At 67.2% G+C, this 115,343-nt stretch carries 77 protein-coding genes and 11 pseudogenes (2 of these 88 running past the window's edge); 60 read left to right on the forward strand and 28 right to left on the reverse strand.

What is annotated here, in order from left to right:
• The 6 genes in view from metH to hisG are tightly spaced (at most 47 nt apart) and all read left to right on the forward strand, a layout consistent with a single transcriptional unit that may run on beyond the window.
• Positions 1-2,421: the 3' portion of a methionine synthase gene (gene metH / locus GO592_RS10025; protein ID WP_007299047.1), read on the forward strand. Its footprint begins 1,149 nt before the window's first position; the window shows 2,421 of its 3,570 coding nt (coding positions 1,150-3,570); its start codon lies beyond the left edge, outside the window; the stop codon is at positions 2,419-2,421.
• The gene (locus GO592_RS10030; RefSeq protein WP_005562923.1) at positions 2,414-3,106 is read left to right on the forward strand and encodes an HAD family hydrolase; all 693 of its coding nucleotides are present in this window, start codon (positions 2,414-2,416) and stop codon (positions 3,104-3,106) included. Before metH ends, GO592_RS10030 begins: the two co-directional genes overlap by 8 nt.
• 15 nt (positions 3,107-3,121) lie before the next feature.
• On the forward strand, positions 3,122-3,979 hold the full coding sequence (gene trhO / locus GO592_RS10035; protein WP_007299048.1) for an oxygen-dependent tRNA uridine(34) hydroxylase TrhO: 858 nt from the start codon (positions 3,122-3,124) through the stop codon (positions 3,977-3,979).
• Position 3,980: 1 nt separating this feature from the next.
• The gene (locus tag GO592_RS10040; RefSeq protein ID WP_007299049.1) at positions 3,981-4,874 is read left to right on the forward strand and encodes a pseudouridine synthase; all 894 of its coding nucleotides are present in this window, start codon (positions 3,981-3,983) and stop codon (positions 4,872-4,874) included.
• Between the two features lie 25 nt (positions 4,875-4,899).
• Positions 4,900-5,181: a phosphoribosyl-ATP diphosphatase gene (locus GO592_RS10045; protein WP_009473527.1), complete on the forward strand. Its 282-nt coding sequence runs from the start codon at positions 4,900-4,902 to the stop codon at positions 5,179-5,181.
• Between the two features lie 47 nt (positions 5,182-5,228).
• Entirely contained in the window at positions 5,229-6,080 is an 852-nt protein-coding gene (hisG, locus tag GO592_RS10050) for an ATP phosphoribosyltransferase (protein WP_007299050.1), read from the forward strand.
• Between the two features lie 29 nt (positions 6,081-6,109).
• On the opposite strand, the pseudogene GO592_RS46485 reads toward hisG, so the two are convergent.
• The 3 genes and pseudogenes from GO592_RS46485 to GO592_RS10060 form a co-directional block, all read right to left on the reverse strand.
• Positions 6,110-6,277: pseudogene (locus tag GO592_RS46485) on the reverse strand (MFS transporter); the annotation flags it as partial.
• Positions 6,199-7,035: a thioesterase family protein gene (locus tag GO592_RS10055; RefSeq protein WP_007299051.1), complete on the reverse strand. Its 837-nt coding sequence runs from the start codon at positions 7,033-7,035 to the stop codon at positions 6,199-6,201. The gene GO592_RS10055 and the pseudogene GO592_RS46485, both read right to left, overlap by 79 nt.
• On the reverse strand, positions 7,032-7,937 hold the full coding sequence (locus GO592_RS10060; protein WP_007299052.1) for a RecB family exonuclease: 906 nt from the start codon (positions 7,935-7,937) through the stop codon (positions 7,032-7,034). The genes GO592_RS10055 and GO592_RS10060 overlap by 4 nt, the downstream gene beginning before the upstream one ends.
• Positions 7,938-8,031: 94 nt before the next feature.
• Here GO592_RS10060 and GO592_RS10065 point away from each other — a divergent pair, with 94 nt between their 5' ends.
• Positions 8,032-8,886, forward strand: coding sequence for a tRNA (adenine-N1)-methyltransferase (locus GO592_RS10065; protein WP_007299053.1), 855 nt, complete (start codon positions 8,032-8,034; stop codon positions 8,884-8,886).
• A gap of 49 nt (positions 8,887-8,935) precedes the next feature.
• Here GO592_RS10065 and GO592_RS10070 read toward each other — a convergent pair whose 3' ends face one another.
• Positions 8,936-9,436 carry a hypothetical protein gene (locus GO592_RS10070; RefSeq protein ID WP_039952127.1) on the reverse strand — a complete coding sequence of 167 codons (501 nt, stop codon included), beginning with the start codon at positions 9,434-9,436 and terminating at the stop codon, positions 8,936-8,938.
• 182 nt (positions 9,437-9,618) lie between these two features.
• Here GO592_RS10070 and arc point away from each other — a divergent pair, with 182 nt between their 5' ends.
• On the forward strand, positions 9,619-11,394 hold the full coding sequence (gene arc, locus GO592_RS10075) for a proteasome ATPase (protein ID WP_005256296.1): 1,776 nt from the start codon (positions 9,619-9,621) through the stop codon (positions 11,392-11,394).
• Between the two features lie 65 nt (positions 11,395-11,459).
• On the opposite strand, the gene GO592_RS10080 is transcribed toward arc, so the two are convergent.
• Positions 11,460-12,008, reverse strand: a complete 549-nt coding sequence (locus GO592_RS10080) for an NUDIX domain-containing protein (protein WP_007299055.1) — start codon at positions 12,006-12,008, stop codon at positions 11,460-11,462.
• An 82-nt stretch (positions 12,009-12,090) separates the two neighbouring features.
• On the opposite strand from GO592_RS10080, the gene GO592_RS10085 reads away from it, so the two are divergent.
• From GO592_RS10085 to prcA, 5 genes are all read left to right on the forward strand, one after another.
• Positions 12,091-12,468 carry a nitroreductase family deazaflavin-dependent oxidoreductase gene (locus GO592_RS10085; protein ID WP_039952149.1) on the forward strand — a complete coding sequence of 126 codons (378 nt, stop codon included), beginning with the start codon at positions 12,091-12,093 and terminating at the stop codon, positions 12,466-12,468.
• 74 nt (positions 12,469-12,542) lie between these two features.
• A complete protein-coding gene (gene dop, locus GO592_RS10090) occupies positions 12,543-14,042 on the forward strand; it encodes a depupylase/deamidase Dop (protein WP_007299057.1) in 1,500 nt (499 codons plus the stop codon).
• 170 nt (positions 14,043-14,212) lie between these two features.
• A complete protein-coding gene (locus GO592_RS10095; RefSeq protein WP_007299058.1) occupies positions 14,213-14,407 on the forward strand; it encodes a ubiquitin-like protein Pup in 195 nt (64 codons plus the stop codon).
• Positions 14,404-15,288 (forward strand): proteasome subunit beta, encoded by an 885-nt coding sequence (gene prcB, locus GO592_RS10100; protein ID WP_007299059.1) that lies wholly within the window; start codon positions 14,404-14,406, stop codon positions 15,286-15,288. Before GO592_RS10095 ends, prcB begins: the two co-directional genes overlap by 4 nt.
• Positions 15,285-16,064 (forward strand): proteasome subunit alpha, encoded by a 780-nt coding sequence (gene prcA, locus GO592_RS10105; RefSeq protein WP_007299060.1) that lies wholly within the window; start codon positions 15,285-15,287, stop codon positions 16,062-16,064. Before prcB ends, prcA begins: the two co-directional genes overlap by 4 nt.
• Here the strand turns inward: prcA and GO592_RS10110 are convergent.
• The gene (locus tag GO592_RS10110) at positions 16,055-17,521 is read right to left on the reverse strand and encodes a phosphatase PAP2 family protein (protein WP_007299061.1); all 1,467 of its coding nucleotides are present in this window, start codon (positions 17,519-17,521) and stop codon (positions 16,055-16,057) included. The two genes, prcA and GO592_RS10110, sit on opposite strands and share 10 nt — an antisense overlap.
• Positions 17,522-17,594: 73 nt before the next feature.
• Between GO592_RS10110 and pafA the strand changes: the two genes are divergently transcribed.
• The 8 genes from pafA to GO592_RS10150 all read left to right on the forward strand — a co-directional run bounded on the left by pafA (position 17,595) and on the right by GO592_RS10150 (position 27,031).
• On the forward strand, positions 17,595-18,953 hold the full coding sequence (gene pafA, locus GO592_RS10115; RefSeq protein WP_005256282.1) for a Pup--protein ligase: 1,359 nt from the start codon (positions 17,595-17,597) through the stop codon (positions 18,951-18,953).
• Positions 18,954-19,000: 47 nt separating this feature from the next.
• Positions 19,001-19,993, forward strand: a complete 993-nt coding sequence (locus GO592_RS10120; protein WP_085990385.1) for a helix-turn-helix transcriptional regulator — start codon at positions 19,001-19,003, stop codon at positions 19,991-19,993.
• Positions 19,990-20,970, forward strand: a complete 981-nt coding sequence (locus GO592_RS10125; protein WP_007299063.1) for a helix-turn-helix transcriptional regulator — start codon at positions 19,990-19,992, stop codon at positions 20,968-20,970. The genes GO592_RS10120 and GO592_RS10125 overlap by 4 nt, the downstream gene beginning before the upstream one ends.
• Positions 20,967-22,031 (forward strand): 2-dehydropantoate 2-reductase, encoded by a 1,065-nt coding sequence (locus GO592_RS10130; RefSeq protein WP_007299064.1) that lies wholly within the window; start codon positions 20,967-20,969, stop codon positions 22,029-22,031. The genes GO592_RS10125 and GO592_RS10130 overlap by 4 nt, the downstream gene beginning before the upstream one ends.
• A 72-nt stretch (positions 22,032-22,103) precedes the next feature.
• The gene (tatA, locus tag GO592_RS10135) at positions 22,104-22,379 is read left to right on the forward strand and encodes a Sec-independent protein translocase subunit TatA (protein ID WP_039952129.1); all 276 of its coding nucleotides are present in this window, start codon (positions 22,104-22,106) and stop codon (positions 22,377-22,379) included.
• 71 nt (positions 22,380-22,450) lie between these two features.
• Positions 22,451-23,491: a twin-arginine translocase subunit TatC gene (tatC, locus tag GO592_RS10140; protein WP_007299066.1), complete on the forward strand. Its 1,041-nt coding sequence runs from the start codon at positions 22,451-22,453 to the stop codon at positions 23,489-23,491.
• A gap of 18 nt (positions 23,492-23,509) precedes the next feature.
• A complete protein-coding gene (locus GO592_RS10145; RefSeq protein WP_039952131.1) occupies positions 23,510-26,239 on the forward strand; it encodes a DEAD/DEAH box helicase in 2,730 nt (909 codons plus the stop codon).
• Positions 26,240-26,341: 102 nt separating this feature from the next.
• Positions 26,342-27,031, forward strand: coding sequence for a DUF4333 domain-containing protein (locus tag GO592_RS10150; RefSeq protein WP_082324970.1), 690 nt, complete (start codon positions 26,342-26,344; stop codon positions 27,029-27,031).
• A 24-nt stretch (positions 27,032-27,055) separates the two neighbouring features.
• Here the strand turns inward: GO592_RS10150 and GO592_RS10155 are convergent, their stop codons facing one another.
• Complete coding sequence (locus GO592_RS10155; RefSeq protein ID WP_007299068.1) at positions 27,056-28,012, reverse strand: 5'-3' exonuclease; 957 nt, start codon at positions 28,010-28,012, stop codon at positions 27,056-27,058.
• A 36-nt stretch (positions 28,013-28,048) separates the two neighbouring features.
• On the opposite strand from GO592_RS10155, the gene GO592_RS10160 reads away from it, so the two are divergent.
• Both GO592_RS10160 and GO592_RS10165 read left to right on the forward strand, forming a co-directional pair.
• Positions 28,049-29,188, forward strand: coding sequence for a M24 family metallopeptidase (locus tag GO592_RS10160; RefSeq protein ID WP_007299069.1), 1,140 nt, complete (start codon positions 28,049-28,051; stop codon positions 29,186-29,188).
• 118 nt (positions 29,189-29,306) lie between these two features.
• Positions 29,307-30,065: a polyprenol monophosphomannose synthase gene (locus GO592_RS10165; protein WP_007299070.1), complete on the forward strand. Its 759-nt coding sequence runs from the start codon at positions 29,307-29,309 to the stop codon at positions 30,063-30,065.
• On the opposite strand, the gene GO592_RS10170 is transcribed toward GO592_RS10165, so the two are convergent.
• A complete protein-coding gene (locus GO592_RS10170; protein ID WP_005564285.1) occupies positions 30,025-30,438 on the reverse strand; it encodes a TIGR03618 family F420-dependent PPOX class oxidoreductase in 414 nt (137 codons plus the stop codon). The genes GO592_RS10165 and GO592_RS10170 overlap by 41 nt on opposite strands.
• Before the next feature lie 30 nt (positions 30,439-30,468).
• Here GO592_RS10170 and GO592_RS10175 point away from each other — a divergent pair, with 30 nt between their 5' ends.
• From GO592_RS10175 to GO592_RS10190, 4 genes are read left to right on the forward strand one after another with little or no spacing between them, the layout of a single operon-like run.
• On the forward strand, positions 30,469-31,245 hold the full coding sequence (locus GO592_RS10175; RefSeq protein WP_007299071.1) for an SDR family NAD(P)-dependent oxidoreductase: 777 nt from the start codon (positions 30,469-30,471) through the stop codon (positions 31,243-31,245).
• A complete protein-coding gene (locus tag GO592_RS10180; protein WP_007299072.1) occupies positions 31,242-32,477 on the forward strand; it encodes a bifunctional cobalt-precorrin-7 (C(5))-methyltransferase/cobalt-precorrin-6B (C(15))-methyltransferase in 1,236 nt (411 codons plus the stop codon). The genes GO592_RS10175 and GO592_RS10180 overlap by 4 nt, the downstream gene beginning before the upstream one ends.
• Positions 32,474-33,223 carry a precorrin-4 C(11)-methyltransferase gene (gene cobM / locus GO592_RS10185; RefSeq protein ID WP_007299073.1) on the forward strand — a complete coding sequence of 250 codons (750 nt, stop codon included), beginning with the start codon at positions 32,474-32,476 and terminating at the stop codon, positions 33,221-33,223. Before GO592_RS10180 ends, cobM begins: the two co-directional genes overlap by 4 nt.
• 2 nt (positions 33,224-33,225) lie before the next feature.
• Positions 33,226-33,969 carry a cobalt-precorrin-6A reductase gene (locus GO592_RS10190; protein ID WP_007299074.1) on the forward strand — a complete coding sequence of 248 codons (744 nt, stop codon included), beginning with the start codon at positions 33,226-33,228 and terminating at the stop codon, positions 33,967-33,969.
• Positions 33,970-33,990: 21 nt separating this feature from the next.
• Here the strand turns inward: GO592_RS10190 and GO592_RS10195 are convergent, their stop codons facing one another.
• Positions 33,991-34,428 carry a cupin domain-containing protein gene (locus GO592_RS10195; RefSeq protein WP_007299075.1) on the reverse strand — a complete coding sequence of 146 codons (438 nt, stop codon included), beginning with the start codon at positions 34,426-34,428 and terminating at the stop codon, positions 33,991-33,993.
• A 240-nt stretch (positions 34,429-34,668) separates the two neighbouring features.
• On the opposite strand from GO592_RS10195, the gene GO592_RS10200 reads away from it, so the two are divergent.
• Entirely contained in the window at positions 34,669-35,409 is a 741-nt protein-coding gene (locus tag GO592_RS10200; RefSeq protein WP_007299076.1) for a lipoate--protein ligase family protein, read from the forward strand.
• 493 nt (positions 35,410-35,902) lie between these two features.
• Here GO592_RS10200 and GO592_RS44150 read toward each other — a convergent pair.
• The 4 genes and pseudogenes from GO592_RS44150 to GO592_RS10220 all read right to left on the reverse strand — a co-directional run.
• Positions 35,903-36,184 (reverse strand): annotated as a pseudogene (locus GO592_RS44150) (permease); the annotation flags it as partial.
• Between the two features lie 45 nt (positions 36,185-36,229).
• A pseudogene (locus tag GO592_RS10210) lies at positions 36,230-36,337 on the reverse strand (DNA-binding response regulator); the annotation flags it as partial.
• A complete protein-coding gene (locus GO592_RS10215; protein ID WP_007299079.1) occupies positions 36,334-38,871 on the reverse strand; it encodes a sensor histidine kinase in 2,538 nt (845 codons plus the stop codon). The pseudogene GO592_RS10210 and the gene GO592_RS10215, both read right to left, overlap by 4 nt.
• Positions 38,872-39,038: 167 nt before the next feature.
• Positions 39,039-39,341 carry a winged helix-turn-helix transcriptional regulator gene (locus GO592_RS10220; RefSeq protein WP_007299080.1) on the reverse strand — a complete coding sequence of 101 codons (303 nt, stop codon included), beginning with the start codon at positions 39,339-39,341 and terminating at the stop codon, positions 39,039-39,041.
• Between the two features lie 201 nt (positions 39,342-39,542).
• On the opposite strand from GO592_RS10220, the gene GO592_RS10225 reads away from it, so the two are divergent.
• The 4 genes and pseudogenes from GO592_RS10225 (at position 39,543) to nhaA (ending at position 45,031) form a co-directional block, all read left to right on the forward strand.
• Positions 39,543-41,543 carry an APC family permease gene (locus tag GO592_RS10225; RefSeq protein ID WP_039952133.1) on the forward strand — a complete coding sequence of 667 codons (2,001 nt, stop codon included), beginning with the start codon at positions 39,543-39,545 and terminating at the stop codon, positions 41,541-41,543.
• Positions 41,473-42,477, forward strand: coding sequence for an alpha/beta fold hydrolase (locus tag GO592_RS10230; RefSeq protein WP_202715109.1), 1,005 nt, complete (start codon positions 41,473-41,475; stop codon positions 42,475-42,477). The genes GO592_RS10225 and GO592_RS10230 overlap by 71 nt, the downstream gene beginning before the upstream one ends.
• A gap of 328 nt (positions 42,478-42,805) precedes the next feature.
• A complete protein-coding gene (locus GO592_RS10235) occupies positions 42,806-43,708 on the forward strand; it encodes an alpha/beta fold hydrolase (protein WP_007299083.1) in 903 nt (300 codons plus the stop codon).
• Positions 43,705-45,031, forward strand: a pseudogene (gene nhaA, locus GO592_RS10240) (Na+/H+ antiporter NhaA). The gene GO592_RS10235 and the pseudogene nhaA overlap by 4 nt, the downstream one beginning before the upstream one ends.
• A 102-nt stretch (positions 45,032-45,133) precedes the next feature.
• Here the strand turns inward: nhaA and GO592_RS44155 are convergent.
• The 4 genes and pseudogenes from GO592_RS44155 to GO592_RS10255 form a co-directional block, all read right to left on the reverse strand.
• A complete protein-coding gene (locus GO592_RS44155) occupies positions 45,134-45,691 on the reverse strand; it encodes a hypothetical protein (RefSeq protein ID WP_007299086.1) in 558 nt (185 codons plus the stop codon).
• Positions 45,691-46,374, reverse strand: a complete 684-nt coding sequence (locus GO592_RS44160; protein ID WP_007299087.1) for a hypothetical protein — start codon at positions 46,372-46,374, stop codon at positions 45,691-45,693. Before GO592_RS44160 ends, GO592_RS44155 begins: the two co-directional genes overlap by 1 nt.
• Before the next feature lie 354 nt (positions 46,375-46,728).
• Positions 46,729-47,642, reverse strand: a pseudogene (locus tag GO592_RS10250) (ABC transporter ATP-binding protein).
• 33 nt (positions 47,643-47,675) lie between these two features.
• Positions 47,676-48,389 (reverse strand): TetR/AcrR family transcriptional regulator, encoded by a 714-nt coding sequence (locus tag GO592_RS10255; RefSeq protein ID WP_007299090.1) that lies wholly within the window; start codon positions 48,387-48,389, stop codon positions 47,676-47,678.
• Positions 48,390-48,652: 263 nt separating this feature from the next.
• On the opposite strand from GO592_RS10255, the gene GO592_RS10260 reads away from it, so the two are divergent.
• The 10 genes and pseudogenes from GO592_RS10260 (at position 48,653) to GO592_RS10305 (ending at position 62,931) form a co-directional block, all read left to right on the forward strand.
• On the forward strand, positions 48,653-49,975 hold the full coding sequence (locus tag GO592_RS10260; protein WP_371737104.1) for a TrkH family potassium uptake protein: 1,323 nt from the start codon (positions 48,653-48,655) through the stop codon (positions 49,973-49,975).
• Complete coding sequence (locus GO592_RS10265) at positions 49,968-50,633, forward strand: potassium channel family protein (protein ID WP_039952135.1); 666 nt, start codon at positions 49,968-49,970, stop codon at positions 50,631-50,633. Before GO592_RS10260 ends, GO592_RS10265 begins: the two co-directional genes overlap by 8 nt.
• A 325-nt stretch (positions 50,634-50,958) precedes the next feature.
• Positions 50,959-52,104: a potassium channel family protein gene (locus GO592_RS10270; protein WP_039952152.1), complete on the forward strand. Its 1,146-nt coding sequence runs from the start codon at positions 50,959-50,961 to the stop codon at positions 52,102-52,104.
• A gap of 815 nt (positions 52,105-52,919) precedes the next feature.
• Positions 52,920-53,009: a K(+)-transporting ATPase subunit F gene (gene kdpF, locus GO592_RS44165; protein ID WP_081315424.1), complete on the forward strand. Its 90-nt coding sequence runs from the start codon at positions 52,920-52,922 to the stop codon at positions 53,007-53,009.
• A complete protein-coding gene (gene kdpA, locus GO592_RS10280; protein WP_007299094.1) occupies positions 53,009-54,679 on the forward strand; it encodes a potassium-transporting ATPase subunit KdpA in 1,671 nt (556 codons plus the stop codon). Before kdpF ends, kdpA begins: the two co-directional genes overlap by 1 nt.
• A complete protein-coding gene (gene kdpB, locus GO592_RS10285; protein ID WP_007299095.1) occupies positions 54,679-56,826 on the forward strand; it encodes a potassium-transporting ATPase subunit KdpB in 2,148 nt (715 codons plus the stop codon). The genes kdpA and kdpB overlap by 1 nt, the downstream gene beginning before the upstream one ends.
• A 1-nt stretch (position 56,827) precedes the next feature.
• Entirely contained in the window at positions 56,828-57,763 is a 936-nt protein-coding gene (locus tag GO592_RS10290; RefSeq protein WP_039952138.1) for a potassium-transporting ATPase subunit C, read from the forward strand.
• A 35-nt stretch (positions 57,764-57,798) separates the two neighbouring features.
• Positions 57,799-60,353, forward strand: a pseudogene (locus GO592_RS10295) (DUF4118 domain-containing protein).
• Complete coding sequence (locus tag GO592_RS10300) at positions 60,350-61,018, forward strand: winged helix-turn-helix domain-containing protein (RefSeq protein WP_007299097.1); 669 nt, start codon at positions 60,350-60,352, stop codon at positions 61,016-61,018. The pseudogene GO592_RS10295 and the gene GO592_RS10300 overlap by 4 nt, the downstream one beginning before the upstream one ends.
• 510 nt (positions 61,019-61,528) lie before the next feature.
• A pseudogene (locus GO592_RS10305) lies at positions 61,529-62,931 on the forward strand (WS/DGAT/MGAT family O-acyltransferase).
• Between the two features lie 474 nt (positions 62,932-63,405).
• Here the strand turns inward: GO592_RS10305 and GO592_RS44170 are convergent.
• Together GO592_RS44170 and GO592_RS44175 are read right to left on the reverse strand one after the other, a co-directional pair.
• Positions 63,406-64,125, reverse strand: a complete 720-nt coding sequence (locus GO592_RS44170; protein WP_237720518.1) for a tyrosine-type recombinase/integrase — start codon at positions 64,123-64,125, stop codon at positions 63,406-63,408.
• A gap of 41 nt (positions 64,126-64,166) precedes the next feature.
• Positions 64,167-64,556, reverse strand: a complete 390-nt coding sequence (locus GO592_RS44175; protein ID WP_237720519.1) for a hypothetical protein — start codon at positions 64,554-64,556, stop codon at positions 64,167-64,169.
• Positions 64,557-65,183: 627 nt separating this feature from the next.
• Here GO592_RS44175 and GO592_RS10315 point away from each other — a divergent pair.
• Positions 65,184-65,681: an SRPBCC family protein gene (locus GO592_RS10315; protein WP_007299099.1), complete on the forward strand. Its 498-nt coding sequence runs from the start codon at positions 65,184-65,186 to the stop codon at positions 65,679-65,681.
• A gap of 175 nt (positions 65,682-65,856) precedes the next feature.
• Here the strand turns inward: GO592_RS10315 and GO592_RS10320 are convergent.
• Positions 65,857-66,059, reverse strand: a pseudogene (locus GO592_RS10320) (cold-shock protein).
• Between the two features lie 472 nt (positions 66,060-66,531).
• On the opposite strand from GO592_RS10320, the gene GO592_RS10325 reads away from it, so the two are divergent.
• Positions 66,532-66,972: a MerR family transcriptional regulator gene (locus tag GO592_RS10325; protein ID WP_167332382.1), complete on the forward strand. Its 441-nt coding sequence runs from the start codon at positions 66,532-66,534 to the stop codon at positions 66,970-66,972.
• Between the two features lie 370 nt (positions 66,973-67,342).
• Positions 67,343-67,679, forward strand: a pseudogene (locus tag GO592_RS10330) (TetR/AcrR family transcriptional regulator); the annotation flags it as partial.
• Between the two features lie 493 nt (positions 67,680-68,172).
• Here GO592_RS10330 and GO592_RS44180 read toward each other — a convergent pair.
• Positions 68,173-68,382 (reverse strand): hypothetical protein, encoded by a 210-nt coding sequence (locus tag GO592_RS44180; RefSeq protein ID WP_237720520.1) that lies wholly within the window; start codon positions 68,380-68,382, stop codon positions 68,173-68,175.
• Positions 68,383-68,739: 357 nt separating this feature from the next.
• Positions 68,740-69,623: pseudogene (locus GO592_RS10340) on the reverse strand (cyclopropane mycolic acid synthase family methyltransferase).
• Between the two features lie 444 nt (positions 69,624-70,067).
• On the opposite strand from GO592_RS10340, the gene GO592_RS10345 reads away from it, so the two are divergent.
• Together GO592_RS10345 and GO592_RS10350 are read left to right on the forward strand one after the other, a co-directional pair.
• Positions 70,068-71,300, forward strand: a complete 1,233-nt coding sequence (locus GO592_RS10345) for a DUF6745 domain-containing protein (RefSeq protein ID WP_007299107.1) — start codon at positions 70,068-70,070, stop codon at positions 71,298-71,300.
• Positions 71,301-71,342: 42 nt separating this feature from the next.
• The gene (locus tag GO592_RS10350) at positions 71,343-71,798 is read left to right on the forward strand and encodes a hypothetical protein (protein ID WP_007299108.1); all 456 of its coding nucleotides are present in this window, start codon (positions 71,343-71,345) and stop codon (positions 71,796-71,798) included.
• A 191-nt stretch (positions 71,799-71,989) separates the two neighbouring features.
• Here GO592_RS10350 and GO592_RS10355 read toward each other — a convergent pair whose 3' ends face one another.
• Positions 71,990-73,315 (reverse strand): hypothetical protein, encoded by a 1,326-nt coding sequence (locus GO592_RS10355; protein ID WP_007299109.1) that lies wholly within the window; start codon positions 73,313-73,315, stop codon positions 71,990-71,992.
• 297 nt (positions 73,316-73,612) lie between these two features.
• Here GO592_RS10355 and GO592_RS10360 point away from each other — a divergent pair, with 297 nt between their 5' ends.
• From GO592_RS10360 to GO592_RS10370, 3 genes are read left to right on the forward strand one after another with little or no spacing between them, the layout of a single operon-like run.
• On the forward strand, positions 73,613-74,602 hold the full coding sequence (locus tag GO592_RS10360) for an NAD(P)H-dependent flavin oxidoreductase (RefSeq protein ID WP_007299110.1): 990 nt from the start codon (positions 73,613-73,615) through the stop codon (positions 74,600-74,602).
• Between the two features lie 58 nt (positions 74,603-74,660).
• The gene (locus GO592_RS10365) at positions 74,661-76,037 is read left to right on the forward strand and encodes an MFS transporter (RefSeq protein WP_007299111.1); all 1,377 of its coding nucleotides are present in this window, start codon (positions 74,661-74,663) and stop codon (positions 76,035-76,037) included.
• Positions 76,034-76,723 (forward strand): pyridoxamine 5'-phosphate oxidase family protein, encoded by a 690-nt coding sequence (locus GO592_RS10370; RefSeq protein WP_007299112.1) that lies wholly within the window; start codon positions 76,034-76,036, stop codon positions 76,721-76,723. The genes GO592_RS10365 and GO592_RS10370 overlap by 4 nt, the downstream gene beginning before the upstream one ends.
• Here the strand turns inward: GO592_RS10370 and GO592_RS10375 are convergent.
• Positions 76,711-77,580: a LysR family transcriptional regulator gene (locus GO592_RS10375; RefSeq protein ID WP_005562231.1), complete on the reverse strand. Its 870-nt coding sequence runs from the start codon at positions 77,578-77,580 to the stop codon at positions 76,711-76,713. The genes GO592_RS10370 and GO592_RS10375 overlap by 13 nt on opposite strands.
• Positions 77,581-77,685: 105 nt before the next feature.
• Between GO592_RS10375 and GO592_RS10380 the strand changes: the two genes are divergently transcribed.
• From GO592_RS10380 to GO592_RS10390, 3 genes are read left to right on the forward strand one after another with little or no spacing between them, the layout of a single operon-like run.
• Positions 77,686-78,714, forward strand: coding sequence for a nitronate monooxygenase (locus GO592_RS10380; protein ID WP_007299113.1), 1,029 nt, complete (start codon positions 77,686-77,688; stop codon positions 78,712-78,714).
• Positions 78,715-78,719: 5 nt separating this feature from the next.
• A complete protein-coding gene (locus GO592_RS10385; protein WP_007299114.1) occupies positions 78,720-79,619 on the forward strand; it encodes a LysR substrate-binding domain-containing protein in 900 nt (299 codons plus the stop codon).
• 41 nt (positions 79,620-79,660) lie between these two features.
• Positions 79,661-80,851 carry a YbfB/YjiJ family MFS transporter gene (locus tag GO592_RS10390; protein ID WP_039952142.1) on the forward strand — a complete coding sequence of 397 codons (1,191 nt, stop codon included), beginning with the start codon at positions 79,661-79,663 and terminating at the stop codon, positions 80,849-80,851.
• 431 nt (positions 80,852-81,282) lie between these two features.
• Here GO592_RS10390 and GO592_RS44185 read toward each other — a convergent pair whose 3' ends face one another.
• The gene (locus tag GO592_RS44185; protein ID WP_007299116.1) at positions 81,283-81,579 is read right to left on the reverse strand and encodes a helix-turn-helix domain-containing protein; all 297 of its coding nucleotides are present in this window, start codon (positions 81,577-81,579) and stop codon (positions 81,283-81,285) included.
• Between the two features lie 262 nt (positions 81,580-81,841).
• Here GO592_RS44185 and GO592_RS10400 point away from each other — a divergent pair, with 262 nt between their 5' ends.
• Both GO592_RS10400 and GO592_RS10405 read left to right on the forward strand, forming a co-directional pair.
• On the forward strand, positions 81,842-83,248 hold the full coding sequence (locus GO592_RS10400; RefSeq protein ID WP_005260610.1) for a DUF2252 domain-containing protein: 1,407 nt from the start codon (positions 81,842-81,844) through the stop codon (positions 83,246-83,248).
• Between the two features lie 219 nt (positions 83,249-83,467).
• A pseudogene (locus GO592_RS10405) lies at positions 83,468-83,728 on the forward strand (transposase); the annotation flags it as partial.
• 221 nt (positions 83,729-83,949) lie between these two features.
• Here the strand turns inward: GO592_RS10405 and GO592_RS10410 are convergent.
• From GO592_RS10410 to GO592_RS10420, 3 genes are all read right to left on the reverse strand, one after another.
• Entirely contained in the window at positions 83,950-84,531 is a 582-nt protein-coding gene (locus tag GO592_RS10410; RefSeq protein WP_007299118.1) for a dihydrofolate reductase family protein, read from the reverse strand.
• A gap of 473 nt (positions 84,532-85,004) precedes the next feature.
• Positions 85,005-85,148 carry a hypothetical protein gene (locus GO592_RS44190; protein WP_237720521.1) on the reverse strand — a complete coding sequence of 48 codons (144 nt, stop codon included), beginning with the start codon at positions 85,146-85,148 and terminating at the stop codon, positions 85,005-85,007.
• A 4-nt stretch (positions 85,149-85,152) separates the two neighbouring features.
• Positions 85,153-85,821 (reverse strand): hypothetical protein, encoded by a 669-nt coding sequence (locus GO592_RS10420; protein WP_157234291.1) that lies wholly within the window; start codon positions 85,819-85,821, stop codon positions 85,153-85,155.
• A 203-nt stretch (positions 85,822-86,024) separates the two neighbouring features.
• On the opposite strand from GO592_RS10420, the gene GO592_RS10425 reads away from it, so the two are divergent.
• The 5 genes from GO592_RS10425 to GO592_RS10445 all read left to right on the forward strand — a co-directional run.
• On the forward strand, positions 86,025-88,379 hold the full coding sequence (locus tag GO592_RS10425; RefSeq protein ID WP_007299120.1) for an arylsulfatase: 2,355 nt from the start codon (positions 86,025-86,027) through the stop codon (positions 88,377-88,379).
• Positions 88,380-89,247: 868 nt separating this feature from the next.
• Complete coding sequence (locus GO592_RS10430) at positions 89,248-89,427, forward strand: hypothetical protein (protein ID WP_164709622.1); 180 nt, start codon at positions 89,248-89,250, stop codon at positions 89,425-89,427.
• A gap of 285 nt (positions 89,428-89,712) precedes the next feature.
• The gene (locus tag GO592_RS10435) at positions 89,713-89,970 is read left to right on the forward strand and encodes a hypothetical protein (protein ID WP_039952145.1); all 258 of its coding nucleotides are present in this window, start codon (positions 89,713-89,715) and stop codon (positions 89,968-89,970) included.
• A 534-nt stretch (positions 89,971-90,504) separates the two neighbouring features.
• On the forward strand, positions 90,505-103,836 hold the full coding sequence (locus GO592_RS10440) for a non-ribosomal peptide synthetase (protein ID WP_202715110.1): 13,332 nt from the start codon (positions 90,505-90,507) through the stop codon (positions 103,834-103,836).
• Positions 103,770-115,343, forward strand: partial view of an amino acid adenylation domain-containing protein gene (locus GO592_RS10445; RefSeq protein ID WP_202715111.1) — the 5' portion only. It continues 1,014 nt past the right edge of the window; only the first 11,574 of its 12,588 coding nucleotides appear in the window; its start codon is at positions 103,770-103,772; its stop codon lies beyond the right edge, outside the window. Before GO592_RS10440 ends, GO592_RS10445 begins: the two co-directional genes overlap by 67 nt.

Raw genomic sequence — 115,343 nt, forward strand, 5'->3', positions numbered from 1 at the left:
GACCTCAACGTCGACTACGTCGGACGCGACGGTGCCGTCGACATGGCCGCCCTCGCAAGCCGGTTCGCGACGTCGTCGACGCTGCCGATCATGCTCGACTCCACCGAGCCCGCGGTCCTGCAGGCCGGCCTCGAGCACCTCGGCGGCCGGTGCGCCGTGAACTCCGTCAACTACGAGGACGGCGACGGACCGGACTCGCGGTTCCAGAAGATCATGCGGCTCGTCACGGAGCACGGCGCCGCCGTCGTCGCGCTGACCATCGACGAGGAGGGCCAGGCGCGAACCGCGGAGCACAAGGTCCGCATCGCCGAGCGTCTGCTCGAAGACCTCACCGTGAACTGGGGTCTCGACGAGTCCGACATCATCATCGACGCTCTGACGTTCCCGATCTCCACCGGTCAGGAAGAGGTCCGCCGCGACGGCATCGAAACGATCGAGGCGATCCGCGAGCTGAAGAAGCGGCATCCGCGGGTCCACTTCACCCTCGGCGTGTCCAACATCTCGTTCGGTCTCAACCCGGCGGCCCGGCAGGTCCTGAACTCGGTGTTCCTGCACGAGTGCACCGAGGCCGGCCTGGACACGGCCATCGTGCACGCGTCGAAGATCCTGCCGATGGCGCGGATCCCCGACGAACAGCGGGAAACGGCCCTCGACCTGGTCTACGACCGCCGCCGTGAAGGCTACGACCCGCTGCAGAAGCTGATGGAACTGTTCGAGGGCGTCTCCGCGGCGTCGGCGCGCGAATCCCGTGCCCAGGAACTGGCGGCGCTGCCGCTGTTCGAGCGGCTGGAACGCCGCATCGTCGACGGTGAACGCAACGGCCTCGACGACGACCTCACCGCGGCGATGGAGGAGAAGCCGCCGCTCGCGATCATCAACGAGACGCTGCTGTCCGGCATGAAGACCGTCGGCGAACTCTTCGGGTCCGGGCAGATGCAGCTGCCGTTCGTGCTGCAGTCCGCCGAGGTGATGAAGGCGGCCGTGGCATACCTCGAACCGCACATGGAGGCCACCGACGAGGACGGCAAGGGCCGGATCGTCATCGCCACCGTGAAGGGCGACGTCCACGACATCGGCAAGAACCTCGTCGACATCATCCTGAGCAACAACGGGTACGACGTGGTGAACCTGGGCATCAAGCAGCCGATCGCGACGATCCTCGACGCGGCGATCGAGCAGAAGGCCGACGTCATCGGCATGTCCGGGCTGCTCGTGAAGTCGACCGTGGTGATGAAGGACAACCTGCAGGAACTCAACGCCAAGGGTGTCGCGGAGAAGTTCCCCGTCCTCCTCGGCGGTGCCGCGCTGACCCGTTCGTACGTGGAGAACGACCTGGCCGAGGTGTACGAGGGCGACGTCAGCTACGCACGCGACGCGTTCGAGGGCCTGCACCGGATGGACGAGATCATGGCCGTCAAGCGTGGCGGCGGACCCGACCCGGACAGTCCGGAAGCGATTGCGGCCCGCGAGAAGGCGGCCGAACGGAAGGCGCGGCACGAGCGGTCCAAGCGGATCGCCGAGAAGCGCAAGGCCGCCGAGACCCCGATCGAGGTGCCGGAGCGATCCGACGTGGCCACCGACATCGTGGTCCCGACCCCGCCGTTCTGGGGCAACCGGATCGTCAAGGGCGTCTCGCTGTCGGACTACTCCGGGCTGTTGGATGAGCGCGCCCTGTTCCTCGGGCAGTGGGGTCTGCGCGGGCAGCGTTCCGGCGACGGTCCCACCTACGAGGAATTGGTGGAGACCGAGGGCCGCCCCCGCCTGCGGTACTGGCTCGATCGGCTGAGCACCGAGGGAATCCTCGCGCACGCCGCCGTCGTGTACGGCTACTTCCCCGCCGTGTCCGAGGGCGACGACGTGGTCGTGCTCACCGACCCGACACCCGACGCCGAGGAACGCTTCCGGTTCACGTTCCCGCGCCAGCACCGCGACCGCTTCCTGTGCGTCGCCGACTTCGTCCGGTCCCGCACCGAGGCGAAGGAGACCGGCCAGGTCGACGTGTTCCCGATGCAGCTCGTGACCATGGGGCAGCCGATCGCGGACTTCGCGAACGAGCTGTTCGCCGCCAACGCGTACCGCGACTACCTGGAGGTGCACGGCATCGGCGTGCAGCTGACGGAATCGCTGGCCGAGTACTGGCATCAGCGGGTCCGCGAGGAACTCGTGCTGCCCGGCGGTCACAACGTGGCCGAGCAGGACCCGTCCGAGGTGTCCGGGTTCTTCGACCTCGCCTACCGCGGTGCCCGCTACTCCTTCGGGTACGGTGCCTGCCCCAACCTGGAGGACCGCGCGAAGATGGTCGCTCTGCTCGAACCCGAACGGATCGGTGTGAAGTTGTCCGAGGAATTGCAGTTGCATCCCGAGCAGTCCACGGATGCGTTCGTGCTGCACCACCCCGAAGCGAAGTACTTCAATGTCTGATGCATTCGACGGTCTCGCAGGTGTTCTGTGGGACATGGACGGAACGCTGCTCGATTCCGAGAAGATGTGGGACGTCGCGGTCCGCGAGTTGTCGCTGCACCTCGGCGGTCCGATGACCGAGGAAACGCGGCTGAAGACGATCGGTGCGTCGAGTGCTAACGCTCTCGGCGTCATCTTCGACGCCCTCGGGCTCGACCGGGATCCGGCGGCGCTCGCCGAGGCCAAGGAGTGGATGTTCACCCGCGTCGAGGAATTGTTCGGCGACGGGATCCCGTGGCGACCGGGCGCCCACGACGCACTGCGGACCGTCCGGGCGCACGGTCTGAGGTCGGCGCTGGTGACCAACACCGAGCGTCGGCTCACCGAGCGGGCACTCGAGACACTCGGCAGGCACCACTTCGACCACTCGGTGTGCGGTGACGAGGTGCCGGCGGGCAAACCGCATCCCGACCCGTACCTGCGGGGCGCGGAACTGCTGGGACTGGATCCGTCGCAGTGCCTGGCCATCGAGGACTCGCCCACCGGTGCGGCGTCCGCGCAGGCCGCGGGGTGCGTCGTCCTGATCGTTCCGTGCGAGATCGTGGTGGCCGACGGCCCGGGGCGGGTGTTCCGGGACAGTCTCGAGGGTCTCACCGGTTCCGACCTGGCCGAGGTGTGGGCGCAGCGGAGTGCCGTCCGTCTCTAGGTAGTCTGGTTTGCCGTGGCTGTCCCGAAAATCGTGCTGTTCTACGTGTTCACTCCGCTCGCCGACCCGGAGGCGATACGGCTGTGGCAGTACACACTCGCCGAGGCGAACAACCTGACCGGTCGGATTCTCGTCTCCGAGCACGGCATCAACGCGACGGTCGGTGGTGACATCCACGACGTCAAGCGGTACGTGAAGGGGACGCGCAGCTACGCCCCGTTCAAGGACGCCGACATCAAGTGGTCGAACGGGCTCGGTGACGACTTCCCGCGGCTGAGCGTCAAGGTGCGATCGGAGATCGTGACGTTCGGTGCGCCGGGCGAGCTGAAGGTGGATGCGGACGGTGTCGTCGGCGGCGGTACCCACCTGGCACCCGACGAGGTGCACCGCCTGGTCGAGGGTCGCGGTGACGACGTCGTCTTCTTCGACGGACGCAACGGTTTCGAGGCGGAGATCGGCCGATTCCGGGACGCCGTCGTGCCCGACGTGTCCACCACGCGCGAGTTCGTGCACGAACTCGACAGCGGCAAGTACGACCATCTGAAGGGCAAGGCCGTCGTCACCTACTGCACCGGGGGAGTGCGGTGCGAGGTCCTGTCCTCGCTGATGCGCTCGCGCGGGTTCGGCGAGGTCTACCAGCTGGACGGCGGCATCGTCCGCTACGGCGAGGCGTTCGGTGACACGGGCCTGTGGGAGGGGTCGCTGTACGTCTTCGACAAACGGATGAACATCGAGTTCAGCGATCAGGCCAAGACTCTGGGGCGCTGCAGCAAGTGCGGGGGTCCGACGTCCCGGTACGAGAATCTGCCGGACGACCGGGGCCGCGAACTGGTGCTCGTCTGCGCCGGCTGCACCGAGAATCGGGCGGGCTGAGGTGGCGGGGGCGCCCCTGCCGGTCCGCAACGGCCTCGGTCCCGACCGCATCCGGATGCCGGCAGGCGTCGGCGCGAAGACGGTCGCCGAATTCCTGGTCGAGACGTACCCGGACGAGCGCGCGCACTGGCTGTCGCTGATCGACGGCGGGGAAGTCGTCGACGAGCACGGCAGGGTGGTCGACCGCGGGACCCGTTATGCCCCAACCCGTTTCGTGTACTTCTACCGCGACCCCGCACCCGAGATCCCGGTTCCGTTCGAGATCGACGTCCTGCACCGCGACGACCACCTCGTGGTGATCGACAAACCCCATTTCCTCGCGACCATTCCGAGGGGCGCGCACATCACCGAGACGGCGGTCGTGCGGCTGCGGAGGGCGCTCGACCTGCCCGACCTCACACCGGCGCACCGGCTCGACCGGATGACGGCCGGCGTCCTGGTGTTCCTGATCAGGCCGGAAGACCGCAGACCGTATCAGGAACTGTTCGTCTCCCAGCAGGTCACCAAGGAATACGAGGCCGTCGCGGGGCGCGATCCGACGCTTGCGTTTCCGCGGACCATCCGCAGCCGCATCGTCAAGGAGCACGGGATCATGACGGCCACGGAGGAACCGGGAGAACCGAACAGCGAGACCGTAGTCGAGCTGATCGAGACCCGAGACGGCCGCGCGCGGTACCGGCTGCTGCCGAAGACCGGCCGGACGCACCAACTGCGGTTGCACATGTCGTCGCTGGGGCTGCCGATCGAGGGCGACAACTACTACCCGGACTTCCGCCGGTCCGAGCCCGGCGACTTCTCGACGCCGCTGCGGTTGCTGGCGCGGGCCATCGAGTTCACCGACCCCCGTTCGGGCGAGGTCCGCCGGTTCGAGAGTCGCCGCACACTCGGGTGGTGACCGGTTCGGAGAGGTCCGCGGCGGCGTGAAACAATGGGTCCTCGTGAAGACCTTCGAATCCCTGTTCGCCGAGCTGACCGAGCGTGCCGCTACCCGCCCCGAGGGGTCCGGCACCGTTGCCGCCTTGGACGCCGGCGTCCATTCGCAGGGAAAGAAGATCCTCGAAGAGGCGGGTGAGGTGTGGATCGCCGCCGAGCACGAGAGCGACGAGGCACTCGCCGAGGAGATCTCTCAGCTGCTGTACTGGACGCAGGTGCTGATGGTGGGTAAGGGCCTGAAGCTCGAGGACGTCTACCGACATCTGTGATCGGTGATCGAGACTCCTCCACCCGCTCCCGAAAGGAACCCTCAGCCATGCTGCGCGTCGCAGTCCCCAACAAGGGCTCGCTGTCCGAGTCCGCCGCCGAAATCCTCAGCGAGGCCGGCTACCGCCGTCGCACCGACTCCCGTGACCTGACCGTCCTCGACCCGTCCAATCAGGTCGAGTTCTTCTTCCTGCGCCCCAAGGACATCGCGATCTACGTCGGATCCGGTGAACTCGATCTCGGCATCACCGGCCGCGACCTCGCCCGCGACTCGGGGGCCTCCGTCTCCGAACGGCTGTCGCTCGGCTTCGGCCGTTCCACATTCCGGTACGCCGCCCCCGCGGGCAAGGACTGGTCGGTCGAGGACCTCGCCGGACTCCGGATCGCCACGTCCTACCCCAACCTGGTGCGCGACGACCTGTCCGCACGCGGCATCGACGCCTCGGTCATCCGCCTCGACGGCGCCGTGGAGATCTCGATCCAGCTCGGCGTCGCCGACGCCATCGCCGACGTCGTCGGCTCCGGCCGCACGCTGCGCCAGCACAACCTGGTCGCGTTCGGCGACACCCTGTGCGATTCCGAAGGCGTGCTCATCGAGCGCGCCGGTTCGCCCGACGACGATTCCGCGCGCAACCAGCTGGTCGAGCGGGTGCGCGGTATCGTCTTCGCGCAGCAGAACCTGATGCTCGACTACGACTGCCCCAAGTCGATCCTCGACGACGCGTTGAAGATCACCCCGGGCCTGGAGTCGCCTACACTGTCGCCGCTCGCCGACGAGAACTGGGTCGCGGTCCGGGCGATGGTGCCGATCAAGGGCCACAACGGAGTCATGGACGAACTCGCGGACCTCGGCGCCAAGGCCATCCTCGCGTCCAACATCCGGTCCTGCCGCGCACTCTGATCTCGTTCTGCCGCAACACGATCCGCGCCCGCTCCGCCCGCAACACGATCCGCGCCCGCTCCGCCCGCAACACGATCCGCGCCCGCTCCGCCCGCAACACGATCCGCGCCCGCTCCGCTCAGGGGCGGGCGCGGACCTGTACGGTCTGGGCGATTCGGCCGACGGCGCCGGTCTCGTCGTGGAGCACGCCCGCGCACATGCCCACTCCGTCGGGTCCGATGGAGGTTTCGGAGCTGACCCCCACCCAGTCGCCCTCGGGGACCCGGAAGATGTGCACGGTGAGGTCGGTGTTGAGGAACGTCCATTCCGCCGGGTCGAGTTTCGATCCCACACCGTTCGCGATGTCCGCGATGGAGAACAGCCGCTCGAGCGGCGTCATGGTCTCGCCGAGAACCAGTGCGGGCCGCGGCTTCGCCCACAGCTTGCCCGGGCCCTCGCATCCCATCTCGGCGATCCACCGCCAGTCGAGGGTCGTCAGGTAGCCCGAATTCCAGACCTCGCCGAACTTGCCGTCCCGGCCGGTGGACCGCGGTTCGAGTGGCGAGTCGACGACGTGGACGGCGTCGCTGGTGTCGACGGTCTCCATCCGCCACGCCGAGCCCCGCGCGACGGCACGGGGCCGGTCGCCGACGGTCCACAATTCGGCGACCACCAGCTCCACCCGGCGTCCCGGTCGTTGCACCCAGGACCGGACCTCGAGTTCGGCGATCGGGATGGGACCGAGGATCTCGACCACGACCCGCGTGAGACGCACGTCGTCGCGTGGGGCGCAGCGCTCGAGTGCCCGCACGAGCAGCGCGGACGGGGGAGCGCCGTGCTGCATCGTCTCGGCCCACACACTGATCGTCAGATCCGTGCTGTCGAACCGCTCGACGGTGATCTTCTGGTCCGAGCCCACCTCCGGCGCACTCAGTGCTTCCGAACCGAGTGGTACGTAATAGGACTCGGAACTCATTCGACAATCTCCTCGAAACCCGGTGCGTCTTCGGCGGGCCCCTCCGGCCATCCCGGGTAGGGAGGCGGCGTTCCGCCGAACGAGGGGCACAGGGACTTATGATCACACCAGTCGCAGAGCCGGCTCGGCTTGGGTCGGAAATCGCCGGTGACCCCGGCCGCCAGGATGGCCTTCCAGATCGCCGACAGCGTGCGCTCGAACCGCAGCAGTTCGTCCTCGTCGGGTGCGTAGGTGAGGACCGTGCCGGACGCGAGGTACAGCAGCCGCAACTGCGCGGGGACGATGCCGCGGGTGCGCAGCAGGACCAGCGCGTAGAACTTCATCTGGAACAGTGCCTTGGACTCGGACATCTCGCGTGGTGCACGGCCGGTCTTGTAGTCGACCACCCGAACCTCCCCAGTGGGGGCGACGTCGATGCGGTCGACGAATCCGCGGAGCAGCACCCCGTCGGCGAGTTCGGTCTCGACGCGCTGTTCGCACGATTCGGCCTCGAACCGGGTGGGGTCCTCGAGCTCGTAATACGCGGTGACGAGGGACCGCGCCTCGTCGAGGAACGTGTCGCGTTGGTCCTCGGGGACCAGGTCGATCAGGTCGGGGGCTTCGGCGAGAATGCGCTCCCACGAGGGGAGGACCAGATCGACCGCCTTCTGCGGAACGCGTTCGGCCGCGGGCAGCCCGAACAGGGTCTCCAGTGCGGCGTGCACGACCGTGCCCTTCACCTGCGCGCGCGACGGCGCCTCGGGGAGCCGGTCGACCGCGCGGAAACGGTAGAGGAGCGGGCACTGCTTGAAGTCGCCGGCACGGGACGGTGACAGGGCGGGGCGCCTGCGGGTGGCCGAAGTGTCGCCGGGCTGTGACTGGGAACCCTTTGTGACGGGGGCTGGCGACTCTGAGATGCTCACACCTGGCAGGGTAGGCCCCCGGTCCGACAGTCGAGTCGGGGCGCGGTGTGGGCGTCGGACGGCGCCGGACGAACAGGCTGAGGAGTCGGTGACGATGGTGGGACGCGAAACGCGACCGAGCGGACCGTTTCGGGTGGGCGATCGCGTCCAGTTGACGGACGCCAAGGGCAGGCACTACACGGTCAACCTGGAGGCCGGCAAGGAGTTCCACACCCACCGCGGCGGCATCCTGCACGACGACCTGATCGGCACCGACGAGGGCAGCGTGGTCAAGTCGACCAACGGCACCCCGTACCTCGCGCTGCGACCGCTGCTCGTCGACTACATCCTGTCGATGCCCCGTGGGGCGCAGGTCATCTACCCGAAGGACGCCGCGCAGATCGTCCACGAGGGCGACGTCTTCCCCGGCGCCCGCGTGCTCGAGGCCGGCGTCGGCTCGGGCGCGCTGACGTGCTCACTGCTGCGGGCGGTCGGACCGGAAGGCCGGGTCATCTCGTACGAGGTGCGCGACGACCACGCCGAACACGCGGTCCGGAACGTCGAGACGTTCTTCGGGGAACGCCCCGAGAACTGGGACCTGACCATCGCCGACGTCGCCGAGTTCGACGCCGAGGCGGCGGGCGGTCAGGTCGACCGGGTGGTCCTCGACATGCTCGCCCCCTGGGACGCGCTGCCCGCGGTGTCCAAGGCGCTGGTTCCCGGCGGTGTGCTCATCGTCTACGTCGCCACTGTGACGCAGCTCTCGAAGGTGGTCGAGGCGATGCGCGAGCAGGAGTGCTGGACCGAGCCGCGGTCCTGGGAATCGATCGTCCGCGGGTGGCACGTCGTCGGGCTCGCCGTGCGCCCGGAACACCGGATGCAGGGCCACACCGCGTTCCTGGTGAGTGCCCGGCGTCTGGCCGAGGGAACCGTCACCCCCAAGCCGCAGCGCCGGTCGGGCAAGGGCTGAGACACGCCTTCGGCGGCGCCCGGACAGGACGCCGCCGAAGGAGGGAAAACTAGCAGCCGGCGCGTGCCATGCCCAGCAGGGTGCACGTGCTCTCGTCCGACACCTTCCAGGTGCCGTCGACGTTCTCCCACGTCCACGCGGTCGGAGCGGCCGTGCCGTGCGGGCTGACGATCGCGACGTTCGCCGTCGCGGTATCGCCCGCTACCTGCACATCCGTGACCGTGAAGGACACCGGGTAGTTGGCCATGGCCGCCGTCATGGCCTCGAGATTCGGACGGCGTTCGTCGCCGTCGACGACCACGACGGTCTTCTCGTCGACCGGTCGGGCGGGGTCCACGAGGACCTGGAGCGTACCGAGCAGTTCGTCCGACGTGGGGGCGGCAATCGCCTCGCTCGCCGCGGACGACGTGGCCGCGGACGTCGTCGCCGCGGTGTCGGATGCGTCGTCGGACGAGCAGGCCGGCATCCCGAGCGCGAGGACCACCGCGCCCACGGCAACCACGGACCTACCGATGAAAGATGTTCCGTTCAGGGGCTTGCGGATTATCACGACGAACCCTTTCGTTACACAGAACAGAGAGAAACTGCTCGACAGGTAGGTAAGGCTAACATGAGAGGTTCGGTGGCCCAGGGTGTCACGTATGCCGATTCGCAATCGGCAGAATCCGTGTCACGGCGCAGAATTCGGGCAGTGCCGGTAGCGTTGATAGATCTCATTGGGAGGAGACGCACATGAGCTCGACAGAGAACCCCGATTCGGTTGCGGCCGCACGAGAGCTCGAGGCGTTGCGCGCGGAGGCGTCGGCACTGCGCAGGCAGCTCGCGGAGTCGCCGGAACAGCTTCGTGAGATGGAATCGCGAGTGGACTCGCTGTCCATCCGGAACACCAAGCTGATGGACACCCTCAAGGAGGCCCGTCAGCAGCTCATCGCCCTTCGAGAAGAAGTCGATCGCCTCGGCCAGCCGCCGAGCGGGTACGGCGTGCTGCTCGGAGTGCACGACGATCAGACCGTGGACGTGTTCACCTCCGGACGCAAGATGCGGTTGACCTGCTCCCCGAACGTCGACGCCGAGACCCTCAAGCTCGGCCAGACCGTGCGCCTCAACGAGGCGCTCACGATCGTGGAAGCGGGCAACTTCGAGCGTGTGGGTGAGATCAGCACGTTGCGCGAGGTCCTCGACGACGGTCAGCGCGCCCTCGTGGTCGGCCACGCCGACGAGGAACGGATCGTGTGGCTGGCCGAACCCCTCGCGACCGTCTTCGAGGAGAGCGAGAGGGAGTCGATCGCGTACGACGCGGAATCGCCCACCCGCAAACTTCGGCCGGGCGACTCCCTCCTCGTCGACACCAAGGCCGGGTACGCGTTCGAGCGGATCCCCAAGGCCGAGGTCGAGGATCTGGTCCTCGAAGAGGTTCCCGACGTGCACTACGACGACATCGGCGGCCTCGGACGGCAGATCGAGCAGATCCGTGACGCCGTCGAGTTGCCGTTCCTCCACAAGGACCTGTTCCACGAATACGAGCTGCGGCCACCGAAGGGTGTGCTCCTCTACGGTCCGCCCGGCTGCGGTAAGACGCTCATCGCCAAGGCGGTCGCCAACTCGCTCGCGAAGAAGATCGCGGAGGCCCGGGGCCAGGACAGCAAGGAAGCCAAGTCCTACTTCCTCAACATCAAGGGCCCCGAGCTGCTGAACAAGTTCGTCGGCGAGACCGAGCGGCACATTCGGCTGATCTTCCAGCGGGCCCGGGAGAAGGCGTCCGAGGGCACCCCGGTGATCGTGTTCTTCGACGAGATGGATTCGATCTTCCGTACCCGTGGGTCGGGTGTCTCCTCCGACGTCGAGACCACCGTCGTGCCTCAGCTGCTCAGTGAGATCGACGGCGTGGAGGGACTCGAGAACGTCATCGTGATCGGCGCGTCGAACCGCGAGGACATGATCGACCCCGCGATCCTGCGTCCCGGCCGCCTCGACGTGAAGATCAAGATCGAACGCCCCGACGCGGAGTCGGCGCAGGACATCTTCTCGAAGTACCTCGTCGAGACGCTGCCGGTGCACAGCGACGACATCGCGGAGTTCGGCGGCGACCGCACGGCCTGCATCCGGGTGATGATCGAACGGGTCGTCGACCGCATGTACGCCGAGAGCGAGGAGAACCGCTTCCTCGAGGTGACGTACGCCAACGGCGACAAGGAGGTCCTGTACTTCAAGGACTTCAACTCGGGCGCGATGATCCAGAACATCGTCGACCGCGCCAAGAAGTACGCGATCAAGTCGGTGCTCGACACCGGTGCCCCGGGCCTGCGGGTCCAGCACCTGTTCGACTCCATCGTCGACGAGTTCTCGGAGAACGAGGACCTGCCGAACACCACCAACCCCGACGACTGGGCCCGGATCTCGGGCAAGAAGGGTGAGCGGATCGTCTACATCCGCACGCTGGTCACCGGTAAGAACGCGAGCGCGAGCCGCGCCATCGACACCGAATCCAACACCGGCCAGTACCTGTAAGCCGTTCGGCACCACCTGCGCGGCGGGAACTCGAACACGGTTCCCGCCGCGCAGGCGGCTGTGTGTCAGCGGTCCCGTGTGACGAGGTAGTCCTCCAGGAGCGCCCGGGTGTCCGGCACGAACGGCCACTGCGGGTCGCGCAGATGCGTCACCAGTTCGTGGGGCGTCCACCACCAACCCGACGCGATCTCGCTGGCCTGGTGGACGATGGGTCCGTCCCAGTGGGTCTCGTAGGCGTACAGGTGGCACCGCAGCCGCATTCCCTGCCAGTGCCCGTCCCACGCCACCTCCGCGATGGGGGTGAGGCCCACTCCGGTGACGCCCAGTTCCTCCGCCAGTTCCCGGGCTGCGGCCTCCTCCGGGGTTTCCCCGGGATCGACCACCCCACCCGCCAGGCAGTCGTGATGTCCGGCGAACACCGTCTTGGTGTCCGAGCGTCGGTGCACGTAGAGGCGCTTCCCGTCGCCGGATCGGACGAGGACGCCGGCGCTCGCGTGCCACAACCCCTCGGCGTAGACGCGGGAACGCGCGGCGGACCCCACCGGTCGTCCCGCACTGTCGAACACCGCCACCACTTCGTCCGTGCCGTGTGGGGTGTTCGGTGCGGAATCCATGTGTCGATCCTGCCAGCCCCCCGGCGAACGTCGGTACTGTCGAGGTCGGGTGCTCGTTCCGGTGTCGAAGGGGTCAGAGGTCATGGCGTTGCCGCGTTCGATCGCCCGGTTCAACCGGGTCGTCACCAATCAGGTGAGCCGGCACGTCGCGACGATCCTGCCCGGTTTCGCCATGGTCGAGCACCGGGGCCGCAGGTCGGGCAAGACGTATCGCACACCCGTCAACGTGTTCGTCGTGGACGGCCGCTACCGGTTCGCGCTGACGTACGGTGCGCGGAGCGACTGGGTGCGAAACGTGGTGGCGGCGGGCGGATGCACCATCGTGACGCGCCGCCGGACGGTGCACCTGACGGGCCCGAGGATCGTCACCGACAGCACCCACTCCTGGGCTCCCGCCGGGGTCCGCACGGTGCTCCGGGCGATCTCGGCGGACGAGTACCTGGAGTGCTCGCCGGACTAGCCGCCGGGAGCGGACGGCTCGCGTAGCAGGAGTGTGCCACCGGGTGGCGTGGGTGATCGCATAGGCTCGGCAGCATGCAGCGGATCATCGGTGTCGAAGTCGAGTACGGAATCTCCTCACCCAGCGAGCCTTCGGCCAATCCGATCTTGACGTCCACCCAGGCGGTGCTGGCCTATGCAGCGGCAGCGGGAGTGCCGCGCGCCAAGCGCACCCGATGGGACTACGAGGTGGAATCCCCGCTCCGGGATGCCCGCGGGTTCGACCTGGGCCGGCTGAGCGGCCCGGCGCCGGTGATCGACGCCGACGAGGTCGGCGCGGCCAACATGATCCTCACCAACGGCGCCCGGCTCTACGTCGATCACGCGCACCCCGAGTACTCGGCCCCGGAGGTCACCGACCCCCTGGACGCCGTCATCTGGGACAAGGCCGGCGAACGGGTGATGGAGGCGGCCGCCCGGCACGCGTCGAGCGTCCCCGGCGCCCCGCGACTGCAGCTGTACAAGAACAACGTGGACGGCAAGGGGGCGTCGTACGGCACCCACGAGAACTACCTGATGTCCCGAGCCACGCCGTTCTCCGCGGTGATCAACGGGTTGACGCCGTTCTTCGCGTCCCGTCAGGTGATCTGCGGGTCCGGCCGGGTGGGCATCGGCCAGTCCGGTGACGAGGCCGGTTTCCAGCTGTCGCAGCGTGCCGACTACATCGAGGTGGAGGTCGGGCTCGAGACGACACTCAAGCGCGGCATCATCAACACCCGCGACGAACCCCACGCGGACGCGGACAAGTACCGGCGTCTGCACGTCATTATCGGCGACGCGAACCTCGCCGAGATGTCGACGTACCTGAAGGTCGGGACGACGGCTCTGGTCCTCGATCTCATCGAGGCCGGCGTCGACCTCACCGACCTGCAGCTGGCCCGCCCGGTGACCGCCGTGCACCACATCAGTCACGACCCGACGCTGCGCGCAACGGTCGCGCTGGCCGACGGCCGGGAACTGACCGGACTTGCATTGCAGCGGATCTACCTGGACCGAGTAGACAAGTTCATGTCCGCCGAGGGCAACGACGACCCTCGCGTGGCCGACCTGCTGGAGAAGTGGGCGATGGTGCTCGACCTCCTCGAGCGGGACCCGATGGAGTGCGCTCACCTGCTGGACTGGCCGGCCAAGCTGCGGCTGCTCGAGGGTTTCCGGAATCGGGAGGGCCTCAACTGGTCCGCACCGCGACTGCATCTCGTCGACCTGCAGTACTCGGACGTCCGCCTGGACAAGGGGCTCTACAACCGGCTGGTCGCCCGCGGGTCGATGGAACGCCTGGTCTCGGAGCAGGCGGTGCTCGACGCCGTCGACACCCCGCCCACCGATACCCGCGCCTATTTCCGCGGCGAGTGCCTGCGCAAGTTCGGCGCCGACATCGCGGCTGCGAGCTGGGATTCGGTGATCTTCGATCTCGGCGGCGACTCGTTGGTCCGTATCCCCACCCTCGAGCCGCTGCGGGGCAGCAAGGCGCACGTGGGGGAGTTGCTGGAGTCGGTGGAAACCGCGAAGGAACTCGTCGACGAGCTCACGAACTGACCCGTCGACCGGTCGCGGACGGATCTGCGCCGGAACTCGCCGTCGCGTCGGCACACGTGCGGCGGCGACGCTCGGTAGGGTGAAGGTCCGAGCGGATGATGTAGTCAGACTGCTTGGCAGGACAGGACGCTCGGAAGAAGAGCTCCCTTCACACAAGGAGGTCGGCTGCGATGGCGCAAGAGCAGACCAAACGAACTGGTGGCGGCGACGAGGACGACACCCCGGGCGCTGACGGTGCCGCGGGTCAGGAACGTCGCGAGAAGCTGGCCGAGGACACCGACGACCTGCTCGACGAGATCGACGACGTGCTCGAGGAGAACGCCGAGGACTTCGTCCGGGCCTATGTCCAGAAGGGCGGCCAGTGACGGCGGATCGACCGGCATTGCGGACAGGCGACGGTGACACGAAGCTCAGTTTCGGTTCGAATCTGAGCTCGTTCACCGAGTACCTGCGTGGTCACGCACCAGAATTGCTGCCGGAGAATCGGATCGGCCATCGATCGCACTCGACACGGGGTGGTGACGGGATGGACAGCGGTGATCTCGCACCGCACGGCACGACGATCGTGGCGCTCACCTACAAGGGTGGCGTCCTGATCGCAGGCGACCGCCGCGCGACCCAGGGCAACCTGATCGCGAGTCGGGACGTCGAGAAGGTGTACGTCACCGACGAATATTCGGCGGCCGGCATCGCCGGCACCGCGGGTATCGCCATCGAACTGGTCCGCCTGTTCGCCGTCGAACTCGAGCACTACGAGAAGATCGAGGGTGTTCAGCTGACCTTCGACGGCAAGGCCAACCGCCTGGCGTCGATGGTGCGGGGCAACCTGGGGGCGGCGATGCAGGGTCTCGCGGTGGTCCCGCTGCTCGTCGGCTACGACCTCGACGCGGACGACGAGGCCCACGCGGGCCGGATCGTCTCGTACGACGTCGTCGGCGGCCGGTACGAGGAACGCGCCGGTTACCACGCGGTCGGTTCGGGATCGTTGTTCGCGAAGTCGGCACTGAAGAAGATCTACTCGCCGGACAGCGACGAGGAGACGGCCCTGCGGGCGGCCATCGAATCGCTGTACGACGCGGCCGACGACGACTCGGCCACCGGTGGGCCTGACGTCACCCGCGGCATCTACCCGACCGCGGTCACGATCACCCAGGCCGGAGCCGTGCACGTGCCCGAGGAGACGACGTCCGAGTTGGCGCGGCGCATCGTCGCCGAGCGCACGGAAGTAGGGGGGTCTGCGCGATGACCATGCCGTATTACGCGTCCGCCGAGCAGATCATGCGGGATCGCTCGGAACTGGCGCGCAAGGGAATCGCCCGCGGACGCAGCGTCGTGGTGCTCACGTTCCGGGACGGGGTGCTGTTCGTCGCGGAGAATCCCTCCACTGCGCTGCACAAGGTCAGCGAACTGTACGACCGTCTCGGTTTCGCGGCCGTCGGCAAGTACAACGAGTTCGAGAACCTGCGGCGCGCCGGGATCGTCCACGCCGACATGCGCGGCTACTCCTACGACCGCCGTGACGTGACGGGCCGATCGCTGGCCAACGCGTACGCGCAGACCCTGGGCACGATCTTCACCGAACAGCCCAAGCCGTACGAGGTGGAGATCTGCGTCGCGGAGGTCGGACGCGTGGGCAGCCCGAAGGCTCCCCAGCTGTACCGCATCACCTACGACGGATCCATCGTCGACGAGCAACATTTCGTCGTGATGGGTGGCACGACCGAGCCGATCGCGACAGCCATGCGCGAGTCGTACCGTGCCGACCTCGACCTGGAGGCGGCGGTCGGTATCGCGGTCAATGCCCTGCGGCAGGGCGGTGCCGGGGAAGGCGAGAAGCGCAACGTCGATGTGGCCAGCCTCGAGGTGGCCGTGCTCGACCAGTCCCGGCCTCGCCGCGCGTTCCGGCGGATCACCGGACCCGCGCTCGAACAGCTGATCCCCGCAGCGCCTGCGGCCGCCTCGGAGCCCGCTCCGGAGTCGAAGCCGGACACCGAGACGAAGCCGGCCGACGCTCAGGACTGAGGCCGGTACACCGCGATCGCTTCGGGCACCGTCCGGAAGTCGAACCTCAGGGCGTCGGCGACCACTTCACCGTCGGTGGCCAGTGCAACCGGCGAGCCGTCCACGCGGACGGTGAGCCGGGGCACGAGGGATCGCACGTACACCCGGCTGCTTCCGAGCGTCCCGGTGGCGGCAGCGAACAGCAGCCGCGGCCGGGACGCTCGCCGGTCGGCCCGCACGTACCGGACGTCGAGTAGTCCGCCGGTGATGGCGGGACGCGACATCGGAACCTGATCGCCGGGGGAATACCGACCGTTCCCCACGAACAGCATCCAGACTTTCACGGGCCTGCCGTCGATGGTGACGGCGAGCGGTGTTGCGGCGGAGAGAATCCGGATCATCGCCACACATGCCGCAGGCCACTTTCCGTACCGCGGCTGCCACTTCTCCCGCAGTCGCACCGCGTCAGGATAGCCGCCGAGACTGGCGGTGTTGAGGAACGGCGCCGGCGCCTCGACATCGGTGTGGACGACGGCCTGGTCGACGAGAACCGCATGCCCGGTCTCGACGGCGTTCACCGTATCCGAGATGTCGGCGGCACCGGCATCCCGCGCGAAGTGATTGAGCGTGCCGCCCGGGAACACCGCCAGCGGCAACGCGTGACGCACTGCAGCGGACGCGACGGCCACCACGGTCCCGTCTCCACCGCACACTCCGAGGGCGCGCGGCTTCCTGTCGGTCACCCAGGCGTCGAGTTGTTCGGCGAAATCGCGGGCGGTGTCGAGTGCGCGCACGTCGGCCTTGGGGAGAGCGGTTGTGATCTCCTCACTCGGATCGACACTGTCGGGCCCGGACTCCGGGTTGACCACCACGAGCAGATCTTCACCGCCTCGAAGTGCCGGTGCGTCGACGGCGGGGCCCAGCTCTGCCGGTTCCTCCGTGCGCACCGCCCACCAGCGGCGGGTGCCCGACGCGACGGCCCCGCCGAGTAGCAGTCCGGCGGCAACGTCGGTCGGCCAGTGCACGCCGTTGTGCACACGGGAGTAGGCGACCGCGGCGGCAAGGGGGGCCACGACGGCAGCGGTCGCGGGCGATTCCAGGGCGACACCCGTGGTGAACGCCGCCGCCGACGCGGCATGTCCCGACGGGAACGACGAGGACCGGGGGATCGCCACCCCGCGCATTACGTTCGTCCATACGCGGGCGGGCGGGCGCCGCCGGGGGAACAGTGGTTTGAGGATGCCGTTGGCCAGACCGCTCGCAATCATGAGGGACAGCAGTCCGCGCACACCACCGCGGCGGGCGCGCCCGCCGACCAGTCCCAGGACCGCCGCCACGAACCACCACAGGAGCCCCTTATCGGCCGCGCGGCTGAGGAAGCGCATGGCCCGGTCGAGCTCGGAGGGGCTCAGATCGGCGCTGCGGTCGAAGACGATCTCGTCGGCCCGGTGGATTCGGCGTAGGTGTCGGTTCACCATCTCAGGGTATGCGCGGGGTGTCGCCAGAGGGTTTTTCCGCTCCGCCGGGTGATCGGCGTTGTACTGTCGAGGTGTGCAGCGACGAATCATGGGAATTGAGACAGAGTTCGGTGTGACCTGCACCTTCCATGGTCACAGGCGACTGAGCCCGGACGAGGTTGCGCGCTACCTGTTCCGGCGGGTGGTGTCGTGGGGCCGGAGCTCCAACGTGTTTCTCCGGAACGGTGCCCGCCTGTATTTGGACGTCGGCTCGCACCCCGAATACGCGACAGCCGAGTGCGACAACCTCATCCAGTTGGTCAACCACGACCGGGCGGGGGAGCGCGTTCTCGAGGAGCTGCTGATCGACGCCGAACAGCGGCTCGCCGAGGAAGGCATCGGCGGCGACATCTACCTGTTCAAGAACAACACGGACTCGGCAGGCAATTCGTACGGCTGTCACGAGAACTTCCTCGTTGCCCGGGCCGGCGAATTCTCCCGGATCTCGGACGTGCTGCTCCCGTTCCTGGTGACGCGGCAGCTGATCTGTGGCGCGGGCAAGGTCCTGCAGACGCCGAAAGCGGCCACGTTCTGCCTGTCGCAGCGCGCCGAGCACATCTGGGAGGGCGTGTCCTCGGCGACCACGCGGTCGCGGCCCATCATCAACACCCGTGACGAGCCGCACGCCGACGCGGAGAAGTACCGCCGCCTGCACGTGATCGTCGGCGACTCGAACATGTCCGAGTCCACCACCATGCTGAAGGTGGGCACGGCGGCGCTCGTGCTCGAGATGATCGAGGCCGGGGTGTCGTTCCGCGACTTCGCGCTCGACAACCCGATCCGCGCCATCCGCGAGGTCAGCCACGACGTCACCGGACGCCGCCCGGTGCGGCTCGCCGGCGGCCGGCAGGCCAGCGCCCTCGACATTCAGCGGGAGTACCACGCGCGTGCGGTGGAACACCTGCAGAACCGGGATCCCGATCCGCAGGTCACTCAGGTCGTCGACCTGTGGGGTCGCATGCTCGACGCCGTCGAGACGCAGGACTTCGCGAAGGTCGACATGGAGATCGACTGGGTGATCAAGCGCAAGCTGTTCCAGCGCTATCAGGACCGGCACGGCTTCGAGCTGGCCGACCCGAAGATCGCGCAGCTCGATCTGGCGTACCACGACATCAAACGCGGTCGCGGCGTGTTCGACGTGCTGCAGCGCAAGGGTCTGGTGAAGCGGATCACCGAGGACGAGACGATCGAGGCGGCGGTGGACACTCCACCGCAGACCACTCGGGCGAAGCTGCGCGGCGAGTTCATCACGGCGGCGCAGGAGGCCGGACGCGACTTCACGGTCGACTGGGTGCACCTCAAGCTCAACGACCAGGCCCAGCGGACCGTGCTGTGCAAGGACCCGTTCCGGTCGGTCGACGAGCGGGTGGAGCGGCTGATTGCCTCGATGTAGCGGCGCTGTGAGAGTCCGTAACGGGCTCACCCACTAGGCTTCCGGGCGTGCCGACTTCCAAGATCGAGCGGTTGATGAACCTGGTGATCTGTTTGTTGTCCACCAGACAGTTCCTCACCGCCGAGAAGATTCGCGAGAGCGTTGCCGGGTACGCCGACTCCGCGAGCGACGAGGCGTTCAGCCGCATGTTCGAACGCGACAAGAACGAGCTCCGGGATCTCGGTGTTCCGCTCGAGACCGGGCAGGCGTCGCGCTTCTCGACGGTCGAGGGCTACCGCATCAACCGCAACGCGTACGAGCTCCCCGACATCGACCTCAGCCAGGAGGAGTCCGCGGCGGTCGCGGTAGCGGTCCAGCTGTGGGAGTCCCCGGAGTTGACGTCCGCGGCTCAGGGGGCACTGCTCAAGCTGCGTGCGGCGGGTGTGCAGGTGGATCCGGATTCGGCGGCCACCCCGATCACCGCGGTGCCCGCCCGCACCCGAGGGTCCGAACCGGCGCTCGGCAAGTTGCTGGCGGCGGTCGATGCCGGCCGCGCCGTGCATTTCCCGCACCGCGGCGCCCTGAACGAGCCGTACACCCAGCGCACCGTCGAGCCCTGGGGAGTCGTCACCGCGCACGGCCGGTGGTACCTCGTCGGTCACGACGTCGACCGGCGGGCCGTCCGGACGTTCCGGCTGTCGCGGATCGGCGACGACGTGACGGAGTTCGGACCGTCCGGGGTCGTCCACAAACCGGCGGGCGTCGACCTCCGGGAGATCGTCGACCGGGTCACCGGTTCGGGTGAGGTCACGGGGACCGCCACCGTGTGGGTGGCGGAAGGCCGTGCCCACGAACTGCGCCGACTGGCGACCACGGCGGAGGAGAAGCGGGTGAACGAGCGCAGCGGCACCGTGCTCGGGATTCCGGTCCGCTCCCGGGACTGGATCGCGCGGCTGGTCGCGGGCCACGGGGCGGACGCCCTGGTTCTCGATCCGCCCGAACTACGTCACGATGTGCTGACCAAGCTGAAGGACGCCGCACGGGAAGGGGGGACGTCGTGAGCAACAGGCTCTCGTCGAGACTGTCCCGGCTCCTCAACCTGGTGCCGTACTTCATCGCGAACCCCGGGATGAGTGCGGCCGAGGCCGCCGCCGAACTGGGCGTTACCACCACACAGCTGATGTCCGACCTCAACCAGTTGTGGGTGTGCGGCCTACCCGGCTACGGTCCCGGCGACCTCATCGACCTCTCGTTCTCCGAGGAGAGCATCGAGGTGACCTTCTCGGCGGGCATCGACCGCCCGCTGCGGTTGACGTCCACCGAGGCGACAGCCCTGCTGATTGCCCTGCGTTCGCTGGTGGAGATGCCGGGCATGGTCGATCCGTCCGCGGCGCACAGCGCGATCGCGAAGATCGAGGACGCCGCGGGCACCGCGGCGGCCCGCGCGGCGGTGACGCCGACGTCGGAGCGGGAGGCGGTGGAGGACGTGGCGGAAGATCCCATAGCCGCCACGGTGCGGTCCGCGCTTCATCATCGGCGTGCCCTCCACCTGACGTACTACTCGGCGTCCCGGGACCGGGTCACCGAGCGCACCGTGGATCCGGTGCGGGTCGTGCTGGTCGACAATCAGAGTTACCTGCAGGCGTGGTGCCGGCAGGCCGAGGGGGTCCGGCTGTTCCGGCTCGACCGGATCGACGCCGCCACCGAGTTGGACGAGCCGTCCACACCGCCGGCGCAGGCCCTCGTGCGGGATTCCAACCTGGAATTGTTCAGCGGCGACGCGTCCCTTCCCCAGGCCCGGTTGCACATCGGTGCCGACTGCGTCTGGGTGCTCGACTACTACCCGATGGATGTCCGGACGGTCGCTCCCGACGGCTCGGTCGAGGCGAGCATGAGTTACGGGGCGCTCGAGTGGATGGCCCGGCTCGTGCTCGGGTTCGGTTCCGGAATCACCGTGCTCGAACCTGCGGAACTGGTCGACGAGGTGCGCCGCCGGGCCGTGGAGGCGCTGTCCGCCTACGACGCCGTCGAGGCGTGAGCGGCGACGGGCGTCCACTGCGGATCAGCGTCTTCGGCGCGGGCAGCATCGGTTGCTATGTCGGGGGCCGGCTCGCGGCGGCCGGCGCCGAGGTGACCCTGATCGGCCGGGAGCGTGTCGGGGCGGAGATCCGTGAACACGGGTTGCGGCTGACGGACCTGCACGGAGCGGACATCCGGGTCGGTGCCGCCGACATCGCCTTCGCCACCGGTCCCGAGTCGGCGGCCACGGCCGATCTCGTCGTGGTCTCGGTGAAGTCGGCGGGGACACCGGAGGCAGGTGCCGCACTGGCGTCGCCGATCGGTTCCGACACGGTGGTGGTCAGTGCGCAGAACGGGCTGGGCAATGCGGACACCCTGCGCGCGGCACTGCCGGAGCAGGTCGTTCTCGCGGCGATGGTGCCGTTCAACGTGGTGCACCGCGGCGACGGGCATTTCCACCAGGGCTCCGAGGGTGACCTCGAGATCGAGCAGCATCCGGCGGTGCGCGCATTCGCGCCGGTCTTCGACGACGCCGGGCTGCCGCTGCACGCACGCGCGGACTTCCGCTCGGTGCAGTGGGCGAAGCTGCTGCTCAACCTGAACAACGCGGTGAACGCCCTCTCGGGCCTGCCGCTCCGCGAGGAGTTGTCGCAGCGGTCGTTCCGGCGCGCGGTCGCCCTGGCACAGCGGGAAGCGCTGACTCTCCTGAACGCCCGCGGCATCGCTGTCGCCAAGCTCACACCGCTGCCGCCGCAGTGGATTCCCCGGTTGCTGACCGTCCCGGACGGGGTGTTCCGGGTGGCGGGCAGCCGAATGCTGGCCATCGACCCGCACGCACGATCCTCGATGTGGGACGACCTCGAAGCGGGCCGGCGCACCGAAGTGGACTGGATCAGCGGGGAGATCGTGCGCCTGGCCGCGGCGTCGGGCACGGCCGCGCCGGTGAACGGAAGGCTGGTCGAATTGATCCGCGAGGCCGAGGCGGGCGGGAACCGGCACTGGTCCGGGGACGCCCTGCTCGCCGATCTGCGCTCACAGCCGGGACCCAGGAAACCGACAGGTAAACGGCAGCGCAACTAGCCGGTTTCGACCGGACCGGTGCCGTGTATGTCCGGTAGCATCGTGGTCACCTGATCTTTTGGAGGTTTCATCATGGGAGCCATGAGCCCCTGGCACTGGGCCATCGTCGCGCTGGTCGTCATCATCCTGTTCGGTTCCAAGAAGCTGCCCGACGCGGCTCGTGGACTCGGCCGTTCGCTCCGCATCTTCAAGAGCGAGGTCAAGGAGATGCAGAACGACAACAGCACGCCGGCGCCCACCGCGCAGCAGAGCGCGCCCGCCGAGCTGCCCGTGGCGGACACCACCCCAGCACCGGTCACCCCTCCGGCGCCGGTGCAGCCGCAGCACACCGAGCCCAAGTCGGCATAGCCCGAGCCGCTTGACAACCGGGGTGACTCTTCACCCCGGTTGCCTGCTGACCAAGACTAGGGCGAACAACAGTGCGAATTCCGTTCGATCCGCGCCACAGCAAGCGGAGGACCAATCCCGACGGCACCATGTCGTTGGTCGATCACCTCTACGAGCTGCGCACGCGGTTGCTCCTGTCGGTGCTGGCCATCGTGGTCACCACCGCGGTGGGCTTCTTCTGGTACTCCCACCAGATTCTCGGGATCGAGAGTCTCGGTGAGCTCCTGCGCGGGCCGTACTGTTCGCTGCCGGCGTCGAGTCGCGCCGACCTGAGCAACGACGGGTCGTGCCGCCTCCTCGCGACCGGACCGTTCGAGCAGTTCATGCTCCGCTTCAAGGTCGCGCTGACGGCAGGCATCGTCCTCGCCTGCCCCATCTGGCTGTACCAGCTGTGGGCGTTCATCACGCCCGGCCTCTACTCGAAGGAGCGCCGCTACGCGATCGGCTTCGTGGTGTCCGGCGCCGCGCTGTTCCTCGCCGGCGCCGTCCTCGCCTATGTAGTCGTCGCGAAGGCCCTGCACTTCCTGCTGACGATCGGCGACAACGTCCAGATCACCGCACTCGGCGGCGCGGAATACTTCGGGTTCATCATCAACCTGCTGATCATCTTCGGTGTCAGTTTCGAGATCCCGCTGCTCATCGTCGCGCTGAACTTCGTCGGCATCCTGCCCTACGCGAAGCTCAAGGCGTGGCGCCGCGGCCTGATCTTCGCTCTGTTCGTGTTCGCCGCGATCGCCACCCCCGGGCAGGACCCGTTCTCGATGCTCGCGCTCGCGTTCGCGTTGACCCTGCTGTTCGAGGTCGCCGTGCAGATCGCCCGCATCAACGACCGCCGCAAGGCTCGTCGGACGGAGCAGGAGTGGGGTGCCCTCGACGACGACGAGGCGTCGACGATCGCCGCGCCGTCGGACCTGAACGAGGCGTTCGACGTCGCCGCCACACCGGTCCCCGAGCCGGCGGGCCGGTTCCGGCGGTCACGCAAGTCCGGGAGGTCCGGCGCCGCGAGCAAGAACGACGCGGCGAGCACGACCGGCAGCAACACACCGGGTCAGGACTTCTCCGACACCCTGTGACAATCTGACGGGGTGGCAGTGACAACAGGTGACACGACCGGCGGCACCGAACTCGATGTGTTCTCGGCGCAGCTCGGCTTCGTGCTCGACCCCTTCCAGATCAACGCCTGCCGTGCTCTCGAGGGCGGTCACGGCGTCCTCGTCTGCGCCCCGACCGGCGCGGGAAAGACCGTGGTCGGCGAATTCGCCGTGCACCTGGCGCTCGCCGCCGGTCGCAAGTGCTTCTACACGACACCCATCAAGGCGCTGAGCAATCAGAAGTACGCGGAGCTGGTGCGGCGGTACGGCAAGGACACGGTCGGGCTGCTGACCGGCGATTCGAGCATCAACTCGGACGCCCCGGTGGTCGTCATGACCACCGAGGTGCTGCGGAACATGCTGTACGCCGACTCGCCGGCGCTGCGCGGGTTGTCCCACGTCGTCATGGACGAGGTGCACTTCCTGGCGGACCGGTTCCGTGGGGCCGTGTGGGAAGAGGTGATCCTGCACCTTTCCGAGGACGTCCGCCTCGTGAGCCTGTCGGCGACCGTCAGCAACGCCGAGGAGTTCGGCGCGTGGATGGAAACGGTGCGCGGCGACACCACCGTGGTGGTCGACGAGAACCGCCCGATCCCGCTGTGGCAGCACATCATGGTCGGGAAGCGGCTGTTCGACCTCTTCGACACGAGGGCGCGCAGCGGGGACGCGCTCAAGGATCTGGTGGTCGACCAGGATCTGGTCCGGCACGTCAAACAGCGACAGGCGCTCGAGCGGGCCGACTCGTGGGAGACCCGGGGTAGGGGACGCCGCGGCGGCGGGTTCTCCAGCGACTTCCGGCCGCTGCCCCGACCGGAAGTGATCTCCCGCCTCGACGACGAGGGACTCCTCCCGGCGATCACGTTCATCTTCAGCCGCGCCGGGTGCGACGCCGCGCTGGCGCAGTGCCTGAGGTCCCGCCTCGATCTGACGACGCCGGAGCAGGTCGCCGAGATCCGGACCATCATCGACGCCCACACCGCCGAACTGCCGAAGGCCGATCTGGAGGTCCTCGGGTACTGGGAATGGCGCAAGGCGCTCGAGCGGGGGCTCGCCGCGCACCACGCGGGGATGCTGCCCGCGTTCCGGCAGACGGTCGAGGAGTTGTTCGTCAAGGGGCTGGTCCGGGCCGTGTTCGCCACCGAGACTCTGGCGCTCGGCATCAACATGCCCGCCCGCACGGTCGTCCTCGAACGCCTCGTCAAGTACAACGGCGAGGCCCACGCCGAACTCACCCCGGGGGAGTACACGCAGCTCACCGGCCGGGCGGGACGTCGCGGCATCGACATCGAGGGTCACGCGGTGGTCCTGTGGCAGCCCGGGGTGGAACCCGTGGACGTCGCCGGGCTGGCCTCCACGCGCACCTTTCCGCTCCGCAGCTCGTTCCGTCCCGGCTACAACATGACCATCAACCTGGTCGATCGCATGGGCGCGGCGGAATCACGGGCCCTGCTCGAGCGGTCGTTCGCCCAGTTCCAGGCCGACCGGTCCGTGGTCGGCCTGACGCGCGGCATCGAACGCAACGAGGCCGCGCTCACCACGCTCCGCGAACGGCTGGGCGGCGAGGACGGCGAGTACTTCGAGTACGCGCGCCTGCGGGAGGAACTGAGCAGTCGGGAACGGTCACTCGAACGGGCAGGCCGAACCGAACGCCGGGACGCCGCCGTCGCCTCGCTCGTCGCACTGCGGCGTGGCGACGTGATCGCGATCCCGGTGGGACGGCACTCCGGTCTGGCCGTGGTGCTGGAACCGGACCGGGACCCGACGGATCCGAAGCCGTTGATCCTCACCGAGGCGAAATGGGCGGGCCGGGTGTCGGCCGGCGACTTCCCCGAGCCTGCACGGTCTTTGGGGTCGATGCGATTGCCGCGGCGCTTCGATCACCACACCGCCCGGGTGCGACGCGATCTGGCATCGGCATTGCGCAGCACCGGAATCGTTGCGCCGGGTCGCCGGAAGCGTAAGAAGTCGGGTGCCGGCGTCGACGACGCCGAGATCGCGCGGCTGCGGCGTGCCATCCGGCAGCACCCGTGCCACAGTTGGCCCGACCGCGAGCAGCTGAGCCGGATCGGTGAACGCTACAACCGGCTGGCCCGCGAGACCGAGACGATGCGGCAGAAGGTGGCTGCCACGACGAACTCGTTGGCGCGCACGTTCGATCGCATCCTGTCGCTGCTCGCCGAGCGCGACTACATCTCGCCGGGCGAACACCCCGACGCCACCGAGCACGGCACGCGGTTGAGTCGAATCTATTGCGAGAGCGACCTCTTGGTGGCCGAGTGCCTCCGGCAGGGTGTGTGGAAGGGTCTCGGGCCCGCGGAGCTCGCCGCCGTCGTGTCCGCCGTGATCTTCGAATCGCGCCGTGAAGGGGACACCGTCGAAGGCGGCGGTCCGGGAGCATTGCGGCACGCCCTCGACGAGACCGTGCGGGTGTGGCGGGAGCTGCGGGCGGACGAGATCCGGCATAAACTGCCGCCCACCCGTGAGCCGGACCTCGGCTTCGCTGCCGCGATCTTCCACTGGGCGAGCGACAATTCGCTCGTCGAGGCGCTGATCGCGGCAGGAGATCAGGGGCGTGCACTGTCTGCCGGCGACTTCGTTCGGTGGTGCAGGCAGGTGATCGACCTGCTCGAACAGGTCCGGTCGACGTCCCCCGATCCGGACGTCGGCAAAGCCGCAGGTCGTGCTGTCGCGGCGATCCGCCGCGGTGTCGTCGCCGTGGATGCTGCGTGACCCGACGCCGTGTGGTTGGATTCGCACGCCGTCCGAGGGCCCGAATCCGATGGTGGGGCGTTACGGTAGGTACAAAACTTGACACGTGAGCGGGAGGCGACGATGAGCGGCCCTTACGGACCGAACGACCCGAACGGGCAATGGGCCCAGGGACAGCAACCGGGCCAGGGTAATCCTGACCAGACCGGCGGCCAGTACGGGGCGCCGCAGTACGGTCAGCAGCCGCCCGCCCAGCCGTGGGGACAGCCGGGACCGGGTCAGCCTCAGCAGCCCGGGCAGCCGCAGTGGGGCCAGCACCCGCAGCAGCCCGGACAACCGCAGTGGGGTCAGCAGCCGCAACCCGGTCAGCTCGGACAGCCGGGTTCGGGACAGTGGGGTCAGCAGCCCGGGCAGCCGCAGTGGGGGCAGCAACCGGGTCAGCCGCAGCAGTGGGGCCCGACCCCCGGCCAGCAGCAGTGGGGGCAGCCGCCGTCGTCGGGGAAGTCGAAGCTGCCGTTGATCATCGGTGGTGTGGTGGCTCTGCTGGTGATCGTGGGTATCGCCCTGGTGCTCGCGTTCACGGTCTTCGGCACGGACACGCTCGATCAGAAGGCGGCCGAGGACGGTGTCGAGCGCATCGTCACCGATTCTTACGGCGCCGAGAACGTGTCCGGTGTCACGTGCCCCGCGGATCAGGAAGTGAAGAAGGGCAACAGCTTCACGTGCAGTCTCACCGTCGACGGTGAGAAGAAGCAGGTCACTCTCACCTTCACCGACGACAAGGGCACGTATGAGGTGAGCCGCCCCAGTTAGACACGTCCTCGGCCCACCCGTCCGTCACGGAACCCGTGCGGCGGCCACCTTTTTCATCGCCGCAGTGAGGCGGCCGACGGAATTCTCGATTCCGAGTTCCTCCGCCAGCCTGCCGAGCCGGTCCGCATCGACCGGTTCGGTGGGCAGCGTGTCTTCGCGGGACAGTTCGACATCCGCGTTCCGCACCACCCGCACCACCGGCAGTGCCGCGTCGAGATAGTCGGCTGCGGCGGCGAATTTCGCGCGCGCACCCTTCGCCATGTCGGATTCGGGATCGACTGCGGCGGCCCGCAGGGCGGCGAGCGATCCGTATTGCATGATCAGGCTCGACGCGGTCTTCTCGCCGATTCCCTTCACACCCGGCAGCCCGTCGGACGAGTCGCCGCGCAGCAGGGCGAGTTCGGCGTAGGCCTCACCGGCCCGGTCGGCGGGCACCCCGTATTTGGCTGCGACCTCTTCCGGCCCGAGCAGTTCGGCCTTGGCGAGGCCGCGCACCACGTACAGCACCCGCACCGGCACGGGGTCGTCCGTGACGACCTGCAGGAGGTCGCGGTCGCCGGTGACGACGATGGTGGTGTCGCGAGTCTCGGTGGCGGCCAGGGTGCCGAGAACGTCGTCGGCCTCGAGCCCTTCCGCACCGGCGGTCGCGATTCCGGTGGCGGCCAGGACATCCAGGATCATCGGGACCTGCGGCGACAGGGTGTCGGGAACCTCTTCCTCCGCCCCGCCGGTGTCCTCGGCGACCCGGTGCGCCTTGTAGGTGGGCACGGCCTCGACGCGGAACGCGGGCCGCCAGTCGAGGTCGAGGCACACTGCGAGCCGGGTCGGTTGGTGCTTGGTGATCAGTGCGGCCACCATGTCGGCGAACCCGCGCACCGCGTTGACGGATCGACCGTCGGGTGAGGTGATCGAGTCGGGTAGCGCGTAGTACGCGCGAAACCACAGGCTGGCACCGTCGAGGAGAAGCAGAGGCCCTGTCATGACCCTCATCCTGCCAAACCGGTTTAGCCTGAAGCCATGAGTTCCCTCGGCGCATCGACTTCACGCTTCCCGACCACCATCTATGCCGACCGGATCGCTCGCGCAGGCGCACTGGCCCGCGACGCCGGACTCGACGGCCTCCTCATCACCCCGGGACCCGACCTGCGGTATCTGCTGGGTTCGCAAGCGGAGTCGTTCGAACGGCTCACCTGCCTGGTGATTCCCGCGAACGGCGACACCGCGTCCGTGGTCGTGCCGCGGCTCGAACTGGCGTCGCTCACCGAGTCGGCGGCGTCCGAGCTCGGGTTGACGATCCGTGACTGGGTCGACGGGGTCGACCCGTACGCGTTGGTGTCGGGACTGCTGCCGTCGCCTGCCCGGACCGCCGTCACCGATGCGATGCCTGCGCTGCACCTGATTCCGCTGTCGGAGGCGCTCGGTGCGCTGCCGGTCCTGGCCACCGGGGTGCTGCGGGAGTTGCGGATGGTCAAGGACCAAGCGGAGATCGACGCGTTGCGCCGGGCCGGTCAGGCCATCGACCGGGTCCACGCACGGATGGGGGAGTTCCTGAAGGTCGGCCGCACCGAGGCCGAGGTGGCGGCGGACATCACCGCCGCGATCCTGGCGGAAGGACACACGGAGGCGGCGTTCGTCATCGTCGGCTCGGGACCGCACGGCGCCGACCCGCACCACGAGGTGTCCGAGCGGGTCGTGGAATCGGGTGACGTCGTGGTCATCGACATGGGCGGACCCGTCGAACCCGGCTACAACTCCGACTCCACCCGCACGTACAGCATGGGTGAGCCCGATCCGGGTGTGGCAGCGAAGTTCGCGGTACTGGAGGAGGCGCAGGCGGCGGCCGTCGACCTGGTGCGTCCCGGCGTCACCGCGGAGGCGGTCGACGCGGCCGCCCGCGACCTGCTGGCCGCGCATGGGCTGGCCGAGGTATTCGTGCACCGGACCGGGCACGGAATCGGGTTGTCGGTGCACGAGGAGCCGTACATCGTGTCGGGTAACGCGATCGAGCTGGCCGAGGGGATGGCGTTCAGCGTGGAACCCGGCATCTACTTCCGCGGGGAGTGGGGTGCGCGGATCGAGGACATCGTGATCGTGACCGCCGACGGCTGTGAGCCGGTCAACACCCGGCCCCACGGGCTGACGGTGCTCCCCGGCTGAGCACCGGGAGCGTGCGGGGGCGGTGCGGCGCGGGTAGTAACATCTTCCATTTGTTCACGACCGCACTCGCCGCTGCACGTCCGCGGAGAGTCGGGATCACAGATCACGCGAAGGTGTCATGGAAAGCGTCGCCCCGAAGGTAACCGTCGTCGTACCGACCTACAACGAACGCGACAACCTGCCCAAGATCGTCGAGCTTCTCGCGGCGTCGGAAATTCCGAACCTGCATGTGCTGGTCGTCGACGACAACTCGCCGGACGGCACCGGTGAGGTCGCCGACACGCTCGCGCAGAGCGGTCCGATCCCGGTCGGAGTCCTGCACCGGACCGTGAAGGACGGCCTCGGACGGGCCTACGTCGCCGGGATGACCCGGGCGCTGGACGAGGGCGCGGACATCGTGATCCAGATGGACGCCGACCTGTCGCACCCCACCGAGGCCATTCCGCGGATGGTGGAGACGCTGGCGACGACGGACGCGGCCGTCGTGCTCGGCTCCCGCTACGTGGCCGGTGGCGCGGTCGCCAGCGACTGGCCCTGGCATCGCAAGGCGCTGTCGGCGTGGGCGAACTTCTACGTCAACGCGATCCTGCGGTTGCGCGTCAAGGACGCCACCGCCGGGTTCAAGGCGTGGCACGCGGACACCCTGCGGGCCATCGACGTCGACGGTGTGCAGAGCAACGGGTACGCGTTCCAGGTGGAGATGAACTACCGCACGGTGCAGCGCGGCATGACCATCGCGGAGGTCCCGATCCGGTTCGAGGAGCGCACCGACGGGGTGTCCAAGATGAGCCTCGCCGTGCAGATCGAGTCCGCGCTGGTCCCGTGGAAGTTGCGGTTCAGTGGTGACGCAGCGCAGCCGAGCCGAGTACGCGGCTGACGGCGATCTCCACGACCACGCGGGTCGGGTTCACCCGGGGCTGGCGGTACCTCGCGGCGTAGCGGGCCACGGCGTCGGCGACGGAATCGGGGTCGGTCAGCACCCGGGCGGGGCCCTCGAGGGTCATCCAGCGTGGTCCGTCCACCTGGCTCACCGCGCCGTACCCTCCGCGTTCGGCGTTGATGGCCTTCTGCGAGGAGCCGTTGGTGATGACCCGCGCCAGCCCGTGCTCCTGATCCCAGGTGAAGCCGACGGCGACGACGTGCGGGGTGCCGTTCTTGCGGAGGGTGGTGAGCGTCCCGAGGTGGTATTCACCGAGGAAGGTGAGCGCCGCGTCGGTCAGGCGGATCGGGGTGGAGGGGGTGCGGTCCATGCCCCGACGGTAATCCAGGACACTGGACGGGTGAGCCTGGGATCGAAGAAGAACAGCGGCAAGCCCGGCGACGACGGGGTGGTACTCCTCCTCGGTGGTCGCAGCGAGATCGGCCTCGAGATCGCCACCCGGCTCGCACCCGGTCGCACGATCGTCCTCGCCGCCCGCCGCAGCACCGAACTCGCCGCCGAACGGCAGGCGCTGCTGGACGCGGGCGCGTCTGTGGTGGACTGCGTGGAATTCGACGCCGACGACCTCGACAGCCACGAGAAGCTGCTGCGGTCCGTGGTGGACGCGCACGGACCGCTGTCGGTGGCGGTGCTGGCGTTCGGCATTCTCGGCGATCAGGCGCGCGCTGAGCGGGACGCGCGGCACGCCGTTGCCGTGGTCCACACCGACTACGTCGCGCAGGTCGGTGTGCTCACTCATCTCGCGACCCTGCTCCGGGAACAGCGGTCGGGACGGATCGTGGTGTTCTCGTCCGTCGCAGGTGTGCGCGTGCGCCGTGCCAACTACGTGTACGGGTCGGCGAAGGCGGGCCTGGACGGGTTCGCCTCCGGTCTCGGTGACGCCCTCCACGGCAGCGGCGTCTCCCTCCTGCTCGTGCGGTCCGGTTTCGTGATCGGCCGGATGACCGAGGGGATGTCGCCGGCGCCGATGTCGAGCACACCGGCGCAGGTCGCGGACGCGGTCGTGCGGGGTCTGCACCGCGGTGCGAGCCGAGTGTGGGTGCCGGGACGGTTGCGCCCGGTGTTCTTCGTTCTGAGGTTGCTGCCGCAGGCGGTCTGGCGCCGGATGCCGCGATGACCGACCCGATCGTCGTCGTCGGTATCGGTGCCGACGGGTGGGACGGTCTGTCGCCGTCCGCGCGACGCGCGATCGAGGGCGCCGACGTCGTGATGGGTTCGGGCCGGCAACTCGCCCTGATTCCCGAGTCGCCGGCGCTGCGGGTGGCCTGGCCGTCGCCGCTCGTCCCCGCGCTGCCGGGCTTGTTCGAACAGCACCACGGTCGGCGGGTGTGTGTCCTGGCCAGCGGAGACCCGATGTTCCACGGTATCGGCGTCACCCTCGTCGACCTGCTCGGCGCGGAGCGGGTGCGGGTGATCTCGCACCCGTCGTCGGCCACGCTGGCCTGCGCCCGGCTGGGCTGGGCGGCGCACGAGACGCCCGTGGTCAGTCTCGTGAACCGGCCGGTGGACACGCTCCTGCCTGCACTCGGCGATCACACGCGACTGCTCGTGCTGAGCCGCGACGAACACACCCCCGCCGCCGCGGCCGAACTTCTGACGAAACACGGGTTCGGGCTGTCGCGGCTCACCGTGCTCGGCGAACTGGGCGGACCCGACGAGTCGAGGCTCGACGGAACGGCGTCGGCCTGGTCGCATGATCCGGGGGCCCGGCTGAACGTGATCGCGATCGACTGCCGGGCCGACTCCGGCACCATCCGGCTGACCCGGATGCCCGGACTGCCCGACGTCGCGTTCACGGGCGACGGGCAGATGACCAAACACGAGATCCGCGCACTGACGCTCTGCGCTCTCGCCCCCGCGGCGGGGGAGCTGCTGTGGGACGTGGGAGGTGGGTCCGGCACGGTCGCGATCGAATGGATGCGCACCCACCCCCTCTGCCGGGCAGTGACTTTCGAGCGCAGCGCGGCACGTGCCGACCAGATCGATTCGAACGCTTCGGCGCTCGGGGTGCCGTCTCTCCCCGTGTTCGGTGACGCACCCGCAGCGTTCGAGGACGTACCGCCGGACCTGTCCACACCGGACGCGATCTTCGTCGGCGGTGGCGTCACGCAGGACGGTCTGCTCGAGGAGTGCTGGTCCCGGCTCCGAGTCGGCGGCCGGATGGTGGCCAATGCGGTGACGGCGGAATCGGAAGCACTTCTGCTGCAATGGTTCTCGAAATGCGGAGGGCAGCTCCGCAAGTTTCAGGTGTATCGCGGTGAGCCGCTCGGCGGGTTCACCGCGTGGCGGCCGCAACTGCCGGTGGCGCAGTGGTCGGCGACGAAGCAGTCGAAAGGTGATGCGACATGACGGTGTACTTCATCGGGGCAGGTCCCGGCGCGGCCGACCTGGTCACGGTCCGCGCGCAGCGGATCATCGCGGCCAGCCCCGTCTGCCTGTACGCGGGCAGCCTCGTCCCGCAGGAACTGCTGGCGGAATGCCCCGAGGGTGCGCGGGTGATCGACACGGCGCGGCTGAGTCTCGACGAGATCGTCGCCCTGCTGATCGAGGCGGACGCGGCCGGTCAGGACGTCGCCCGGCTGCATTCGGGTGATCCGTCGATCTTCAGTGCCGTCGCCGAACAGGTGCGCCGGCTCGAGGCCGCCGGCGTCGCGTACACCGTGGTGCCCGGGGTTCCCGCGTTCACCGCCGCGGCGGCGTCGCTGGGGCGGGAGTTGACCGTTCCCGGTGTCTCGCAGTCGATCGTGCTGACTCGCGTGTCCACGCTGTCCACCGCGATGCCGGAGGGTGAGGACCTGCGTTCCCTCAGCCGCAGCGGTGCCACGATGGTGGTGCACCTGGGTGCGCACCGGATCGATCAGATCGCCCTGGAACTCACCGAGAACTACGGCCGCGACTGTCCTGCCGCCGTAGTCGCGTTCGCGTCGCGTCCCGACGAGATCGTGCTCCGCGGCACCCTGGCCACGATCGCCGATCAGGTGAAGGCCGCGGGCGTCACGAAGACCGCCGTGGTCATCGTCGGGAAAGTGCTTGCTGCCGAAGGATTTCCGGACAGTTACCTGTATTCCGCCACTCGCGAGCGCACCACCCACTGAGCGTGGCACGTATCCTGATCCTCGGCGGCACCGGGGAGGCCCGAGATCTCGCCGCCGCGCTCACGGACGTTCCGGGGGTCGACACCGTGTCCTCCCTCGCCGGCCGGGTCCGCGATCCGCGCCTGCCCGTCGGTGACGTGCGGATCGGCGGATTCGGGGGAGCGGACGGACTCGACGAGTGGCTGCGCGCGCATCCCGTCGACGCGATCGTGGACGCGACGCATCCGTTCGCGGCGCAGATCACGAGCAACGCTGCCGACGTCGCGCACCGTCGCGGGATACCGCACGTCGTGCTGCGGCGCCCGGAATGGTCCGCACGTCCCGGCGAACGCTGGCACCGCGCCGCCGACCTCGTCGACGCGGCCGCACTGCTGCCAGACCTGGGAACGAGAGTCTTTCTCACCATCGGCAGGCAGGGGGTCGACGCGTTCGCCGGCCTGAACGCACTGTGGTTTCTGATCCGCGCGATCGATCCACCCGACGTGGCGACGCCGCCGCAGTCGACACTGCTCCTCGCCCGCGGGCCATTCGCGGTGGCCGACGAGATCTCGCTGATGCGTGAGCACCGTATCGACGTCCTGGTCACCAAGAACAGTGGCGGCGGTCAGACCGACGCGAAACTCGACGCCGCCCGCACACTGGGCGTGCCGGTGCTGATGATTCGCCGTCCACCGTTGCCGTCGGCAACGGCAACGGTGGACGACGTCGCGGGAGCAGTCGAGTGGATCGCCTCGGTCACACGATGAGGACGCGGGTGCGGTGACCCGTCAGCAGGCCGGCGCCGGCGCGTCCTCGGACAGCGGCTTGCCCTCCGGTTCCGTGTAGAACGCGAGCAACACCAGCGGTTCGGTGCCCAGATTCGAGCCCTCGTGCACGTGATCGCTTCCGTGGTCCTCGGTGATCGCCTGACCGGCTGTCGTTACCGCTTTCGTGCAGTTCTGCAGAGTGCGGGACAGCACACCGGATTCGACGAACGCGTACACCGGACCGTCGTGGAAGTGCCACCCCGTCGTGCCGCCGGGGGCGATCTCGATGCGCCGCAGCGTGAGATCCGTGCCCGCCGAACTGCCCGCGACCGCCGGAACCGTGGTCTCGAACAGCACCTGCGCGGTCACTCCCGACGACGGCGTGGCCTGGGCGGGGGACGCGGACAGTACCGCGGCGACGGCACAAGACAAGACGACCACACTCGATCTGAGGAGCATCGTGACGACCTCTCGGCGCGCTGGTCCGGCACACTGTGTGCAGGCATCCAGGGAGTGCAATTCGGCGTGTCCAGGGTAGGGCTCCGGTGAGAGCCGCCGCGGGGATATCCGCGAACCCGATCCCGCGTCGACTGCCTCCGGGTGCTCTTGTCGTCCCCCTCGGCGACACTGTAGTGGCGTGCAGGTTGCGGCGATGACGTCGTGGCCGTGAGATATTCGGGGCGGACCGACGGGAAGAGTATGACGATCGAGCAGTTGCTGACCACGCACTTTCCGGACGATCCCGTCTTGGACGCGGCGCTCGCTACGGCACTTCTGCGTCGCACCGCGCGAGAGCCGAATGCCCCTGCACTGATCCGCATCTACAGTCCCGCGCGGACGCTGTCGTTCGGACGTCTGGACGCTGTTCGACCGCAGTTTCCGGCCGCCGCCGCGGCGGCGCGGCGACACGGATTCACCCCCGTCGTCCGAGGAGCCGGCGGTCGGGCGGCGGCCTACCACGAGCAGACCCTCGTCGTGGAGATGTTCTCCCGGGACACCGAGGGCATGGTCGGGGCGCGCCCCCGCTTCCAGCGCATCACCCCGCGGCTCGTCGGCGTGCTGAGGAAGCTGGGTGTCGACGCTCGCATCGGACCGGTGCCCGGTGAGTATTGCCCCGGTGATTGGACGGTGAACGGCGCAGGCCGCGTCAAGCTGGCAGGGACCGCGCAGCGAATAGTCGCCGGGGCGTGGCTCTTCGGCTTCGAACTGGTGGTCTCCGATTCCGACCCCCTGCGAGCGGTTCTCACCGATGTCAATGCAGCCCTCGAGTTGGAGTTCGACCCCGGCACCGCGGCGGCCCTGACGGACCTGAACCCGGCCGTCACGCTCGAACAGGTCCGGGCAGCGATCCTCGCCGAAACCGGCGTGGTCCGCGAACGGACCGCCGACCCCGACCTCCTGGAGGAGGCCGCGAACCTGCGCGACGCACATGTGGCGTGAGGCGTTACCGCGCCGTGCGCCAAGGACGGCGAATTCGACCTGCAACGGCAAGTCCTTTCCGGGCCCAGAGCATCGAGTCCTACCCGAAGCAGCAGACAAATGGCCCTACTGCTCCCGCTCTTCTGCATGCTGTAACGAATGACGACGGCCCGGCGACGGCATCGGTGACCCCGCGGCACGCCCCAGCCGTGTCCGAGCGAACCGGATGGGTCCCCACGGGAGATAGATCCGATGCGACGACGTACCTCGAACGTCCTACCTGGACGGGGAACTTCGGCTGCTTCTGTTCTGGTTGGACTGGGTGCTCTCTTCCTGGGTGTCGCACCCGTCGCGACCGCGGCGCCCACGGATACCGTCCTGTCGGTGCCGGTCATCGGAATCACCAATTTGCCTTTCCTGGCCGGAATCCTGGTAGTTGGCTTTCTTGCGTTGGTTTTCAACCTGACGATGGGTACACCGTAAGACGGTGCGCCTCGGGCGGTGACCTCATCGGATTCCAGCCGATCCCCTCGGAGGGGAGATGCGCCTGGGCCGGATCCGGTGCCAAACCGGTTGGTGTGAAGATCAGTTCGATGACGTACCCGGCAGCGACCATGGACAGGTAGAACACCCCGCGGATCCGCACGGTCATTTTCCACCCGTAGTATTTGCGGTAGATGTTGAGGATCGGCAGGATCAGCAGGTCCGCGAAGATGAACGCTATAACCCCGCCGAAGCTGATGCCGCCGGTCCACAACACCACCGCTAGCGGCACGTTCCCGACCGAGCAGACAAACCGGGCACGTCCACGTCCGGGCTGCTACGCAGCGAGGCACAATGCGGCGGCCGCACCCGAATCGGTGGTGACCACTTCGTATCCGCCTCTGAGATTGATCCCCAGGGCACGCAGGATCTGTGGTTCGTCGTCGACGACGAGTACGCGGGTCATCCCGACCGGGTGTCCGCCCCGGCCAGCTCGACGATCATGGTGAGTCCCCCGCCGGGGGTGTCGGTGGCGGAGATGCTGCCGCCCATCGCGTCGACGAACCCCCGCACGACCGACAGGCCGAGCCCTACCCCGGTTGTCGTGTCCCGGTCGCCCGATCGTTGGAACGGCGCGAACATCCGTTCCGCTTGTCCTCGCGGTATTCCCGGTCCGGTGTCGGCCACGGTGATCAGGGTGCGCTCGCCCACCGCCCCGGCGCCCACACGGACCACGGAGTCTCCGCCGTAGCGGAGGGCGTTGTCGACGAGGTTCGCGATCACCCGCTCGAGGAGGCCCGGGTCGGCCATGGCGGCGACCGAGCCGACGTCCACCTGTACGCATTCGCGGACTCGGGTTCCGGTCCGTCCGTCGATGCCCAGTCCCATCAGCGCCTCGTGGACGACCTCGTCGAGGTACACCGGCCGCAGGGTGGGCGTCACCACCCCGGCCGCGAGCCGGGAGGAATCGAGCAGGTTGCCCACCAGCGCGGTCAGCGCATCGGCCGATTCCTCGATCGTGGCCAGCAGTTCGGCGGTGTCTTCCGGGGAGAAGTCGACGTCGTCGCTGCGCAGGCTGGACGCCGCCGCCTTGACGGCGGCCAGTGGTGTGCGCAGGTCGTGACTGACCGCGGACAGCAGGGATCGTCTCAACCGGTCCGCCTCCGCGAGGGTCCGCGCTTTGCCGGCTTCCTGGGCGAGGGTGCTCTGTCGAATCAGTCCCACCGCCTGGTTCGCCACCGCGAGCAGTACTCTCCGGTCCCGCGCGTGCACCTCGGGGCCGCGCAGGGCGAGTGCGTACTCGCCCTCGGTCACTGCGCACACGGTGTCCGCGTCGTCGGTTCTCGTTGCTGGATTCGGCCCCACCGAGCTGATCAGGCCATCTTCTTGCGAGAGCATGCTCACCGAATCCTGACCGTAGGTCTCGCGGACCTTCTCGAGTAGTGCTGCCAGGCCTGCGCCGCGGAGCACCGACCCGGCGAACAGTGCCAGCAGTTCCGCTTCCTGCGATGCCCTGCGGGCCTCCCGCGTGCGCTGAGCGGCCGAATCGACCAGCACCGCAACGGCAACGGCCACCACCAGCAGCACCACCGTGATGATGAAGTTGTCCGGCTCGGCGATCGTGAAACTGTGCACCGGCGGGGTGAAGAAGTAGTTGAGGAGCAGGCCCGAGGCGAGGGCGGACAGGGCCGCGGGGGCGACGCCGCCGAGCAAGGACACGACGAGGACGACGATGAAGAACAGTGCGCCTTCGCCGCCGATCCCGAACCAGCGGTCCACCAGACTCATCACGGCGGCCGCGGCACCGGGGACGAGCACGGCCGCGAGCCACGCCGTCACCGTCCGCGACCGCGACGCGACCGGTGGGACCCGCCGCGGGCGGCTAGCCTCCTCGTACGTCACCAGGTGCACGTCGATGGATCCGGATTGTTGCACGACGCGCACACCAATTCCCTCGTCGACGATCCGCGCCCACCGTGATCGCCGCGACGTCCCGAGCACCAACTGGGTGGCGTTGGCGGCCCGGGCGAAGTCGAGCAGCGTCGCCGGTACGTCGTCCCCGACCACGCTGTGCAGGCTCGCCCCGAGGCTCGCGGCGAGGGCCCGCACCTTCCCCATTTCCGGTGCGGACACCCCGGCCCGGCCGTCACCGCGCACCACGTGCACGACGATCAGCTCGGCACTCGACCGCGACGCGATGCGGCTCGCCCGCCGCACCAACGTTTCCGATTCGGGTCCACCGGTCACCGCGACCACCACCCGTTCGCGGGCTTCCCACGTGTCGGTGATCCGGTTCGCCGCCCGGTATTTCGTGAGGGCGGCATCTACCTGGTCGGCCACCCACAGCAGGGCGAGCTCCCGCAGTGCGGTGAGGTTGCCCTGCCGGAAGTAGTTACCCAGCGCCGCGTCGACCTTGTCGGGGGTGTAGATGTTTCCGTGGGATAGTCTGCGCCGCAACGCTTCCGGGGTGATGTCCACCAGCTCGACCTGCGCCGCCGTGCGCACGATCTCGTCGGGGACGGTCTCCGGCTGGGTCACGCCCGTGATGTGTTGGACCACGTCGCTCAGGCTCTCGAGGTGCTGGATGTTGAGCGTGGTGAGGACATCGATTCCGGCGGCGAGGAGTTGCTCGACGTCCTGCCAGCGCTTGTCGTTGGCGCTGCCCGGTGTGTTGGTGTGGGCGAGTTCGTCCACCAGCACCAGGGCGGGGCGCCGGGCCAGCACCGCGTCCACGTCGAGTTCGGCGCCCCGCGTCCCGCGGTAGTCGATGATCTTGGGGGCGATCACCTCGAGGTCGCCGAGCTGGGCTGTGGTGTGCTCGCGGCCGTAGGTCTGCACCACGGCCACCACGACGTCGCAGCCTCGTTCGCGGCGGCGGTGCGCCTCACCGAGCATCGCGTACGTCTTGCCGACGCCCGGGGCCGCGCCGAGATAGATGCGGAGTTCTCCGCGCCCGGTCTCTCCGGCCGTGCGCTCACCGTCGCGGTTGTCGCTGCTCACCTGGTCATCATCCACCAGTGGGTGACGTCTTCACCCACGCCGAGTTCGGCATGCTCGTGTGGGAGGCGATGCTCTCATCGGGGCGGGCCGAACTACCGAGGCGGAAGTCGTTCGCGGGCCTCACGTAGTGGCCACTGTGCCGGAGCCGGGCGCCGCTGGCGTCGAAGTCAGTTCCCGTGGGAATTATCGGGCTCGTACAACGATGCCCACACCCAGAACGAGGACAGCAGGTCCGCAGTTCGCCGGCCGCGGTCGGTCAGACGATACGTGGTGGCGTGCCTTACGCGGGAATCCCAACTGCCGATGTGATCGCTGACCACCAGCCCATGCGCGGCCAGGATCCGCAGGGGCGGCATGAGAGTCCGTCGCCCCAACTCGAGGATCGCACCGAGGGAGGCACCCGTCTGTGATCCCTGGGAGAGGACATCGAGCACCTCCACCGTGAACCGGTGGTCAACTATCGCGCGCAAATCTGATCGGGAGCACCGCCCACTGCATTCGGCGGAACCTGCGTAGACGTCCGGATCACGCATACCGCGGACGATACGACCGCGCCGACGTGACCGGGGAGCTGCCTTGACGGCTTCCGTACGCCACGGGGCCGATTCTTTACACGATCCCTACGCGGTGACACCGCCACCGGTGCCTGCCCCAATCTAGGCTGAATCGTTGTGGCATCAACAGCATCGTTGCTCAAGCGGGTCGTTCTGGGGCGCCCGCAGCGCAGTGACCGGCTCGGGCACACCCTGCTCCCGAAACGGATTGCGCTGCCCGTCTTCGCCAGCGATCCACTGTCCTCGGTGGCGTATGCGACGCAGGAAATCCTGTTGATCCTGACCCTCGGCGGGTTGACCTACCTGTACATGGCGCCGTGGATCGCCGGCGCGGTCGTGGTACTGCTCGCCGTGGTCGTGCTGTCCTACCGGCAGGTGGTGCGCGCCTATCCCAGCGGCGGCGGATCCTACGAGGTGGTCTCCGAGAACCTGGGCGCCCTCCCCGGGCTGGTCGTCGCGGCCGCGTTGCTGGTCGACTACGTCATGACCGTCGCCGTGTCCGTCGCGGCAGGGGTGGACAACATCATCTCCGCGATCCCCGATCTCAATGCGCACCGGGTTGCCCTCTGTATCGGCTTCATCGTGCTGCTCACGGCGATGAACCTGCGCGGCATCCGCGAATCGGGCCGCGCGTTCGCCGCCCCGACCTACGCGTTCGTCGCCGGGGTGATGGTGATGATCGCGATCGGGCTCGTACAGGCGCTGCTCGGTGATCCGCCGCAGGCCGAAAGCGCGAACTACCAGATCCACGCCGAACAGGTCGGCCTCAACACTCTGGCGGTGGCGTTTCTGGTGCTTCGCGCGTTCTCCTCCGGGTGTACCGCGCTGACCGGTGTCGAAGCCATTTCCAATGGTGTGCCCGCGTTTCGTAAGCCCAAGGCCCTCAACGCCGCCCGGACGATGGCCGCGATGGGGGCCATCTCGATCACCATGTTCACCGGAGTCACCGCGCTCGCACTGATCGCGCACACTCGTGTTACCGAGAACACCTGCGATCTGATCGGCTTCACCGGCGACTGCGCTACGGATCCTCAGCGCACCGTCATCGCCCAGATCGCCGCCGCGGTGTTCGGTAACGACAGCATCATGTTCTTCTACATGCAGGCGACCACCGCGCTGATCCTGATCCTGGCCGCGAACACCGCCTACAACGGGTTCCCGCTGCTGAGTTCGATCCTCGCGCAACACCGGTACCTGCCCCGCCAGCTGCACACTCGCGGCGACCGGCTGGCGTACTCGAACGGCATCATCTTGCTGGCGGTGGTCGCCGGCACCCTGATCTACGCGTTCGACGGATCGGCGACCCGCCTGATTCAGCTCTACATCGTGGGAGTGTTCACCTCGTTCACGTTGTGCCAGGCCGGGATGGTGCGGCATTGGAACCGCGCACTCGCCGACACACTCACCCCGTCGGAACGTGGCCGGATCCACCGCGCGCGTGCCATCAACGCGTTCGGTGCCTCGTTCACCGGCATCGTCCTCGTGGTCGTCATGGTCACCAAGTTCACCCACGGCGCCTACCTGGTCGTCATCGCCATCCCGGTCCTGTGCCTGCTCATGCACGGAATTCATCGTCACTACGCGGCCGTGCGGGCCGAACTCGAGGCCAACGAGGACGAGGACACCCTGCCGAGCCGGGTCCACGCCATCGTGCTGGTCTCCGGTTGGCACAAGGCCACCAATCGGGCGATCATGTTCGCCCGCGCGACCCGGCCGGACACGATCGTCGCCCTGACCGTGAACGTGGACGACTCCGATACCCGTCTGCTGCACAAGGAGTGGGACGACCACAACGCGAGCATCCCGCTCACGGTGATCGAGTCCCCCTACCGCGAAATCACCCGGCCCGTCGTCGACTACGTCAAACGCATCCGCCGCACCAGCCCCCGGGACGTGGTCAGTGTCTACATTCCCGAGTATGTCGTCGGGCGGTGGTGGGAAAACCTGCTGCACAACCAGAGTTCGCTGCGTCTGAAGGGGCGGCTGCTGTTCGAGCCGGGGGTGATGGTGACCAGTGTGCCCTGGCAAATGCACTCGACCGGGCACCGTGACCTCACCCGTCCCGAGCACAGCCCGGGAGAGATCCGTCGGGGCATCACCGGCGCGGACACCAGATGACGGCGCCCCCATCCCGGCCGTCTCGTTCGTCGTCGCGGTGGGCGCGCCGGTGAAGGATTCCGCGCACCTCATCCCGGCCCGCTCCCGCGGTCCTGGCGTCAGGATTGCGGCGCGACGCCGCTGCCGAACCCTCCTGCAGGCGTGGGATGTTCCGCACAGCCTCGACCACTTCGAGACGACCCTCGGGTCGACCATGGTCGTCTCCACCGGCAAGGCCACGGGACGGCCTCCGGTGGTGGTACTGCCCGGGGCCGGGCTCAGCGCCGCGACCGTCCTCGCCGCCGTCGGCGCAGTGGCGAGAACGCACCGAGTGTTCGTGCCGGACCTACCCGGTGAACCCGGCCTGAGCACCTCCAGACGGCCGCGCCGGCGCCGGCTTCACGCCTACGGCGGATGGCTCGACGAAATGCTCCCGCAACTCACCGACAAACCGGTGATCCTCGCCGGGCATTCGCTGGGTGCCGGGATCGCGCTCGCCTGCACTCCGAGCGAGCGGATCACCGGCCTCGTCCTGCTCAACCCCGCCGGCATCGTTCCAGTGAAGCGGTCGCTCGAGCTGACGAAACTTCGTGCCGCATCAGTGCGGCATACCCTGCGGACCAACAGCGACCGCATCCTGACATATCTGAGTGCGCCTCGGTTCATGCCCGATGACGATGTGATCGACTGGTTCAGCATGGCAACGCAGTACCGGTTTCTCGGCACCCTGCCGCGGCCCCTGCCCGCCCGAGACCTCCGCCGGTGGGCGCGGGGTGTCCCGATCATCGTCGCCACCGGCGAGCAGGACACGCTCTTTCCGCCGGGCCGTCTACGCGGCCCGGTCCGTGCGCTGCTCGCGGCGGATGTGCAGGTACTGCCGCGCTGCGGCCACCTGACCCTGCGCGAATTTCCCGGGGCACTGACGCGGTTAGTCGAGTCGTGGGCCCCCACCTAACGACCTGGAACCGGTGCGACGCCGGTTCAGAAGTGCCCGAGTGGCGGAGTTGGTCGCGGATCAACCGCCGGGGACGCGAGTATCTGCGCCGGGCCCCGAAGCCGACTGACAGACTGTGACCGTACTTGGTGGTGGGTAGCCCGGTGCGCGGATTCTCCAGTCCGGCCACGATAGGCTGATGGTGGTGCGCCGGGAAGTCTGGTCGGCAAATTGGTTCGCTACATCCCGACCCGCACGAGGACCGCACCATGCGCATCGAGCCATCCTGTACGACCGCCACCCGCCGACACGCAACCCGGTTGCCTGGAACGACGGCCAGGGGGCGGCCATGAAACGTATCCCGGTCGCCACCCATGGGATCTACCGCGAACGCGGGGACAGTGTTCCCGTGCGCCGCACCTGCCGGGACAGACTGCAGGGGTGGCCTGTGCCCCATTCCCTCGAACGGATCGACACATCCCTGGGAGCGACCACCGTTCTGACGGCCGGGATAAGCACCGGGCGACCTCCGGTGGTGATGCTGCCCGGTGCCGGGCTCAACGCCGCGATGAGTCTGGCGACCGTGTGCACGCTACGGACAGAGCACCGGATCCTGATCCCCGATCTTCCGGGTGAGCCGGGACTGAGCTCGTCCCGGCGACCGCATCACCACCTGCCCGAGGCGTATGGGAGCTGGCTCGACGAGCTACTGCCCCAACTGTGTGCGGAACCGGTGGTGGTGCTCGGTCACTCCCTCGGTGCCGCGATCGCGCTGGCGTCCACCCCCGACAAGACCCGGGTCGCCGGACTGGTCCTGGTCAATCCCGCAGGAATCGTGCCGATCAAGCGCACGCTGGAGGTGACGCGGTTGCGCACGAAGTGGCTGCTCGATCCCTCCTTCGAGCACAGCGAACAGCTCCTGTCGTATCTGATGGCACCCGGTTTCCTTCCGGACATGAGCCTGGTCAGCTGGTACAGCATGATCTCCGAGCACTGTTCCCCCGGGCGGCTTCCGAGCGCACTACCCGCCCGCCCGATCCGCCGCTGGGCCGGGCAGGTCCCCATCGTCGTCGCCACCGGCGAGCACGACCGCCTGATTCACCCGGATCGTCTTCGAGGACCGGCCCGGGCGCTGCTCGGTGTCGACATGCGCACCATTGCACGGTGCGGCCACCTCGCCCTGCGGGAAGCCGCCGACGCCGTCGCGGAGCTGATCTCCTCGCTCCCACCCCTCCAGAAGGACACCGAGTGAGCACCCCGCACCCCACCCGGACACCCCTGTTCCCCCGAGGGTCATGGGCCGAAACCTCCCGCATCGCGCAGATTCTCCGGAAGGAGACCGTCGGCGGCGCCCTGCTGCTCGCCGCGACCGTCGTCGCCATGGTGTGGGCGAACTCGCCCTGGTCCGGCGGCTACGACGCCCTGCGGGATGTCACGATCGGGCCCGCCGCCTGGCACCTGGATCTGCCGCTCGGGACGTGGGCGGCGGACGGGCTGCTGGCGATCTTCTTCTTCGTCGTCGGCCTCGAACTCAAACGCGAATTCGTCGCCGGCGACCTACGCGACCCCCGCCGAGCCGCACTACCGATCGTCGCGGCCATCGGCGGCATGGCCGTACCCGCTGTGCTGTTCGCCCTGGTGAATCTGCGCACCGGCGGAGATGCCCTGCAGGGGTGGGCGATTCCCACGGCCACCGACATCGCGTTCGCCCTGGCGGTGCTCGCGGTGATCAGCACCCACCTGCCCTCGACGCTGCGCACCTTCCTGCTGACTCTCGCCGTGGTGGACGATCTGCTCGCCATCACCATCATCGCCGTCTTCTACTCCGACACTGTCCCCCATCCCGCTCCTGGCCGCCTTGATTCCGTTCGCCGCCTTCACCTTCGCGGTGCAGCGCCGGATCCGGTCCTGGTGGCTGCTGATTCCCCTCGCCGCGCTCACCTGGGCGCTGGTGCACGCCTCCGGGGTGCACGCCACCGTCGCCGGCGTTCTCCTCGGCTTCGCGGTTCCCGTGATCCGCAGCCAGGCGGCCGGCGGCCCGGACGCCGGACCCGGGCTGGCCGAGCACTTCGAGCGCCGGATCCGGCCGATCTCCGCCGGGTTCGCGGTGCCGGTGTTCGCGTTCTTCGCCGCCGGGGTCACCGTCGGCGGCCTGGATGGGCTGACTGACGCCCTGTCCGATCCCATCGCGCTCGGGATCGTCGCCGGACTCGTCCTCGGCAAGACCGTCGGCATCTTCGGAACCACGTTCCTGATGTCCCGCTTCACACGGGCGAGCCTGGATTCCGGGTTGCGGTGGATCGACATCCTCGGCGTTGCGATGCTTGCGGGCATCGGATTCACCGTCTCGCTGCTGATCGGGGAATTGGCCTTCGGCGCGGCGTCCCTGCGCGATGACCACGTCAAGATCGGCGTCCTGTGTGGTTCCCTGGTCGCCGCCTTTATCGCCTCGATCCTGCTGCGGATCCGCAACCGCGCCTACCGGCTGATCGCCGAGGAGGAATCCGTTGACGAGGATGAAGACGGCATCCCCGACGTGTTCACCGACAACGGTGGACGAGACCGCTCACCGTAACGCCGGAACCCCGACACTCTCGGTCACCTTTGGTGTGTCTCGGCCGGACTGTGTTCTCGCCGGGCACAGCCCGGCCAGACACAGATGTCGGGTGATTCCCACTCAGGTGGCGGCGATGTCACGGCGGCGGAAGGTCGCGAGCCCCCCGGCGACCGCTGCCGCCGCAACCAGCAGAAGAGCAATCACCGGCGTGGCGGTGAAAGCTTCCAACGGCATCTGCGGAATGTGGCCCAGCGGTGAGAGATCGCCGATCCAATGCGGTAGTTGCAGGATGGGGCCGAAGGTGCCGACCAGGTACCCGAACACCGGCAGGATCCACACCGCACCGAACGCCCGGGGCACCAGACCGAACAGCAGCGCGGCGACCGCGGCCACGACCAGAACCGCCGGGGTGTGCGCGAGGTACGCGAGTTTGAGTGTCACGACGTACCCGGGCTCCCCGGTCACCAACGCCGCGCCGAGACCGGTGGCGGCGCCGGAGAAGCCGAGCAGCACGATCGAGCTGGCCGCGGCGGCGGCCACACCCGATCCCATCCACCCTGCCCGGCTGGTTTTCGTGGCCAGCACCGGGTCGGCGCGCCCGGCCTGTTCCTCGTTGCGCAGGCGGCGGACGGACAAGATCGCGAAGCAGGAGACGAGGAAGGCCATCGTGAAGCCCATCACACCGAGGTAGCCGTCGACGAGGTTGTCCTCGGCGCCGCCATGATCACCAGGATGTCGTCGGGCAGGTCCCCGAACGCGTCGGCGATCGATTCGGTGAACGCACCGTAGAACAGCCCGGCCACACTCAGTCCCACCGCCCAGCCGATAATGGCGCCGCGCTGCAGCCGCACCGCCAGGGTGAACGGATGCGACAGTGCCGCAGACGATTCCGCAGCCCCGAGCCGCGGCGCCACCAGGCCGGCGCCGACGTCCCGACGGCCGACGAGCACGTAGGCGCCGACCAACGCGGCACCGGCGAACCCGATCGACAGCGTCAGTGGCCACCAGCGGGGGTCGACGAACACCCGGGTTTGCTGCGACCACGCGATCGGCGAGAGCCAGGACAGGGCACTGCCGTGCTCGGCCGTGAGGTCACCGATCCCGCGGACCAGGAAGGCGGTCCCGAGGACGGCAGCGGCCAGCCCGGTGGCGGCCCGCGCGTGTTCGGTCACCTGACACATCAGGGCCGTGATCGCGGCGAACACCAGGCCGAGGGCGGCGAACCCGGTCAGGAGCAGCAGGGAGCCGGCGGCGTCGAACCCGGGGCCGGCCAGGGCCAAAGTTCCGGACACGACCAGGGCGGTGTTCGCCACGAGTGCGGTGAGCATCGCCGCGGTCAGCGGCGCAAATCGGCCGACCACCCCGGCGAGGATCAGTTCGGTGCGCCCGCCCTCCTCCGAGGCGGGTGTGCCGCACGATCAGCAGGATGTTCATCAATGCCGCGGCGACTATCAGGTACAGGGCGTACTGATTGGCGAGGAACGCCTCCAGGGTCGGGTTGTCCATGCCGTAGCCGGGACCGGACATCATGATCGCGGCGGGACTGTTGGCGAAGGACGTGACGTTGGCGATGTCCTCGTCGGTGGGGTACGCCAGCTTCAGGGCGTTGCCGAAGTACATCGTCATCAGCGCGATGCCGAGCACCCAGGCGGGCAGCTTGATCCGGTCCCGCCACAGGTTCAGCCGCAGCAGGGCCGGGGTGGCGCGCAGTGCCCTCATCGCGCACCCCCCACCGGATCGGTCTCGCGGGTGTCGCCGTAGTGGCGCAGGAACAGTTCCTCGAGTGAGGGCGGTGCGCTCTCGAGGCTGCGGACCCCGTACTCGGCGAGAGCCCGGATCACCTCGTCGAGGTGGGCGCTGTCCACCTCGAAGACGGTGCGGTCCGCTCGAGTCGCAGCTCGTGCACGCCGGGAAGCCGGGCGAGCGAGGAGGCGTCCCGGTCGGTGGCGGCGGTGATCGTCGAGCGGGTCAGGTGCCGCAGCTGCTCGAGCGTCCCGGTTTCCACCGCTCGCCCGTCCCGGATGATGGTGACGGTGTCGCAGAGCTTTTCGACCTCGGCGAGGATGTGACTGGACAGCAGGACAGATCGGCCTTGCTGTTTCACCTCGTCGATGCACCGCTGGAACACCTGCTCCATCAGCGGGTCCAGCCCCGACGTCGGCTCGTCGAGGATGAGCAGTTCCACATCGGAGGCCAGCCCGGCGATCAGGGCTACCTTCTGCCGGTTGCCCTTGGAGTAGGTGCGGCATTTCTTGCGGGGGTCGAGTTCGAAGCGGTCGATGAGCTCAGTGCGGCGGGCGGGGTCGACGTTGCCGCGCAGCCGGCACAGCAGGTCGATCACCTCGCCGCCGGTCAGCGTCGGCCACAGATTGACGTCCCCGGGCACGTAGGCCAGCCGCTGATGGAGCTCGACGGTGTCGCGCCACGGGTCCAGTCCGAGGACGCTCGCTCTTCCGGCGTCGGCGCGCAGCAGCCCGAGCAGCACCCGGATGGTGGTGGACTTGCCGGCGCCGTGGGGTCCGAGGAAGCCGGCGACCTCTCCGGCACCGACGGTCAGGTCGAGTTCGTCTAGGGCGGTGACGGTTCCGAAGTTTTTCGTGAGGTTCTCGACCTCGAGGACAGTGTTCATGGAGGTTCCTGATGTGGGGAGGATCTGCTGTTGTCAGGGTTGGGCGGCGGCGATATCGCCGTCGTCTGTCCTGGCAGGCGGATCCGCCACATACATCAGGTAGTCGTCGAGCATCTGCCGATCGGTGAGCAATCCCTGGGTGTAGAGCTCGAGGCCGGGCCCGGTCGTGGCCTCCGCGACGGCCTGGAAGAAGCCGGTGAAGTCGCCGTCGCGCAACATTTGCGGGCGCAGCGACATCTCCAGCAGCACCGTTCCCACGCTCATACCGGTGAGAAACCTCGCCCGGGCGTACGGGTCCCGGGACGGGGTGATCACACCGCTGCGTACCCCCTCCTCGAGGTAGCCGGCCGCGTCGTCGACCAGGTGATCGAAAAACGCCGCGGCGGCCTCCCCGCCGGCCTGCAAGGTGCGGGCCACATACATCGCCAGCGGCGCGAAGTGGTCGGTCTGCCCGAGCTGCGCCAGCCACGGCCCGGTCTCACCGGTGCCCAGCACCGCACGCTTGGACTCCCGGATCTCCCGGAGCACCCACTCGTCGCACGCGCGGCGCAGCCCCTCCTTGGTTCCGAAGTGATACAGGATCAACCCGCCGCTGATCTGGGCATCCTCGGCCACCGTGCGGAGGCTGACCCCGAACCCGTCGCGGCTGAACCGGAGTATGGCCGCGTCGCGGATCCGCGCCGCCGCCGTCAGATCACCGTCACGGGCCGCGGCACGCGGCCCCCGAGCACGCTCCTTTGAACGCATACTCAGTATCCTGAACACGCGATCAGTACGGGCACAAGGGCCGGACCGGCTCTCCTGTCGGGCCCTCGTGGTCGGGCACGTCGGTCGATCGTGAGAGTCGGCCGTCGATGAAATGGTGACCCGTGCCGCTCCGGAGGAGTCGCACTGCGAGACGTACCGTGCAGCCGCGCACCGCGTCGGCGACGTCCGGGTCTACCCTCCTGTTCGTGACTTCACGCACCGGTGCGTCGCCGGCTTCCGCGCTGCGGCGTGCCGCGGGACGGGTGGCGCTGACCCCAGTGCGGGTGGTGGCCCTGGGTTTCGCGACGGCGATCGCCGCCGGCACCGGGCTACTGCTCCTGCCGGCGGCGACCCAGCCGGGCACGGACACCGGTGTCATCGACGCGCTGTTCACGGCGACGTCGGCGATGTGCCTGACCGGGCTGATCGTGGTCGACACCCCCGCCCACTGGTCGGGGTTCGGCCAGGGGGTCATCCTGGGTCTGATCCAAGTCGGCGGGTTCGGGATCATGACGATGGCCTCGCTGGTCGGGTTGATGCTCGCGAACCGGATCGGGCTGCGGGCCCGGCTCAACGCCGCCGCCGAGGTCCGGGCCTCCGGGCTCGGGGACGTGCGCAGCGTCGTCGTCGGCGTCGTCCGGGTCAGCATCCTCATCGAGGCCGTCACCGCGCTGTGCCTGACGGTGAGGTTCGCGGCCGGTTACGACGAACCGCCCGGCCGGGCACTGTGGCTGGGAGTGTTCCATGCGATCTCGGCGTTCAACAACGCCGGCTTCGCGCTCTACAGCGACAACATCATCGGATTCGCCGACGACCCGTGGATCTGTATCCCGTTGCTGGCCGCGGTGATCCTCGGCGGCATCGGGTTCCCGGTGCTCTTCGAGGTGGGCCGGCGGGTCCGCGGCACCACCTCCGGACGATGGAGCCTGCACACCCGGCTGACCGTGGCGGTCACCGCGGTGCTGCTGGTGGCCGGTCCGGTGCTGGTGCTGGCACTCGAGTGGGGCTACACCCTGCGCGACCACGATCTCGGGTCGAAGCTGCTGGTGGCCGCGTTCCAGGGCATCATGCCCCGCACCGCCGGCTTCAACAGCGTCGACTACGCCCAGATGGATCCGGCGACCCTGCTGGTGACGGACGTGCTGATGTTCATCGGCGGCGGCAGCGGCGGGACCGCCGGCGGCATCAAGGTCACCACCTTCGCGCTACTGCTGTTCGCGATCGTCGCCGAGGTGCGCGGTGACCGCGCGGTGGTCATCTTCGACCGCCGGATCGCCCCGCGGGTGCAACGCCAAGCCCTGTCGGTCGCGCTCATCGGCGTCGCGCTGGTAATGGTCCCCACGATCGTGCTGCTCGCGGGCACCGACTTCGACCTGAACGTGCTGTTGTTCGAGGTCACCTCCGCGTTCGCGACGGTGGGCCTGTCCACAGGCATCACCGCGCAACTACCCGCCTGGGGCCAGCTGATCCTGGTCCTGCTCATGTATCTGGGCCGCATCGGGTCCATCACCCTGGTCAGCGCCCTCGCCGCCAGGCAGCGGGATCGCCGCTACGAACTCCCCGAAGAAAGGCCCTTCATTGGCTAGGAAACCATCCTCCGACGTCGTCGTCGTGCTGGGGCTGGGCCGATTCGGCAAGTCCCTCGCCCTCGAACTGATGGAGCAGGGCACCGAAGTGCTCGGCATCGACTCGAACGAGGCGGTGGTGCAGAAGGTCTCGCACCGCCTCACCCACGCCGCAGTCGCCGACACCACCGACGAGGAATCACTGCGCCAGCTGTCGGTGCACGACTACGACCGGGCCGTCGTCGGGATCGGCTCCGACCTCGAGGCCAGCCTGCTCACCGCGTCGGCGCTGATCAACATGTCGGTACCGAACGTGTGGGCCAAAGCCATCAGCAACGCCCACGCGAAGATCCTCCGCCAGATCGGGGTCACGCACGTCGTGCGACCCGAGCACGACATGGGCAAGCGGGTGGCGCACCTGGTGCGCGGCCGGATGATGGACTACATCGAATTCGACGACGGCTTCGCCATGGTCAAAACCACCCCACCCGCCACCGTGGTAGGGAAACGGCTGGGCGAGACCACCGTCCGCTCCACGCACGGGGTCACCGTCGTCGCGATCAAACGACCCGGCGAGGGTTTCACCTACGCCACCGCCGATACCGTCATCGCTGCGGGTGACACGATCATCGTCTCCGGCCAGGTCCGTGACACCGAACGATTCAGCGAACTGACCTGACCGACCAGGTACGCGGGCATCGACCTAGGTCAGGTGCACCGGGCGTCACGTCGCCCGTTCTCAGCGCGAAGATACAGAATCTCGCCTGACATCGGTACGAGCAGGCTTGGCCGCCGGCAGAGGGACGAATTGGGACGGTAGTGGGTAGGGAAGGTAGTGGGTAGGGAACCCGCAGCCGATTGCCTACGTCCGGTGTGCTGACCTGATAGGGCTGGCTGCGTTCCGCCTCGGATACCCGATTCCGGAGGATGATCCCACCCCGGCTGCGCCGTCGACGTGTAGGCTGCGGCCCGAAATCGGCAACGAGACCGAGGTGATCGAGACGATGCGCGGTGCGCTGCGGGCACGGTTGAATCGATCGGATGTGCTCACCGAGCGCCCCGACTTCGCACTGGTCGGAATCGTGCGGGTGCCGCAGATGCAGGACAGCCCCGGGCGGGCCATCACCCGGCGGATCGGGTACGCACTGACGGCGCTGGCTTTGGTGGTACTCGTGGTGTACCTCGATCGCGACGGATACTCCGATTCCCAGGACGACGGGCTGTCGCTGCTCGATTGCATCTATTACGCGACGGTGTCGCTGTCGACGACCGGGTACGGCGACATCACCCCCATCACCGTGCAGGCGCGGCTGGTCAACATCCTGGTCATCACACCGCTGCGGATCTTCTTCCTCATCGTCCTGGTCGGTACCACCCTGTCCGCGCTGACCGAGACCTCCCGGCAGTCGTTCAAGATCCAACGCTGGCGGCGCCGCGCACGCAATCACACCGTGGTCGCCGGTTACGGCACCAAGGGACGCACCGCGGTCGACGCAATGCTCGGAGACGGTGTCGCCCCGACCGACATCGTGGTAGTCGACACCGATCCCGTGGTACTCGAGACCGCCGTCGGACAGGGACTGGTCACGGTGCAGGGTTCGGCGACGAAATCCGATGTGCTGCGCCTCGCGGGTGCGCAGCACGCCTCGTCGATCATCGTCGCAACCAACCGGGACGACACCGCGGTACTGGTGACACTCACCGCCCGTGAGCTGGCACCGAAGGCGAAGATCGTCGCCGCGATCCGGGAATCGGAGAACACCCACCTGATGCGGCAGTCCGGCGCCGACTCCGTGGTCATTTCCTCGGAAACCGCGGGCCGGTTACTCGGTATCGCAATCTCCACCCCCACAGTGGTGGAGATGATCGAGGACCTCCTCACCCCGGAATCGGGACTGGCGATCGCCGAACGCACGGTCGAACGGGAGGAGATCGGTGGTTCGCCGCGGCACCTGTCCGACCTCGTGCTCGCGGTGGTGCGCGACGACAGGCTACTGCGCGCCGGCACCACCGAGGTCGACGTCATCGAGGCCGGCGACAAGCTGCTCTACATCCGGCGGGCGACGGACGGAGTGCGGGCCGACCGAAGTGCCCCGACCAACCCGGTTGCGGTGGGATGCCCGCTCCCGCGGCTGCGCAGCCCCAACTGACGGGGTACAACACACCGATGCGCAACATGTGGTGGCAGGCTCGGTCGGGGCGCCCCAGCCGCCGGATTCGAGGTCGGCGTCGACCGCATTCTGCAGGCGATCCCCACCGAAGTCACCGCGCCGCGCTGCTCTTCGGCGCGGGTGCGGCGAACGCAGGCCCGCCCGGGCAGATGCGACCTGTTACCGGCGAGCATGATCGGGGAACCCTAGACGTGCGGGGGCATCTCGAGGAACTGACAGTTGTCGACGCGGGTGCCGCCGGTATGGGAAGGGAAGTCTCGTCATGGATGGTGATCTACTCGTCACGGTCCTGCTCCTCGGCGTCTTCGTCGGGGCAGCCCTGGTGCTCCGCTACCTCAACAACCACCCCGCGCCGCGGTAGGACGATGCCGCGGAGTGAACGACGCGGGACCGGGCATCTGCGTGCGCAAGCACAGCGATGCGATGGCGTGCCAGATCGCGTTCCGCATCACCCCGCACACCGGGACCTGAGCCTGCGCGCCTGACAGTCGGTGCCGTCGGCACCCCGCTCACGTGTCAACCGATCCGAGTGCCGCATCGACCGGCGCGCGGTGCGTAAGAGCAACGTCAAGACGTTGCGGTGGGCGTCAAGGATCCGTCAACGAACGTCGCATTCGGCTCGGCGTGACGTTAACTCTCTTGTGCACCCCGCGTGGTGGAGCCGAAGGGTGACGACGGGACCCGCAGAGCTTCCAGCAAACGAAGGAACGAGAGATGTCCGTTCTTGTGTTCATCCTGCTGACCGTGGTGGTCTTCGCCCTGCTCGGCGTGATCCAGAGGGCGGTGGAACGGTTGTGAACCTCGACAACGCCGTCGGCCTGGTCCTGGTCGTGCTTCTCGCCGTCTTCCTGATCGCGGCCCTGCTCTTCCCCGAGAGGTTCTAGTGAGTACCACCACCGCGGGAATCTTGTTCACCGGCTCCCTCGTGCTCGCCCTGGTGCTGGTGCACAAACCGCTGGGCGACTACATGTACCGGGTGTACAGCGGCACCAAACACTCCCGCGTGGAGCGGGTGATCTACCGGTTGATCGGCGCCGACCCCCACGGGGAGCAGGCCTGGCCGGTCTACGCCCGCAGCGTGCTGGCGTTCTCCGCGGTGAGCATCCTGTTCCTGTTCGGATTTCAGCTGCTGCAACAGCATCTGCCGCTGCACCTGCCCGATCCCGCCACCGAGATGACCGCGCCGCTGGCGTGGAACACCGCGGTCAGTTTCGTGACCAACACCAACTGGCAGGCGTACTCGGGCGAATCCACCATGGGGCACCTGGTGCAGATGGCCGGCCTCGGCGTGCAGGACTTCGTCTCGGCCGCCGTGGGTATGGCCGTCGCGATGGCCCTGGTCCGCGGCTTCGCCCGCCGCCGCACCGGCAATCTCGGCAACTTCTGGGTGGACCTGGTCCGCGGGACCCTCCGCATCCTGCTGCCGATCGCGTTCGTGGCCGCGGTCGTGCTGGTCGCCGGCGGGGTGATCCAGAACTTCCATCTCCACACCCAGATCGCCGACACGCTCGCCGGGACCACACAGACCATCACCGGCGGCCCGGTGGCCAGCCAGGAGGCGATCAAGGAACTCGGCACCAACGGCGGCGGGTTCTACAACGCCAACTCTGCGCACCCATTCGAGAACCCCACCACCTGGACGAACTGGGTGGAGAACTTCCTGCTGCTGGCGATCAGCTTCTCACTGCCCCGCACGTTCGGCCGGATGGTGGGCAGCAAAAAGCAGGGGTACGCGATCGCCGCCGTCATGGCGACCCTCGCTATCGTGAGCGTGACGATCATGAGCATCGTCCAGTTGCAGCATCACGGCACGGTGCCCACCGCGATCGGCGCGTCGATGGAGGGTGTCGAGCAACGATTCGGTGTCGCCAACTCGGCGACCTGGGCGGCCTCGACCACACTGACCTCGACCGGTGCCGTCAATTCCTTCCACGATTCGTACACCAGCCTGGGCGGGCTGATGACGCTGTTCAACATGCAGCTCGGCGAGGTCGCCCCCGGCGGTACCGGCTCGGGCCTGTACGGGATGCTCATCCTCGCGGTCATCACGGTGTTCGTCGCCGGGCTGATGGTCGGCCGCACCCCGGAGTACTTGGGCAAGAAGATCACGCCCCGCGAAATCAAGCTTGCTGCATCGTATTTCCTGATCACCCCACTGATCGTCCTGGTCGGCACCGCCGTCGCGATGGCGCTGCCGGGGCAGCGGGCCGGGATGCTCAACACCGGTCCCCACGGACTGTCCGAGGTCCTCTACGCCTTCACCTCGGCCGCCAACAACAACGGCTCCGCATTCGCCGGCATCACCGTCAACACCACCTGGTACAACACCGCACTCGGCCTGGCCATGCTCTTCGGCCGGTTCCTGCCCATGATCTTCGTCCTGGCACTGGCCGGAGCCCTCGCCAGGCAGGGCACCACCCCGGACTCGATCGGCACCCTCCCCACCCACCGACCCCAGTTCGTCGGGATGGTCGCCGGGGTAACCCTGATCCTGGTCGCCCTCACCTTCCTCCCCGCGCTCGCGCTCGGACCGTTGGCCGAAGGAATCCACTGATGTCCACCACGACCATCGCGGCGTCCGCCGGACCGTCGCAGCCGGCCACGGGAGATCGGGTGCGGGGCGGGCTCCTGGACCCGAAGATGCTCCTGCGGTCGTTGCCGGACGCGGTCCGCAAACTCGACCCGCGCACCCTGTGGCGCAACCCGGTGATGTTCATCGTCGAGGTCGGTGCGGTCTGGGCCACCGTGCTGGCCATCATCGATCCCACCTGGTTCGCCTGGGCGATCGTGTTCTGGCTCTGGCTGACGGTGATCTTCGCCAACCTCGCCGAGGCCGTCGCCGAGGGCCGCGGCAAGGCCCAGGCCGACACACTCCGCAAGGCCAAGACCGACATGCTCGCCCGCCGGCTCACCGACTGGCAACCCGGCGCCGTCGTCACCGAGGAGCAGGTGCCGGCGCCACAGCTGCGCCAGGGCGACGTCGTCGTCGTCGAGGCCGGGCAAACCATCCCCGGCGACGGTGACGTCGTCGAAGGCATTGCCTCGGTGGACGAATCGGCGATCACCGGCGAATCCGCACCGGTCATCCGCGAGTCCGGCGGCGACCGGTCCGCGGTCACCGGCGGCACCCAGGTGCTCTCGGACCGGATCGTCGTCAAGATCACCCAGAAACCGGGGGAGAGCTTCATCGACCGGATGATCGCGCTCGTCGAGGGCGCCAACCGGCAGAAGACCCCGAACGAGATCGCCCTCAACATCCTGCTGGCCGCGCTGACGATCATCTTCGTGTTCGCCGTCGCGACGCTGCAGCCACTCGCCATCTACTCCAAGGCGCACAATCCCGGCGTCCCGGACACCTCCGCGCTGGATGCGCACGGTGTCACCGGCATCGTGATGGTCTCGCTGCTGGTCTGCCTCATCCCGACCACCATCGGGGCGTTGCTCTCGGCCATCGGCATCGCCGGGATGGACCGCCTCGTGCAGCGCAACGTGCTGGCGATGTCCGGGCGCGCGGTCGAGGCGGCCGGTGACGTGAACACCCTGCTGCTGGACAAGACCGGCACCATCACCCTGGGTAATCGGCAGGCATCACAGTTCCTCCCGGTGACCGGGGTGTCCGAGGACCGGCTCGCCGACGCCGCGCAGCTCTCCAGCCTCGCCGACGAGACCCCCGAGGGCCGCTCGATCGTGGTGTACGCCAAGGCGGCGTATGGGCTGCGCGAACGCACGCCGGGTGAACTCGTGCACGCGAGCTGGGTGGAGTTCACCGCGCAGACAAGGATGTCCGGCGTCGACCTCGACGGCGGTCACCAACTGCGTAAGGGCGCCGCCACCGCGGTCGCGGATTGGGTCCGCCGCCAAGGCGGCGAGGTTCCCGCGCAGCTCGGGCAGCTCGTCGACGGCATCTCCGCGTCCGGCGGCACCCCCCTGGTGGTCGGCGAGGTCACCGACGGCCGGGCCGCCGTGCTGGGCGTGATCCATCTCAAAGACGTTGTCAAGCAGGGCATGCGGGAACGTTTCGACGAGATGCGCCGGATGGGCATCCGCACCGTGATGATCACCGGTGACAATCCGCTCACCGCCAAGGCGATCGCCGACGAGGCCGGCGTGGACGACTTCCTGGCCGAGGCAACCCCGGAGGACAAGCTCACGCTGATCAAGCAGGAGCAGGAGGGCGGCAAACTCGTCGCGATGACCGGTGACGGCACCAACGACGCGCCCGCCCTCGCGCAGGCCGACGTCGGTGTTGCCATGAACACCGGGACGTCGGCGGCGAAAGAGGCCGGCAACATGGTCGACCTCGACTCGGACCCGACCAAGCTCATCGAGATCGTGGAGATCGGCAAACAGCTGCTCATCACCCGCGGCGCCCTGACGACGTTCTCCATCGCCAACGACATCGCCAAATACTTCGCGATCATCCCCGCGATGTTCGTCGCGGTCTTCCCCGGCCTCGACCTGCTCAACGTCATGCGCTTGCACAGCCCGCAATCGGCGATCCTGTCCGCGGTCATCTTCAACGCGATCATCATCGTCGCCCTGATCCCGCTGTCACTGCGCGGGGTGAAATACACACCGAGCAGCGCCTCGAAGCTGCTCAGCCGCAACCTCTACGTCTACGGCCTCGGCGGCATCATCGCGCCGTTCGTCGGGATCAAGCTCATCGACCTGATCGTCCAATTCCTCCCCGGGATGTCCTGACATGCGTATTTCCAGTTGGATTCGGCAGCACCTGGCGGCGGTGCGGGCCCTGCTCGTGCTGACCGTGATCACCGGCATCGCGTACCCGCTCGCGGTCTGGGCGGTGGCCTCGGGCCCGAGCCTGCACGAGAAGGCCGAGGGGTCAATCGTCGAGGTGAACGGGCAGGCCGTCGGCAGCACGCTGATCGGTCAACTGTTCACCGACGCCGATGGCAATCCCCTCGCGCAGTACTTCCAGAGCCGGCCGTCCGCGGCGGGCGATGGCTACGACCCGACGTCGACGAGCGCGAGCAACCTCGGCCCGGAGAGCATCCAGGACACCCCGGCCGACCCCGCACTGATCGGGGCCGGAATGGACTCCACCGATGCGGGTTTCAAGGCGAGCCTGCTCACCACGGTGTGCTCGCGAAGCCGGTCCGTCGGACAGCTCGAGGGGGTCGACGGGTCCCGCCCGTTCTGCACCCCCGGCGGTGTCGGCGCGGTGCTGTCGGTGATCGGCCCGCGGGATTCGCTCGGCAACGTGGTGAATCCGATCCGGGTGGTCAGCGTCAACGAACCGTGCTCGAGCGACCCCGCCGCTCCGGTCACCCCGTTCCTCGGGGCGTATGAGGGTGTGCAGGTGGAGTGTGCCGAATTCGGCGAGGACTATGCGATCGGCCAGATCGTCCCGATCCGCGGAGACGCCCCGGCGGCCCCGGCCGTCCCGGCGGACGCCGTCACCGCCAGCGGCAGTGGCCTGGACCCGCACATCTCGCCGGCCTACGCGGACCTACAGGCCGCCCGCGTGGCCAATGCCCGCGCAATCCCCGTCGACCAGGTCCGCGCACTGATCGCCGACAACCAGGCCGGGCGCACGCTGGGCTTCCTCGGTGAACCGCGGGTCAACGTCCTCGAGCTCAACATCGCGCTCGACCAGAAGTACCCGGTCAGGGGCTGAGCGGACCCGTCACTGGTGGCGGACAAGGAGGTGCCATGAGGGGCACATTGCGCATCTACCTCGGCGCCGCACCCGGGGTCGGCAAGACCTACGCCATGCTCGGTGAGGCGCGGCGCCGGCGCGAGCGCGGCACCGACCTGGTCGTCGGCTATGTCGACTGCCATGGCCGGCCCCGCACTGTGGAGATGCTCGACGACCTCGAGGTCGTCCCCAGCAAAACCATGACCTACCGCGGCACGACGTTCACCGAGATGGACACCGACGCGGTGATCGCGCGCGCACCGCGGGTGGCTCTCGTCGACGAGCTCGCTCACACCAACATTCCGGGCTCACAGCACGAAAAGCGTTGGCAGGACATCGAGGATCTCCTCGATGCCGGCATCGATGTCATCTCCACGGTCAACATCCAGCACCTCGAGTCGCTCAACGACGTCGTCGAACAGATCACCGGCATACCGCAACGCGAGACGGTCCCCGACGAGGTCGTCCGCCGCGCCGACCAGGTCGAGCTGGTCGACATGACCCCCGAAGCCTTGCGGCGCCGGATGGCCCACGGCAACGTCTATCCGCGGAGACGGTCGGCGCCGCACTCGGCAACTACTTCCGGGTCGGAAACCTCACCGCCCTGCGAGAACTGGCGATGCTCTGGCTGGCCGACAAGGTCGACGACCAACTCGACCGCTACCGGGCCGACCACCACATCACCGGCACCTGGGAAGCGCGCGAACGCGTCGTCGTCGGACTGACCGGCGGCCCCGAAGGGGAGACCCTCATCCGCCGGGCGGCACGGATCGCGGACCGGTCCAAGGGCGCCGACCTGTTCGCCGTTCATATCACTCCCAGTGACGGTCTCGCCGGCGCCAGCCCCGCCCACCTGGCCCGGCAACGGGCACTGGTGGAGAGCCTCGGCGGCACCTTTCATCACGTGGTGGGCGATAACGTCCCCGGCGCCCTGCTCGAGTTCGCCCGCGGGATCAACGCCACCCAGCTCGTGATGGGCGCGTCCCGAAGAGGCCGGCTCGCGCAAATCTTCTCCCGCGGGGTCGGGGTGGAGGTGACCGCATTGTCGGGCAGCATCGACGTGCACATGGTCACCCACGAGGCCACCAAACAGGGCCGGGCCGCGCGCCTGTCGGCGTTGACCCGGCGGCGCCGGGCGGCGGGGTTCGTGATCGCCCTCGCCGGAATGCCGCTGCTGTCGATCGCGCTCGCGAATCTGCGGGGGCAACTGTCGTTGCCGAGCGACATCCTGATCTTCCTGATCGGGGTCGTCGGGGTCGCATTGGCCGGAGGACTGTGGCCGGCGTTGGTGGCCGCGCTGCTCGGCTCCGCGCTACTGAACTACTACTTCACCCCACCGCTGTACACCTTCACCATCGCCGAGGCCCAGAACGTCCTCGCCCTGCTCGTCTTCGTTCTCATCGCGATCGCCGTCAGCACCGTGGTCGACCTCGCCGCCCGCCGCACCCGTGAAGCGGCGCAGGCCAGTGCGAACGCCGCCGTGCTGGCCAACCTGTCGGGCAGCGTGCTGCGCGGAGAGAAGGCACTGCCGGTGATCCTGGAACGACTACGCGAAACCTACGCACTCGACACCGTCACCCTGCTCGAGCGCCCACCGGACACCCCGTTGACTCCCGGACGGCAACAAGAACCGGAACGCTGGCGAGTAGCCGATACGGTCGGCGGCGAGCCCTGCACGAGCCCCGACGACGGCGACATGGCCGTCGCCGTCGACGACGACCTCACGCTCGTGCTGTGCGGCCGAACGCTCCCGGCCGCAGACCGGCAGGTTCTCGAGGCCTTCGCCGCCCAGGCCGCGGTGGCGCTGCGCCAGCAACGACTCGAGGACGAGGCCGAGCAGGTCCGTCCCCTCGCCGAGGCCGACCGGATGCGCACCGCCCTGCTCGGCGCCGTCAGCCACGACCTGCGCACCCCGCTCGCCGGGGCCACGGCGGCGGTGGAGAGCCTGCGCAGCCCCGAGGTGGCCTGGTCCGATCAGGATCGGGGCGGACTGCTCGACATCGCCGCCACCTCGCTGCAACGGCTTGATCGGTTGGTCACCAACCTGCTCGACATGAGCCGCCTGCAGGCCGGCGCGCTCGGCATCGCGACCCAGTCGACCGCGCTCGACGAGGTCGTCCCGCTCGCCCTCGATGCCGTCGGACCGGGCGCCGACATCGTGGAACTGCAGATCCCCGACGATGTCCCCGACGTGCTCGCCGACCCGGCTCTACTCGAGCGGGTGCTGGTCAACCTGATCGCGAACGCCCTGCGCCACACCCCGCCGGGCAGGGGTGTTCTGGTCGCGGCGAGCGCGCACGGATCCCTGGTCGAAATACGGGTCGTCGACCGGGGCCCCGGAATACCCGAAGGCAAGCGTGATCTCGTCTTCCAACCGTTCCAACTGCTCGGCGACAGCGCCAACGGCAGCGGGATCGGACTCGGGCTGGCCCTGGCCTTGGGCCTCGCCGAGGCCATGGGCGGCACCATCGTGCCCGACGACACCCCCGGCGGCGGCGTCACGATGATCGTCACCCTGCCCGCGGCCGAGACCAACACCGCCGCAGTCGATCTCGAAGATCCCGCATGAGCCGTATTCTGGTGGTGGGGGTCGAGCCGCAGCTGCGCCGGGCCCTCAGTCTCACCCTCCAGGCGCAGCACTACGACGTGCGCACCGCACCCGACCCCACGCAGGCACTCACCGAGGCCGCTGTGTGGCAACCCGACCTGGTGGTCCTCGACCTCGACCTTCCCGACCTCGGCGTCATCGAGGGAGTGCACGGCTGGAGCCACAGGCCGATCATCGTCCTGTCCGCGCAGGCCGAACCGCACGAGGAGGTCGCCGTTCTCGACGCCGGCGCCGACGACTACATCGCCAAACCCTTCGGCATCGACGAATTCCTTGCCCGCGTCCGCGCCGTCATCCGGCGCACCCCCGACAGCGGCAGGCCGTCCATCATCGCGGTCGGCGACCTCCGGGTCGACCTCGCCCGCAAAACCGTCACCGACCCCAGAGGCGAGATGGTCCACCTCACCCCGATCGAATGGGCAATCCTCGAACCGCTGCTGCGCAGCCCTCGGACACTCATCGAGCGAAGACAACTCCTGACCGCGGTGTGGGGGCCCGGTCACGCCACCGACACCCACTACCTGCGGATCTACCTGGCCTCGCTCCGCCACAAGCTCGAACCGAACCCGTCCCGGCCCCGTCACCTCATCACCGAACCCGGCATGGGCTACCGCTTCGAACCATGACCGGTCGCGGGTACCGACCCGTGTGGATCAAGGATGGTCGGGTTCTGCGTACGGATATCGCAAGAATCCGTTCGGCCTCTCGCCAACACCGGTGTGCGGGAAGCACTCTGGTCTTTGCCCGGCTCGCCGATGATTTGTGGACAGAAGGACATTTGGATGATGTGCTGCTCGAACTGGTGCCTCTCGGTTCCGTCCCTGCGGTATCGGGGTTGTCCGGCTCCTCGACAGGCGCCCACACCCGGTAGTCCCGCACACCCAGCCGATTGAACCGCAGCGCACGCCGCCTCGGTGGTCCCCACGGCAAGCGCCGAAGCCCCCGGGCTCCTGCGGTTCACGGTCGCACCCGCTCACGTGACACCGCGCGGCCACGAGAGATCGCCTGACTGCTAATCGAGACGATCGGGAGCAGCACTCTCGACAACGGTGAATGAGACCCGCGCCGCTGCCCACAGTTTTCCCCGACGGATTCCTTTGGTCCGCCCATTGCTCGAGGTTCGAAAGGCCATCGTCATGTTGTTTCCCATGTCGCCGCTGGACTCGATGTTTCTGCTCGGCGAGTCGCCTGAGCACCCGATGCACGTCGGTGGTGTGCAGATCTTCCAGCCGCCGGAGGGGGCCGACGCCCGGGACGTGCTGGCGCTGTTCGATACTGCGCTGACCGACGGCGATCGGGATGTGGCCCCGATGCTGGGGAAACGGGCCCGGTGATCGTGGACGTCGTTGGGGCAGTGGGGTTGGGAAGTGGACGCCCGCCTCGATCTCGGGCATCACGTCCGTCACGACGCCCTGCCCGAGCCCGGAGGCGAGGCACAATTGTGGGCGCTGTGCTCGCGCCTGCATTCCGCCCTGCTCGATCGCAGCCGCCCGTTGTGGGAGACCCACTTGATCGAGGGACTCCGCGACGGTCGCTACGCGATGTACACCAAGATCCACCACGCCGTAGCGGACGGGGTCAGCGCGATGAACATGTTGCGCCGCACCCTCAGCGAGGACCCCGACGAGCGCGATATGCGCGCACCGTGGCAGCCCCCGCACCCACGGCCACCGGCCCCGGCGACCGGCATCGTCGGCGCGGCAGGCGTGATCGATCTGCCGAGGGCGGCGGTCCGCGCCGCCGGCGGCGCGGTCGGCGAAGTCGTCGGACTCGTCCCCGCCTTGGCCGGCACCCTCGGTCGAGCGGTGCACGAGCAGGGCGGACCGCTCTTACTGACCGCCCCCAGAACCATGTTCAACGAACCAATTTCGGGTGCTCGCCAGTTCGCGGCCCGGTCCTGGCCGCTCGAACGGCTGCGCCTGGTCGCCAAGGCGGCCGATGCCACCATCAACGATGTGGTGCTCGCCATGTCCGCGGGGGCGCTGCGCAGCTACCTGCACTGGAACGGCGCGCTGCCCGCGCAGCCGTTGATCGCGATGGTCCCGGTCTCGCTACGCGACGAACACCAAGGAGCCAACGGCGGCAACGGTGTCGGGGTGCTGATGTGCAATCTCGGCACCCACCTGCCCGACCCGGCGGCCCGACTGAACACAGTGCGCACCTGCATGCGCGAAGGAAGACAAGCCTTGGCCGCGATGAGCACGGCCCAGATCCTGGCGATGAGCGCACTCGGGGCGGGCCCGGCCGGGGCGAGCATGCTGTTCGGGCACAACCGGAGGCTACGTCCACCGTTCAACCTGATCATCTCCAACGTCCCCGGGCCACGCAGAGCCCTGTACTGGAACGGTGCGCGCCTCGACGCGGTGTACCCGCTCTCGATCCCCGTCGACGGGCAGGGACTCAACATCACCTGCACCAGCAACGACGACATCATCTCCTTCGGGATCACCGGATGCCGAGCACCGTGCCGCGTCTGCACACGCTGACCGCCCACCTCGGCCACGAGCTCGACGCACTCGAACACGCAGTGGGTCTCTGACCACACGGGACCTGCCCCGCCACCCCGACGAGCCGTTCCGGCCCTGTCGGCGGGGGTCCTCGCATCCAGTGCACTGATGACGTGACGAGTGCACCTCCGGTGTAACAAGATTCATACGATGCGAAGACAAGGAACACATGAACTCATCGAGGACACCGGCCATCCCGGCCCGCGGACCCGCGGCGCGCACGGGGACGATGAGCACCGAAGAGATCAAGGCCCATCTCGAGGCGATGTTCGCGCCTGACTACACCCAACCCGGCGCAGTGACCGGGTGCGGCGAACCCCAGTCGGGTGACCCGTCGATTTCCTCGCTAGGCCTCGAGCAGGAGGTCGTCAACCATGGACTGGATCTTCTTCCCACGAATTCGCGGCCGCGGAGATCGAGAATCGCCCGAGACACTGAGGTTGTTTCGGGCACCGCCTCAACTGCGGACCGGCGGCCTGGCGGGCACGCTGCGAAAGTGTCGCCGGTTATCTCCCCGGCATGCCGAGGCTGATAGGTCCGGCCGGTGCCGCCGCGCGTGCCGCTCGGTCGAGTCCGGCCAGCTTGGTCGCGGCCGCGTCGAGGCTGGTCTGCAGTCCCTGGACCTCGCCTCGCCATCCGTTGCCGCGGGCTTCGTCGATACGTTCGCGCAGATTGGCGATTATCTCAACCAGGCGTCCGCGAGCGCGTTGATCGACGCGCAGCATTGGGCATCGAATACATGCGTGCTCATGGCTGCACGGCGACCCATACGGGCGGCCACAGTCGCCGAGTTCGAGCTTGCGGTTCTGGAAGTGCTGCTGGAATTCGGCCCATTCGGCGTCGGTCGGTTCGCGGTATTCCTCGGCGGGTCTGCTGCTGCGACGGGCATCGAGGTAGGTGCGGTACGCGCGGATCAGGTCGTCTTGGAAAACGGCATGATAGGCCTGCGTAGTGGTGATGCTGGCATGGCCGAGCAACTTCGCCGCGATATGGATCGGCAGACCGCTGGCGATCGACTCGGTGACGAACATTCGGCGGAAGTCGTGAGGTGTTGCGTAGATCTGATCCCCAGCCGCGTTGCGGATTTGCGCGAGGCTCCACGCGTCGCGCAGGAGTTTGCCGAGCAGGCCGGGGCTGATCACTACCCGTCGATGGTCGCGAGCTCGCTGGAACAGGAATGGCAGTGGTGCTGTCCAGATTCGTTCGTGCGAGTCGAACCGCGGCACGAGCGGAATGGTTCCGTTGTTGTTGTGGCGCAGACGCGCGATTACGTGGCAAGCACATTGGCAAGTTCCGGGCTCACCAGTAGCAGTCGCTCCTGGTTGCTCTTGGACGGGACAATCTGTAATAGCGGCACGACTTCACCGGTGTCCGGAATCCGGTGGCTCACCAAGGCAAGGTGAGTGAGTTCGAGCAGTTCCTCGGACCGAATTCCGGTGTGACGCAGCGTCTCGATGACGGCCCACCGCCAGAAGGCATCGTCCTCCTCGTAGGTGAGGTCTCGACGCGCTGACGCGAGCTCCTTGGCCACCTTTTGCAACTCATCGGAGTGGAACCTTTCCTCCACGGTGGCGGCCAGCCGGTCCAGCCGGGCCCGTTCGTCGAGCAGTCGGCGGTGAGGGCGTCGACCACGCCGCCGATCTGTCTCCCGACGCACATGCTCAGGCGTACCCGGAAGGCGTTGCAGGCTAGGGCCGATGACTCAACCCTCTATCTGGAGAACGGGCGCCCCGCGGATCCGACCGGAGACGTCCCGCTCAGCGATCCGATTTCGGGACAGGTACCGACTGCCTCGGTCTAGCGCCATGCGCCAACCTCGCCCGGTGACGGTTCGGTGATCGAAACCTGAGAAGCAACGATATGGTTCGGTGTGCCCGTAATTGCTAGCCGGCGTCGCACTCAATCAACGCCGCCTCGCATCGTCTACGAAGCTCTCACCAACCCGGACCGCGACCCGGTTCGTCCGTGGCTGATCCTGCACAACGACGAACAACGTCCATGATCGCAGAAGCTGTCGAATCGAAACCTTGTCGTCTGGACATCGATCTGGCCCGTGGCGACCGGATGCACGGATCCGCTTCGACATAGGCCCACGACACGGCAGCACCACCCTGTACTGGACATTGGTCGTCGATGAACCGGTCCCGCACGGGGAGACGATCGTCCGCATGCGCAAGCGAGTGAACGAACTCATCAACGCGAATCTGCGATTCACGTTCGGTCAGTAGTCGCCCCCGATCAAGGATCCATCACTGGCCGCTGCCGCATACGTTAGGCTCGCGTGATGGCCACGCCTATCACAGTCGAGCAGTCGCGGGCGATCCCGATCGCGCGCCGGCAAGCCTTTGATGTGACGCTGCCGATCCCTCTGACTGCGATCTTCTCCCGCCGCTACGCCCTGCTGCCGCCCATCAAGCAGGTCCGCGGGCAGGACGGGATCTGGAGCCGGGTCGGACAGTCGCGCACAGTGGTCACCACGGACGGCGGAACGATGCGCGAGCTGCTGACGGTCGTCGATGCGCCTCACTCGTTCAGTTACCGGCTCAGCGACATTACCGGCCCGATGCGGCCGCTGGTCGACAGCATCGACGGAACCTGGGAGTTCGTCCCGCACGGGACCGGGACGATGATCACCTGGCGATGGACCCTGCACTCGAGGGCCCTTGGGGCACTTGTCATGCCGCTGATCACCTCGATGTGGCGTGGCTACGCACGACAGGCACTGGAGCTGCTGTCCGCGCAACTTCTCATGCCAGAGTCCACCGAGCACACACCGGACTGACGCATTCGTGACGTCGTCACTGGTGGGCAGGTGTGAGCCTGAACCTTCCAGCTGACCCGGGCGGGCACACACCCTCAGTCGCAGAGGTTCAGTCCGTGGATCGCTGACCGGTCGGCAGTACTCATCCGGCTATCGAATGAGGACCGCACCCGGCGGGTGCGGTCCCGCAGACCAGTTAGACAGCCCGCACATTCGTGGCCTGCGGGCCCTTCTGTCCCTGGCCCACCTCGAACTCCCACGCTGATTCTCATCGAGCGACGTGAGACCGCTGCCCATGATTTCCGAGTAATGCACGAGGACGTCCGGAGTTCCGTCGTCGGGCGCGATGAAACCGAAGCCCTTCTCGCTGTTGAACCACTTCGCAATGCCCTGCGCCATGCCGATACTCCCTGAATATCGATCCGGTACTCACATCTGATTCCCGATCTCGATACCAGTGATCCTGCCACCCCGAGGACGGATCGGGACGACCACACCTGATCTGAGGAAGCGGACATCTCGACGCCTACTGCGACTGCCGACTTCGCCGTCCGTCATCGATCAACGCGAGCCGGTCCGTCGAGCGAGCGGCCGCCGACGTGGCCAGGAAAGTCGGCTGTCGGGTGTGAAATCCCCGGTCAACCGCTCCAGAATTTCTGTAGTGGTGACTGTAGACATTGAGGGGGCGCTGTTGTAGTGTTCCTCTCGTCGCAAGGAAAGAGTTCACGAGGTGCGGGAGAGAATGAACTGCCCGCAGAGAAGTACCGCAAGACCAGGATGTGCCGGGCAAGGGTTGATGTGAGTGTGTAAGGCCCCGGCATATCCGGCGGCTGCCGGGCGGCACGACGGCCCGACAGCCGGAAGAAGTGCAGTGAACAAGGAAGTGAAACCCGCTCCGGCCCCCGGTGCCTCACGGCGCCGGGGGCCCTGTCCGTCGGAAAGGTGTCACCCCATTCAGGAAGTTCCGCCCGACCGACGCGCGGCCGGGAAGCTCGACGACGAGGACTACCCGGCCTACAGCATGGGTCATGCCGCCGAGATCCTCGGCGTGACACAGGCATTCCTGCGCAGCCTCGACGCCGCGAAGCTGCTCACCCCCGGGCGCTCGGAGGGCGGCCATCGCCGCTACTCCCGATACCAGCTCCGTCTGGCCGCCCGAGCCCGCGAACTGATCGACCAGGGCACCGCGCTCGATTCCGCGTGCCGCATCATCATCCTGGAAGACCAACTCGCCGAGGCCCGACGCATCAACGCTGAACTCCAGCACACCCACCGCCCCAAGTCCGATCAGCCCGGCCCCGCATCCGGCTGACGCACCGCCGCCCCTTCGGAGCACCAGTCGGAAGCCGCCTATCCGCTCGGCGATCTCACCTCGGGCCTTTGCGACGTCACCCCGCGGCGGTATCCATGATCTATGTGTACGAGCCAGATCAGGACGTCACCGGCGTGTCGTAACCGGAAGTAGGCGGTCATCGCGTGATTTGTGAGTGTGTGTCGTAGCGGTTTCGCAAGGGGAATCGCTGTCGGGATCGGTGCCGATGCCTGGAACTGACTCACGCGTGATTTGGCCACCCCGGGTGTGCCGTGCGAAGGACCCGTCGTTCCGGGCGTCGGCACCGGTCCGCTCCGCCTGCTGGCCTGATCAGAAGCCTGTCCGTGCCGAAGGGCACGCTGCGCGCCGGATCCGGGGACTGTGGCCGATCGAGTCCACCCCTCACCACCAGTTGCTGACCTATGAGATCATCTCCCACGCGCTCCGCCGCCTTAGCGTCGGCAACCTGCCCGCGGGGGCGATCACCGAGCAGCAATACCGCCTCATGGACGCCGAAACCGTCACGTTCCTCACTCTCTGCGCGAGCAGCGCCGGCGTCACCTGGATCACTCCGGTCGGTCAGGTCGCCCGTCCGCGCTGGCGGGCATGAATGGGGTGGTGCTGCGCTGGCTCGTCGACCGGGACAGCGCCGCCGCCCTGATCACCCTCGACACCTGGTGCACCTTCTCACCACCACGGCCCGCTGACCCTGGAGAAGCGCGCAGGACCACGTTGACACCACATCGATCAGGAGGGCGGCCCTTCCTGTGGCCGTTGGTGCCGGAGCCTGTCCACGTTCGTACCGCTGCTGCGCACCGCGGGCCCGGCGAGGGCGGTCCTCGGCGATTTCACAGCTTGCAGAATGCCCCAGTCCGGGGAGATCGACCGCGATGGGCCCTAGCCCCGTTTTGGCGAGGCGGCCCAGCACCGGAAGCCAGACCCTGCTCCAGTACGTTCCGTGCAGCAGCAACACAGCCGGACCGTCTTGCTCGACGGTCAGGTCGCTGGCCGTTTCACCGTCGACCTGGACTTCGGCCCTGACCACCCCCGTGTCCGTGATTTCACTCACGAGACCACTGTGACCGAGCACCGCTCGACGTGTCAATGCTGCTTCCCCGCAGCCTTATTCGCGTATCAAAGGTGCTGACGAGCTCTGCATCGCGGTCGTCGGTCAGGCCGCGAGCATCTCCGGTCACGAGGTCATTTCTCCACTGCCGTGCTGAGGGCACGCACGTGGTCGTTGGGCAAGGTGGTCCGTGTTCGGTTCACGATGAATTCCTGCGGTGGCAGTCGGTCGTGGTAGTCGTGCAGCCGGATCAGCTTTGAGGAATCGTCGTCCACGATCAGCAGACTCTCGTCCCGAAGGAGGTGGGCGGCGAGACGATCGCACCGGTAGGAGAGCATCCTCATGTGTCCTCATGTGTTCGGAGGCAGTGACGTCCTCCACCAGGCGCAACGGTAGGCGTGCGAGCCGGTAGCCGAGGCACAGAGCGCTCAGCGGTAGCGACATCATCGTCGTCATTTCACGCATGCTAAACCGGTACCCGCCAGCACGCGGATGAATCAACCCCCGTCCGGAAGGCGGACAGACAGCGTAGAGGCGACAGGTGAGGCACGTACCAGAGGCCCCGATGTGTGATGCCTTTCTGGGTCTTCGACGGCTCTTGCGCCGTCCCTTGGTGACATCTCGCTTGGGCAACCGGCAAGGAGGTCGGTGTGGTTTGGAGAGTCGACTCGGCGACATGCGCGTTCAACTGGAGGCCGCGGTTATGGCAGTTGTGGAGCGCCCTGGGTGAGCAAGGTGAATTGCAGCACGTCGATGAGGCGGCGACGGAAGGTGTCGGCGCAGCCTGTGAGGTAGTGGTGGTAGTTCCGGTAAGTCTGCTCGGAGGCCAGCCGAACCGCGTCCTGGTGTCGGGACGCCAGAGCCTGGGCCCACATGTCCTGGGTGCGAGCGTAGTGGGGTTGCAGGGACTCGATGTTCTGCACCCAGAATCCATTGCGCTGTGCCAGCGGGATGATCGCCTCGCGTTCGGGGAGCTGACCACCGGGGAAGATCACGCGCAGGATAAACCGCAGGAACAGGGCGTCGTCGCGGGTAACTGCGACACCCATTGCGTCCAACAGCGGACGAGAGTGACCGACGATGGTGTGTCGGAGCATACGTCCGTCATCGGGCAGGATTTGTCGGGCTCGTTTGAAGAACGCTTCGTAACGTTGGCGGCGGAAGTGCTCGAAGGCGCGATGCTGACGATCCGGTCCACCGGCTCGGTGAAGTTCTCCCACCCTTGCAGCCGCACCTGCGCGGTGCGCCCGGTCGGCGGACGGGCCGAGAACTGCGCCCGGACATGCTCATATTGGTTGCGGCTCAGAGTCAGCCCGACCACGTTGACGTCGTACTTTTCGGCCGCCCGACGCTTCGTCGCACCCCAGCCACAGCCGATATCGAGCAGGGTCATTCCCGGTCGCAGATCGCATTTGTTCAGCGCAAGGTCGATCTTGGCCAGCTGTGCCTGTTCGAGCGTCAGGTCCGGGCGGGAGAAGTAGTCGCAGCTGTAGGTGCGGGACGGGTCGAGGAACAGGGCGAAGAACTCGTCCGAGAGGTCGTAATGGGATTGCACGTCCTGGTAGAACGGTGTCAGTTGTGTCATTGCCGAACCTGCTCTTCCAGCGAGGGAGTGTCAATGCACGAGTGCCCGCGATTGCGCGGATCGGACGGGATGTCGGCGGCCGCCGAGGCTCGGATGCCGGATGGACCGACCCGGCATTGCAGAGGACACTCAGGACGGACACCGCGGGACTCGCTCGATATACGTCCAGGTGTACTCACCGCACTGCCCGGCGCGGGTACGTGGAATGTTCCATGAGGAAGGGGCCACGCAGACCGACCGGCCCGGTGATCGAGGATCGCCCACCCGGCGTCGGACGCCTGGGCGAGCACTGTCCTCGGCGCGGATCGAAGGTCGCCCGATGTGCGAGCGTGATCGACACCAGAAATCTCTTGGGCGAGTCGGTGACGGGCCTTGTGCTCGCCGCGTCCTCGTGTCAGGCTCTAGAACTATGACTACCGGAAAGGCGGACACCGCCACCGTCGCGTGAGCGCCGCACCGATTCGCTCGGCGGCTCGACCCCGAGCGGCATTCACCGAGAACGCTGATCCCTTCTCCTACAACATTCTCGTCGTCGAGGCCGTGCGCGATGCATGGCTCACGCACGGGCTGTGCGCACACCCCTCCGATCGCACCACTGCGGAATCGGCTGTCGCGCAGCTGTATCGACAATCAAAATCCCGCGAGCCGGAGTTCGTCTGGGTTCCGTCTCCCTCAGCCGGATCGAACCTGATCGCCGCCGAAGGCCTGTCGATGCCGATGTCGCTCGAGGGCAACGGAATCCATGGCGCTACCGCCGGTATCGCAACCATGCTGTCGGAATCACGCAAACGCATGGACGCACGCATCAAGCGGAGGATATCCGACTGGCCGAACGAACGCCGGGCGGTCGAGACCGCACGGGTGAAGCCGCCTGAGGATGCCGCCCGCGTCGGCATCAGCCCCGATCGGATCATCCGAGCTACCGTCTGGGATTCCCTGCACACCACGCTTTTCGACGGGGTTGCAGCTGCGATACGGACGCTTCTGCCTCCAGCTGTTCTCGGTGTCACCTGGTACGGACAACAAGAGGCCCACCGAGTCGCATACTACGACATGTACCGTCGGCTCGGCCTCGCGAAATTCCACTCCCACGACGATGCACTACTCGACGCCAACATCGCGTTGACCGGTGCAACCGGGTGGTGGTGGGCGTTCGACGGCGTATGTGTCATGGCAGAGCGTCCCACCACCCTTCATTCCGAGCCCATACCGGGCCGTGTGCACAACGAACACCGGCTGCACCACTCGGATTCCCCGGCACTCGAATTCCAAGACGGCGATGCAGTGTTCGTTCTGCACGGAACCATCGTCCCGGACTGGGTCGTCCGCGACCCGACTGCCGAACGCATCGCGCACGAACGCAATGTCGAGATTCGCCGATGCGCGATCGAGCGCATCGGGTGGGACACCTACATCGATACGGCCGACCTCGCGCTGGTCGACCAGGCCGACGATCCCGGCAATGCCGGTTGCACCCTGCGGCTCTACGCGACCCCGGACGGCTGGGGGCGCACTGGCCGTATCCTGCTCGCGATCAACGGTTCTCCCGAACGCGACGGACGTCGGCGACAATACGGGCTTCACGTGCCCATATGGATCTCATCCGCACTGGACGCCGCGGGCTGGACCTACGGCCTCGGCGGCGCCGACTACGCCCGCCTCGTTCGTCGCACCTGAACAAGACCGAAACCTGACTCCCCGAACTCGAAGGTGATTCGCATGAATGCAACCATGACCCTGTCCGCTCTCACTGCCCTCACCGGCCTCGATGTGTTCGACTATCTCGCCCAGGAAGTGTCCATACCCGTCGTCGACGGTCTGCAGGCACAGGGAGATCTCATCGTGATCCCGTATTCGCTTCTCGCCGATATCGTCACGTCCGCCTCGTGGACACTGTCGGAGAACGTACCGCTCTCAGGAGTGGAGTTGCTGCGTAGTGCTGCGGGCGGGAACCCACACAGCCTGGTCGCTGACGAAGGGGGCTGCACATGGTCGACGCCCGTCAACGACCCCAGGCGTCTCGCCCTCGGTATCCTCGACAGCCGAGCGACGGCTTACCTCATCCACCCCGAGCACGGAGCCACCGGCATCGCCCCTGGCCGGTATGTCATCGGACGGCAGCGAGAACAAAGCATCGGGCGGACTTCCGGAAGGGCGCAGTTGGTCGCCGACTAGCGTTCGGGACCTCGTCCGAGGCAATCGGATCGATACCTGTATTGGGAATGCCGCGCGGCTGTCGATTGCGGACCCCTACGCGTGGACCTCCGGGGCACGGTGGCCGCGGGGGCCGGTGGTGAAAGCGACTGTCTGGTGACCGCTCACAGTGCCATCGACGGCGGCACGTGCGATTCCCGGTACTCGGGTTCTCAGTCCAGGTCGAGTTCGGGTGCGGTGGCCAGGTATTCGATCTGCTCCAATGTCATCGGCACGATGGACCCTCCGATGGGGGTGGTGCTGATGATGACCTGTTGGGTGGAGGGGAGAGTGATCGAGAAGTAGGCGCTGCCGCCGTTGGCGGGGTAGTCCGCGCGGGTGACGGTGGCTCCGTCCGGCGACCTGGTGGTGATGCGATCCGGATTGATCTCGTTCAGGTACTCATCCTGCGGTGACGGCGCGGACCGGCCACTGACGGCGGCGATATCCAGGCGCCCCTCGCCGGCGGCCGATGTCACGGTGATCACCTCGCAGACGTTGTCCTTGCCGAAGTCGGTCAATCGAAGTGATCCGATCGGCCGATCCAGGGCGAGGTCGTTGTTGCCCGGCATGGTCGCCCAACGGGCTTCGAGTGCCCGATCGAGACGGGCCACTTTCTCGGGGGTCAGCTCCGGCCCGTTCCCATCGGTGTCCGCGCCGCACGACGGCATCAGCGGCACGGCCGGGATGACCGGCGCCGTCACCGTCAGGGACGGGGTGGTGGCGATCGCGGTCAATTCCTCGAGGGTCAACGGGATCTGTCCGCTGTGCCGGGTGCGCGCCTTCAGGTCGGTGTTGTCGGCGTCGCTGGCGGTAGCCACGATCCGGGTGCCATCGGGATGGTAAGCGACGACAGTTCGTTCGAGTGTGCGGACGCCGTTGATCTCGTACCAGGTGTCCAGCGAATCGAGCACCGTGCCGTCCGGGCGGGTGTCGCGTCGATCCAGCGCTCCTGCCACGCACGGCAGGATGGGGCGGTCCCATGCCCGGACATCGACGGTCACGGTACCGACCTGCCCGTCTCGGACCAGCGAGCCGCGGGCGTTGGTCGACCCGCTGAACAGGTCCGCGTCCCCCTCCTGCGGGAAGTTGGAGGGGTCGTAATCGGCGATCGGCTCGAACTGAAGGGACTGGCTTGGACTGGCGAAATCCAACTCCGTCGAGTTCGGTAGCGCGTCGATGGCGGCCTGCGTCATCGCCGCCGCCTTCGCCATCGAGAACCACGGATACTTCGGATTGTCGTACTCGCCCGACCCGACGGTGGCGAAGTTGACGCGTTCAGGGTCCGAGGGCGGCTCGACCACATCGCACCCCGGAATCTGCGCCGGGTACGGCGCGGGTTCGAAAACGTAGGAGTACTCGCGGTCGGCGGTGGGCTCACCGGTCCCAGGGTCGTTCAGCAGGCCGGCCACCACGGTTCCGGCGGCGATGGTCGAGAGGATGACGACTACGTCGAACCATGTGCTGTCGCGCCATCTCCGGGCACCGTCCTCGACCATGATCGCTCCCTCGGCAAGTCGATGCTCACGGTAACCCAGATCGACCTGTCCCGTATCGAAGTGCGGGAGCTCGGCCCTTCGGTTGCTCGAGTGGTCCGTGGTCTAGTGCATTGCAGGACAGAGAATTTCACGAGTCCGCACGGTCGCGCGAGCGTTCTGTTCTGGAGAACGCAGGTATCGGTACAAACTGTTGGACCGCTGTTCGGGCGGGTTCTAGCGTTGTCGCAAAGCCGTCCGGTGTGACGTGCAGCACGTGGGACACACTGCGACACGTCGGAAATTTGTGGAGGACCCAGCATGAGCCTGCAGAACCGTCTGACCGAGAAATTCGGAATCGAACACCCCATCGTCCTTGCACCGATGGATTACGTCTCCGATTGGAGATTGGCTTCTGCCGTGGCCGAGGCAGGAGGGCTGGGATTGATCGGCGGCGGATACGGCGACGAGTCCTGGTTGCACGATCAGTTCGACCGCGTGACGACGGAGGCGGTCGGCTGTGGCTTCATCACCTGGTCCATGGCGCAGCAACCCCAACTCCTCGAGAAGGCGATCGGCTACCGTCCGGCGGCCATCTTCCTCTCTTTCAGCGACCCGGCACCGCATGCGCCTGCGATTCGTGCCGCCGGAATCCCGCTGATCTGCCAGGTGCACAATCTCGAACAAGCGCGCCGCGCGGTGGCGGTAGGTGCGAACGTCATCGCTGCTCAAGGGGGAGAGGCGGGCGGTCATGGAACAGGAACCCGATCGACGTTCACCCTGGTGCCGGAGATCGCCGACTTTCTCGCGCGGGAGGCCCCGGAGGTAATGCTGCTGGCAGCCGGTGGAATCGGCGACGGCCGAGGCCTGGCCGCCGCGCTCGCCCTCGGAGCGGACGGTGCCCTCGTCGGTACCAGGTTCTGGGCGGCCGAGGAGGCGGCAGTTCCCCGCGCGGCCCAGCACCGTGCCCTACGGGCGAGTGGGGACGACACGATCAGACAGAGTGCCTTCGACATCGTGCGTGAGAAGCCCTGGCCGACTCGATACACGGGCCGAGTCCTGCACAACGACTTCATCCGCCGGTGGCACGGCGACGAGTCCGGCCTCCGGGGCGTGCTTCAGGAGAAGCAGGAGCAATTCCGGGCAGCAGTGAAGGCCGAGGACTACGACGTCGCGAATCTGATCGTCGGTGAGGTCGTCGGACAGATCGATCGTGTCGACACCGTCGCGTCGATCATCGAAGACGTGGTCGACACCGCCGCCGCCATCCTGGGCCGCACGTCCCACGACTTGGCGGCGATCGGCTCCTAACGCCCATCGGTGCGACCTCGCCAACCCTCACCCCGCGCGTCCCGGAGAAGGATTCCCCATGACCACCAGCCAGTCCGTTTCACCACCCGCTCTCGCGAGCGGTGTCGCGAAGAGCAGCCTTCGCAAGATCATCACCGCGTCGAGTGTCGGAACGTTGATCGAATGGTACGACTTCTACATCTACGGCAGTCTCGCAGTCGTCTTCTCCGGGATGTTCTTTCCCGAAGGAAACGGAACCGCAGCACTTCTCGTCACGATTGCCGCCTTCGGCACGGGTTTCGTCGTACGCCCCATCGGCGCCATGGTGTTCGGCAGAATGGGGGACCGCGTCGGACGTAAGAAGACGTTCATGACGACGTTGCTCATCATGGGCGGCGCCACCACGATGCTCGGACTGATGCCCACCTATGACCACATCGGGATTCTGGCGCCGATACTGCTGGTGACGTTGCGGCTGCTGCAGGGTCTCGCGATCGGCGGAGAGTACGGGGGCGCAGTCGTCTACATCGCGGAGAATTCGCCGGCGAGGAAACGCGGAGCCCTCACCAGTGTTCTCCAGACCACCGCGACCGGTGGCCTCCTCCTGTCGATCGGCGTCATCGTGCTCTGCCGGGTCGGCCTGGGCGAGCAGGCATTCAGTGTGTGGGGCTGGCGGATTCCGTTCCTCCTGTCCGCGGTCCTGGTGTTGTTCTCGCTGAAGATCCGCATGAAGATGCACGAATCGCCGGTGTTCGAGGAGATGCGACGGAGCGGAAACCTCTCGCGTTCACCGATCAAGGATGCGGTTGCGCACAAGCCGGCCTTCGCGTTGCTGCTCGTCGTGCTCTTCGGAATCACGGCCGGGCTGGGAGTTGCCTGGTACACCAGCCAGTTCTACACGCTGTACTTCCTGCAGACGATCTTGAAGATCGACTTCCTCACCGCGAATGTCTCGGTCGGAATCGCCCTGGTCATCGCGACACCGTTCTTCGTCGTCTTCGGCAAGGTATCCGACAGGTATGGACGGACTCGGATCATCCTGTGCGGCTTGGTACTTTCGGCAGTCGGCTACCTCCCGCTGTTCCAGTGGGTCCGGGACGCCGCGGTCGAGGGCCACCACATCCAGATGATCGTGCCGCTGACGATTCAGGTCATCTTCGTCACCATGGTCTACGGGCCCACCGCGGCATTCCTGTCCGAATTGTTCCCACCACAGATCCGCTACACCGGACTGTCGCTGGCGTACCACATCGGGACCGGCGTGTTCGGTGGCTTCACCCCTCTGGTGGCGCTCTCGCTCAACTCCGCGACCGGGAACGTGCTCGCCGGGCTGATCTACCCCATCGCGGTAACCACGGTCACCGCAGTGGTGTTCGTGCTGACGTTGCGGCGCGGCGTGGACAGCCCGATAGTCCGGAGGGCGTGGAAGCAGATCGATTCCGAGTACTCGTCATGAGACACCCGACCCGGTACGGCGCGATCGCGTTCACTGCTCCGGTGGCCGAGCGGCAGAAGGCGACGGGGAGCATCAACTGGTACGGACGCATGCGGGCGCAGGAGGACGACCCAGGCCTGCCCGACGAACTGGACACCCGCGTCACTGCCCTGATCCGAGCCACCAATTCGTTCTTCATCGCGACCGTGACACCCTCGGGGTGGCCCTATATCCAACACCGAGGCGGCCCGCCCGGCTTCGTGCACGTGCCGGACCCGACGACGATTGCGCTGGCGGACTACTCGGGAAATCAGCAGTTCGTCACGGTCGGCAACCTCGACGAGAACGACCGAGTGGCTCTCTTCTTCATCGACTACCCCACCCGTACCAGAGTCAAAGTCTACGGTCGAGCCGATGTCGTCGAGCGTGCCGACGATCCGGATCTCATCGCCCGGCTCCTCACCACACCCGGCGGGTCAGGTAAGGCCGGATGCGATCGCGCGTTCGTCATCCACGTCGAGGCCCTCGACCGGAACTGCACGAAGAACATCCCGCCGAAGTATGGCGAGGCGCGGATGCGGGAGTCGCTCACGTTGGCCCGCAAGGGTCTACAGGAAGAAGTCGAACGACTGCGATCCTGCAATGCAGATCTGGAGCGGGAAGTCGCCCGGCTTCGCCGGCACACCGACGACGGTCAGTCGCGTTGACCGACAGTGGCACTGCCGGGTGGCGGAGAGTGCCGGATCGCGGCGTCCCGCAGTACTCGCAGCAGCGGGGTCGCGCGGTTGCGGCGGTACACGAACCTCACGACCGCGGGTGGCGCACCGACCAGCGGGATGAACTGGACGTTCCGATGGGTTACCCGCCTGCGGGCCACTTCGGGAACCGTGCCGACACCCCGATCGGCGGCGATCAACTCGAGCCAGTCGTCGAAGTTCGAGCACGTCACCACCGGGCCGTCGTGGTTCGGCCACAGGTCTTCGGATGTGGTGCCGCTGAGGGTATTGATGACCAGGGGAAGCGTTCCGAACTCGGCCCAGTCGATCGATTCTCGGGTCGCGAGAGGCGACGCAGTCGAGACCGCCGCAATCCGCTGCTCCTCGAACAGTGGATGTTGTACGAACTCGTCGCCGGGAACATCCCGGCGGACGACGGCGGCGTCCACGGTGGCGTTGTTCAGTGCGGCGATGGGGTCGTCGTAGCGTCGCGGAACGACGGTGGCGCGGGAATTCTTCTCGACGTCGTCGATCACCTGCTGCGCCCACGGATCGGGCAGGAGCCAACTGAAGCCGAGGACGAGGGATCGGTTGGTGTACAGCGCAACCGCGGAATCGAGATCGCCGAGGATGACGCGCACCTTCTCGACGAACCCGGCACCGTCCTCGGTGAGGGCAAGTGCCCGCGAGGTCCGGTCGAACAATCGCACGCCGAGTGAGGTCTCGAGCTGCTGCACCGTTCGGGTGAGCGCCGGCTGGGTGATGTGGAGAGCGTTCGCCGCGGCGGTGAACGAGCCTGCCTCGGCGATCGCAACGGCCGCCCGCAGATGCCGCAGTTCGATGGACATAACTCCCAAGCATAGATCCGGCCGAAGAGGCATTTCCGCTCCGCACTGCGGCGGTGCACGATGAGAAACGGAAAGACCACGCACACATCGACCGAAAGGATCCTGGTGTTCGATCTCGAGGACGGCCTCCGAATTCCCATCATCGGGGCGCCCATGGCAGGAGGACCGAGCACGCCCGAGCTCGTTGCCGCGGTCTCGTCCGCCGGTGGCCTCGGTTTCCTCGCGGCCGGGTACAAGACCGTCGACGCGGTTCGGCGTGAGGTCGACGCGGTCCGCGCGCTGACGAGTGCACCGTTCGGACTCAATCTTTTCGTCCCCGGCCGCCCCGTGGCAGACCGTGCCGCGGTGGAGGCCTATCGGGCGCGACTGCAGCCACTCGCGGAACACTGGCAGGTGTCGCTGCCGGAGGTCGTCGACTTCGACGACGACGCCTTCGACGCCAAGGTCGGCCTCGCGGTCGAGCTTGCCGTTCCCGTGGTGTCGTTCACCTTCGGTCTTCCACCGCGGGACGTCGTCGATCGGTTACACGACGCCGGCAGCGCCGTGGTGGCCACGGTGTCCGATGTCGACGAGGCGTGCTCGGCTGCAGGGGTGGGCGTCGACGCGATCGGTCTACAAGGAGTCGACGCGGGCGGGCATCGAGCGACGCTCGACCCCGGCGCCGAGCCGGACCCACGTTCGACGAGGGACTTGGTCGAGGCGGCCCGCTCGGCAATCGAGCTTCCCATCATCGCGGCGGGTGGGATCGCGACCGCAGCAGACGTCGCGGCGGCACTCGCGGCCGGCGCCACCGCCGTCCAGATCGGTACCGCTCTCCTCGACGCCGACGAGGCAGGGACCAAACCCGCGCATCGGGCCGCGTTGCACGACGCCCGCTTCACCGACACCGTTGTCACCCGCGCGTTCTCCGGTCGTCCCGCACGTGGCCTGGTCAATGACTTCATCACCGACTTCGATGCTCACGCGGTGGCGGCATATCCACAGGTACACCTGCTGACCAGTGGGCTGCGGGCCGCAGCAGGCGCCGCCGGCGACCCGCACGGCCTCGCCCTCTGGGCCGGCACCGGCTATCGCAGTGCTCGTTCGGCCCCCGCAGGGGAGATCGTTCGGGACCTGTGGAGTGAAACGCGGTAATTCTCATGGACATCGGCGATCTGAACTTCTTCCTGGCCGTGGCCCGCGCCGGCGGAATCTCCCGGGCATCGAAGGAACTACTGACGGTTCAGTCGAACATCAGCTCACGGATCCGCGCGCTCGAAGACGAACTCGGTGTGGAACTGTTCCGCCGCCATGCCCGTGGGGTGACCCTGACGAACTCCGGCGAACGTCTGCTGCCCTATGCCGAACAGATCACTCAGCTCGTGCGGGAAGTGACGCAGGTCGTCAGCGACGATCACGAGCCGGGTGGACGACTGGCGATCGGCTCCATGGAGACCACCGCCGGGTTGCGGCTCCCCGGGGTGCTGGCCGCCTTCAGCGACGAGTGCCCCCGAGTCGACTTCACCTTGGCGACCGACACCACCGACGCGCTGACCACCCAGGTGATCGAGCATCGACTCGACGGCGCGTTCGTCTGCGGCCCGGTACGGCATCCGGACCTGGTCGCCGAGCAGGTCTTCATCGAGCAACTCGTGCTGGTGAGCGGTGTTCGCGTGGCCGATCTGGACTCCGTAATGACCGATGGCCGGCGGCACAAGGTTCTCGTCCTCCGGGCCGGCTGCGCCTACCGGGCCCGCCTGGAACGGCTCTTCGAGCAGCACGGAGTGCCGAGCCCGGACGTCCTCGAGTTCGGAACTCTCGAGGGCATCCTCGGGTGTGCGGCCGCGGGGATGGGCGTGACCCTGCTGCCGCTGGGCGTGGTGACCACTTCGCCGTTGGCGGCGGCGTTGAAGGTGCATCACCTCGCGCCGGCCGACTCGCGCGCGGAAACCCTGTTCATCCGCCGTAACGATTCCACCATGACCCCTGCGATGTCGCGTTTCCTGTTCCACACCCACGAGTCCAGCCGCCCGGCGTCCCTGAAATCCGTGGCTCGCTAGAGGGACCTACGCGCCGACCGAATGTTGTTGAAAGAGAACGCATGAACGTAGTGGACAGCGCCGACGGGCTGACCGCATTCCGCACGCCGACATCGCCGTGGATCACGGTCGGCCAGGTCGGGGCCGCATTGGCGGCGAGCATGGGCATCGGACGGTTCGTCTACACACCTGTTCTCCCTCTGATGGAGGCCCAGGCAGGATTGACACCGTCGGCGGGCGCCGCTCTGGCGACGGCAAACTATCTGGGATACCTCGTCGGCGCGCTGGCCGGAATCGTCCTACCCGGCTTGATGCGCTCGGCGGCAGCCATGCGTGTCTCGATGCTGATCCTGACCACCACGCTGGCGCTCATGCCGGTGACATCGAACGAAACCGCCTGGGCCGTACTGCGTTGCGTTGCGGGTGCCGCCAGCGCGATGGTCTTCGTCATCGCGGTCAGTGCCATGCACTCCAACCTGAGTGGGCACGCGGCGCACCTGTCGGGTTGGGCGTTCGGCGGAATCGGAGCAGGTATTGCCCTGTCCGGGCTCGTCGTCCTCATCTTGCGGTCGGTGAGCACGTGGGGCTCCGTGTGGTGGGCGGCCGCACTGCTGACCCTGATCTGCACCCTCGCGGCGTGGACTCTCACACCGGAACGCGCTCCGACGGCGCCGACGGCCGAGCGCAGAAGATCGCACAAGCAGGGGCACCGCCGGTTCGGTGCGCTCTTCATCAGCTATTCCCTCGAGGGCGTCGGGTACATCATCGCCGGCACTTTTCTCGTGGCAGCGATCGACCACACCGCAGGCAGCTTCGCCGGCAGTGGCGCCTGGGTACTCGTCGGGCTAGCGGCGCTACCGTCCGGTCCACTCTGGGCGTTGCTCGGCAGACGATGGTCTCGCCCGATCCTGCTGGTGATCGCACTCGTCATTCAGGCCGCCGGCATCGCGTTGCCCGCGGTGGCAGGCGGCATCTGGACCGCCCTGGTCTCCGCCTTCCTGTTCGGGGGAACATTCCTCGGCATCAGTCAGATGTCGCTGACGATCGGCGCTCACCTCCAGTTCCCACGCGCGGTCGCGATCCTGACGACCGGATACAGCCTCGGTCAGATCGCGGGCCCGCTCATCGTCACACCACTGCTTTCCGACGGCTATCACCTGGCATTGCTCGTCGCTTCGGGCATCGTTCTGGCGGCAGCACTCGCCGCCGCGGTACTGACCGCCCGGTTTCGTCAGCGAGCCACGGTCGAATGAGGAGTGGTAGTCGAAAAGCAGGTATGCGCACGCGTACTTCGGCCGATGTGGTCACGACGAGTCGCGGCCATGCTGGCTTTACGTCGCCGGCGCCGCGGCACGGTCGAGAGCACACGGAGATCGTCATGGTGAGTCAACACAGAGGTCGAAGATTTCAACCACTTCACGCAATTCGCGCGAGCGTAGGCGGCGCGGCCTGTCTCGCCGGCCTCGTCATCGGCGCCATGGCGCTGACAATTCTCGCGTTCCCGGCACCCGGCGTGCAGGCTGCAACGGTCACGTCCCAGAGCCGGTACAGCGCGGGGGAGTGGACCCACGCCGCATGCGTCCACTCACATCGGGTCTGTCGAAACGAGTCGGAGCCACAGCCATAGGCGAGTGGTCGGATTGTCGAAGTCGATATGGAACTCCTCGGTGAGGCGGGTGATCCGCTACCGAATGGTATTGCCGTGGACATGCATTCGGTCGGCCGCTGTGGACACGTTCGCGTTCGAATCGAAGTACGTACGCAGAGTGATCAGAAAGTCGGTGTGGTGGGTGGCGTCGTACGCCCGGATCGCATCGATGACGTCGAACTTGTCGAGATGCTTGTCGGCTGTGTACTTGCCGATCTCGAGTAGGTTGAGCTCGGTCCAATAGTCTTCGAACACAGCCGCTGCCGGGAGCTGGGGAGTCGGATTGTCTCGCGTGACCGACTGTTGACGCATCAGGTACTGCAATGTGCGCACCGCCTCGGTCCGGATCGAGGTAGCTCCCTGATCTGCTCGGCGATGCCGCCCACCGGGGCGACATGGTCGAGCGGATCGACAGACCGGGTGGACGGCTAGCGACCGTTCGCCGCGAGTGTGAGGTACCCGTCGATATGCTGCACGCATCCTTACTCCACACAGCGAAGAGACGGTGATCGAGTTGTCTGATGCGCAACGTGGCCAACCCGGACAAGCCGCACGCCGTGATGGACGGCCCGATCCTCGACGTCGGCGCGCAACCGTGGACGCGCACATCGTGTTGCCGACCATCGACGGGCAGTCGTTCGCGTCGTTGCGTCGCCGGGCCACGCCGAGGGCGGAGCGGTACGCACTCGGCAAACGCCTGCGCAAGCAGACACCGCGGTCCGCGCTCGGCGAGTGGCGCGCACCGGACGATCGCCCCGATGTGGTGGATCAGATCGGTGTGTCGCACCAGGGTCGGGTGGAATCGCTCATACCGGTCAGGGTCGGGCGGATGGCGGCCTCGCCGTATGGTTTTCTGCGCGGCACCGCGATCGTGATGGCCCAGGACCTCGCCGGGCTGCCGGTGACCGGAATCCAGCCGGTGATCTGCGGGGATGCGCATCTGGGCAACTTCGGGTTCTACGCGTCGCCGGAGCGTGACCTGGTGCTGGATCTGAACGACTTCGACGAGGCGCATCCCGGCGGCTGGGAATGGGACCTGCGCCGCTTGACTGCGAGCATCTGGGTGGCGGGCCGGCAGAACTCGGCGACCGAGGGGCAGTGCGAGAGTGCGGTGCAGTCCTGCGTCGCCACCTATCGCGAGCATGTGCGCTGGCTCGCGGAACAACCATTGCTGGCGCGCTCGTTCGAGCGACTCGACCTCGACCGGCTGCAGACGACGGCGTCGGACGAGTCGCTGCGCCACGAGATCACCCGCGCCGCGGAGCGGGCTCGGCGCCGCGTCAGCGACCGGGCGCTGCCTCGATTCACCGAGCAGGACGAAACCGGCCGGCGCATCGTGGAGGAGCCGCCGCTGATCACCCGGGTGTCCGAGGCGGAGGCCGAGCAAATCGCCGCCGGGCTCGACGAATACCTCACCACGCTGCCCAGCCACTGGGCACGACTGCTCAGTGGCTACACCGTCGTCGACGTCGCGCACAAAGTGGTCGGCGTGGGCAGCGTCGGACTGCGTGCTTACGTCGTGCTGTGCGAAGGGAGCAGTGCCGACGACGTGGTGTTCCTGCAGCTCAAGCAGGCGCGTCGTTCCGTCGTGGCGCGCTTCGTACACGGCGAGTCCGCCTGGCACGACCACCAGGGCCGGCGCGTGGTCGAGTACCAGCAGGCGCTGCAGACCGTCAGCGATCCGTTGCTCGGCTGGACCACGGTGGAGGGCCGGCAGTACTACGTGCGGCAATTCCGGAACATGAAGGGCGCGGTCCCGATCGACCACCTCAGCGCGGCAGCGCTGACCGACTACGCCGGCATCTGCGGGCGCCTGCTCGCGAAGGGCCACGCGCGGACCAGTGGTGCGTCGATGATCGGCGGCTACGTCGGAAAGTCGGACACGCTCGACGTCGCACTGAGCCGGTTCGCGCACGCCTATGCGGATCAGACCGAACGCGACCACGCGACTTTGGTCGACGCGGTCAAGCGGGGGAAGTTGCCGTGTGAGCCGCTGACGTGAATCGGTGTGTATTTGTCGTCCGGTTTCGCGGCGGCCACACTCTGGTCGCCCGCCCCTCGCGGCAGTGCCGCGGCGGTCGCGTCAGTCATCCTACTCCGGCTCGACCCTGGCGATGCCGCCAGTCTCGACCTTGAAAGCTTCCACGAGACCAATGAGGTAGCGCCCGGTTTCAGCGTTCTCCGAGTCGAGCGATTCATCGGACTGCGGTGCCCAGCGGCGGGCCGCGAGCTGATGGTCACGCTGATCGAGTCGCTCAGCGCCGGCGTCCCCAGGCTACTGGTCGAGATCGCCAAGCTCGGCCGCACCCTGAGCAAGCGAGCCGCTGACATACTGGCCTGCTTCGACCGGCCCGGCACCAGCAACGGTCCAACCGATGCGATCGAACGGTCGCCTGGAGCACCTGCGCGGCTCCGCCCTCGGATTCCGCAACCTCACCAACTACACCACCCGTCCCTACTCGAGACAGACGGATTCAGACCCGACTACACCCTGCATTGGTGAAGAGCCACTCTTCCTGGGGTCGGCCAAGATTAGACGGACACCGGCAACCAGTGATCTCGAGTTGAACTTGCCGCAGGTGAGGTGCTGGGGCGGATCGGCGTCGGCTGCCCGACGAGGGACAGCGATGCGCAAACGCAGCCGGAGGCCCGATCTTGTGTCACCGTTCGCAGCAGACTTCTTCGCGCACTCGCTCAGATCGGTCAACGGCGTACCCGATAGCGCAGGTGTAGAACCCGGTTGCCCTGAATCACCACGTCAGGATCCTCCAACAGGTGCTGCGCGTGGACCGACCCGAAGTAGCGCTTGCCGGACCCGAACACGACGGGTACGACGTCCATGCGCACCTCGTCGACCAGGCCTGCGGCAAGCACCTGGCCACCGACGTCGCCAGCGGCGACCTCGACGATGCGGTCACCCGCGAGCTCCTGCGCCTTGGCCACGGCTGCCTCGATGCCGTCGACGAAGTGGAACGGCGCCTCGGGGTCCCAGCCCTCGGGCTGCGGCCGGTGCGTCACGACGACCACGTGGTCGACCCCGCCCGGAGGCCTTCCGTCCCAGCCGTCCGTCATGTCGAAGACGTGGCGGCCGACGAGTGTCGCCCCGATCTGGTCCCAGTACGGCCGGGTGTAGTCGTAGGACGTCTGCGACACCTTCACGTCGCCGCTCTCGTCCAACGGGACGTCACCGCTGGACAACCAGTCGAACAGCGGTCCGGGCTGGTCATTCTCGTCCGCGATGAAGCCGTCCACCGACACCGAGCTGTACATGACCACCTTGCCCACGGGGCTCTCCTCTGCTTTGGGGTGCCCCAAATTTAGCGTGTCGTGAGCTGTCGCTCTTGTAAGAAATTCGGCCGGCGGCCAACTGTCCAGCGCGTGGCCGGGATGTTCGCGCAGGAACCGCCGCCGGACTTCGACGTACCGGGTCGGCGTGAGCCCGGTGAACGCCCGGAACTCGTGGCCGAAGTGGGCCTGGTCGAAGTAGCCTGCGCCACCGGCGAGGTCGCCCCAGTCGATCGGTTCGGCCCCAGACATTTGCGTGGTTACGCGTGCTGCGTGAGCGATGGAGGATTCTCGGCCCTGCAGTGTCGCCCTGCACGGGGGAGGCGCTAAACCAAGCAGAAACAGCGCGATGATCGCGCCGAGGGCTTCGATCGCACGCAGCTGGGGCAGTGGGGCGCGCAGGATCCGGCGGATCTGCCACACCAAAACTCCGACGAAGAGCGCACCTCCGATCACCACCCGGCGCCAGCGCCCTATTCGAGGTAGTTCCTCGCCGGCACCAGGTAGTAGGCGGCGCCGAGCAGCGCCCAGGTCGCCGCAACCGCCAGGAGGGCACGCAGGACGGCCCGCCGTCGGCGGCGGTGATCCAGGTCTGCCAGACGCCGCGCCGTCCCCACCGTGTCAGTCCGGACGAGCCGGTTGCCGGTGATCGGTGACGAGGATGTACGCGCTGACCACCAGCACCCACACCGGGAAGACCAGCGCCACCCAGAAACTGAAGCTGACGACCACCAAGAGCACCACGGCAAGCAGATAGGTGGCGATCACCACCGGCTTCGGCATCAGCCTCGTCCGCAGCCACATCGTGGCCAGGGAGATCATGAACACCGCGGCCATACGGACGGAGTAGACGTTGTTGACGTGCAGCATCACCTCCCGCCCGAAATAGACGATGTCGGTCTCCGCAACATCCGACGAGTGCCGGGAAACGGCGAGCAGTGCGCCCGCGAGCGCCATCGAGACGAACGTCATGGCGAGAAATAGCAGCCCACTGCCCAAAAAGACGGTCGAGAAGAAGCGGTCCTCGAGGTCGCCGAACCGGTCACGGAGCACCCCGATGAACCACAAGAACGCGATGCCCGCGAGCGGGGCGAGGAACAGGGCGGTGGTGATCTTCGAGCCACCGCGTGCCCACGGCGCCGCCGCCGTGGCCGGCATCGCCGTGGCCAGCAGGGCAATGCTGGTGGCGAAGAGCGCACCGAAGACGATGCCCGCGACCGCCGCGGAACGCGGCGTCCGCAGTTGGTGGAACTGGGCCTCGCTGCGCGGATTGGCCTTGGGTTCCATCATCGTCGAAGTCGGGTGCGGGAAGCCAGCGGGACACCGAACCGCGCCGCGGTCGGGGTGCGCGCTGCTGCACCGCGGGTGAGCAAAACCCTCGCGGCTTGTGCGCGTCGTGCGAAGACGCCCCGCCACCGCCGGGACAACGATGGAAAGGGGGATTCCCGCATGCCGGGAAGTGCGCAGCGGGCCGTCGACCGGAGGAGTGCGCCATGGCCAGCAACCGTAAGGGCAAGATCGCAGTCGACATTCGCGACTCGGTCCCGGACTGGTCACCGTACCTGCCCGCCCAGGCCCCCGAGGGTGCCCCGAACGTGCTGATCATCGCGTGGGACGACGTGGGCTACGGCAGCATGGACGTTTTCGGCGGTCCCATCGAGACCCCCACCATGCGGCGCATCGCCGACGCAGGCGTGCGCTACTCGAATTTCCACACGACGGCGCTGTGTTCGCCCACCCGCGCATCGCTGCTGACCGGTCGCAACGCCACGTCCAACGGGATGGCCACGGTCGCCGAACTCAGCTCCGGGTTCCCCGGCATCTCGACCCACATCCCCTTCGAGAACGGATTCATCTCCGAGGTACTGGCCGAACGGGGCTGGAACACCTACTGCATCGGCAAATGGCATCTGACCCCGAGCGAGGAATGCAACATGTCGGCGGTCAAGAGCCGGTGGCCGCTCGGCCGCGGCTTCGAACGCTTCTACGGATTTCTCGGCGGCGAGTCGAACAGTTGGTACCCGGATCTGGTCTACGACAACCACCCGATCGAGGCACCTGCAACCCCCGAGGACGGTTATCACCTCTCGAAGGACCTGTCCGACAAGTCGATCGAGTTCATCCGAGACGCCAAGGCCGTCGATCCCGACAAACCGTTCTTCATGTACCTGGCCCCACAGGCCGGGCATGCCCCACATCACGTCCCCGCGGAATGGGCCGACAGATACAAGGGCAAATTCGACCAGGGTTACGAGGCGATCCGCGCCGAGATCTTGGCACGCCAGAAGGAACTGGGCTTGCTGCCCGCGGACACCGAGCTGTCGCCGATCAACCCCCACGGGGAGCCGAACACCACCGGCCCGGACGGACAGTTGTGGCCGATGCTCGACACGGTGCGCCCGTGGGACTCGCTCACCGCCGACGAGCAGCGCCTGTTCATCCGGATGGCCGAGGTATTCGCCGGGTTCATCTCCTACGCCGACGATCAGCTGGGCCGGGTGATCGACTTCCTCGCCGACTCGGGCGAACTCGACAACACCCTGCTCGTCGTGATCTCCGACAACGGCGCCAGCGGTGAGGGCGGCCCGAACGGTTCTTTCAACGAATGGCGGTTCTTCAACGGCGTCGCCGACTCCACCGAGGTGACGCTGCCGCACCTCGACGAACTCGGCGGTCCCGCCTCGTACAACCACTACAACACCGGATGGGCCTGGGCGTTCGACACCCCGTTCCCGTACTGGAAGCGGTGGGCCGGGTACGAGGGCGGCATCGCCGACATGTGCATGGTCTCCTGGCCGGCGAAGCTGGCGCCCCGCCCCGAACCGCTGCACCAGTACATTCACGCGGTCGATGTCGTGCCCACCATCTACGAACTCCTCGGCATCGAACCGCCCGCGGTGCTCAAGGGCTACACACAGAGTCCGATCGAGGGCCAGAGCTTCGCGGCGACGTTGACCGATCCCACCGCCCCGGGGAAGGAAACTCAGTTCTACGCAATGCTCGGGCAACGGTCCCTCTACCATGAGGGGTGGCTCGCGTGTGCCCTGCACCCGCCGATCTCCGGGTGGGGCAATTTCGGCCACGACGTCTGGGAGCTCTACCACCTCGCCGAGGATCGGGCCCAACTCCACAACCTCGCCGACACCGAACCGCAACGCCTCGCCGAGATGAAGGAACTCTGGTTCTACTACGCCGGCATCTTCAACGGCCTCCCACTCGACGACCGCAACGCCCTCGAACAGGTCCTCGCCGACCGCCCGCACCCCGGCAAGCCCCGGGACCATTACATCTACTACCCGAACTGCGCGGACGTCCCCGAAAGCGCGGGTGCCGAGATCACCGGCCGCTCCTACACCATCGCGGCCGGAGTGCACGTGGACAGTCCCGACGCCGAGGGCGTGCTCTTCGCGCACGGCGGCGTCGCCGGCGGACACAGCCTGTATGTCAAGGATCACCGGCTCCGCTACACCTTCAACTGGCTCGGCACCCGTATCGAGGACGTGGCCGCCGACCGCGACCTCACCCCGGGCGGGCACGTGTGCACGGCCGAATTCACGGTGAAAGGAAAGAACGACGACCCGGCCATGCCCGGATTCGCCGGCACCCTCGACCTCTACCTCGACGACCAACAGGTAGCGAGCAGCGAGATCGTCACCCAGCCCGGGGTGTTCTGCCTTGTCGGGGACGGTATCTGCGTCGGACGCGACAGCGCCTCCCCGGTCACCGCCGACTACACCGCACCGTTCCCGTTCACCGGCGGCACCATCGACAAGGTCGTCGTCGACGTCTCCGGCGAACGATACGTCGGCCACGAGGCACAGGTCCGAGGCTGGTTCATGATCGACTAACGGCGATCACGCGATTGTCGATCGATCACGACCGGCCCGGCCGGCCGCCGCACCACTGGGTCGGACTCCGGACGTGTCCGCATACTGTTCTTGCGTCGTCCGTCGCCGCCCATCGTCGGCCGCGGCGGCGTGACACTCGATCCGAGACGTCGGTCGCTGCGGCCGCGTCAGATCAGCACCACGACTGCGATGAGCGCGTGTAACGTCGCCGTGGCTATCGAGCCGAACGCCGGCCTCGAGAAGACCCCGGGCCTCGAGCTTGCGGCCGACGCCTCGGTACCGGAAGGTGCCATAGGCGGACACCAGCAGCCCGGCGCCGAGAAGATCAGCCCGGCAGCGACCGCGTGGCCGCCTCGGTGTGGGCGGTCTCGTCCTCGTGGAGCACCTGTTCCGGGTATTCCCCGTCGGCGCTCGACTGTCGGGGCTCTCATCGCCGGGTTCTTGTCCGGACTCGGAAGGACTGTGAAGGGCCAGAGACGGATTCCCGCGTGTCGCTAGCGTTGTTTCGTACCCGCTGGCGCCGTTGATGACCTTGTGCTCTACAACAGTCGCTCCAGCACATGAGACGCTCGAAGTTACCGGGATCGGCATCGCGCTCTCGGATTCACGATCCCGATGTCCCCTGCCATGTCGGTCGAAAGTTGACGCATGCAAGAGGCGTCAGATCATGTCCGCGGCGGCAGCACTGACTTCCTACTCGTCCGGAATTCTTCCGCACGTTCGAAATCAGGAGCCGTATCGAGGCGATGTTCGCCGACTGGGAGGAGTTGGAGAACCAGCAAACCCGATCACGTCAATCGGGCTCGGTGCGGGTGTCGTGCCGGTGCGCGATTGTCTTCATTCATCAACCACATCAAGGATCCTGAAAATGTCTACTCGAATTGCCGCCGCGCTCTCCGCGATTGCCATCACTCTGTCCCTCGGCGCCTTGACCGCGCCCACGGCTTCGGCCGCACAGGCAGTACCCGCCGCGACTCCCACCGCCGGGTCGGTGACGATCTGCTTCGGCGTGCCGCTGGGATCGGCCAGCCTCAACTGGTGCTTCTGACAAGGCAATACAGGTGAGATGAGGAGCCCCGGATGAGGCCCTCGTTCCGACTCGACTCGTTCGACCGTCTCGCAGCAGCTTCACGTGGCGGAGACCGGGACGCGATGAGCAGATTGCACGCTGCGATCCGGCCGATGGCCATCCGCCGCTGCCGAGCCGAACTCGACCCCGCGGTCGCGGATTCGGTCGCGGACGGTGCGTGCTTGTCGGTTCTGCACATGCTCGCCGATCGGCCTGCTGCCGGTGAGCCGTTCCTGCACCTTCTGAATACGATGACCAGGGGGGATGATCACCCGAACCGTCGCTGCCTCCTGCGGCCGCCGTGCTCCACTTCCCGCGGGCCTCGAGGTCTTGTGTGCGCGCGAGCGGGATGCGCTGATCTTGCGGTTGTTCGTCGGACTCGGCGTCGACCGGACATCGGGACGTACGACGGAGCGCCGCCAGCTCGAGGCCGGGGTCTTCGCGCTCGCGGCGTTCGGCTCGATAGCCACGGCGAGTGTCGTGACGTTACTCGCGCTCATCGCCGTGCTGGTCCTGATCTGACGGCCCGAAGGACCGATTCTGGGAAATCCTCGGCCAGACTGGCCTGAGATAGAAGACCGTGCAGGGTTGGTTCACATAACGCGAGGACATCATGAGCGCTCCGACCCGGCTTCGGCTGGTTCGCGTACTTGGCGTGACCAGCGCCGTACTTGGCGCGCGCCCTCGTCTGGGCACGAATCGCACATTCTGGAATGGCCATTGCCGCTGCGTCCGCCTCTCGTCCGATGAGGGGGGACCCAACTGGACCCAACGGAACCTTTCCACTAAGTCCGCCGTCCCTGGAAGTCGAGGCCAGCCGTCCACAAGGTTGACGTCCGGGCGTCTCTCCGACGACGGGAAGGCGATCCAAGTCGGTCAAAGGCCGTCCCGGGGTCGAGGCTGCGCGTTAGGCTCGACTATCAGAGGATTCCCTCTATGGATGGTTATGGCGAATCGACCCGTGCGAACGGAAGGGCGATGCCGACAAGTCGACGCTGATCGACCTCGCCCCCAGGCGAAACCCTCCCGGTGTTCGGGAGGGCGATGATGGTTGCGATGGACTCGTTTCGGGTTTCGTCCGCGCAGGAGGCGCTCTGGCTGGCGCAGAAGTTGGCGCCTGGCCTGTCGAACAATATTGCGGCCTATCTCGACATTTCCGGCGACATCGACCCTTCGGTGATGGACGCTGCGCTGCGGCGAGTGGCGGACGAGGCTCGCTCAGTGCTGGTGAATTTCGTCGAGGACGAGGATGGCCCCCGCCAGGTCGTGCGGGACGCGAACTCGTGGAAGCCGTTCTTCATCGATGTCAGTGCTGAGGAAGACCCCGAATCAGCGGCGAGCGCGTCGATGGCCGAGGTCGGCGCCGTGCCCTTCGATCTGGAACGGGATGCGCTGTATCGAGCAGGTTTGATCAAGGTGCACAGCGCGCGATTCTTCCTGTGCGCCGTGTGCCACCACATTGTGATGGACGGGTTCGGCGTCGCGATTCTTGCGCTTCGAATCGGTGAAATCTACACAGCGCTGAAGACCGGAAGACCTATTCCTGAATCCGGATTCGGTGGACCGGAGTTGATCGTCGACGAAGATGCCCGCTACCGGCGGTCCGACCGATTCACCCGCGACAAGGAGTTCTGGCGGAACTACACCGCCGCCTTGCCCGAACCACTTCGACTGCCGCGGCATCCGAGTTCGCCGGTTCCCGTGACTTTGCATCACAGCCTGACGGTGTCGGATGACGAGACCGCGCAGTTGCGGACGGCGGCAGAGTCGATCGGGATACCGATGCCGGGTTTCCTGGCGGCAGCGGTAGCCGGACTCTTCCATCGCCTGTCGGGCATGTCCGAGTTCATGATGCGATTGGCCGTCGCCAATCGGGTCGGGGCCGCCCGACGAACACCGGGGTTGGTGTCGAATGCGGTGCCCTTCCGGGTGGAGATCCCACCGCGGGCGCTTTTCGCCGCCGTCGCACACGACGTGGGCACCGAGATTCGTGCCATCTTGCGTCATTCCCGTTATCAGGGCTCTGATGTCAGGAGAGACAGAGGACTGTCCGGATCCGTGGAGAATCGTTTCGGTCCGATTCTGAATATCATTCCGTTCTTCGATTCGATCGATTTTGCAGGCAATCCGGCGTCCATGCGCGGCGTGTCGTTCGGCCCCGTGGACGACCTCTCGATTTCGATCTACTACGGCGGTCGGGGGAGTGCCGGAATGAACGTCGAGATCGACGCGAACGGCGCGCTGTACAGCAGTGAGGATGTGAGGCTTTATGCAGATCTGCTGATGGCGTTCGTCCGTGCGGTCGCCGCCGATCCGGCCGGCCGGATAGAGGAACATGACTTCCTCCGACCCGCCGAACGAGAACTGGTGCTGCGGACCTGGAACGACACGAGGGTGCCCATACCCCAGGCCACGATTCCGGACCTGGTCGAACAGTGGGCCGCGGCGACACCCGGCGCGGTGGCGCTGACTCTCGGCGATCGGCACTGGACGTATCGAGACGTCAATGGTCGAGCGAATCGGTTGGCGCGCTATCTCATCGCGCGCGGTGTGGGTCCGGAATCCATCGTGGCAGTCGCGATGCAACGGTCCTCCGAGTTGATCGTCGCGCTACTCGCGACCCTCAAGGCCGGTGGCGGATATCTCCCGATCGATCCGAACTATCCCAGTGCGCGAACCGCTTTCATTCTGACCGATGCCGCACCACTCCTGCTTCTGACAGACACCGCGACAGAGGAATCGTTGCCGGACAACGACATTCCGTGTCTCGTGTTGGACCTGGACGACGCCGACACCGACGGCATGTCAGCGGTGATCAACCCCGTCGACGATGACCGGATCGCCCCGCTGAGACCGGGCAATACCGCGTACGTCATGTATACGTCCGGTTCGACCGGCACCCCGAAAGGGGTCGTCATCAGCCACCGCAACGTGGTGTCGTTGTTCGCCGGGACCGATCGGTGGTGCGGTTTCGGAGGCGGGGATGTGTGGGCCTGGTGTCATTCGCAGGCCTTCGACTTCTCGGTGTGGGAGTTGTGGGGGGCATTGACGCACGGCGGGCGGGCCGTGATCGTGCCCTGGGAAGTGGTGCGCTCGCCCGCCGAGTTGTGGAATCTGGTGCGGCGGGAGCAGGTGACGATCCTCAATCAGACCCCCTCCGCGTTCTACGAGTTCGCAGATGCCGAACGCGAGGACCATTCCCCGGGGCCTGATTCGGTACTGCGAATGGTGGTGTTCGGCGGAGAGGCATTGGACCCGGGCCGGCTACGCGGCTGGTTCCCGGGCGAACGTCCGAACAGTCCGATTCTGGTGAACATGTATGGCATCACCGAAACCACGGTGCACGTGAGCTACCTGGAGTTGACCGCACGCGCCGGGCACGGGGGTCGAAGTCCGATCGGGATTCCTATCGGTAACACGCGGGTCTTCGTGTTGGGGTCGGCATTGGTGCCGGTGCCGATCGGTGCTGCGGGAGAGTTGTATGTCGCCGGGTTCGGGGTGGGCCGAGGATATGTGAGTAGGGCCGGGTTGACAGCGGAACGGTTCGTGGCGTGCCCGTTCGGAGAACCCGGTTCGCGAATGTATCGCTCCGGCGACGTGGTGCGGTGGACATCCGACGGCATGCTCGATTTCGTCGGACGCGTGGACGAGCAGGTGAAGGTTCGGGGATTCCGGGTCGAGCCGGGGGAGGTCGAGACGGCACTGATGTCACATCCTGCGGTGACACAGGCGGCGGTGATCGCCCGCGAACCCCCTTCCGGCGCCGATCGTGCGGACGGGGACACCGGAACCGACACGCAGCTGGTGGGGTATGTGGTGCTCGACAGGGGCGTCTCGCTCGTCCGTGACAGAGCGCGGGAGGCCGAGCTGGTGTCGCAGTGGCGGCGGGTATACGACGACCTGTATGCCGGGGACGCGTCCCAAGCCGGTGAGCAGCTGGACTCGACCGCGTTCGGAGAGGATTTCGGGGGGTGGAACAGTAGCTATACCGGGAAGCCCATCGCCCTCGAGCACATGCGGGAATGGCGCGCGGCGACCGTGGCTCGGATTCGCGAGCTCGGGCCGGCTCGGGTGCTGGAGATCGGGGTCGGAACAGGACTGTTGCTCTCACAGTTGGCGCCGCACTGCGAAGAGTATTGGGGCACGGACTTTTCCGCTCCCACGATCGACGCCTTGCGATCGCGGTTGGCGGAGCGGCAGGACCCATGGGTCGAGCGCGTGCACCTGCGGGTCCAGGCCGCCGACGACCTCGGGGGTGTGCCGCACGGTGTTTTCGACACCGTGGTGTTGAACTCGGTCGTGCAGTACTTCCCGAACGCGGGGTACCTGATCGACGTGATCGCCACGGCACTGCGATTGCTGCGCCCCGGGGGCGCGCTGTTCCTCGGCGACGTGCGAAATCTCGCGTTGCTCCGGGAATTCGCGACAGGCGTGCAGATCGCCCACGCGGATGCCGACACGACTGCCGTGGTGATTCGCGATCGGGTGCGCCGGGGCATTGCCGCCGAGCAGGAGTTGCTGCTCGCGCCCGAGTTCTTCACAGCATTGCCGACGCTGATCCCCGACATCGGCGGGGTCGACATTCAACTCGAACGCCTCCGCGCGGTCAACGAATTAAGCTGCTACAGATACGAAGTCGTTCTACGCAAGAAGCCCGCGAAGACCCGGTCGCTGGCTGATGTGCCGTCGACGTCGTGGCAACGATTCGGCGATCCCACCGCGCTGCGCCAGTTCCTGACGGGCCGGCGTCCGGACCGTGTGCGGGTGATCGGTGTGCCGCACGCGGGGTTGGCGCCCGATGTCGATGCCACACACGCGCTCGACGACGCCGCCGACCGCGATCACGTCCCCACCCGGCGTGACGCGGACAGTCGAACGGACGCCATGTTGCCGCAGGACTGTCACGACATCGGTGAGGAGCTGGGGTTCGCGGTGTCGGTGACCTGGTCACCGACACCGGGCCTGATGGACGTGATATTCACCGACATCACCACCCGGCCGCACGAGAATACGCAGGCATCGGTCGCGGTATCCGATGTCTACCTGCCCGACGGTCCACTCGGCGACATGACCGAGTACGTCAACGACCCCGGTGCAAGCAGGCTGTCGTCCGAGGTTCGACGCTTCGTGGCCGGACGACTGCCGGAGTTCATGGTGCCCGCGGCGGTGGTGGTGCTGGATCGGTTGCCGTTGACCGTGAACGGCAAGCTCGATCGGAAAGCGTTGCCGGCACCGGAATTCATCGGTGGCGTGTTTCGGGCCCCGCGGTCACCGGTGGAGGAGACTCTCGCGTCGCTCTACGGTGACGTGCTCGGTCTTCCGCGGGTGGGGATCGACGACAGTTTCTTCGACCTGGGCGGGCATTCTCTGTCCGCGACGCGGTTGGTGGGGTTGATCCGCAACGCGCTGGGCGTGGAGGTGCCGATCCGGGTGGTGTTCGAATCCCCGTCGGTGGCGGAGTTGGCGCCCCGGCTGGGCGAGGCCGCGGTGGCGCGGGTGCCGTTGCTCCCGTGGGCGCGGCCCCATCGGGTGCCGTTGTCGTTTGCGCAGGCCCGGTTGTGGTTCCTGTATCGGTTCGAGGGACCGTCGGCGACGTACAACATTCCGGTGGCAGTGCGGTTGACCGGCGCCCTCGACATCGAGGCGGTGGTCGCGGCGGTCGGGGATGTGGTGGCTCGGCACGAGAGCCTGCGGACGGTGTTCGGGGAGGACGAAGGGGTGCCGTTCCAGCGGATCCTGCCCGCGGAGGAAGTTCCGATTCCGGTGCACGCGGAGAAGATCGATCAGGCGCGGTCGAGGCAGGCCGTTGCGGAGGCGGCGGGATATCGGTTCGATCTGTCCGGCGAGATTCCCATCCGAGCATCACTGTTGGAATGTGGTTCCCGAGAGCACATCCTGGTCTTGGTGCTCCACCATATCGCGGGGGACGGGGGTTCGTTGGCGCCGTTGGCCCGCGACATCGCGGTCGCATATGCGGCGCGGACCGACGGCGAGATGCCGGGGTGGGCGCCGTTGCCGGTGCAGTACGCCGATTACACCTTGTGGCAGCGGGAGCTTCTGGGCAGTGCGGATGATCCGGGGAGTGTGCTTGCCGCACAGATCGAGTATTGGCGGGCCGAGTTGGCGGGGCTGCCCGAGTGTATCGAGTTGCCGACTGATCGTCGACGTCCGGCCGCACCGAGTTACCGGGGTGGCACGGTGGAGTTCGTGATCGCACCGGAACTGGGTTCGGAGGTAACCCAACTTGCCCGCAGCGCGGGGGCGACACCCTCGATGGTGCTGCAATCTGTGCTCGCGGTGCTGCTCCACCGGCTTGGCGCGGGGGAGGACGTTGCGATCGGCGGGCCGATCGCGGGTCGCACCGACGACGCCCTGGCCGAGTTGGTGGGGTTCTTCGTCAATACCTGGGTGCTACGCGTCGATGTGTCGGGGAATCCGCGGTTCGATCAGGTGCTCGACCGGGTGCGGGGTAAGGCGTTGGCGGCGTACGAGAATCAGGATGCGCCGTTCGAGCGGTTGGTGGAGTTGCTGAATCCGGCCCGGTCGACGGCGTATCATCAGTTGTTCCAGGTGTCGTTCGCCATGCAGAACAACGCTTTTCCCGAGGTCGAGTTCCCCGGGTTGGGGTGGGAGGTGTTGCCGGCGCCGACCGGGACGTCGCGTTTCGACCTGTCCTTCACCCTCACTCCCGATGGTCACCAGGGTCTGGCCGGGGTCGTCGAGTACGCGAGTGACCTGTTCGACCGCGGGACGGTGGAGGGTATCGCGGCTCGGTTCGTGCGGTTGTCGGAGTTGATCGTGGCGGATCCCCGCGGGCGGGTCGAGGGGTACGAGATCCTCGAGCCCGACGAGCGTGAGCTGGTACTGCGAACCTGGAACGACACGAGCGTACCGATACCGGACTCGACGATTCCCGGCCTGTTCGAGGCCCAGGTCGCTGCGACTCCGGACGCGGTGGCGGTCACGTTCGGTGACGAGAGCTGGACCTACCGGGAGCTGAGCAGTCGAGCGAACCGGCTGGCACACCGCCTGATCGGTGCGGGTGTCGGCCCGGAAGTGCTGGTGGCGGTCGCATTGGAGCGGTCACTTGAGTTAGTCGTCGCGTTGTTGGCCGTCCTCGAGGCCGGGGGCGGGTATCTGCCGATCGACCCCCGCTACCCGAGTGCGCGGACCGGGTTCATTCTTACCGACGCCGCTCCGATCCTGATCTTGACCGACACCACCACCTCGAGCATGCTGCCCGACAACGGCATCCCCACACTACTGCTCGACGCGTACTCGGACGAGGTCGAGGTCGACCAACGGGAGGACATCCCCGGAGACAACGACCGCGCCACACCACTTCGACCGGACAACACCGCGTACGTGATGTACACCTCCGGATCGACCGGCACCCCCAAAGGGGTCACGATCGACCACCACAACGTCGTCAACTGCATGGTGCAGCTGGCCTCGAGTCTCGGTGCGCCAGGGCTGGCGCGGGTGCTGGCAAGTACGTCGGTGAGTTTCGACGTGTCGGTGTTGGAGATTTTCGCTGCGTTGTGCGCCGGTGGGAGTATCGGCATTGTGCGTGACGTTCTCGTGCTCGGCGAACAGCGCGGCTGGACCGGGGGTGTGATCAGCACTGTCCCGTCGGCGTTCGAGGAGGTACTCGATCAGATCGAGGGCACGGTGAGTGCCGAGACGGTGGTGTTCATCGGCGAGCAGTTGTCAGGGCGATTGCTCAGTGCAGTCGGTGCCGCGATTCCCGGTGTCCGGGTTGTCAACGGGTACGGTCCGACGGAGACCACCGTCTACGTGACGAGCCAGGTCGTGGAGTCGTCGGACAACCCTGTCGGTGGGTCGGTGCCGATCGGTGTGCCGGTACGGAATTCGCAGGTATTCGTGTTGGGTTCCGGGCTTCGGCCGGTTCCGGTGGGTGTGGTGGGGGAGTTGTATATCGCCGGGGTGCAGTTGGCGCGCGGCTATCTGGGCCGGCCGGGGTTGACGGCGGAGCGGTTTGTCGCGTGTCCGTTCGGGGCGGTGGGTGCGCGAATGTATCGATCGGGGGATCTGGCGCGGTGGACTGCTGATGGTGTGCTCGAGTTCGTGGGACGTGCTGACGAGCAGGTGAAGGTGCGGGGGTTCCGGGTGGAGCCGGGGGAGATCGAAGCGGTACTACTGAAGCACCCGGCGGTGGCGCAGGCAGTGGTCATTGCCAGGGACACCCCGGCGACGGGCGGGCAGTTGGTGGGGTACGTCGTCCTCGAGCCCACCGACACCGTCACGGGTGGGGGGGTGCGAGAGTTCGTGACGGGGCGGCTCCCGGAGTACATGGTGCCGGCGGTGGTCATGCTGGTGGATCGGTTGCCGTTGACGGCGAACGGGAAGCTGGATCGGAAAGCGCTACCGGCACCGAAGTTCACCGGTGGGGTGTTCCGCGCGCCGCGGTCATCGATCGAGGAGACGCTGGTCTCGCTATTCGCTGACGTGCTGGACGTTCCGCGGGTGGGGATCGACGACAGCTTCTTCGATCTCGGTGGGCATTCGCTGTCCGCGACACGATTGGTCGGGCGGATCCGCACGGTGCTGGGGAAGGAGGTCCCGATCCGGGTGGTGTTCGAATCTCCTACGGTCGCCGCACTGGCGCCGCGACTCGGCTCCGGAGCGGTTCGGCCGCCGCTGGTCCCACGCAAGCGGCCTGAGCGGGTGCCGTTGTCGTTCGCGCAGGCCCGGCTGTGGTTCCTACACCGCTTCGAGGGCCCGTCGGCCATCTACAACATCCCGGTGGCGGTGCGACTCACCGGCGACCTCGACACCGAGGCCCTGGTGGCAGCGATCGAGGACGTGATCGCCCGGCACGAGAGCCTGCGAACGATCTTCGGCGAAGCCGAGGGGATTCCGTTCCAGGAAATTCTTTCCACCGACGAGGTCCCTTCGCCAGTGCAGATTATCGACGTCGAGGCCGACGAAGTACCCGCGGCAGTGACCACGGCTGCAAGGTATCGGTTCGACGTCGAACACGAAATTCCGATCCGGGCAACGTTGGTGGCGTCCGGATCCCACGAGCACATCCTGGTCTTGGTGCTCCACCACATTGCGGGGGACGGGGCGTCGTTGACACCGCTCGCTCGTGACATCGCCGTCGCGTATGAGGCCCGTTCGGAGGGCAGGGTTCCGGGGTGGGCACCGCTGCCGGTGCAGTACGCCGATTACACCCTGTGGCAGCGAGAAGAACTGGGCAGTGAGCACGATCCGGGCAGCGTGTTCTCCATCCAGCTCGACTACTGGAAAACCGAGCTGGCGGGGCTACCCGAGTGTATCGAGTTGCCGACTGATCGTCGACGTCCGGCCGAATCGAGTTACCGGGGTGGCACGGTGGAGTTCGTGATCGCACCGGAACTGGGTTCTGAGGTAACCCAACTTGCCCGCAGCGCGGGGGCGACACCCTCGATGGTGCTGCAATCTGTGCTCGCGGTGCTGCTCCACCGGCTTGGCGCGGGGGAGGACGTTGCGATCGGCGGGCCGATCGCGGGTCGCACCGACGACGCCCTGGCCGAGTTGGTGGGGTTCTTCGTCAATACCTGGGTGCTACGCGTCGATGTGTCGGGGAATCCGCGGTTCGATCAGGTGCTCGACCGGGTGCGGGGTAAGGCGTTGGCGGCGTACGAGAATCAGGATGCGCCGTTCGAGCGGTTGGTGGAGTTGCTGAATCCGGCCCGGTCGACGGCGTATCATCCGTTGTTCCAGGTGTCGTTCGCCATGCAGAACAACGCTTTTCCCGAGGCCGAGTTCCCCGGGTTGGGGTGGGAGGTGTTGCCGGCGCCGACCGGGACGTCGCGTTTCGACCTGTCCTTCACCCTCACTCCCGATGGTCACCAGGGTCTGGCCGGGGTCGTCGAGTACGCGAGTGACCTGTTCGACCGCGGGACGGTGGAGGGTATCGCGGCCCGGTTCGTGCGGTTGTCGGAGTTGATCGTGGCGGATCCCCGCGGGCGGGTCGAGGGGTACGAGATCCTCGAGCCCGACGAGCGCGAGGTGTTACTCCGGACCTGGAACGACACCGCAGCCCCCTTCTCGGAAACCACCGTCGTGGAACTGTTCGAGCGACGAGTGGCGGCGACACCCGACGCCGCAGCGGTGACCTTCTCCGACCGGAGCTGGACTTACCGAGAAATCAACACACAGGCGAACCGGCTGGCGCACTATCTGATCGGCGCCGGGGTCGGCCCGGAAACCGTGGTGGCCGTCGCACTGGAGCGGTCGGAAGAGTTGGTCGTCGCCTTGTTGGCGGTGCTCAAGGCCGGCGGCAGCTACCTTCCCATGGACCCGAACTATCCCAGTGCTCGCGCCGGGACAATTCTCGCCGACGCGGCACCGCGGCTTATCCTGTCCGACACTGTCACCGTAGCCACGCTGCCTGACCACGATATCGACCGGGTACTGCTCGATGCAGACCTGGACCTCGACACGACTGCAGCCGCCGTGAGGGGCCGGGCCGATCACGATCCCGTCGACCGCGATCGGATCACCCCCATGAGGCCCGATCATGCGGCGTATGTGATGTACACCTCGGGGTCGACAGGTGTTCCGAAGGGTGTCACGGTGAGCCACCGGAGTGTGGTGTCGTTGTGCGCCGGCACTGCCGACCGGGTGGGTGCGGACGCTGCGGATGTGTTTGTGTGGTGCCACTCGGTGGCGTTCGATTTCTCGGTGTGGGAGTTGTGGGGCGCGTTGGTACACGGTGGCCGCGTGGTGGTGGCGCCGTGGGACGTGGTGCGCTCACCGATCGAGTTGTGGAAGTTGGTGGTTCGCGAACACGTCACGGTTCTCGGGCAGACGCCGTCGGCGTTCTACGGGTTCGGGGAGATCGAGCACGACGACCCCGTGGTGGGGGCCGGTTCGGTGTTGCGGACGGTGGTTCTCGGCGGAGAGGCGGTGGATCCCGCCAGGCTGCGGGGCTGGTATCCGGGCGAGGATTCCCGCCATCCACAGGTGAGGATCGTCAACGGTTACGGACCGACGGAGACGACGGTCTTCGCGGCGATGTACTCGCTACCCGAATCTCGGAGTGGGCGTGATCGGATGAGTGTCCCCATCGGCGTTCCAGTGGGCGGTGTGCGGGTGTACGTGTCGGGTGCTGGGTTGATGCCGGTCCCGGTGGGTGTGGTGGGTGAGCTGTATATCGCCGGGGTGCAGTTGGCCCGCGGTTATCTGGGTCGGCCGGGGCTGACGGCGGAGCGGTTCGTGGCGTGCCCGTTTGGGGATCCGGGATCGCGGATGTATCGATCCGGGGACCTGGTGCGGTGGACCGCTGGCGGTGTCCTCGAGTACGTGGGACGCGCGGATGAGCAGGTGAAGGTCCGGGGGTTCCGGGTGGAACCGGGGGAGATCGAAGCGGTGCTGCTGTCGCACTCTGCCGTTTCGCAGGCGGTGGTGATCCCCCGGGAAACCCTCGTCGGCACCGAGTTGGTGGGGTACGTCGTTCTCGATTCCCGGACCGGTGCCGACTCCCTGGGGTTGCGGGAGTTCGTGGCCGGGTTGTTGCCGGAGTTCATGGTGCCGGCGGCGGTCGTGGTGGTGGACGGGTTGCCGTTGACGGTGAACGGGAAGTTGGATCGGAGCGCGTTGCCGGCACCGGAGTTCACCGGTGGGGTGTTCAGGGCGCCGCGGTCGCCGGTGGAGGAGACGCTGGTCTCGTTGTTCGCGGATGTTCTCGGTGTTCCGCGGGTGGGGATCGACGACAGCTTCTTCGATCTCGGTGGCCATTCGTTGTCGGCGACGCAGTTGGTGAGCCGTATTCGGTCGGTGCTGGGGGTGGAGGTCCCGATTCGGAGGATCTTCGAATCCCCTGCGGTCGCCGAACTCGCACCCCGGCTGAGGGACGGCCCGGCACGGGTGCCGTTGACTCCGCGGGTGCGGCCCGAGCGGGTGCCGCTGTCGTTCGCGCAGGCCCGGTTGTGGTTCCTGCACCGGTTCGAGGGCCCGTCGGCGACGTACAACATTCCCGTGGCGGTGCGACTCACCGGCGACCTCGACACCGGTGCGGTGGCAGCCGCTGTTGCGGACGTCGTCGCCCGGCACGAGAGTCTGCGTACAGTATTCGACGACCTGGACGGTGCACCGGTTCAGCGAGTCCTCCCCGTGGGGGAAGTACCAACTCCGGTGCACGTGGAGAAGGTCGACCCGGTCGGCGTGATGGCTGCGGTGACAGCGGCGTCGGGGTACCGGTTCGACATTGAACACGAAATTCCCCTCCGGGCAACATTGTTGGAGGCCGGACCCCAGGAACACGTCCTGGTGATGGTCCTGCACCACATTGCGGGGGACGGGGGGTCGTTGGCGCCGCTGGCTCGGGATGTGGCGGCCGCGTATGCGGCCCGCGCCGACGGACACGCTCCGGGGTGGGCACCCTTGCCGGTGCAGTATGCCGATTACACCCTGTGGCAGCGGGAAATTCTGGGGAGGGAGGACGATCCGGGCAGTCTGCTGACCGCCCAGCTCGACTATTGGACAACCGAACTGACGGGGCTGCCGGAGTGCATCGAGCTACCCGGCGATCGTCGCCGACCGGCTGCACCGAGTTACCGTGGCGGCACCGTGGAGTTCGTGATCGATCCCGGATTGGTTTCGGGAGTGGACGAATTGGCCCGCGGTCGTGGCGCGACACCGTCGATGGTGTTGCAATCGGTGTTGGCAGTGCTGCTCCGCAGGCTCGGTGCCGGGGTGGATATCGCGGTCGGGTCGCCGATCGCGGGCCGCACCGACGACGCGTTGACCGAGTTGGTGGGGTTCTTCGTCAACACCTGGGTGCTGCGCGTCGACGTGTCCGGGAATCCGCGATTCGACGAGGTCCTCGACCGGGTGCGGGTGAAAGCCCTGGGTGCGTACGAGAATCAGGATGCGCCGTTCGAACGGTTGGTGGAGTTGCTGAACCCGACCCGATCGACGGCCTATCATCCGTTGTTCCAGGTGTCGTTCGCCATGCAGAACAACGCTTTTCCCGACGTCGAGTTTCGTGGACTGGACTGGACCACGCTGTCGGCGTCGACCGCGACTTCTCGTTTCGACCTGTCCTTCACCGTCGCCCCCGACGAGCAGCAGGGTCTGGCCGGGGTCGTCGAGTACGCGAGCGATCTGTTCGACCGGGGCACGGTGGAGACCATCGCGGCCCGGTATGTGCGGCTGCTCAGGTGCATCATCGAAGATCCGCAGGGTCGGATCGAAGGCTACGAAATTCTGGAACCGACCGAACGCGAGCGGGTACTGCGGACCTGGAACGACACGAGCTCGCCGATACCGGATACGACGATCCCGGGCCTGTTCGGGCAGGAGGTCGCTGCAACTCCCGATGCCGTGGCCGTGACGTTCGGTGACGAGAACTGGACCTACCGGGAGCTGAGCAGTCGAGCGAATCGGCTGGCACGCCATCTGATCGGTGCGGGTGTGGGGCCGGAAGTACTGGTGGCGGTTGCACAGGAGCGGTCACCCCAATTGGTTGTCGCGTTACTCGCAGTCCTCGAGGCCGGGGGCGCGTATCTGCCGATAGACCCCCGCTACCCGAGTGCGCGGACCGAGTTCATCCTCGCCGACGCCGCGCCGCTGCTCATCCTCACGGATACCGCAACCGCACGCACGCTGCCGGACAGTGACATACCCCGGATACTCCTCGACGTCATCTCGGACGAGGACGGGCAAGCGGAGGACCTCAACCGCGACGACAGCGATCGCACCACGTCACTGCGACCGGGCAACACCGCGTACGTGATGTACACCTCCGGATCGACGGGGACCCCGAAAGGGGTCATCATCGACCACTCCAACGTGCTCAACCTGGCGTTGCACGGATGGCCGGACGGACCCGGTGAGCGCGTGTTGCTGCATTCGTCGATGGCGTTCGATGCCTCGGCGTACGAGTTGTGGCCGACACTGCTCAGCGGAGGCCGGTTGGTTGTCGCCCCGCCCGGGTCACTGGACATCGAGGTGCTCGAGCGGGTCGTCGACGCGGTTGGTGTGACGTCGATGTTCTTGACGACCCCGCTGTTTCACCTGTTGAGCGATTCGCCGGACCATGAGAGGGGAGCGCTCGACCAGCCACGTCAGATGGTCACCGCGGGCGATGTGTTGTCGCCGCGCGCTGTACGACGCGTCCTCGCACGCCACCCGCGCATCACCGTGGTGAACGCGTACGGGCCGACGGAAACCACCGTGTGTGCCACCGCGTATTCGGTATCGGGTTCGACGGGCTTCGACGACCAGGTCAGCGTGCCGATCGGGGTGCCGATCGGTAATGCCCGCGCACTCGTCCTGGGAACAGGGATGGTGCCCGTCCCGGTGGGTGTGTGGTCGGGGAGTTGTATATCGCCGGATCAGGTGTGGGCCGCGGGTACATCGGCAGGCCGGGGTTGACGGCGGAACGGTTCGTGGCGTGTCCGTTCGGCGAACCGGGCTCACGGATGTACCGCTCGGGTGATCTGGTGCGGTGGACGACCGACGGTGTGCTGGACTTCGTCGGCCGCGCAGACGAGCAGGTGAAGATCCGCGGAATCCGAATCGAACCCGGCGAGATCGACACGGTGTTGGTCTCGCACCCCGCGGTGGGTTCGGTCGTGACGGTGGACCGGGTAGGTCCGTCGGGGCAGAAGGTGTTGGTGTCGTATGTGGTCGCGGCCCCCGGGGCCGAGGTGGACGTCGAGGCGTTGCGACTGCTCGCGGCGGGCCGTCTACCGGACTACATGGTGCCGTCGGCGATCATCGTCGTCGACCGGATACCTCTCACACCGGCCGGCAAACTCGACCGCAGAGCACTTCCCGAGCCTGATCTCGCATCCGACACCCCGTACCGGGCTCCACGATCCATTGCCGAGCAGACATTGGCGGCGGTGCTGGCCGATGTCCTGGGCGTCGATCGGGTGGGTGTCGACGACGACTTCTTCCGGCTCGGCGGGGACAGCATCATGTCGACCCAGGTGGTGTCGCGGGCGCGGGCTCGCGGCGTGCTGGTGTCGGCGCGGGACGTGTTCGAGCGACGGACCGTCGCCGGGCTGGCCTCCGTCGCGCATCCGGTGAGGGATGACGACTCCGTCATTTTCGAGGACGTGCCGTTGCCGCGTCCGGCTCCGCGACAGCTGTCGGGCATCGAGGCACGGTATCCCGAGGCCGTGGATGTGTGGCCGCTGGCACCGCTGCAAACAGGTTTGGTCTTTCACGCAATGCTGGCGTCGGAATCGGCCGATGTGTATGCGGTGCAGACGGTGCTGGGTCTGTCCGGACAGGTGCATGCGGACCGTGTGAAGGCCGCGGCACAGGCGATACTCGATCGCCACGCGAATCTGCGGGTCGCGTTCCTCACCGAGGGCGTGGCGGAGCCGGTCCAGGTAGTGCTCGAGGGCCTCGTGGTGCCCTGGTGGGAAGCCGACGTCAGCGGTGTCGATGCCGGGGAGCGAGACGACGAGCTGGCACGGCTGCTGTCGGACGATGCGGCTGCCGGCTTCGACCTGTCGGAGCCACCGCTCCTGCGTTTCGGTTTGGTCGCGATGGGCGACGGAGACTTCCGGCTGGTGGTCTCGTATCACCACGTACTGCTCGACGGATGGTCGATGCCGTTGCTGATGCGGGAAATGCTGACCGTCTACGGTGCCGGCGGGGGCGGAGCCGTACTGGAACCCGTGGTCTCGTATCGCCGGTATCTCGGGTGGCTCGCGACTCAGGATCGGCAACGGTCGCTGCAGGTGTGGGAGGAAGCGCTCGACGGTGCGGCGCCCGCGCTGATCGCGACTGGGCGCCCGGAATCGGCGCGGGGATCGTCAGTGCTCCGGCGTGAGCTCGACGAGGGTCTGTCGTCGGAGATACCGGAGCTGGCGTCTCGGTGGTCGGTGACGGTGAATACCCTGGTGCAGGTCGCGTGGGCGATCGTGCTGGGCATGCATACCGGCCGTCGTGATGTGGTGTTCGGCGCGACGGTCTCGGGTCGGTCCGGACAGATTCCCGCCATCGAGTCGATGGTGGGGCTGTTCATCAACACGGTCCCGGTGCGGGTCCGGCTTCATCCCGAGGAATCGATCGCCCGGTTGATCGCCCGGGTTCAGGCGGAGCAGGCGGAGTTGATCGAGCATCATCATGTTCCGCTGCCGGAGATCCAGCGGGTCGCCGGCGTGGGGGCACTGTTCGACACCTTGACGGTGTTCGAGTCGTACCCGAACGATCTGCGGAGCCTCGCCTCCTTGCTCGAGTCGATCGGCTCCCTCGCGATCACCTCCCTGGATTCGTTTGGGGGAACCAACTATTCGTTGACGCTGGTGGTGGAAGCCGGTGAGCGGACGTCCGTATCGCTGTGGTACGACCCAGCCTTGTTCGATGACAACGAGGTGGGTCGGATCGCGGACAGGTTCCACCGGGTGCTGGAATCACTGGTGGCTGCGCCGGAGGGCGCGACGGGAGACATCGACCTCCTCGCGCCGGAGGAACGGAACCTGCTGGTTCCCGTGCGCGGCGCGGCCGCGGGGACGGTTCGGACACTGCCGGAGATCCTCTCTGCGGCAGTCGTACACGATCCGAGTGCGGTGGCGGTCGTGTGTGGAGAGCGCTCGCTCACATACCGGGAGTTGGACGACGAGTCGAGTCGTATCGCACGGGTGTTGATCTCACGCGGGGTGGGGCCGGAATCCATGGTGGCCGTGGCGGGCCCGCGGTCGGTGGAGTCGGTGCTGGCGGTATGGGCGGTGGCGAAGGCAGGTGGTGCGTTCGTTCCGGTGGATCCGTCGTATCCGGCGAGTCGGCTCGAGTACCTGATCGCCGATTCCGCCGCGCGGTGCGGAATCACGGTCGCCGCGTGCGTCGGTACCCTGCCGAGAACCCTCGACTGGTGGGTGCTCGACGAGCCGGAGGCGCGAGCCGAGTGTTCCCGTCAGTCCACCGAATCGGTGACCGATGCGGGCCGGATCGCTCCGTTACGGGCCGATCATCCCGCGTACATGATCTACACGTCGGGGACGACGGGTGAGCCGAAGGGCGTCGTCGTACCGCATCGGGGACTGGGTAGTCTCGCGGCGGAGATTGCGGAGAGGTTCGCCGTCACGGCGGATGCACGCGTGCTGCACGTGGCGTCGCCGAGTTTCGATGCGTCGGTGCTGGAGTACCTGCTGGCGACGGGTTCGGCAGCGTCGATGGTTGTGGTTCCGGCGGGTGTGGTCGGTGGCGACGAACTGGGCCGGATTCTCGAGAGTGCGTCGGTGACGCACGCGTTCCTCACCCCCACGATGCTGGCGACGGTACCGGTCGAGCGGATGTCGTCGGTGCGATGCCTGCTCACAGGCGCGGAGGCGGTTCCGGTATCGGTGGTGGAGTCGTTCGCTGCGGGACGGCGGATGCACGACCTCTACGGGCCGACCGAGGCCACGGTGGCGGTGGCGACCTCGCCGCCGTTACCACCGCACGGTCCGGTGACTCTGGGCGGTCCGGTCCGAGGTGCGTCCCTGGTGGTGCTGGACACGTGGCTGCGTCCGGTACCGGCGGGAGTGGCGGGGGAGTTGTATGTCGCCGGGACTCCGCTGGCTCGGGGATATCACGATCGGACGGGACTGACAGCGGAGCGATTCGTGGCGAACCCGTTCGGCTCGCCGGGCCAGCGGATGTATCGCACGGGCGATGTCGTGCGGTGGATCGAGCGGGAAACCGGGTTGGGGCTGGAGTATCTGGGGCGCAGCGATTTCCAGGTATCGGTGCGGGGCCGTCGGATCGAGTTGGGTGAGATCGACGCTGCGCTCACCGAGCAGCCCGGAATCGGCTCCGTGGTGACGGTCGATCGGAAGGGCCCGTCCGGGCAGACGGTGCTGGTCTCTTACGTGGTCCCCGCAGCCGGGAGTGAGGTGGACGCCGAGAGCGTGCGGACGGTGGCGGTGGGCCGCCTGCCGGAGTACCTGGTGCCCTCGGCGATCGTGGTGCTCGAGAAGTTTCCGCTCACACCGGCCGGCAAGCTCGACCGCAGCGGGTTGCCGGAGCCGGCGTTCTCGTCGAGCAAGGTGTTCCGGTCTCCGCAGACCGAGACCGAGGAGATCCTCGCCCGCGTGTTCGCCGAGGTACTCGGCGTCGAGCAGGTGGGGATCGATGACGGATTCTTCGATCTGGGTGGCGACAGCATCCGGTCGATCCAGTTGGTATCGCGCGCGAAAGCGCGGGGTGTGATACTCACGGCGCGGGATGTGTTCGAGCACAGGACTGTTGCGGGGCTGTCCGCGGTTGCAGTCCTGAACCACGATTCGGATCGGGTCGTGCTCGAGGAGTTGTCCGGTGGCGGAGTGGGGACGATGCCGTTGACGCCGATCGGGCGGTTCCTCCTCGCGCGGGGTGGTGGGTACCGCCGATTCGCGCAGACGATGGTGTTGGAGTTGCCCGACGGTATCGATCGGGCCGGGTTGGCCGCCACCATCGGCGCCGTCGTGGTCCGTCATGACATGTTGCGATCGCGTGTGGTGACCGATGACGCTGGGGAGCAGAAACTTCGGGTCGATCCGCCGGATACGGTCGACGTGAACCGCCTGATTCGACAGGTCCACTGTGATGCCGCACCGGGCGATCCGGCGTGGCTGCGGCTGGCGTCGGCCGAGTTGGATGCGGCCCTGGGGCGTGTGGATCCGGCGGCGGGCGTAATGGTGCAGTTCGTGTGGCTGGACCGCGTCCCCCGTGACGGCGACCTATCGGCGGGTTCGGGTCGGCTGCTGGTCGTGGCCCACCACCTGGTCATCGACGGCGTGTCGTGGCGGATCATCATCCCGGACCTGGCGGCGGCCTGGGCGCGGGTGCGTACCGGCGAACGCCCGGAACTGCCCGCGGCCGGGACGTCGATGCGACGGTGGGCACACGGGCTGGTGGACGAGGCATCGCGGCCAGGGCGAGTGGCCGAGTTACCGTTGTGGCAATCGATTCTCGAGGGCCCCGACCCGACGTTGGGTTCGCGCAGATGCGACCCGATCCTCGATGTTCTGTCCACAGTGCAGCACGTGCGGATCCAGGTGCCAGCGCACGCGACAGCGTCGCTGCTCACCGGGGTCCCCAAGGTCTTCCGCGCCGGGGTCGACGATGGTCTGCTGGCGGGGTTGGCGATGGCGTTGACCCGCTGGCGCCGCCGTCGCGGGGTTGTCGAGCCGTCGTCGTTGATATCCCTGGAGAATCATGGTCGCGAGCAGCACGTCATACCCGGTGCGGATCTATCCCGCACGGTCGGCTGGTTCACGACAGCTTTCCCGATTCGCCTCGATATCGCGGGCGCCGATCTCGACGACGCATTCGCCGGCGGGCCCGCTGCCGGAATCGTGATCAAAGCGGTCAAGGAACAGGTGCTGGCGCTGCCCGACCGTGGCATCGGTTACGGGCTGCTTCGGTATCTGAACGCGGACACCGCACCGCAACTCGGGAAGTATCCGGGCGGACAGATCAGTTTCAACTATCTGGGGCGCATCTTGGCCGCCGATGTTCCCGAGGAGTTCCGTGACCTCGGCTGGCTGCCCGCGAGCGAGGGAACGGCACTCTCCGCGACGATGGATCCGGACATGCCGGCGATGGCCGAAGTGGACATCAATGCGATGGTGACCGACGGTCCGGACGGTCCCCGACTCGGTGCCGTGTTCGGATTCCCCGCCGGGGTGCTCTCCCGTGACGATGTTCAGGAACTTGCCGACCTGTGGTGCGACGCAGTCTCGGCGCTGGCTCGGCACGCGCAGGGGCCCGGGGCCGGCGGGCTGACACCGTCCGACGTGCCGCTGGTGTCGGTGTCGCAACACGATATCGAGTCGTGGGAGGACCGGTACCCGGGCGTGGTGGATGTGTGGCCGTTGACCGCGATGCAGTCCGGCCTGTTGTTCCACTCGATGCTGGCCGGTTCGTCGTTCGACGCGTACACCACCCAGCTCGTTCTGCATCTCGGCGGACGGGTCGATCCAGAGAGGATTCTCGCTGCGGGACAGGCATTGCTGGATCGCCATGCGAACCTTCGGACCGCGTTCGTCGACGATTCCGAATCCGGGCCGGTACAGGTCGTTCTCGGCGCAGTCGCGTTGCCATGGCGCGAGGTCGACCTGCGGAACCTTCCCGAGGGCACTCGAGACGGCGAGTTCCAACGTCTTCTCGTCGAGGATCACGCCACACATTTCGACCCGGCGACGCCGCCGCTGATCCGATTCACGTTCGTGACGATGGGACAGGATCGATTCGAGCTGGTGATCACCAATCATCACGTACTGCTCGACGGATGGTCGATGCCACTGCTCGCCGAGGAACTACTCGCGCTGTACGTCTCGGGAGGCGACGCCGCCGCGTTACCGAGAGCTACCGGATACCGGAATTTCCTGGTCTGGCTGGCCGCGCGCGACCGAGCCGAATCTTGTCGAATCTGGGCGCAGGCCCTCGACGGGATCGAAGAGCCGACCCTGCTGGCGCCCGCGCACCCGCAGCGGGAAACCGCCTCGGGGGAAGAGCACGTGACGGTCGAACTAACCCCGGAGACGGCCACGAGCTTGTCGGTGCGGGCCGCCGAACTGGGTGTCACGCTGAACACCGTCGTTCAGGGAGCGTGGGGGATTCTGCTCGGACAGTTGTCCGCCCGGCGGGATGTGGTGTTCGGCGCGACGGTCTCCGGCCGGCCGGCCGGACTGCCCGGTGTCGAGTCCATGGTGGGCTTGTTCATCAACACCCTGCCGGTGCGGGTTCAGCCCACACCGGGCGACACTGCTGCGGAGTTGTTGACCCGGTTGCAGAAGCAGCAGGCCGGCTTGTTCGATCACCACTACCTCGGGTTGACGGAGATCAACAAGGCCGCCGGGGTGCGCGACCTGTTCGACACCCTCGTCGTGTTCGAGTCGTACCCGATCGATCGCGCCGCGTTGGCAGCTGCAAACCCCATCGACGGAATGGTCGTCATCGGAGTCCGTACGATCGACGCGTCGCACTACCCCATGACCCTGATCGCGAGAGTCGATTCCCAACTTCGGTTGACCGTGGCGTATCTGCCGAACCTGTTCGGCGCCGCAGCCGTCGACACGATCGCCCGGCGGCTCACCCGTATCTTGCAGACAGTCGCGGACGACCCTCACGTCGCCGTGGACCGCATCGACCTCGTCGAACCAGGCGAGCGTCGGCTGGTGGTGGGCACGTGGAATGACACTGCGGTCCCCGTGCCGGAGGTGACACTTCCCGACCTTTTCGAACGCCAGGCGGCTGTCACGCCGGAGGCGGTGGCCCTGACGTCCGACGACGAGCAGTTGACGTATCGAGAGGTCGGCGAGCGAGCGAACCGGTTGGCTCGGAGACTGATCGCGCACGGTGTCGGTCCGGAGTCTCTGGTCGGTGTCGCCGTGCGACGTTCGATCGATCTCGTGGTGGGAATCTATGCGGTCGTGACGGCGGGTGGAGCATATGTGCCGATCGACCCCGACTACCCCAGCGAACATATCCGGCACATGATGGAGTCCGCGGCACCGGTCTGTGTGTTGGCGCGATCGACCGACCGCGTACAGATCCCGGGCGGCGTCCCCGCGCTGGAGATCGATGGCGCGCACGGACCTGATGTCGACTCCTCACCCGTCCGCAACGAGGATCGAATCACCCCGTTGAGACCGGGTAACACGGCGTACGTGATCTTCACGTCCGGCTCGACGGGCCGGCCGAAGGGGGTCGCTGTCAGCCATTCGGCTATCGTGAATCAGTTGCTGTGGATGCGGGACCATTTCGGCTTCGACCACGACGACGTTGTGCTGCAGAAGACCCCCGCGACATTCGATGTGTCGGTGTGGGAGATGTTCCTACCACTGGAGGTCGGGGCGCGGCTGGTGATCGCCAAGGCCGAGGGACACCGCGATGCGGCCTATCTCGCCGAGATGATCAGATCGGAGAAGATCACCACCGGCGACTTTTCGCCGTCGATGCTGGCCATGGTCGACGAGAGACTCGAGCCGGCTGATTGCGACTCGCTTCGACGAGTCTTCTGCGGCGGCGAAAACCTACTGTCCTCGACGGCAACCCACTTCATGGAGCGCAGTGGCACTGCGGTACACAACGTGTACGGGCCGACCGAAACGGCCCTCCAGGTCACCCACCATCGATGCGGCCCGTCGAAAGACACGAGCGCGCCGATCGGCGCGCCGGTGTGGAATTCCCAAGTCTTCGTGCTGGGTGCGGGGTTGGTGCCGGTTCCGGTGGGTGTGGTGGGCGAGTTGTACATCGCCGGGGTGCAGCTGGCCCGCGGTTATCTCGGCCGGTCGGGGTTGACGGCGGAACGGTTCGTGGCGTGTCCGTTCGGGGCGGTGGGTGCGCGGATGTATCGGTCGGGGGATTTGGTGCGGTGGACCGCCGAGGGTGAGCTCGAGTTCGTGGGGCGCGCGGACGAGCAGGTGAAGGTGCGGGGGTTCCGAGTCGAACCCGCCGAGGTCGAGGCGGTGCTGCTGAAGCATCCTGCGGTGGCGCAGGCGGTAGTGGTGGCCCGCGCCACCGGCAGTGGCACCGAGTTGATCGGATATGTAGTTCTCGATATCGACGGGGTCGACGGGTCGAGTGATTCGGCGACCGGGGTTCGTCGTTTCGTGGCAGGGTTGTTGCCGGACTTCATGGTTCCGGCGGTGATCATGGTGGTGGATCAGCTGCCGTTGACGGCCCACGGGAAACTGGACCGGAAAGCGTTGCCGGAACCGGAGTTCACCGGCGGCATACTCCGGGGTCCGCGGTCGCCGGTCGAGGAAACTCTGGTGTCGTTGTTCGCGGACGTGCTCGGTCTTCCGCGGGTGGGGATCGACGACAGTTTCTTCGACCTGGGTGGGCATTCGTTGTCGGCGACGCGCTTGGTGAGCCGGATTCGGTCGGTGTTGGGTGTGGAGGTGCCGATCCGGGTGGTGTTCGAGTCCGCGACGGTGGCGGAGTTGGCACCCCGACTCAGGGAAGGCCCCGTCCGGGTGCCACTGACCGCGAGGGTGCGGCCCGAGCGGGTGCCGTTGTCGTTTGCGCAGGCCCGGTTGTGGTTCCTGTATCGGTTCGAGGGACCGTCGGCGACGTACAACATTCCGGTCGCGGTGCGACTCACCGGCGACCTCGACACCGGGGCGGTCGCAGCCGCTGTTGCGGACGTCGTCGCCCGGCACGAGAGCCTGCGAACCGTGTTCGGTGAGGAAGGGGGTGTGCCGTTCCAGCAGATCCTGCCGGCTGAGCAGGTCGTCGCGGAACTGCCGGTTCAGATCGTCGACGTGCGGGACAGCACTCTGATGGATGCAGTCGCGGCGGCGGCGGGCTGTCGATTCGACCTGTCGGTAGAGCTACCCCTGCGGGCCCGCGTTTTCCGGGTTTCCGAATCAGAGCACGTGCTGGTACTGGTGCTGCACCATATCGCCGGGGACGGGGGTTCGTTGGCGCCGTTGGCCCGCGACATCGCGGTCGCGTACGCGGCGCGGACCGACGGCGAGATGCCGGGGTGGGTGCCGTTGCCGGTGCAGTACGCCGATTACACCTTGTGGCAGCGGGAGATCCTGGGCGACGAGTCGGATCCGGAGAGTGTGCTGGCCACTCAGGTCGAGTATTGGCGGGCCGAGTTGGCGGGGCTGCCCGAGTGTATCGAGTTGCCGACTGATCGTCGACGTCCGGCCGCACCGAGTTACCGGGGTGGCACGGTGGAGTTCGTGATCGCACCGGAACTGGGTTCGGAGGTAACCCAACTTGCCCGCAGCGCGGGGGCGACACCCTCGATGGTGCTGCAATCTGTGCTCGCGGTGCTGCTCCACCGGCTTGGCGCGGGGGAGGACGTTGCGATCGGCGGGCCGATCGCGGGTCGCACCGACGACGCCCTGGCCGAGTTGGTGGGGTTCTTCGTCAATACCTGGGTGCTACGCGTCGATGTGTCGGGGAATCCGCGGTTCGATCAGGTGCTCGACCGGGTGCGGGGTAAGGCGTTGGCGGCGTACGAGAATCAGGATGCGCCGTTCGAGCGGTTGGTGGAGTTGCTGAATCCGGCCCGGTCGACGGCGTATCATCCGTTGTTCCAGGTGTCGTTCGCCATGCAGAACAACGCTTTTCCCGAGGTCGAGTTCCCCGGGTTGGGGTGGGAGGTGTTGCCGGCGCCGACCGGGACGTCGCGTTTCGACCTGTCCTTCACCCTCACTCCCGATGGTCACCAGGGTCTGGCCGGGGTCGTCGAGTACGCGAGTGACCTGTTCGACCGCGGGACGGTGGAGGGTATCGCGGCTCGGTTCGTGCGGTTGTCGGAGTTGATCGTGGCGGATCCCCGCGGGCGGGTCGAGGGGTACGAGATCCTCGAGCCCGACGAGCGTGAGCTGGTACTGCGAACCTGGAACGACACGAGCGTACCGATACCGGACTCGACGATTCCCGGCCTGTTCGAGGCCCAGGTCGCTGCGACTCCGGACGCGGTGGCGGTCACGTTCGGTGACGAGAGCTGGACCTACCGGGAGCTGAGCAGTCGAGCGAACCGGCTGGCACACCGCCTGATCGGTGCGGGTGTCGGCCCGGAAGTGCTGGTGGCGGTCGCATTGGAGCGGTCACTTGAGTTAGTCGTCGCGTTGTTGGCCGTCCTCGAGGCCGGGGGCGGGTATCTGCCGATCGACCCCCGCTACCCGAGTGCACGAACCGGGACCATCCTCACCGACGCCGCTCCGCTGTTGATTCTCAGCGACACCATGACCGAAAACTTGTTGCCCGACAACGACATCCCCCGGATACTTCTCGACACCCGCACCGACGAGGGCGGACAATGGGAGGCGCGAAACCCCGACGACAACGACCGCACCACACCACTACGACCGGACAACACCGCGTACGTGATGTACACCTCCGGGTCGACGGGTGTTCCGAAGGGTGTCGCCGTGAGCCACCGGAGTGTGGTGTCGCTGTTCGCCGGTACCGCAGGGTGGGCCGGCTTCGATGCCGGGGACGTGTGGGGGTGGTGTCATTCGGTGGCGTTCGATTTTTCGGTGTGGGAGTTGTGGGGGGCGTTGGTGCACGGGGCCCGGGTTGTGGTGGTGCCGTGGGAGGTGATGCGTTCGCCGGTCGGATTGTGGGAGGTGGTGGTTCGGGAGCGGATGACGGTTCTCGGTCAGACGCCGTCGGCGTTCTACGAGTTCGCCGAGGTCGAGCGTGAGGATCCCGCAGTGGGGGCGGATTCGGTGCTGCGGATGGTGGTGTTCGGCGGTGAGGTGTTGGATCCGGCCGGGTTGCAGGGCTGGTCCCGGGGCGAGCACGTGAATCCTCTGATTCTGGTCAACGGGTACGGGCCGACCGAGACGACGGTCTTCGCGGCAACCTTCGTGCTACCCGAGCCGGGCGAACGCGCCGACCGGGTGAGTGTGCCGATCGGGGCGCCTGTGGGCAACACACGGTTGTTCGTGCTGGGTGCGGGGTTGGTGCCGGTTCCGGTGGGTGCGGTGGGGGAGCTGTACATCGCCGGGGCGCAGTTGGCTCAGCGGTATGTCGGTCGGCCGGGGTTGACAGCGGAGCGGTTCGTGGCGTGTCCCTTCGGGGAGCCGGGTGCGCGGATGTATCGATCCGGGGATCTGGTGCGCTGGACCGCCGGCGGAGTGCTCGAGTTCTGCGGAAGAGCGGACGAGCAGGTCAAGATTCGCGGATTCCGGGTCGAACCCGCGGAGATCGAGGCGGTTCTCCTGACACATCCGGCCGTGACCCAGGCGGTGGTGGTGGCCCGGGACACCGCCACCGGCACCGGATTGGTCGGTTACGTGGTCTCCGACGCCGCCCACACCGGCACAGGTGTCGAGGTCCGCCGGTTCGTGGCCGGGATGCTGCCGGAATACATGGTTCCAGCGGCGGTGGTGGTGCTGGACCGGTTGCCGCTGACGGTGAACGGGAAACTGGATCGGAGAGCATTGCCGGCACCGGAGTTCACCGGCGGGGTGTTCCGGGCGCCGCGG

The sequence above is a fragment of the Rhodococcus sp. 21391 genome, from assembly GCF_016772255.1.
Lineage (GTDB): Bacteria > Actinomycetota > Actinomycetes > Mycobacteriales > Mycobacteriaceae > Rhodococcus_F > Rhodococcus_F opacus.

Excerpts from the sequence above, each read along its gene's own strand:
- GO592_RS10030 (WP_005562923.1), top strand. The coding sequence starts at position 2,414 with ATGTCTGATGCATTCGACGGTCTCGCAGGTGTTCTGTGGGACATGGAC.
- hisG (WP_007299050.1), top strand. The coding sequence starts at position 5,229 with ATGCTGCGCGTCGCAGTCCCCAACAAGGGCTCGCTGTCCGAGTCCGCC.
- GO592_RS10055 (WP_007299051.1), bottom strand. The coding sequence starts at position 7,035 with ATGAGTTCCGAGTCCTATTACGTACCACTCGGTTCGGAAGCACTGAGT.
- GO592_RS10065 (WP_007299053.1), top strand. The coding sequence starts at position 8,032 with ATGGTGGGACGCGAAACGCGACCGAGCGGACCGTTTCGGGTGGGCGAT.
- arc (WP_005256296.1), top strand. The coding sequence starts at position 9,619 with ATGAGCTCGACAGAGAACCCCGATTCGGTTGCGGCCGCACGAGAGCTC.
- GO592_RS10080 (WP_007299055.1), bottom strand. The coding sequence starts at position 12,008 with ATGGATTCCGCACCGAACACCCCACACGGCACGGACGAAGTGGTGGCG.
- GO592_RS10085 (WP_039952149.1), top strand. The coding sequence starts at position 12,091 with ATGGCGTTGCCGCGTTCGATCGCCCGGTTCAACCGGGTCGTCACCAAT.
- dop (WP_007299057.1), top strand. The coding sequence starts at position 12,543 with ATGCAGCGGATCATCGGTGTCGAAGTCGAGTACGGAATCTCCTCACCC.
- GO592_RS10095 (WP_007299058.1), top strand. The coding sequence starts at position 14,213 with ATGGCGCAAGAGCAGACCAAACGAACTGGTGGCGGCGACGAGGACGAC.
- prcA (WP_007299060.1), top strand. The coding sequence starts at position 15,285 with ATGACCATGCCGTATTACGCGTCCGCCGAGCAGATCATGCGGGATCGC.
- GO592_RS10110 (WP_007299061.1), bottom strand. The coding sequence starts at position 17,521 with ATGGTGAACCGACACCTACGCCGAATCCACCGGGCCGACGAGATCGTC.
- tatA (WP_039952129.1), top strand. The coding sequence starts at position 22,104 with ATGGGAGCCATGAGCCCCTGGCACTGGGCCATCGTCGCGCTGGTCGTC.
- GO592_RS10150 (WP_082324970.1), top strand. The coding sequence starts at position 26,342 with ATGAGCGGCCCTTACGGACCGAACGACCCGAACGGGCAATGGGCCCAG.
- GO592_RS10155 (WP_007299068.1), bottom strand. The coding sequence starts at position 28,012 with ATGACAGGGCCTCTGCTTCTCCTCGACGGTGCCAGCCTGTGGTTTCGC.
- GO592_RS10160 (WP_007299069.1), top strand. The coding sequence starts at position 28,049 with ATGAGTTCCCTCGGCGCATCGACTTCACGCTTCCCGACCACCATCTAT.
- GO592_RS10165 (WP_007299070.1), top strand. The coding sequence starts at position 29,307 with ATGGAAAGCGTCGCCCCGAAGGTAACCGTCGTCGTACCGACCTACAAC.
- GO592_RS10170 (WP_005564285.1), bottom strand. The coding sequence starts at position 30,438 with ATGGACCGCACCCCCTCCACCCCGATCCGCCTGACCGACGCGGCGCTC.
- GO592_RS10180 (WP_007299072.1), top strand. The coding sequence starts at position 31,242 with ATGACCGACCCGATCGTCGTCGTCGGTATCGGTGCCGACGGGTGGGAC.
- cobM (WP_007299073.1), top strand. The coding sequence starts at position 32,474 with ATGACGGTGTACTTCATCGGGGCAGGTCCCGGCGCGGCCGACCTGGTC.
- GO592_RS10195 (WP_007299075.1), bottom strand. The coding sequence starts at position 34,428 with ATGCTCCTCAGATCGAGTGTGGTCGTCTTGTCTTGTGCCGTCGCCGCG.
- GO592_RS10200 (WP_007299076.1), top strand. The coding sequence starts at position 34,669 with ATGACGATCGAGCAGTTGCTGACCACGCACTTTCCGGACGATCCCGTC.
- GO592_RS10235 (WP_007299083.1), top strand. The coding sequence starts at position 42,806 with ATGAAACGTATCCCGGTCGCCACCCATGGGATCTACCGCGAACGCGGG.
- GO592_RS44155 (WP_007299086.1), bottom strand. The coding sequence starts at position 45,691 with ATGGGCTTCACGATGGCCTTCCTCGTCTCCTGCTTCGCGATCTTGTCC.
- GO592_RS10255 (WP_007299090.1), bottom strand. The coding sequence starts at position 48,389 with ATGCGTTCAAAGGAGCGTGCTCGGGGGCCGCGTGCCGCGGCCCGTGAC.
- GO592_RS10270 (WP_039952152.1), top strand. The coding sequence starts at position 50,959 with ATGCGCGGTGCGCTGCGGGCACGGTTGAATCGATCGGATGTGCTCACC.
- kdpB (WP_007299095.1), top strand. The coding sequence starts at position 54,679 with ATGTCCACCACGACCATCGCGGCGTCCGCCGGACCGTCGCAGCCGGCC.
- GO592_RS10290 (WP_039952138.1), top strand. The coding sequence starts at position 56,828 with ATGCGTATTTCCAGTTGGATTCGGCAGCACCTGGCGGCGGTGCGGGCC.
- GO592_RS10300 (WP_007299097.1), top strand. The coding sequence starts at position 60,350 with ATGAGCCGTATTCTGGTGGTGGGGGTCGAGCCGCAGCTGCGCCGGGCC.
- GO592_RS10315 (WP_007299099.1), top strand. The coding sequence starts at position 65,184 with ATGGCCACGCCTATCACAGTCGAGCAGTCGCGGGCGATCCCGATCGCG.
- GO592_RS44180 (WP_237720520.1), bottom strand. The coding sequence starts at position 68,382 with ATGAGGATGCTCTCCTACCGGTGCGATCGTCTCGCCGCCCACCTCCTT.
- GO592_RS10350 (WP_007299108.1), top strand. The coding sequence starts at position 71,343 with ATGAATGCAACCATGACCCTGTCCGCTCTCACTGCCCTCACCGGCCTC.
- GO592_RS10355 (WP_007299109.1), bottom strand. The coding sequence starts at position 73,315 with ATGGTCGAGGACGGTGCCCGGAGATGGCGCGACAGCACATGGTTCGAC.
- GO592_RS10360 (WP_007299110.1), top strand. The coding sequence starts at position 73,613 with ATGAGCCTGCAGAACCGTCTGACCGAGAAATTCGGAATCGAACACCCC.
- GO592_RS10365 (WP_007299111.1), top strand. The coding sequence starts at position 74,661 with ATGACCACCAGCCAGTCCGTTTCACCACCCGCTCTCGCGAGCGGTGTC.
- GO592_RS10370 (WP_007299112.1), top strand. The coding sequence starts at position 76,034 with ATGAGACACCCGACCCGGTACGGCGCGATCGCGTTCACTGCTCCGGTG.
- GO592_RS10375 (WP_005562231.1), bottom strand. The coding sequence starts at position 77,580 with ATGTCCATCGAACTGCGGCATCTGCGGGCGGCCGTTGCGATCGCCGAG.
- GO592_RS10385 (WP_007299114.1), top strand. The coding sequence starts at position 78,720 with ATGGACATCGGCGATCTGAACTTCTTCCTGGCCGTGGCCCGCGCCGGC.
- GO592_RS10390 (WP_039952142.1), top strand. The coding sequence starts at position 79,661 with ATGAACGTAGTGGACAGCGCCGACGGGCTGACCGCATTCCGCACGCCG.
- GO592_RS10420 (WP_157234291.1), bottom strand. The coding sequence starts at position 85,821 with ATGATGGAACCCAAGGCCAATCCGCGCAGCGAGGCCCAGTTCCACCAA.
- GO592_RS10425 (WP_007299120.1), top strand. The coding sequence starts at position 86,025 with ATGGCCAGCAACCGTAAGGGCAAGATCGCAGTCGACATTCGCGACTCG.
- GO592_RS10430 (WP_164709622.1), top strand. The coding sequence starts at position 89,248 with ATGTCTACTCGAATTGCCGCCGCGCTCTCCGCGATTGCCATCACTCTG.
- GO592_RS10435 (WP_039952145.1), top strand. The coding sequence starts at position 89,713 with ATGATCACCCGAACCGTCGCTGCCTCCTGCGGCCGCCGTGCTCCACTT.
- GO592_RS10440 (WP_202715110.1), top strand. The coding sequence starts at position 90,505 with ATGGACTCGTTTCGGGTTTCGTCCGCGCAGGAGGCGCTCTGGCTGGCG.